A 115,343-nucleotide genomic window follows, 5' to 3' on the forward strand; every position below is an offset into this window, starting at 1 on the left:
ATCACGTTATGATTCCCCAGAAATTCATAACTTCCTAGCAGGTCTTGGTGAGAATGCGCATTTAGCAGAACCTAGCCAAAAGTTCATCTCTGTCCTCGACCGGCTCCTCAGGCAACAGGATGCTCAAGTTCAAATAGCCAATAGCTTTGATCATCTATTTTCAAAATGTGATGAAAATTCTGCACTACCCTATGCTTCACTCTATTTTGATAAATCTAAGCTTGTTGATATATCCCCAGCACAAGCGATTGCGGATCTGATGGAACAAAATGGCGTTCATGTACAGAAACAGGCAGATGAGTCTTATGATCATCTTTCTATCGAGTTGGATTTTCTTGGCCACCTAATTATCCGTTCGAATGAACTGGAAAAAGAGCCGCATATGGAGAAAGCACTTCAGTTTCAAGCAGACTATATCCGTAATCATTTACTGAGCTGGGTGCCAGAATTTTCTCTTCATTGCTCAAGTGTGGACAAATTAGGGTTTTATTCTTCAATCTCCGTATTATTAGTTGCTTTTCTACAACTTGATTTACATTACCTTACTGGCGACTGATTCTCGCCGACAGCTCATTTTAGGCAATGAATTGTGACTACCGTTGAGTTTGCGCTTATGATTTGTCGTTGCGAGCTAACCGTTTGCGGTTTAAACTCAACAACAAAAATATGATTAATCATTATTTAAAACGCAAACCGCTGTTTCAAAGCGGTTTTTGTGTTTTAGTGACTTTAGGCTAGAAGCTTTTCAACTTCGCCGCTGCTGAATCCGGCCAGTAAACGGGTTTGTTTGACCTAATAAAATTTAGCTAAAATCAGCAGTCAAAACAGGACAAATCTATGGCTACGATTAAAGACGTTGCTCGCTTAGCAGGCGTATCAACCACAACCGTATCACACGTTATTAATAAAACTCGCTTTGTAGCAGAAGCAACTCAAGAGAAAGTTCTTGAAGCAGTAAAAGAGCTAAACTACGCACCAAGTGCGGTAGCACGTAGCTTGAAATGCAATACAACACGTACTATCGGTATGTTGGTTACTCAATCCACCAACCTATTCTTCTCTGAAGTTATCGACGGCGTAGAAAGCTACTGTTACCGACAAGGTTATACGCTAATTCTGTGTAACACGGGTGGTATTTACGAGAAGCAAAGAGACTACATTCGAATGCTGGCTGAAAAACGTGTCGATGGTATTCTGGTGATGTGTTCTGACTTCACTCCTGAACTATCAGAAATGCTTAATGCGCATGCTGACATTCCAAAAGTTATTATGGACTGGGGTCCAGAAGCGTCTAAAGCCGACAAGATTATCGACAACTCTGAACTAGGTGGCTACTTAGCAACTAAGTACCTTATCGACAGAGGACACAAAGACATCGCTTGCCTCAGCGGCCATTTAAACAAACTGGCTTGCCAGGAACGAATAGCTGGTTTCCGTCGCGCGATGGGCGAAGCCAATCTAGAAGTAAATGATAACTGGATTCTAGAAGGCAACTTTGAGTGCGACACTGCCGTTCTAGCAGCCGATAAGATCATCGCAATGGATAAAATGCCAACCGCAGTGTTCTGTTTTAACGACACCATGGCGCTGGGTCTAATGTCTCGTCTTCAACAGAAAGGGGTTCGTGTACCTGACGATATTTCCGTGATTGGTTACGACAACATTGAATTGGCTGAGTATTTCTCACCACCACTGACAACTATCCACCAACCGAAACGTCGTGTGGGTAAAAACGCTTTCGAAATCCTGCTAGAACGCATTAAAGACAAAGAACACGAACGCCGTATCTTTGAAATGCATCCAGAAATCGTTGAACGCGATACAGTAAAAGATCTCACAAAAGAATAAGTTACACTTAATAGAGCCCTAGAACTTCCTAGGGCTCGCGAGAAGTCTCTCGCAAAATTTTTCGATTGTAATAAAAACAGTAAACATAAAGTTCATTTTCTGAACTAAAATCACATTTAGTGCACATAAATGTGATGCTAATTCAAGTTTTTGATTATTATTTTCAGTCTAGTGTCACGCACAGGGCAAACCATTTGAAAGGATGGGACGCAAAGCCTCCGGCCTAAACCAAACGATGTTCATTCATCACTGGTAGGTAGCGGGGTTGCCGATGGCAAAAATCTATACATGAGTTGACTATTGATTGACATACTTCATGTATTTTTTTGCTATTCTCTCGGACCTGAATTTGGTGGCGTATTAGTTAATACACCGAGACTAACAGCATGGATAAACCAGTACTAAAAGACTCAATGCGGCTTTTTGAGCAGCTAGGATGTGTAAAATCACGTTCTATGTTCGGAGGGTTCGGCATTTTCATCGACGACGCGATGTTCGCTCTAGTGGTTAACGACCGACTGCACATTCGCGCAGATGATCACTCCTCAAAAAATTTCCAACAACAAGGGTATGAACCTTACGTTTATAAGAAACGTGGTTTCCCTGTTGTTACAAAATATTTCGCTTTACCTGAAAATGCTTGGGAAACCCCAGAGCAGATTATTGAAGAGGCGAAACAGGCTTTAGAAGCAGCAAAGCAAGAACGTGAAACTCAAGCGAAAGCGAAACCCGATCGCCTTAAAGATCTGCCTAACATGCGTCTGGCTACAGAGCGTATGCTGAAAAAAGCAGGCATCGATTCTGTTGATATGCTTCAACAAAAAGGTGCACTCGCCGCGTTCAGAGCGGTACAAGAGACTCACAACACAACTGTTGGTTTAGAGTTACTTTGGGCATTAGAAGGTGCAATTGAAGGTAAACACTGGTCGGTGATTCCTCAATCTCGTCGTGACGAGTTAATGCAGAAGCTTTGAGTAAAAACTCACCTTACTTATAAAAGCACTCTCTACGAGTGCTTTTTGTTTTTCAGAAGCTTTCTGTATTTAAGAAAAGTGAACCCAGATTGAAATTAAAAATCGACTTTCCCTTTCTTATTAACCATAGATGAAGGACATTTAATAATAATGAGCCGACTATTTTGGAGTAATTAATGAGTCGTAAACTGATACTGGGTTTAGTTTTAGTCGCTGTGGTTGTTTTTCTCGGTATTGAATTTAGCCAATATCTAACTCTTGAGAATGCAAAAGCTCAACAAGCAAACCTTTCTCACTACATTGAGCAAAACCTTCTCTACTCAGCGCTGATATATTTTGTTGCTTATGTGGTTATTACCGCCTTTTCCATTCCCGGCGCAGCGGTTGTCACTCTACTCGGAGCCGCTTTGTTTGGCTTTTGGTTTAGCCTTGCCTTAGTCTCTTTTGCAAGCACCATAGGGGCAACGCTCGCTTTTCTCAGCAGTCGTTACTTACTTAGAAATTGGGTTCAACAACGCTTCAGTGACAAGCTCAACGCGATCAACACAGGTGTGAAAAAAGACGGCTCTTTCTATCTCTTTACACTAAGACTAATTCCCGTGTTCCCGTTCTTCCTTATCAATCTACTGATGGGGCTAACACCTATTTCAACCGCTCGCTATTATTTAGTGAGTCAACTGGGCATGCTTCCGGGTACGGCTGTTTACCTTAACGCAGGCACACAGTTAGCCGAGATAAAGACACTTGCAGGCATTGTTTCGCCAACGGTGTTGCTCTCTTTCGCCTTATTGGGAGTATTCCCTTTCATAGCTAAATGGTTACTGTCTAAACTTCAAAAGAGAGCGGTCACCAACGAGTAGTATGAAAATATTCATAGCTCAGCACCCAGCTGAAGCACATATCGTGTGCGGATTATTACGTCAGCAAAGCATTCCCTGCGAAGTAAGAGGGGAAACCCTTTTTAGCGTTCGTGGGGAAATTCCTTTTGACGAGTCTTCATCACCTTATGTCTGGCTGCTGAACCTCAGCTTCATAAAACAATCAGAAGCCATTGTCCGTGACTACTTGCACCCTATAAACGGAAATGAGCCTGAATGGCGTTGTGAGCATTGTGGGGAACAAAACGAACCACAGTTCGGATTATGTTGGAACTGCGGCTCAGAGAACAATTAGAGAACGGCTACGCTTTCAGCGTTAACTGTTTGTTGATGAAGTCGATAGAAACGCGGTTAAAGACTTCCGGCTGCTCGATATTACATACGTGGCCGCAATTGGGAATTTCCCAAAGCTCACTTTTCTCATGCATAGCAACCATATCTTTAACTGGCTGAATAAACATATAGTCACGCTCCCCCATCAAATATAGGGTTGGAATCGGTAACTCTTTGTCACGAAAGCAACGCATCATTGGATTGATTTCTGCGGCAAGCGTAAACCAGCGCTTAAACTCCTTCTGGCAGAGTTTCTTTGCTTCTCTAACAAATAAATTGCGAGATTGCTTTTGGCTACGCTGAGGCATCACGATGTAAGCAAATAGACGATAGAGCCACATGTACGGCACGAAATTCTTACTTATATGTCCGAGCTTCACCAGTATTTGCGAACGCACATTTAGACGGGTAACTGCACCACCCAACACCATAGAACTGACTCGCTCAGTGGCAAGCTCTGCAAGGTTGCGAACAATAATGGTACCCAATGACATTCCAACAAAATGCGCAGATTGAATCTTTAGGTGGTCGAGCACGCGTAACACATCTAATGTCACTGACTTAAACGTGTACTTGTTGCGGATTAAGTCTTTGATAAGCTGGGGTGATTTACCGTGACCACGCAAATCGACGAATAGCAAATTGAAGTGCTGTTTATACGCTTTAATTTGCTTAAACCAAATGGCCGAACTGCCTCCAGCACCATGAACAAATACCACCCACTCTTTACTCGTAGGATGATGGTAAGTTTTATGAAAAAGCATGCTTTGAAGCATTGATACCACTTAATTTAAACCAAAGAAGATGGCACGAGGTTACCACAGACTGACCTTTCAAGGTGATTGGAGTTGTTAAAAAATGTCTTCCAAAGTCGACCAGATCAAAAACAGAGCGCTAAGGCTCTGTTTTTATTCAAGTGAACTTTTAGTCAAAAATTGCGTAGTGATACATTTTCACATATTCCAACGCGGATTCTCGCCAACTAAAGTCACATCTCATCGCTCGTTGCTGAACTTCTAACAGTAAATCTGGATGTTGCAGATAGAACAGCAGAGCTCGTTGCATGGTGATAAGCAGAGCCTCTGGTGACGGTTCTTGGAAACCAAACCCCGTCGCTTCGCTAGGGTATTTGTCATAGTCTAATACCGTGTCTTTGAGACCGCCGACTTCACGTACGATTGGCAGCGTGCCATACGCCATGCTGTAGATTTGGTTTAGACCACACGCTTCAAATTCAGAAGGCATTAAGAAGAAATCCGAACCTGCTTCAACAAGGTGTGCATATCGGTTGCTGTACGCCTCAACAAACGCAAATTGCGTAGGGTGAGCGCTCGCTATTTTGTGCAGCTGAGCAGCCACTTCTGGCTCCCCTGTACCCACAATGACCAACTGAACATCGTTGTGCAGAAACTTCTCCAAAATAGGAAGAATGTAGTGAAAACCTTTCTGGTGAGTAAGCCGACATACCATGCCAAACATTGGGACATCACGTTGCGGTAGCTGTAGCTCTTCTTGCAATACTTTTTTGCTGGCAAACTTACCCTTCTTCAATGATTTCTCGTCATCGGAGTAGACTTCAGGCAAGTAGGTATCCGTTCTTGGGTTCCACTCGCTATAATCACAGCCGTTAACGATGCCATGTAAATCACGGGCACGGCGCACAAAGTCATCAACTAAACCATGAGAGCCAAGAGGAGTTAGAAGCTCTGACGCGTAATTCGGACTTACCGCGTTTACTTTGTCTGCAAATGCAATACCGGCTTTGAGCATACTGATATGATCGTGACCATATTCAAGAAATTCCATACCAGTGAGGTTGAGTTCTGGAATCACTTCCAGTTGATGATGAGAGAATACACCTTTAAACATCGCATTGTGGATGGTAATGACGCTTTTCACACCAGCGAAATACGGGTCATCTTTGAAGCGAGTCTTCAATAGAAAAGGCACTAGACCAGTATGCCAGTCATTGGCATGAATGATGTCTGGCTTGATTCCTAACTTAGGTAACACATCCAAACAAGCAGAAGAGAAAAAGCCAAAGCGCTCCCCGTTGTCGTGATAGGCTTGATTACGCTCTGCATACAGCTCAGGGCGGTCAAAGTAGGCATCGCAATCAATAAGATAAATTGGTACGCCTTCCAGTTCTGTTTGGCGAACCTGATAACGAATATGAGGCCAATGTGTGAGTTCTGTTTCGAGAATCACTGGCGATGAGTTTTTGTCTGGTACCGTGCGGTAGCCAGGTAAAACAATGGCGACTTCATGACCGAGTTCCAGCAAGGCTTTTGGCAGAGCCTTGGCTACATCAGCCAAGCCTCCACTTTTTACTAGTCCTTGAACTTCTGAAACGGTAAACCACACATTGAGTTGTTCCTTTCTAGAATCCAACTTTCGTTCCTTTTGCTATGACGACGATTCCGTCATCAGATACATGGAATCGTTGTCGGTCCAATTCTAAATTTTCACCAATGACAGTACCGGGGGCGATTTCAACATGCTTGTCGATGATGGCACGCTTAATTGAGCAACCCGCCCCTACTTTCACATCACCCAAGATAACAGATTCACTAATCAAAGAGCCAGCCGCAATATTGCTTCTAAATCCCAAAACTGATTTGTAAATGGTTGATCCTTGGATATAACTACCACCAGAAATTAAACTGTCTGTGATTTTAACCTTACGCTCACCAGAATCAACAAAAGTTGCAGGTGGTAACGGTGGATAGTAGGTGTGTAAAGGCCAACTACGGTTGTACAAAGAGAATGGCGGGTTCTTAGACAGAAGATCCATATGTGCCGACCAATACGATTCTATCGTACCTACATCACGCCAGTAGGTTGTTTCAATCTCTCCTTTGATTTTATTTTGAGAAAAGTCATACACATAGACACCACCATGGGGAAACATCTTCGGAATAATGTCTTTACCAAAGTCATGGCTTGACTCTGTATTCACGGCATCTTCTCTCAACTCATCACACAGTACCGTCGATTTAAAAATGTAGTTACCCATGGAGACCAAACACCAGTCTGGGTCTCCCGGAATTGGCTTAGGATTCTCAGGCTTCTCTTCGAAGCCAATCATCTGGCCTTCACTATCCACTTCTATTACGCCAAATTTCGAAGCTTCTGTTCTTGGCATTCGCAATGCTGCTACCGTCAGCTTTGCTTGTTTTTTAAGATGAAACTCCAACATTTGACGAATATCCATTTTGTAGACGTGGTCAGAGCCAAAAATACAAACATCTGCAGCGCCTGATTGTTCAACAAAGACAATATTCTGATAAATAGCATCGGCCGTACCTTCGTACCAACGTTTACCATCACGCATTTGTGCAGGAATAATGTCGATAAAACGATTAGTAATGCCAGAAACGTTCCAGCCTTTTTTCATGTGAATATAAAGGGATTGTGATTTGAATTGAGTTAGAACATAGATCCTCATTAAGTCTGCGTTAACAAAGTTATTTAGGGCAAAATCAATCAACCGGTAGCTGCCACCGAAAGGCACCGCGGGTTTTGAACGCGTTTCGGTTAATGGCATTAGACGAGATCCTTCGCCGCCAGCCAATATCATTCCTAGTACACCAAACATATATAACTCTCCATTTATTATATTGACGTCTACCTTGCGTTTTTAGTTGGGGGGGGGGACAAGGTAGCGTTGCAGACTGTGCCATGCTTTTTCAAAGAACTGACAGGAAAAGCAACAAGTTACATATCTGCTCTTAAGTTTATAGCAGTAGAAAGTATGTAGAAGATGACATTCCCGTTCATTAGTTATGGGTAATATTCTAAAGTATGAGTTTCAGCACAAGTTCGATGATTCTAATTACACTAACCAGACAATAACCCGTTAGCGAAACGTGCAATTTCAAAAAAGAAAAAAGGGTAGCTATTCGCTACCCTTTTCTATTTAAATCCGAAGATTCATTTAGGATTTTTTACGCTTATCCGTAATGTCCCATTTGCCATCAATGTAAAGCGCGGTCCAGCCTGATGGCTTACCATCGTTCTCTGTACGCACATAGTGTTCTTTAGTCTTACGGCTAAAACGAACAACAGCAGGACGACCATCAGGATCTTTCTCTGGTGCAGTCGCCAAATAATGGAATTTCTCTGGAAGGCGTTCCTTATATTTAGCCAGTTCTTCAACTAAAGGCGCGCGAGTTTCGCGAGATTTAGGGAAGTTACTTGCTGCAAAGAACAAACCAGCTGCGCCATCACGAAGCACAAAGTAGGCGTCAGAGTTTTCACATGGTAGTTCTGGGAAATGTACTGGTTCTTCTTTTGGTGGAGCAACTTCACCATTACGAAGAATCTTACGAGTGTTTTTACACTCCTCGTTAGTACATCCCATGTACTTACCAAAACGACCATTTTTAAGCACCATGTCTGAGCCACATTTATCACACTCAACAACAGGGCCATCGTAACCTTTAACCTTGAACTCACCTTGTTCGACAATGTAACCGTCACAGTTCGGGTTATTACCACAAACATGCAGCTTACGCTTATCATCAATCAGGTACGCATCCATTGCCGTTTCACAAATTGGGCAACGTTTCTTCGCACGAAGAGCCGCCGTTTCAACATCTTCTTCTAGGACGTTGATAATGCCTTCTTCGTCACCAAGGTTGATCGTTGTCTTACAACGCTCCTTCGGCGGCAATGCATAGCCAGAACAACCTAGGAACACACCTGTTGAAGCTGTGCGGATTCCCATCGGGCGTGAACAGGTAGGGCAAAGAATACTGGTTTCAACGATATGATTTGGTTTCATACCGCCATGATCTTCATCTTGCTCTGCTTTTTCCAAATCCGTGCTGAAATCGTTAAAGAAGCTATCTAGAACCTCTTTCCAGCTGGTTTCACCGACTGCGATTTGGTCCAGCTTCTCTTCCATGCGCGCAGTGAAATCGTAGTTCATCAGGTCATCGAAACTTTCGTCTAGACGGTCAGTAACGATTTCGCCCATTTTCTCGGCATAGAAACGACGCTGGTCAACTTTTACATAACCACGGTCTTGAATGGTTGAGATAATTGAAGCGTAAGTCGACGGACGACCAATACCACGTTTCTCAAGTTCTTTAACCAAAGCCGCTTCCGTATAACGAGCTGGCGGTTTAGTAAATTGCTGTCTTGGATCCAGCTTCTCAAGTGAAAGCTTATCGCCTACTTTCACTGCTGGAAGAATTTGGTCTTCATTCTTACCTAGTGGGCGTTGAACACGAGTCCAACCATCGAACTTCAGAATGCGGCCTTTCGCTTTCAACGTGTATTCAGCAGCTTTAACACTGACTGTTGTTGAATCGTATTTGGCGTCAGTCATCTGACAAGCCACAAACTGGTTCCAAATCAGCGCGTACAGTTTGTGAGCGTCCGCTTCCATACCTTCAAGGTCGTCAGCTTTTACTTCTACACTGGAAGGGCGAATCGCTTCGTGCGCCTCTTGCGCGCCCTCTTTGCTGCCGTAAACTTTCGCTTTGGCAGGTAAGTAATCCGCACCAAACTCAGAACTGATGTATTCGCGAACCGCATCCACAGCCTCTGAACTCAAGTTGGTTGAGTCAGTACGCATATAAGTGATGTAACCTGCTTCATAAAGACGCTGAGCTAACATCATGGTCTTCTTAACACCGTAGCCTAAGCGCGTACTTGCCGCTTGTTGCAGTGTTGATGTTATGAACGGAGCGCTTGCTTTACTGCTGGTTGGGCGGTCTTCACGTTTGCACACTTCATAAACGGCTTTTTGCAACGCAGCCACAGATGCCATGGCATCCGTTTCATTGGTAGGTCTGAAAGCTTCGCCATCTTTCTGCGCAACTTGAAGACGAAACGCTTCTTTGGCCGGTGTCGTTGTATCTGCGTGAATATCCCAAAACTCTTCAGGAACAAATGCTTTAATCGCACGTTCGCGCTCTACAAGCAGTTTTACAGCGACAGACTGCACACGGCCCGCAGATAGGCCACGAGCGACTTTTTTCCACAACAGTGGAGAAACCATAAAGCCTACAACACGGTCCATAAAACGGCGTGCTTGCTGCGCATTAACGCCATCCATGTTCAAGTCTCCAGGTTTTTGGAAGGCTTGTTGGATAGCATTCTTAGTAATTTCGTTAAACACTACACGTTTGTATCGCTCTTCATCGCCACCGATGATCTCACGAAGGTGCCAAGCGATAGCCTCTCCCTCGCGGTCCAAATCGGTTGCGAGATAGACGTGGTCAGCATCTTTCGCAAGTTTCTGTAGCTCTGCTACAACTTTTTCTTTACCTGGCAGAATTTGGTAATTCGCTTCCCAACCATGATAAGGGTCAATACCCATTTTTTTGATTAGGGCGCTGCGCTCTTTCTCTTTTTTAAGGCGAGCTTTTTCTTCTACGCTTAAATTTTTTGATACCGCAGCAGCTTTTTTGGCAGCTGTTGTTGCAGTGCTTTGACCTGCGGTTGGTAGATCGCGGACATGACCGACACTAGACTTAACAATGAAGTCTTTACCAAGGTATTTATTAATTGTTTTCGCCTTGGCTGGTGATTCCACTATAACGAGTGATTTACCCATAATTTGACTCAAATGCCCTTAATCACTATGAAAACGCTCAATCAAACGGCGCTCTACAAGGTTGCTTCTTTTTTTTACTATCGAGCCGAACAACAAGAAGATCAACTTGTTTTTTTAAAATCCTTTTTATTTGCTCGACAAATCGACGAATTGTGCTTCTACGTTCAAAAACCCGCACATACTAGAATGACTGATTCCCAGACGCGACTATAAACGAATTAAACATGGAGCAAATCACAAAAGTGGCATTTGCACAAATCCTACCATTTCTGTTTTCGATCATGGAATTGACCACAAGTAGCATTACACTGCCAGAGAAATACTCAAACAGTGTGCTGAGTTGACAACCGCCTACCAAGGCAATTTAATTGCCAGTGTTAATTCAGTTTCAGATTTCGTTTTATGAGGTAACACATTAATGAATGATAAAAAAACCGTCAGTGAGTTTGAACTGCTACTAATTGCGAACCAATTAATTCAAGACCACGAGCAGTACTTCGAAGGTTTAAGAGCAGACAGTGTTGAAGAAAAAGACGACGTTCTGGTATTTAAAGGCAACTATTTTCTAAACGAAAATGGCTTACCAACCGAGAAGACTACAGTGGTATTTAACATGTTTAAATACCTAGCTCATCAGCTGTCGAAAGAGTTCAGTGTCGAAAAATAATAAAAGCCTCATTTGAGGCTTTTATTTCAACAGGTTAATGACTCAGATTCGCAAATTTCTCAAAATAATCTGGGAAAGTTTTTGATGTACATTTCGGGTCATTAATCGTCACTGGTGTATCACTTAGCGCTACCAGCGAGAAACACATAGCCATACGGTGGTCGTCATAAGTGTCAATCACAGCGTGAGTTAGCTTAGCTGGAGGCGTGATAATGATGTAGTCCTCACCCTCTTCCACTTCTGCGCCCACTTTTCGCAATTCTGTCGCCATAGCGGAAAGACGGTCAGTCTCTTTCACGCGCCAGTTATACACGTTACGGATCGTCGTTGTACCTTTGGCAAAAAGAGCGGTTGTAGCAATGGTCATCGCCGCATCAGGAATATGGTTGAAATCAAGGTCAACTGCGTTTAACTCACCGCGACGAGCAATCACATAATCATCGCCCCATTCAATTTCTGCGCCCATTTTCTCAAGCGCATCAGCAAATTGAATATCCCCTTGAATACTGTTTTTCCCAATACCTGTCACTTTAATCTCACCACCTTTGATTGCTGCAGCAGCAAGGAAGTAAGACGCAGAAGAGGCATCGCCCTCCACTAAAAAGTTACCCGGTGATACATAGTTTTGACCAGCACGAACAACAAACTCTTGGTAATCATGGTTTTCAACCTGAACACCAAACTGTTCCATGATATGCAGGGTGATGTCGATGTAGGGTTTAGAAACCAATTCACCAATAATTTTGATCGTGATATCGCCTTTAGCAAGCGGAGCTGACATCAAGAATGCGGTTAAAAACTGGCTTGAAATTGAACCATCAATTTCTACCGTTCCTGACGCTAAACCAGTGCCTTTAATGCGTAGTGGCGGAAAGTTCTCATTTTCTAGATATTCAATATCCGCACCTGCTTGACGCAGGGCATCCACTAAGTGACCAATTGGGCGTTCCTTCATACGAGGTTCGCCAGTCAGTACATAGTCACCCGAGCCTAAACACAATGCTGCGGCAAGTGGGCGCATTGCTGTACCCGCATTACCCAAAAACAGTTCTTGAGCCTGATCTGCGGTAAACGGCTTACCTAGACCTTCAACTTCACACACTGTTTTATCGTCAGATAATTGATACTGAACACCGAGTTTGGTAAGTGCGTTCAACATATGGCGAATATCGTCACTGTCGAGCAAATTAGTAAGTCGCGTTGTCCCTTTGGCTAAAGCAGCCAACAACAAGGCGCGGTTTGATACACTTTTCGAACCTGGGAGATTCACTTCTCCACTGATTTTTTGAATGGGTTGTAACGTAAGGCTTTCCATTAATGCTGTGTTTCCTTGCACCGCTCTCATATCTCTTTTTATCTGGAGCGATGTAAAATTCTTCGTACTGGCAGACTAACTAAATTCAACCGTGAAAACTAGCCTAAATCTCTAGTCGTCGTGAATTTTTAGTCATCACATTTCTTTGTCCACACGAACGCCATCGTCAAAGTATAAAATTCGCACTTTATCTTTTTTGCTGAACAGCATTTGAGGGTCGACATCTTGGATAACATCAATCCATTTTCCGTCTTTCGTTTCTATCAAAAGTTCCACTAAGCGATACTCAATACTGTAAGTTCGATTCGCATTCTTATGCGCGATACTTCCTCCAGCAATAGCACCTACTGCCGTGGCGACTTCGCGCCCATGACCATCACCAAATTGATTGCCGATCAAACCGCCAACCACAGCGCCCAACAAGGTTTCCCAGCCGTTTGCTTTCGACTGAACAATATCTTGTTGGGAAATGTAGCGAACGCTTTCTATCGTTCCAAATACGACTTCGTTTACGGGTTTTGCTTGGTTACGTTGATAACTGGCATTGGCAAACAACGGAAAAATCAATATGATCCATATCCACTTTTTCATTTTCTCTCCTAATCAAAGCTGGGGTTTCGATGACGATTTATCTTCCAGAGCTGGCTGCTAATGATTACGGCTTCCCTTCACCTTATGAAGCATTAGAAGATCCAAACGGTCTGCTGGCTTTTGGGGGAGATCTCAACCCAAATCGAATTTATAACGCCTATAAAAATGGTATTTTCCCTTGGTATGGTCCCGGTGAACCCATTTTATGGTGGAGCCCATCTCCGCGAGCAGTGTTTGATCCTAAGACATTCAAACCTGCCAAAAGTGTGAAAAAATATCAGCGTAAACAACAATATTTGGTCAGCATCAACCATGCGACTAAACATGTCATTGAAATGTGCGCTGCGACTCGTTCGCCAGAACAGACTTGGATTCATGCAGAAATGCGCGAAGCCTATGGTGAGCTGGCGGAACTTGGCAAATGCCACTCCGTTGAAGTATGGCAGAAGGAACAGCTTGTCGGTGGTTTATACGGCATTCAGATGGGGCAGATTTTTTGCGGTGAATCCATGTTCAGCACGCAAACCAATGCTTCCAAAGTTGCGTTATGGTATTTCTGTCATCATTTTGCAAAGCATGGTGGACAGCTCATTGACTGCCAAGTAATGAACCCACATCTCGCATCATTAGGTGCATTTGAATTACCACGTGACGAATTTATAAATTCGTTGCTATCTTTTAGAGATAAAGCAATAAAAGAAGCGTGTTTCAAACGCCAGTGGCTCAGTATTAGCATTACAGATGAATCTGAGTCTGTTTAGGAGTAAAGCGTGAGTTCTGATATACACCAAATTAGAATTGGCCTGACAAACAATCACCCTTGCAGTTATCTCAAAGACCGCATGGAGCGTGTTGCTGTCGCACTTGATAGCAGTATGCAGTCTGACGAAAATTATGAAATTCTTCTCGCGAATGGTTTTCGCCGAAGTGGCGATACGATTTACAAACCCCACTGCGATACATGTAGCGCCTGCCATGCTTTGCGTGTTTCTGTTCCTAGTTTCACCCCTTCAAAAAGTCAGAAGCGTTTAATCAACAAAATGAAGCCGCATCTGACTTGGGAACTTAAACCCAAGTTAGATGAGAACTGGTTCTCTCTCTACTCTAAATACATTAAGGCTCGTCATCGCGATGGCACCATGTATCCACCGCAGAAAGATGAATTTGATAAATTTGCTAATTCCCAGTGGCTGAACACCCAGTTTCTTCATATTTATGAAGATAATCAGCTCATCGCGGTTGCAGTAACCGATATTCTGCCTAATAGTGCGAGCGCGTTTTATACCTTTTTTGACCCAGAATCCTCACTATCTATTGGAACTCTGGCTATTTTGATTCAGTTGGAATATTGCAAGAACAGCCGTAAACAGTGGCTTTATTTAGGTTATCAAATCGACGATTGCCCTGCTATGAACTATAAAGTGCGCTTCCAACGCCATCAAAGGCTAGTAAATCAGCGTTGGCAAGGGTAGAATACGCCCCAACTTAACTTGTTTAACAATCATCGGCACGATAGGTCGTTGATTTGCGCCACATTTCTAAAGAGGATTAAATGGCTAAAGAAGACGTAATTGAGATGCAAGGTACTGTCCTTGATACTCTTCCAAACACAATGTTCCGTGTTGAGCTTGAAAACGGTCACGTAGTAACGGCTCACATCTCTGGTAAAATGCGTAAAAACTACATTCGTATTCTAACGGGTGACAAAGTTACTGTTGAGATGACTCCATACGACCTATCAAAAGGCCGCATCGTCTTCCGTGCTCGTTAATCTCTGATTTTCGAATACAACAAAAAGCGGAGCTTAAGGCTCCGTTTTTTGTTACGGTTCTAATGAATACAACGCATCTAGAAATGTAAGGGACAATTTAGCTTTCTTTTGGGGATCACCCTCTACCAATAGAAAACACAGAGGAAGCTATTTAATTGTTGCAATGCTTGATGTGTTAAAAGCTAGAATGGGAAGCACAAGCTCCCCGTCATTTCACTACCGAACCTTTAGACTGAAACTTCCGTTTTTATCTTCGTGACACAATACTTCCCATCTAAGAAGTTGATAAGCTGCAGTATACCTACCCTAGTTTCAACAAATTGGTTTATCGTATAAAGCATATTCGTTTCATAGAAGTCACAAGCTACATCGAACAGTTCAAGATATTCGCACGCCATTACTTTCGCTCGCGATACCTCATCCATTCTGTCACTCATCGCAACATAGCTGGGTTCTACTATCGAATCTAAATATCTTGTGAAGCCATCGTAATCCATCATCTCTGATACATGTACAACTTGAGCTAATGCGTTGTTTTCCTCTTGGCTCAGCAGCAGCCAGTTAGAACCTTCCCCAACTATCACGTCATCATTGAGATCTAAGTAGCGATGAGGAGAACTGGTCTCGCTCGGCAGCTCATCGATTCCACCAAGCAAGATCTGGGATTCTCGGTTCAGACGTAATTTAGCGTCTGAAAGTCGCAATGCGTTTTCAACCACAAAACCTTGGTGTGATAAATTCAAATTCGAGCTGTCTAAACCCAGATATTTGCTTATGTAAAAACCAGCAGTGTTGCTTAATGAGTTAATAAAATCCACTGGCTTAGGGGGTGTTTTTTCAATATATCGCTGCTCGCATGAACGGCAAAATACAGATAAATCACCCTGACCAGAAACCAGATAAAGAGCGGTGTTCGTGGATACACCTTTCATACCCGATACGCCCAATATTCCTAGTTGAATAAAGCGGTCCGTTCTACGGATATAACTCGGAGCAACTTGTTTGCATTCCTGCTTAATATCAACCGAAAGATCTCGGTGAACATAAAATGAAGAGACTTGCTGGATATACATCATGCTTCCTGCTTTTCAATCAAAAAAACATTGTTATTGCCGCCAAAACCAAAGCAATTGATCAAAAAGACACCTTGTTTACATGAAATAGGCTCTTGAGTAGGAGACCAGTTCATTTCAGGGTCCACCGTTGAAAAATTAGGCGTTTGTGGAATGAAACCATGGTCAATGGCATTCATCATCAACACTAATTCGCTCGTTCCACAACTCCCTAACGTATGGCCTATATAAGGCTTCAGAGAGAAAAACGGAGGGGCTACCTTAAACACTGACCTCATACCATTAATTTCGGCTAAATCGCTCAAATAACTCGCTGTGCCGTGCGCCTTAATGGCACGAATATCCTGACATGACACACCCGCATTATCCAAAGCTTGTTGAATCACTTTCGCCACACCAGATCCATCAGGATTAACGCCTGTAACACTGTGAGTTTCACAACGGGCATCTCCGCCAAGAAAGTGCCAAGGAGATGCCTTGATATCGCTACGGCTCATGAGAATCACACTTAATGATTCTCCTAGTATCAAACCATCTCTGATCATATCAAACGGCTTACAACTTTCAGTCGCCAAAAGTTGCATAGAGACAAACCCCTCGACAGAGTGGTCAGCAAAAGTTTCAATCCCGACCACTAATGCGTAATCGAGTATCTGACTTTCAAGCATAGTGGCGGCGTCTAAAATTGCATTTGAACTTGAAGTACAGGCTGTATTGTATGTGAGGCTAAAATCATTTAATCCAAAATGCGCACTTAGTCGTTCAGCATATCTCCCGTTCCCAACTCTCTGCTTTGCAATGGATAGTGTTTCTTGTTGCTTGATGCTTTCACCAAGGGGAACAGACAAAGATAGATCATTAGAAGCACAGCCGACGAACAAACCACATCGCGAGCGCTGACTAGGCTCAATTGCGCACTGCTCGAAAATCGAATCGATTAATGCTGTTAAATATGGAACAGGGTCGAACAATGCATCGAACTTTCCTTCATTCCGTATCGCATAGTAAGGAATCGTTCGTTTTTGGTCGAATACCTGAATGGCTTTACTCTGAACGAAAAACTCACCATTCTGTAACGCTTCTACTTGCTGCTGTTTGTCGCCCAAAGCACTAAGAACTTCTCCCGCTAAAATAGTGATCATGAAACTATTCCGGTTGCAGATGATCGGCAAGATGATTCACCGTGGTGACCACACGGCGGAACTCTTTCGGGTCCACTAAACGCAAGTTAAAGTGTCGTTGAAGCAGCATAGAGATCTGTAATCCGTCAACGGAGTCAAACTCAAGTTCACTCTCTGGAGAAAATAGCATCACGTCATCAGACAGTTCATTCGCGTCAATGTCATCACGATCGCACTCTTCAAGAATCATTGTCTTTAGTTTTAATTTGAATTCATTATCCAAAGAGCCTCTCATGCTTCTTTCCTTTTTTTAAATGTAAATATAACAGCCGCAAGGCTAAGAGATATCAAGCCAAACAGACTCAAAGCGATAGCTTCTGGAATGATGTCTCGCACTCCACCACTACGCAAAAAAATATCTAAGAAGCCTTCAAGCCCCCATGACATCGGAGAGATGTTGCTCAACGTTTGCATCGATTCTGGCATCACAACCTTTGGCACCATAACACCGCCGATAGCACCTAGGAGAATGTTAATTATTCCGCCTATGGTTGTTGCTTGCTCCACACTGTCTACCGAAGTCGCAATTAAAATAGACAGACCAATAGCAGAGATACTTAACGCTATAGAGACCAATATCAATCCAAAAACAGAACCGGAAATCGTCAAAGGTGCCGCTCCGAAATAAGGAACGACGAACATACCGACCCCAATCATTAGCCATACCTGAACTTGGTTTATCAACATATAGGGAATGATTTTCCCGGCAAACAAATTAAGAATGCTGACATTCATCGTAAAAAGCCGTCTTAATGTGTTCTGCTTTTTCTCATTGATAAAGATGGTGGACATCGGAATGATGACAAAAAATAAACCGAAGACTATCCAAGAGGGCACACTTTGCTGCGTTGACGTTGGTTTTTCATTTTGTGCAAACTTGGCATAATTCACTTCAATAAATTCTTCGTCGAAAGACTTAACGTCTCGCCCGCCACGCGAACCAAACTGCTTTTGAATAGCTGAACTCATAGTGTCTAACTGATGTTTCATCACAATCAGTGACATCTGACTTTTAAAAATGCTTAACAGTGATGGAGAAGTATCAGCGGCAACCGTCAACTTAATATCGGATAAATCGCTTTCAAAGCCTTCAGGTATATCAACTATAAACTGAACCCCTTCATCTTCAGGGGAACGGTACGTCTCTTCACTGTAATCCCGTTGTGAGAAAGATGGAGTCTCTGCCAATTCCTCCACTAATGTTTGACTGGCATGAGTCTGGTCTCTATCTATCACGATATAACTCATCAGAGATTTATCGTCATTCATGACATCTTTTAAGGCGATAGACATAATCAGGATAAACACTGCCGGCATAATAAACAGTGCCGCTAACGCATGTTTATCGCGACCTATTAGTAAAAACTCTTTCGTAAGCATCGCCTTAAACATCGTTGCGATCCTTAGACGTTAGCTGAATAAACATCGATTCTAAGGTTGTTGTTCCATAGCGGATATTTTTGACTTTACGTTGATTTGCTTCCAGTGAGTTAAGGACCTGAGTAACCACTGAAGCCTCTGTGGTATTGAGCAACAGGGTTTCGTTATTGATCACTTGCACCATCTGTTGCGCCTCAAAAAGACCATTGATAGATTGAGTCTGAGGATAGAGTTCAACAACTACCTGTTGCGCCTCATGATTGTTAACCATCTCATCAATGGTTCCCTGCTTGATTATTTTCCCTGCGTTAATAATCGCAACTTCATCGCAGATCTTCTCAATTTCAGGCATGTAATGAGAGGTATAGACAATCGTTTTATTGTCATTGGCGTAGGCTTTAATACTGTCCAAAATCTCATTACGTGACTCAGGGTCGATACCAACCGTCGGTTCGTCAAAAAACAGAATGTCAGGATTATTCAACAGGCCAATTGCAATATTCAGTCGACGCTTTTGTCCGCCGGACAAAGTTGATGCCTTTCGTGCCAGCATTGAAGACAAGCGGTTTGTTTCGATGGCATATTCAAAGTTTTGATGAAAACGTTCACCTTTAATCCCCTGAATACCAGCGAAAAATTTCAAATTCTCTTTCACAGACAAGTGTTCATAAAACGCGAGACTTTGAGGTATCAACGAACAACGTTCACGGATTTCCTTAAGGTTTTTCGCCAAAGGCATCCCGAAGAAACTCACGCTACCCGCGTCATAAGTTAATAAGCCATTCAATATAGACATGAGTGTGGTTTTCCCTGCCCCATTCGGCCCAAGTAAACCAAAGATAGAGTTGGAAGGAATAACTAATGATAAATTGTCTAACGCTTTAACTTCATTGTATGACTTGGTTAGTGCCTCGATTTGGATCATTAAAAGGCTCTCAGAAGTGATTGATAAAGCTTTTGTTCTTGACCTGCAATGGATTCTAGTTTGGATGCAATCAAAGAATAATCAATTGCTTGCTTATTTCTCGGACGAATCGCTTTAGCAATCATTAACGCAAACTCTCGCCATTCATCACCTATTGCCGTCATATCTTTTGATGCCTTTTCCAAAGCTTGATTATGAATAAGTGCGGCAGATTCTTGCAGAAATGACGCGTATATATATCGGAACCCTGCTCCTCCCGTACCAATTTCTTCCTGCATACGAATGATATGACCTAAAAACAATTTGGCGTAATGCTCGTCTTTGTTCTCTAGCGCTCGGATATGTTTCGCCAGAAAATACATGCCCTTAAGTCCCGCAATAGGTACTGGTGCTTTCAACATGGATTTGGCGGTTTTCTTGATACTTTTTCTGATGATCTCAGGGTAATCAACCGATGAAGGTACATAAGTTGGATAATAGAGTGCACCTTTAGGTGCCATGACACCCTTAACAAAGCGGGCTTTTTGCAATGCCGTTTCATCAGAGGAAACCAGATGTTCGAACACCGGATCGCTAATGGTATAGGTATTGTCTTCTTTACCAACAACAACAAGGTTATGAGCATTAAAATGAAACCGCATTTCCTCAGGAAAATATGGAAGCCAAAACACAGAGGTTTGCGCACCTACAATTTTTCCGTCAGCCAATAACGAGTCTAGCCTTTTCGTACCTTGTTCTGGTTTGGAAAATGTCTCCACTTTCATTTTCACCCCTAATGCCCTTTGCACACCTTTTATGATTGATTTAGGCATAGAGCGATAGGCTATCAAAGGCATTCCGCTTAGCTTAACAAACGGAAGATAAGCAAAAGTAAGTGCACTGGATAGACCAAACACCATTGGCTCAGATAAAGGCAGACCATGATGGGTCAGTATCGATGACATAACTCCACTTTCGCAGTGCGCATAGTGTTTGTGAGAAAACTCATTACGACTCATGATCGTTTCCCTCAACATTGAGCTCTGGCAAGGTGGACAATTGTTCAACGCTGATCCCCAACGCCTCACTGTATGCATTCAACTTTTTAATTGGAAGCTTAGCAAAAACTGTAGGTTTCATATGACGTTTAACCCGCCATTGGAACCACCCTACTGACTGAGCCAAAACCATAAGATCCATACGTCGAGCGTACATATGGTAATACAAGGGAGACTTCTCTCCGCTTTCAACCAGTTTATAAGCAGCAATCGCCTGACGCTCAAATTCATTGAGTGCTTGCTTAGTCACCAACTCTTCAGCTTCCCAACCCGACGATGCCACGACACCATATTCACCAGACTCACTGGTGGCATACAAAGCTTTAGCGTTATTAGCGTAAGTAGAAGACTGATCTTGAGGTACCTTATTCGCTTCCATTACACCACCTTAAGCTGCATAAAGGCGGTAGAAAAACGCCCGCTTTCTGGTACGTAACACAACAATGTGTCACCTACTTTTAACTGTTTTGAATGGAAGAGCTCTTCCAAAATGATATAGATAGACGCAGATCCCGTATTCCCTTTGGTCGATAAGTTAGTAAACCATCGCTCTTGTGGGATATCGCAATTAGCCTCTAACATGCCTTGATACAATCGATCGCGGAAATATCCAGAAGAGTAATGAGGTAGGAAGTAAGTGATCTCATCAGGATTCACTTTACCACTGGTAACAAGATCTCTTAGCGGACGTGTCACTGTATATTCCACTATATTTTCGTTTAATTGTTTTACGTCTTGTTTTACGGAAAAGATCGATTTGTCTAGCCACGACTGAGTAGAGTATTCTCTCCACCCTTTTAAACATCCATTTTCTAGTTTTTCAGCCCCCGCATACATACAAGCATCCAGCTCGTTTGCATAGGACTTCTGCTCAATCCATTCTATTTCGAGCGAAATACCATGGTCATTTTTTTTGTTGCTAAGAAGCGCAGCACCGGCGCCATCGCTTAGCATCCAACGTAAAAAGTCTTTTTCAAATGCAATTTCAGGCTGACGTTCGAGTTCTTCTACCTTACTTGATACTTCTGCTTCAAATTGACCCGCTCTCATCATAGCGGAAGCATTTTCGGAACCAGTAACAACTGCATTGCTGCTTTGACCACTTAATATGGACATATAGCCATACTTAAGAGACATGGTTCCTGCTAAGCAGATGCCCGCCAACGCGACCACTTCACAGCTAGGGATTTTAAGTTCACCATGCACCATTAACGCATGGTTGGGCAGCAACTGGTCTGCGATAGTTGTACCACAAGCAAGAAGCTCTATTTCTTTGATATCAAAAAAGTCTGAGTTAAGCCGTTTAATTGCTTCAGCAGTGAGTTGTGCATTCGTATGTGTTGTACTGCCTGTCTCTGGATCAATCGCATAATATCGCTGCTTAATTTGATTGGAGCGTAGTATAAGATTTTTAGCTCTTGATGGACGATCGCCAACTTGTCCTAAAACACTTTCTATCTGCTTGTTGCTTACCGCCTCATTCGGCAAAAAAGCTTGGACATCGTTTAAATATACTTTTTTATTCATTTTATCGTCCGGAAGGTTTTTCATAGTATTTAATGCTTTTTTCAATCGAGTCTTTCATCAATGGTGAAATAAGCTTCTTAGCAAGTAAATTAATTGGAACCAGAGTGAGAATCATTGCAACTAAAAACAACACATAGACAGTAATGATCACTTTACGAGATAAAGCGCCCGGTTTTCCCGATAATTGAATTAGCTTTCCCCAAATCATAAACGAGCGAGTCGCTATTTTTTCGGAACTAATTAACTTCCCGTTAACTTTAACGGCATCCAAATTAGTCAAGAGGGGTTTCTTCTCTTTTTCCAAATCCTGCTCTAATGCCATAGCTAAGCGTTCACCAAATCGAGCACTTTCTTTAATATCTTGTTCGCTCACTCCAGCCGCAGGAAATATCCAAAAAGGATCTTTTTTACCTGTTAACAACCAACGAGGCGTAGTGATAAATGAGTAAATAGTGCCACTTTGATCGGTTAAAACCGCATTATCAATCAAATGTCCACCACACTCAGTTATTAGAGCTTTCATTTTCTCTTGAGCCATAACCCACATATCACGACAAGCAATAAGAGTAACAACTGGTTTATCTTTTAATAGCTGTTTAGCTTGCTCTGTTTTTAAAAAACCCGTAATTGGAATAGCAGGAGCCAAAAACCAAACTGTATACGCGATAATAACTAAATCATACTCATCAGCTAAATTTGAAGCGGATTTTAACTCACAACCATTCATATAAATTGCTTCTGGAAATGCGTCAAAAAAAGGGTAAAAAGACCATGGATATGGATAAGGTTTAACTGGCTCCAAAATGTGATAGTCAACATGTATATCATCACTTTGGCAAAGAGATTTCGTCGATGATTCAACAAACTTAGAAAGCTGGCCACTTTGAGAGTAAGAAACAACTAGAACTTTTTTCATATAAAGGCTTAGATTGATAACTAGCAGTAGAATTAAATAGATAATCTATATGTGTATATTGATGCAAGATTACCATTAATTCATGAAATGTGAATATTTTATCCAAAACTAAAGTTTTAGATACGGTATTCACAAACATAAAACCAAAGCTCTCTTTTTAGATTTACTTCACAAAATTCAGCTTATTTTTTAATACTCGAAAACTTATAAGTTGTTATTCGGGAATCGCTTGCGATGAAGAATATACATATGAATCTCTTAAGCAAGGGCTTAATATTCTCATAAAACAGAAATAGCGTATTCGTTGCAAGATCAAAAATACCCGTCAGATTTCTCAATCTGACGGGTATTATATCTTAAAGATTCGCCTTTTTGGCTGCTAGCTACACGCAGTTAAGGTCTCAATGCAGCACTTCTTCTTTAGCACCTAAGTATTCAAAGACAAGATGATCATCTTTCAGAGCCACCTTCACAGTTCCGCCATCAACCAATGCGCCAAATAGCAACTCATTAGCCAGTGGTTTCTTCAACTGATCTTGAATGACACGTCCCATTGGGCGTGCACCCATTTCACGGTCATAACCTTTCACAGCTAACCAATGACGAGCATCTTCTGAAACTTCAAGAGATACACCACGAGCATCCAATTGTACTTGTAGCTCGACGATGAACTTATCAACCACTTGGTGAATTACACTTTCATCCAAACTGTTAAACCAAATAGTATGGTCTAAACGGTTACGGAATTCTGGTGTGAACACTTTCTTGATTTCTGACATCGCATCATGGCTATGATCTTGCTGAATCAAACCAATGGATTTCTTCACTGTTTCAGCCACGCCAGCGTTGGTTGTCATCACTAAGATGATGTTACGAAAATCCGCTTTGCGACCGTTGTTGTCTGTTAGCGTGCCGTTATCCATCACTTGCAATAGCAAGTTAAAGATATCAGGGTGCGCTTTTTCAATTTCGTCTAGAAGCACAACCGCATGTGGGTTCTTAATCACGGCATCCGTTAACAAACCACCTTGGTCATAACCAACATAACCTGGAGGAGCACCGATCAAACGGCTCACAGAGTGGCGCTCACCGTATTCAGACATGTCAAATCGGAGTAGTTCAATACCCAACAGTTTAGACAGTTGAACGGTGACTTCTGTTTTACCTACGCCCGTTGGACCAGCAAACAAGAATGAACCGACAGGACGATTATCCGCGCCTAAACCAGCACGAGTGAGCTTGATGGATTCGGTTAACACATCAATCGCGTTATCTTGACCGAACACAAGCATCTTCATTTTCTTATCCAGATTTTTCAGGATATCTTTGTCCGACGAAGAGACGGATTTCTCTGGGATACGAGCCATTTTTGCAACCATGGACTCAATCTCAGCCACACCGACTGTTTTCTTACGGCGACTCGCTGGCATTAGGCGAACACGCGCACCAGCTTCATCTATAACATCGATAGCTTTGTCCGGTAAGTGACGCTCATTGATGTACTTCGCAGACAATTCAACCGCAGCACGAAGAGCCTTGTTGGTATAACGCACGTCGTGGTGAGCTTCGTATTTTGGCTTCAAACCCATCAAAATTTTGGTTGTGTCATCCAACGAAGGTTCTACAACGTCAATTTTTTGGAATCGGCGTGAAAGCGCGCGCTCTTTCTCAAAAATGTTGCTGTACTCTTGATAGGTGGTTGAACCAATACAACGCAACTTACCGCTACTTAGTAGAGGTTTAATTAAGTTCGCTGCATCAACCTGACCACCAGACGCAGCACCGGCACCGATGATGGTATGAATTTCATCGATGAAAAGAATCGCGTCTTTCTCTTTCTCAAGTTGTTTAAGAATGGTTTTAAAACGTTTCTCAAAGTCACCACGGTATTTTGTACCCGCAAGTAGTGAACCGATATCCAGAGAGTAAATAACGCTGTCTTGGATCACTTCCGGTACTTGTCCTTCAACGATTCTCCAAGCCAAACCTTCCGCTATAGCGGTTTTACCTACGCCTGCTTCACCCACCAATAATGGGTTGTTTTTACGTCGACGACATAGCACTTGAATCGTACGTTCAAGTTCTTTATCACGACCAATCAGAGGATCTATCTGACCTTGACCAGCTAACTGGTTTAAGTTCGTTGCAAAGCTTTCTAGTCTTTCATCGGCTGAAGAATCGTCTGAACTCTCCGTACCAAACGAATCGGAAGATGGGTCTTCACTTGAACTCGATGCTTTAGTAATTCCGTGGGAAATATAGTTAACGATATCCAAACGACTAATATCGTTCTTCTTCAATAGATAGGCTGCGTGAGATTCCTGCTCACTAAAAATAGCAACCAGCACGTTAGCACCCGTGACTTCACTGCGACCAGATGATTGAACATGGAACACAGCACGTTGTAATACACGTTGAAAGCTGAGCGTTGGCTGAGTCTCACGTGTTTCGTCGTTATCTGGGATGAGAGGGGTTGTCTGGTCAATAAATACGTCAAGCTCTCGACGTAAAACGTCAACATCTGCCTGACAGGCCAATAATGCTTCCTTCGCTGCATCGTTTTCTAACAATGCAAGTAGGAGGTGCTCGACGGTCATGAATTCATGTCTTTTGTCTCGCGCTCGAGCGAACGCGCCGTTTAGACTAGACTCTAGTTCTTTGTTAAGCATAAGGCCTCCTTAAAGAACAACCACATCTGCAAATGTTACGCTTTTTCCATCGTACAAAGCAGTGGATGCTCGTTTTCCCGTGCGTACATTGTCACCTGAGCGACTTTCGTTTCTGCAACTTCAGCAGTAAACGTGCCACAAATTGCTTTCCCTTCATAATGAACTCTGAGCATCACTTGTGTCGCTTTTTCTATGTCCATAGAGAAGAAGCGTTCAAGGATTTCTATTACAAAATCCATCGGTGTGTAGTCGTCATTATTCAGTATAACGTTATACATCGACGGCGGTTTTGTTGCTGTTTTTTCTCGCTCCAGTAGATCTGAGTCTGGAGTAACCCATTCGAAGTTTTTACTCATGATGGCCGTATTTAGGAGTGTTTCTCTTAAAAATGTCTCTTCTCTTACTATGTCATCACTTTTGATAACTAAGGCGCTGTCAGTGAAGGTGAAAAACAATCCTTACTTAGAGACTAATGCAGCAATTGTATCGCTGCAAATAAAACATTGCTATTAACAAACGAGTTTATTCTAAACGTTCAAAAACTCGTCACCTTTATGTAACACTATTTGGTTTAAAGTCCCAAGCTGAGTCAGTCATAACCAGCATGAATGCTTGTTTCACGATTGACATCAAATGAATTGGGGATATCTCAAAAGTGATTTGCTTATAAAAGTATGCATTTTTATACCATTCTCCTATTGACTGTGCTCAATCATTGACTACATTGGTCAAATAGTGACTAAAAATTTGGCAGCGGCTGAATCTATATTCACTAATTGGAGTAATCAACATCAAGTCATTTGATCAAACTATCTACGTAGTAAATCAATAAGAGTAATTTCTCCGCAACAACATCAGTAACAAAATGCATGAGGGACGTATAGCATGGCTACAGGTACAGTAAAATGGTTCAATAACGCCAAAGGATTTGGTTTTATCTGTCCAGAAGGCGAAGATGGAGACATTTTTGCTCATTATTCTACTATCCAAATGGATGGCTACCGCACACTGAAAGCGGGACAGCAAGTAGCATATGAAGTTGAACAGGGACCTAAAGGCTACCACGCTAGTAGTGTCGTACCTATTGAAGGGCAACAATCTAAATAGTTCGCTGCCGAGTAAATCCTTACCATTTACTGACCCATTGGTTATTTAAATGCTAACGATTTATAAATTGATAGATATGAAAAACCCGCCTCTTGGCGGGTTTTGTGTTTTATCGTCAAGCGTCGTTTGAGCTTATGCGCGATCTACGATGCTGTTCAGTGTTGAACTTGGACGCATTAGATTAGAAACCATCGCATCGTTTAATGCATAGTAACCACCTAAATCACCCGCAACGCCTTGAGCACCATTTAGCTCAGCAACAATTTTCTCTTCGCTAGCCAATAGCTGCTCAGCCACTGGTGCAAACTCAGCCGCAAGGTCGGCATCTTGAGTCTGTTCTGCCAACGCTTCTGCCCAATATGTCGCTAAGTAGTAATGACTACCACGGTTATCTAGCTCACCTACTTTACGTGATGGCGACTTGTTAAGGTCTAGGAATTTACCTGTCGCTTTATCTAACGCGTCAGCCAATACTTGCGCTTTCGCATTGCCAGTCACCACACTTAGATGCTCTAGAGAAGCAGCAAGCGCTAGGAATTCACCCAAAGAATCCCAACGTAGGTGGTTCTCTTTTTGGACTTGCTGTACATGCTTAGGAGCAGAACCACCAGCACCTGTTTCAAACAGACCGCCGCCATTCATCAGTGGAACGATTGAAAGCATCTTCGCAGAAGTGCCCAGCTCTAGAATTGGGAACAAGTCTGTTAGGTAGTCACGTAGTACGTTACCTGTTACAGAAATGGTGTCTTTACCTTCTTTGATACGCGCTAGCGAGTATAGCGTTGCATCTACAGGTGAAAGGATCTTGATCTCCAGACCAGAAGTATCGTGCTCAGGCAGATACTGCTTCACTTTCTTAATCAGCTCAGCATCGTGTGCACGTGCTTCGTCTAACCAGAATACTGCTGGTGTATTGGTTGCACGAGCGCGGTTTACTGCAAGCTTAACCCAGTCTTGAATCGGCGCATCTTTAACTTGGCACATACGGAAGATATCGCCAGCTTCAACTTGTTGCTCAAGCAGCACATTACCTGCCGCATCAACAACACGTACTGCACCATCTCCATCTAGAATGAAAGTTTTATCGTGAGAACCGTATTCTTCCGCTTTTTGAGCCATCAGACCCACGTTTGGCACGCTACCCATAGTGGTTGGGTCAAATGCACCGTGCTCTTTACAGAATTCAATTACAGCTTGGTAAACGCCAGCGTAACAACGATCTGGGATCACTGCTTTAGTATCTTTCTGCTTACCGTCTGGACCCCACATTTGACCGGATGAGCGGATCATCGCTGGCATAGACGCGTCAACGATAATGTCGCTAGGTACGTGTAGGTTGGTAATACCGCGGTCAGAGTCAACCATCGCCAGTGGCGGTTGAGTTGCATAAACCGCTTGAAGTGCAGCTTCAATCTCTTCACGTTGTGCCTGAGGTAATGCTTGGATTTTCGCATACACATCACCTAGACCGTTGTTTACATCAACACCAAGTTGCTCGAATACGTCACCGTACTTGTCGAACACTTCTTTGTAGTAAACCTTAACAGCATGACCAAAGATGACTGGGTCAGACACTTTCATCATGGTTGCTTTCATGTGTAGAGAAAGCAGGACGTCTTGTTGTTTTGCGTCAGCAATCTCTTTTTCGAAGAACTCTACAAGCGCTTTCTTGTTCAAAACGCTTGCATCAATAATTTCTTTGTCTTTCAGTGCAAAAGGCTTTTTCAGTTCTTTCGTTGAACCATCTTTGCCGACAAACTGAATAGAGACTTGTGTTGCACCGTCTACAGTGACCGATTTTTCAGTACCGAAGAAGTCCTTATCACTCATGCTAGAAACGTGAGATTTAGAATCCGCAGACCAAGCACCCATTGAGTGTGGGTTCTTCTTCGCATAGTTTTTCACTGATGCAGGAGCACGACGGTCAGAGTTACCTTCACGCAGTACAGGGTTTACCGCACTACCTTTGATTTTGTCGTACGTTGCTTTAATCGCTTCTTCTTCGTAAGTTGCAGGCTCTTCTGGGTAATTTGGAAGTGAAAAACCTTTGTCTTGAAGTTCTTTGATCGCCGCTTTTAACTGAGGAACCGATGCTGAGATGTTTGGCAATTTGATGATGTTCGCTTCGGGAGTTTGTGCAAGTTCACCGAGTTCCGTCAGAGCGTCACCAACGCGCTGGTCTTCTTTCAAATGCTCTGGGAAGTTAGCAAGAATACGTCCTGCTAAAGAAATATCACGAGTTTCAATTTCAATACCCGACGATGCCGTAAATGACTGGATAATAGGCAGCAATGAATAAGTAGCTAGAGCTGGGGCTTCGTCTGTAATTGTATAAATAATTGTAGGTTTATCTGTTGGCATGAACTTTCCCTATTTGTTCTAACAACACACGGGCATGTGTTGTGTGAATGTACGGCTCAAGCGGGAAACATCCCAAACTTGTGCACGATAGTCTCACTCTTTCTTTTTTGTATTCGAATAACGTCTATGTGTTTTAGACCACAACGAGTCTTAAATACAGTCCTTGAGTGAAGATAGTTATAATTAAACAAAATTAGGATAATAGTCTATCATCTTGTCGTTTATCCTATTTCTGGGCGCGAAAATTGTAGCGCAAAAGCGAGTTTCAGAAAACTTTCAAACACACTTCATTTACATTTTTGCAAGGTAGTTAACATGTCATCCAGCTCGCGTAGAAGCACGGCTAAGGCTCCTCAGTCGACTCATAAACCGCGTTTCAAACAAGGGAATCGTTCTTCTGGGCGCACTTCAACAAGTCAAAGAGCACGTAAACCTGCGGTTCAGAAACCAAAAGTGAACATTGAAGATCGTAAAGTCATTGTTTTTAATAAACCTTATGACACGTTAAGCCAGTTTACTGATGGTGAAGGCAGAAAAACGCTCGCCGATTTCATAACAGTAAAAGATGTATATGCAGCAGGCCGCCTCGATCGCGATAGTGAAGGTCTGATGGTGTTAACCAACGATGGAATTTTACAAGCCAAACTGACTCAGCCTGAATCAAAATCGCCTAAAACCTACTGGGTTCAAGTTGAAGGTGCACCGACAGAGTCAGATTTAGAACCACTTAGAAACGGAGTGACACTAAAGGACGGGCCAACGCTTCCAGCGCAAGTCGTGGTGATTGAAGAGCCCCAGTTATGGCCTCGGAATCCACCAGTGCGCTTTCGCGCAGCCATTCCAACCACATGGCTTGCAATTACCATCATTGAAGGTCGTAACCGACAAGTAAGGCGCATGACAGCGCACATCGGCTTCCCTACTCTGCGTCTGATTCGCTACTCAATGGGGAATATTGAGTTGGGCGACCTTCAGCCTGGAGAGTGGAAAGAAATTTCTATTGATGCAGCATAAAGAAATGATCGACGGGGCCTCTGCCCTGTCCAACATCAAGTAAATCAGCATGTCCTATCGCTTGGGTAATGTATTCCTTCGCATGACTGACCGCTGAAAGCATATCTTCTCCCTGAGCCAAAAACGAAGCAATGGCCGAAGACAAGGTACAACCCGTCCCATGAGTATTGGGAGTGTGAATTCTCTCAGCACTTAATCTGTGAGTTTCATTTTGGGTAATCAACAGGTCATCACTCTCATCAGACGCCTCTAAATGCCCGCCTTTGAGCAATACCGCAGAAGTACTTAACTGACGCATTGCAGTAACCATCTGCTCAATTTGCTCAGCGTCTCTTGGCATATCGAGTCCTGTCAGTGCTGCGGCTTCTGGTAGATTTGGCGTAATAATGCTTGCGAGAGGCAACAAGCGTTCTTTCAAGCTGTCTATCGCGGTTTCTTTTAGCAGTAAATCGCCACTGGTTGCCACCATAACTGTATCCAACACAATGTGTTTTGGTCGATATTGTTCCAGCTTATCCGCTACCAAATTGATGATATCGGCATCCGCCAACATGCCAATTTTTACCGCGACAATATTGAGATCTTGGAATACTGCATCTAACTGACTTTCAATATGAGCTAAAGGAATGGGCAAGATATCAAACACACCCAATGTATTTTGAGAGGTAATCGCGGTGATAACCGAAGCCGCGTAACCGCCAGTCGCGGATATCGCTTTGATATCGGCTTGAATACCCGCACCACCACCACTGTCCGATCCGGCAATAGTCAGTACAACAGGAATTGTATTGGATTTAGGCATAACTGTTCCTTTGAGGTAAGACGTACAGGAACAGTCTCTCGAAAGCGCATCTGAGCTAGATACCAGAACGAGATATACAATCGCAAAGATTGGATTAGTTCCCTACGTCAGTATTAGCTGAATCAGGTTCAACGGGTCTCGCAATGCGATCTCAGCCCAAAGGCTCCCCGACTAATGGCGGACAGAATAACAATTAAATTGTCCGTTTTGCAATTTATAACTTTCACAACGATAAGTGGTCGAATCGATACTATAATTCGTTATATCAAAGTGTATTTTTCAATACGTAGGCCGTTAACTCAGTTGGTAGAGTAGTTGACTCTTAATCAATCGGTCGCGGGTTCGAGCCCCGCACGGCCTACCAACAGCTGATTAATCGCAAATGGGAATCGAACGCAAACTCGCATAAATTCATCCATGAAGCTCTGCCGAACCATCCATGGTTCGGAAGGTTTGCTTATCGAAACCCATTAACCAATTCAGTTAACTTTACTTATGACGCTCTTTGAGCTTATTAATCACATCATTCATTGACAAACCTTGGTCTTGAAGCAAGACAAGTAAGTGATAAATCAAGTCCGCAGACTCGCACACTAACTCCGCCTTATCGCCCGACGTCGCCGCAAGCGCGACTTCAACACCTTCTTCGCCCACTTTCTGCGAAATGCGTTTGGTGCCACGTGCATAAAGACTAGCTGTGTAAGAGGAGTCTGGGTCGGCACTCTTGCGGGCAGCCAATAGCTGCTCAAGTTGATGAAGCCACACCATTTGTGATTCCTCTTGCGCATCGCCGTCCCAACACGTTGTTGTCCCTGTGTGGCACGTTGGGCCAATCGGATTTACTTTCACTAGCAAGGTGTCTTGGTCGCAGTCCAAAGCAATATTTTTCAATTGCAACACGTTGCCAGAGGTTTCACCTTTGGTCCACAGGCGCTGCTTGGTGCGCGAATAGAAAGTGACTTGTTCTGTTTCCAATGTTTTCGCTAGTGCTTCTTGGTTCATGTAGCCCATCATGAGCACTTGGCTTGAACCAAAGTCCTGCACAATCGCAGGAACAAGACCATCAACCTTTTCCCAATTAATTCGTTCCGCTAGGCTCATAGTCTCACCTCAACCGCTTGTTGTTTTAAATATTGCTTGAGTTCACCAATATTGATGATTTGTTTGTGGAATACAGACGCTGCTAACGCACCATCCACATTCGCCAACTTGAATGCATCGGCGAAATGCTCCATTGCGCCGGCACCGCCAGAAGCAATTAATGGAACACGGCACACGGAGCGAACCATATTCAGCTGCTCAAGGTCGTAACCGTTACGCACGCCGTCTTGGTTCATCATGTTCAATACGATTTCGCCCGCGCCACGTTTTTGCACTTCCTGAACCCAATCTTTGGTTTCCCACTTGGTTGCTTTGGTGCGCGCTTCATCGCCTGTGAACTGGTAAACCTGATATTTGCCAGTTTCTTTGTCGAAGTATGAATCGATACCGACAACGATACATTGCACACCAAACTTATCTGCAAGGTCAGTGATTAGCTGAGGATTGGCTAATGCTGGTGAGTTAATCGAAACTTTATCTGCTCCAAACTCCAGAATACGCGCAGCATCTTCGGCTGATTTAATACCACCAGCCACACAGAAAGGAATATCAATGACTTCTGCAACGCGAGCTACCCAACTTTTATCAACCACACGGCCATCGCTTGAGGCGGTGATATCGTAAAACACTAACTCATCTGCGCCCTCTTCCGCATAACGTTTGGCTAGCGGAACGATGTCACCAATGATTTCGTGATTACGGAACTGAACACCTTTCACAACCTGACCGTCACGAACATCCAAACAAGGGATTATACGTTTTGCCAACATGCGAACGCCTCCTCTGTGGTGAATTTGCCATCAAGCAGAGCACGACCAACAATCACACCTGCAACACCACTACCTTTCAGTGCTTCAATATCCGCTAAACTGCCGATACCACCTGAAGATTGGAACTGAACTTGTGGGTATTGTTTGCAAAGGTCAACATACAGTTCAACGTTAGAGCCGGCTAGCGTTCCGTCACGTGAAATGTCGGTGCAGAGTACGTGTTTCAAACCGACGGTTAGGTAATCTTCAATCAGTGCTTCGATGGTGACACCTGAATCTTCCTGCCAGCCAGAAATCGCCACTTTGCGAGTACCGTCAGCATCGATATTAATATCCAAAGCCAACACGATTTTTTCTGCGCCGTATTTGGTCATCCAACCCTTAACAAGCTCAGGTTGCTTAACAGCGGTTGAGCCAACCACAACGCGTTGCGCTCCAGCTTCCAGTAAATCAATCACGTCTTGTTCGGTGCGAACACCACCACCAATTTGAATATTAGCGGGGGTACCTGCGAGTAACTTAGCAATAAGGTCTAACTGACGTGCACTGGTGTCTTTTGCGCCGGTTAAATCCACTAGATGAAGCCAGTCAGCGCCAGCTTTGTTGTATAAATTAAATTGTTCTACTGGGTCGACTTTATATTCTGTCACTTGGCCGTAATCGCCCTGATAGAGGCGTACAACCTGACCTTCAATTAAATCTAATGCGGGAATAATCATTTCTGTTCCTTATTCGACTTGCCGCTTTATCGCTTACAGCTTCCGTTTATTATTTAGAGCTCTAGAAAGTTCTGAATTAATTTAGAACCGGCTTTTGATGAACGCTCTGGGTGGAATTGAACGCCGTAATAGTTGCCATTTTGAATCGCTGCGCTAAATGGATTTCCGTAGTCACATTGTGCGATGGTGTAATCACCTACTGGCATTGCAAAGCTGTGTACAAAATAGAAGTACTCACCCTCTTCAATATCTTTGAAAAGCAGGTTGCCAGCTTTAGCCGAAACGGTATTCCAGCCCATGTGAGGCAATGGCAAATCACCGGTTTGCATTAAGCGAACTTCACCTTCAACTAAGCCTAGACATTCAACGATATCATCCGCTTTCTGTCCTTTCTCTTCAGAAAGTTTGCCTAGTAGCTGCATACCTAAACAGATGCCAAGTAGCGGTTTATCTACCTTAGCCACAAGCTCGATTAAGTTACGTTCTTCAAGGTTCTTCATCGCTTCGCTCGCTGTTCCTACACCAGGTAAGAACAGCTTATCCGCAGCAAGAACCACTGCAGGGTCTTTCGAAATCGTCACTGGGTAGCCCAAACGTTCAATGGCGAATTTCACGGAAGAAACGTTGGCACAACCTGTATCGATAATGACAACTTTTTGTTCATTCGCCATTAGAGAACCCCTTTGCTGCTTGGCAACTCATTTCCTTGTACTTGAATAGCTTGACGCAGTGTACGACCAAACGCCTTAAATAAGCTTTCAATGATGTGGTGGTCATTCTCACCAGTAGAAGACAAGTGCAGAGTGCACGCGAGCGTGTCAGTTAGTGAGCGGAAGAAGTGATATACCATCTCAGTGGATAAATCGCCTACTTCTGGGCGGCTGAACTCAGCGTCAAATTTCAAATACGGGCGACCTGATAGATCGAGCGCACATTGCGCCAAACATTCGTCCATCGGCAGCGTGAAACCAAAACGACCGATACCACGCTTATCACCTAAGGCTTCTTTAATCGCTTGGCCTAATGCTAATGCGGTATCTTCAACCGTGTGGTGATCGTCGATGTGCAGGTCACCATCCACTTTAAGCTTTAATTGGAAACCACCGTGAGTGGCTATTTGATCAAGCATGTGGTCAAAGAAACCTAAACCGGTTTCGATTTCGTTACCGCCAGTCTCATCCAAATTCACCGCGACCTTGATATCGGTTTCTTTTGTCTTACGAACCACACTTGCTGTACGAGCTTTAACAGTGAGATCTTTAACAATTTGAGGCCAGTTCATGATTTCAGGATTGTACTGAATACCGCGAATAGCCATGTTCTCTGCCAGTTGCAGATCCGTTAATCGGTCGCCAATTACAACCGATGATTTAAAGTCAACTTTGCCGCCTTGAAGGTACTCTTTCACCATGCCTAACTTAGGCTTACGGCAAGAACAATTGTCTTTTTCGAAGTGAGGACAAATCAACACATCATCAAACTTCACACCTTGAGAAGAGAAGATATCCATCATCATGTTGTGTGGAGCATCGAAGTCTTCTTGCGGATAGCTGCTTGTGCCTAAACCATCTTGGTTGGTCACCATAACTAAGCGATAGCCAGCTTCTTGTAGAGTCAGCAAGCTTGGGATAACAAAAGGTTCCAGTTTCAGTTTGTCTAAACGGTCAACCTGAAAATCCACCGGAGGCTCAACAATTAAGGTGCCGTCACGGTCGATAAAGAGAATTTTCTGTTGGGTGCTCATTGTAGAATCCTTTCTATTGGTAGTAGTTACGAATAAACGCGACCGTCTTTTCGCACTCTTCTCTATTGCCTACGCTAATGCGCACGCAGTCTTCAATTGGTGAATTACGTAAAATAATACCTGCGTCCCAAGCGGCTTTGAACAATGCATCGCCATCAGGGAATTTAACCAGCAAATAGTTGCCCCAACCTTCAAACACTTGAACGCCACTCACCATAGACAGACCTACTTGCATGTAAGCTCGGTTAGCATTCAGATCCAGCACTTGGTATTTAGCACGTGCAAGGCCCGCTTCAGACAGCGCTTGTGTCGCAATTTCAGCCACAGGTACTGGCACTGGATAAGGTGCGATGACCTTTAACAGTACATTGATTAGTTCTTCATTGGCCAAGGTAAAACCACAACGTAACCCTGCAAGAGCAAACGCTTTAGATAGCGTGCGTAGGATCGCCAAGTTTGGATACTGTGCCAGCAAATCGACTGTAGATGCTTCTGGGCAGAAATCGATGTAGGCTTCGTCCATCACGACAATCGCGCGGTCTTTGGTCATTTCTAGCAGAGTGACAATGTCCTCACGCTTAACCAAGTTCCCCGTTGGGTTATTTGGGCTACAAACAAATACCAGCTTTACGTTTTCCAGATTGGCTTCGATGTTGGCTAAATCTAACTGCCATTCTGCGGTTAGCGGTACTTTCTTGCGTTCAACGCCAATGGTTTCTGCACTGATTGCGTACATGCCGTAAGTCGGTGGGCAGAACAAAATCGCATCTTGGTTTGGCTCACAAAAAGCACGCACCAATAATTCAATGCCTTCATCAGCGCCACGAGAAGTTAGTACTTGCTCTGGCTTCACCCCTGCATATGCTGCATAAGCGTTGATTAACTCTGGTGGCTGGCATTCGCTATAACGGTTTAAGCGAGCAAAATTGGTCTTGTATTCGTTGTTGAATGGCGATTCGTTAGCGTTTAGCCACACATCACCACTTCCGCCAATACGGCGAGCAGAAAGATAAGGCGTTAATTCTTGAACTTGTTTACGAGCGAGTTTTTCCATGATGATTACGCCTTCTGTCCTTTTTCAATAGCAAGCTTTTCAATACGAATCGTAACGGCACGTTTGTGTGCGTCTAAGCCTTCTGCTTCAGCCATTTTTACGACTGTTGGTGCTAGTGCTTTTAGACCATCAGCACTTAGCTCTTGTACTGTCATACGCTTGCTAAAATCTGCTAAACCTAAACTTGAATAAGTGCGAGTATAACCGTAGGTTGGCAGTACGTGGTTAGTGCCTGAAGCATAATCACCCACTGATTCTGGCGACCAATCACCCAAGAAAATTGAGCCTGCATTGTCTAACAGCGGCACTAATTCACGAGGATTCTTAGTCTGAACAATCAGGTGCTCTGGTCCATAGTAGTTAGAAATTGAAACAGCCTGAGTTAACGACTCTGCAATTATGATTAAGCTTGAAGCGAGAGCTTTTTCAGCAGTTGCTGCGCGAGATAGCGACTTAAGCTGTTTTTGAACCGCATCAGCCACTTGATCCGCAACGACTGGTGAAGGTGTGACCAAAACAACTTGTGAATCAGGGCCGTGCTCAGCTTGGCTTAGTAAGTCTGCTGCAATGAAATCTGCGTCCGCAGTTTCATCCGCAATCACTAACACTTCTGATGGACCTGCTGGCATATCAATCGCTGCACCACGAAAATCATTACTCACTTGGCGTTTTGCTTCTGTTACATACGCATTGCCTGGGCCAAAAATCTTATCCACTTTCGCTACGCTTTCCGTACCGTAAGCCATTGCTGCAATTGCTTGGCCGCCACCAACGTTATAAACCTCATCGATCTTACAAAGCTTAGCGACATAAAGAATTTCATCAGCAATCGGCGGAGGAGAACACAACACCACTTTACGACAACCTGCAATTTGTGCTGGAACACCAAGCATCAATACGGTTGAAGGTAATGGCGCGCTGCCACCTGGAATGTACAAACCTACTTTGTTGATTGCGCGAGTTACCTGTTCACACACAACACCTGGCATAGTTTCAACTTTAATCGGTGCTGCTTTTTGTGCTTTGTGAAATTTAGAGATGTTGTTGTAAGCCAATTCCAACGCTTGCTTCATTTCGTCATCAAGACGCTCACATGCCGCGTCAATTTCTTCTGCCGAAACACGAATTGAATCCGGTTTACACTTATCGAATTTCTCAGTCAGTTCTAACAGAGCAGAGTCACCTTCCGCCCGAACTTTGGCAATAACTTCCGCAACCGCAGCAGTGATATTCGCACCTTCAGCGATAGCAGGACGTTCCAATACTGAGTCTTGCTGAGTTTCACTCAGCGATTGCCAAACAATCGTTCTCATCGGGATTACTCCATCATCTTCTCAATTGGTAATACAAGAATAGAACTTGCACCAAGTGCTTTTAACTTTTCCATTGTTTCCCAGAACAAATTCTCAGCACTGACGAGGTGTACAGCTACGCGAGTTTTATCAGCAGAAAGAGGTAACACAGTTGGGTCTTCTGCGCCTGGAAGTAGCGCCGTGATTTGAGGTAGTTTTTCGACTGGTGCGTGCAGCATGATGTATTTCGATTCTTTCGCTTGTTGCACGCCGTTCATACGAGTAAGAAGACGGTCAATCAACGCAGCTTTATCTGGAGCAAATTCACCAGTACGTTGGATCAGCTTCGCTTTTGATTGGAAAATCACTTCAACTTCTTTTAAACCGTTCGCTTCAAGTGTCGCGCCTGTTGATACCAAGTCAGCAATTGCATCAGCAAGGCCTGCACGTGGAGCTACTTCAACTGAGCCAGTTAACATACAGGTACTAAAATCGATACCTTGTTCTGCCATGTACGCTTTTAGAAGTTGAGGATAGGTCGTTGCAATACGTTTGCCTTTAAGATCTTGTGGGCCGTTGTATTCCACATCTTTGTCGATTGCGATTGAAAGACGGCAACCGCCAAAGTCCATACGACGTAGGTCAACGAATTCGCTTGGCTGGTTTAGAGCAATACGGTCATAACGGGTTTCTTCTAACACGTTTTCACCAACAAAACCCAAGTCAACCACGCCATCCATAATCAAACCTGGGATATCGTCATCACGAACAAGAAGCAGGTCAATTGGCATATTTAACGAGTGAACCACTAAACGTTCGCCCATAACATTAAATTTAACCCCACATTTCTTTAGTAGGCTCTGGCATTCGTTGCTTAAACGACCTTTCTTTTGGACTGCTATTCTTAGGCGTTGTGTTTGCATTACATTCTTCCTTCGTAAAATATTGAAATCTTTAAGTTTTAATTAATCTAGATAGTAAAAAACCCTTGAGAGATTGGTCTCCCAAGGGTCTAAAATCTTAAAATTACTTTGATTTAACCACCGGGAGAATCCTGTCTCCCGGGTATGCGTACATCTCCCGAAAGACTCTTAGGGATGATGGTGACGATGAATATTCATGACAAAATTACGCATACTTAATTACACCGAATGTGTTCACTGGATTGCCTTCAACACTATCTAAGCTCGTCTCATTTTTCAACAAAAAATTTCACTTTTTTCCATCTTTTTCTGGTAGCAACTTTTCGAGCATAAAAAAGGAGGCCGAAGCCTCCTTTAATTTCCTGAAATAAAAAGCATTAAGCTTCGTTACAGGTCACCAACTTAGATTTTGCCAATGCGTTAAATACAAAGCACACTGCGATAAATGCCACTGTGGATGCAGCCAACGAAGCCAGCACTGATAGCGTCATACCAAGAACAATGAAACCAACGCATGATACACCTGCGACCGCTAGAGCATATGGAAGCTGAGTTGCTACGTGGTCAATATGATTACAACGAGCACCAGTTGAAGACAGAATAGTAGTATCTGAAATTGGTGAACAGTGGTCACCAAATACAGAACCCGCTAGTACCGCGCTCAGCATAGGTAGCATCAGAGCAATTTCAGTTGCACCTGCCATATCACCTGCGATTGGCAGCATGATACCGAACGTACCCCAAGATGTACCGGTAGAGAACGCCATAATACCGGACAATAGGAACAAAATAACTGGCAACCAATGCGGGTCGATGTTGCCTTGAGCTAACGAAGAGAGGTACGCGCCCGTTTTCATGTCACCGATTACTGAACCAATTGTCCAAGCAAAGACAAGGATTAGAATCGCACCAAACATCGATTTAGCACCAATCCACAGCGTACGTGCAATTTCAGTGATCGCGATACCTTGTTTAACTACGGTGAACAGAGCAACCGCTAAACCGACTAAACCACCGTAAATAAGTGATGTACCAACATCGGTATTTTCAAAAGCACCTAGCACGTTGAACGCTTTCCCATCAGCGGCTAGTTCTTGACCACCGGTATACAGCATTGAACCAACGGTCGCGATAATCAGCAGTACGATTGGGAAAATAAGGTCTGAAACTTTGCCCTTTTCACTTTCACGGATATCAAGCTCATCATTTAAATCTCGAGCTTGTTCGTCATTCTCAGACATATCATCATCGAAACCTTGGCCTTGAGAAGCATTGATTTCGTGTTGGCGCATCTGACCGATATCCATTTGGAACCATACAACTGCAAACACCATTAATAGTGCAAATACCGCATAGAAGTTCATCGGAACCAAACGCAGATAAGCACCAAGCGCAGAATACTCAGTAATACCGTGTGATACCAAAATGCCGCCGATGATAGTCATGATGTATGCGCCCCAGCTTGAAGCAGGCATAACAACACACATTGGTGCAGCAGTAGAGTCTAGGATGTAAGCCAGTTTAGCGCGTGAAACATAAAAGCGGTCAGTAACAGGACGAGAAATTGAGCCAACCGCTAAGCTGTTGAAATAGTCATCAACAAAAATGAAAACCCCTAAAAACGCAGCAAGTAGCTTTGAACCACGTTTGCTTTTCACGCGAACTTGGGCCCACTCGGCGAATGCACGAGTACCGCCAGAAAGCGTTAATAGTGCAGTCATCATTCCCAGCAGCAGCAAGAAGCCAACAATACTCATATTCCAAGTATTCAGGCCACCGTCTTCAACAAATACGTTTGTTACTTTGGTGCCGACATAACTAATTGCATCACCAATGGAGTAATCAGCAAGTAATAACGCGCCAAGGGCGATACCCATTCCAAGAGAAACAAGTACACGACGAGTAATAATAGCGAGACTCAACGCCACTAACGCAGGGACTAGTGACAAAGGAGACGAAGCAAAATCTAATAAATTCATGATCTTCAAAAACCAATAATATTTCGGTTAGAGATCTACTGCAGATAAACCACATCGAATATGTTCAATGCGATTAATGTTGAACTAAGCGAAAGGGAAGTGAACACTCCACCCAACCCTACAGTAGCGCTCCATAGTTTAACAACAATATAGACTATGGCAGTGTTGCCCCTATTCGATGACAACCCCAGCTAGCAGATTGATGGCCTGACTAACTTCGGCGATATGGCCTTTCTCCGGTATTCATTGGCATCACCCCAATACTGGATACTGATCAACATCGCTCCTCTACGTCGAAGATAGAACAATTACCTACGCAAACTTATTATTGCGTGATTATTGAGCTTACTCCGCTTTAGGTGTGACGTATTGTACTTAACAAAACTGTCAATGCAACATACAATTTCATTTTTCATTACCTCTATTTATTCACAGCGTGAATGAATTATATTTCATAACCTAACTCATAGAGTTTTAGACCTAATTACATTAATTGCATAAAAATAGTCCGTACCTGACGCTCTGAAGTCCTAATATTACCTTTCTTTTTTTAAGGCTAAGTTTTAAAAGGCTAACTTTAATTACTACCTATGGTGGAAATTTCAGAATATTTACATTAATGTTGAATTAATTATATTGTAAGAACTAATAAGTCGGTTTATTATTACCCCGTTAATTATTTAATTAAACAGGATTAAGAAATGTCGGAAATCACTAAAACTCTATTAAATATTCGTAGTCTTCGTGCATTTTCACGCGATCTAACTTTAGAGCAACTTGAAGAAGCGCTTGATAAATTAACGATCGTAGTTGAAGAGCGTAGAGAGTCTGAAGAAAAAGAACAAGCTGCTCTAGCTGAACAAGAAGCAAAATTAGCAGCAATTGCTGAGCAAATTGCTAATGACGGTATTGATGTTGAAGCATTAATTTCTGCTCTTGCTGGCGAAACAAAATCTAAATCAAAAGCAAAAGGCAAACGCGCACCTCGTCCAGCGAAATATAAATACATGGACAATGGCGTAGAGAAAACTTGGACAGGCCAAGGCCGTACACCTTCAGCAATTCAAAAAGCTTTAGATGAAGGCAAATCTCTAGAACAATTCGAAATTTAATTTTCTAGTTATCAAAAAAGGCTCCGAATTCGGAGCCTTTTTTATACCTATTATTAAATCATATTGATAGATGTAACTTTATTCAGGCTAGCGTTATCTTTCCCAATACGCTTCTTCTAAGCTATCTTCACGCTCAGGAAGACCTCGAGATAAACGAGGAGAATGCTGAGCTAGCACTTCATAACTTACACGGTTTGCATATTTACAAACTTGTGAGAAAGAAGAATAGGTTAAGAAATTATGTTGGTGCTTACTTGAATTAGGCACATTACCTTTATGATATTTATTGGCTGCCATGTCATGAAGCAATGCAGACAAAGCTGCATCACCTGCCCCATTCGTGTTCTTAATTTTCTCTGGACCACCCATATAAGGTGAAATATGAGAATAAACTCGAGTTGGATTTTCGCAGCTCAGTCTTGTTGCTGGGCGACTAAATTCGAAGCGATTGAACTCTGGAATAGCACCCGGCAATAATGGTAAAGAAGTCTCTCTTTTACTTTCTTCTTCGGTATAACCCGCCATATATAAACCAACAGGCCCTGCGGTACATAAAACTAAATCAACCCAATCTAATGCTTTATCCGATGCCATTAATGGATCACTTTCACCCGTTAATGCTTCTGCTTCATCTTCATTCATTGCAACAACAGAAACGTAATCACGCAAAAATTCTTGCCAATATTTAGGATCATCCTGAATAACGAATTTTGTTCCTAATGTTAATACAACTGGCACGTCATATTTCTTTGCATATTCAATTGCGCGCATTGTAGCTTGTGGCATTGGGTCGCCTTCTTTACAACGAACCAAATATGCGGTGATCACTAACGCAGATGCATTTTTAAATATTTTTTCAGGAATGCTGTCTGGGTGAAGCTTATTCATTTGGCCTTCGCTAATTGCAAAAGTACGCTCACCGTCTTCTGTAATTAAAGCGAAACAACGCCCGATTGCTCCGTCAACACCTTGCAGATAATTTAGATCCATCCGGCTAGAGGTATTACATAAATAACGATAACCGTAGCTGCCAATTTTAATATCTTGGCTCATCACACCCAATAGCGTTGAACGGTCATCGGCTAGCACAGAATAATTGTGCAAGGTATTGCCGATAGTTCCACCCGCAAATTCATTTTTGATTAAACCATTTTGCTTTAACTCAGTGTATAAAGCTTCAGCGGTCTCATCATCAATCACTAAAGAGTGACCTTTGCTCAGGCCATAACGCTCAATGAGTTCGGAATCCACTTTCGCTTCAATATCAACCAAGGTCTGATCAATACCGATAATATGTGTGCGAGATAATCTCTTATTATCTTGCGCTTGGATAACTAATGGATCACGTGCATCGACTGGAAAGTAATGCTTTGACTTACGTTGGCCAGGAAATTTCATAACGATAATTTAGGTGCGTGAGAAGAAAAGAGCCGGAATTTTACCCTGCGTCCAGTAAGGCGGCAACTCAACAAAGGATAGCAAACGTTTACGTGGACAAAGTTTTTTACACAAGAAATTTAGATAACGATTACATTTCTATTTATGGCATCAATAAAGCTTAAATACACCAAATCAGAAGTGTGAACTCAGTCTCTGATCTGTCCTCAAAAAAGTCTTTCTGTTAGAATCTGCGTCCAAGTCAATCAAGTGGTATTAAGTCATGTCAGATAACCGCAACGCAAACAGCCAAAAGAAAGTCATTGTAGGCATGTCAGGTGGCGTTGATTCTTCCGTTTCAGCATATCTTCTTCAACAACAAGGCTATCAAGTAGAAGGCTTGTTTATGAAGAACTGGGAAGAAGACGATAACGAAGAATATTGTACGGCAGCAGAAGATCTTGCCGATGCACAGGCTGTCTGCGACAAACTTGGTATCTATTTACACACGATTAATTTCGCAGCGGAATACTGGGACAATGTGTTCGAATATTTCTTAGCGGAATACAAAGCGGGTCGCACACCAAACCCAGACATTCTTTGTAACAAAGAAATCAAGTTCAAAGCATTTTTAGAGTTTGCAGATGAAGTGTTAGATGCAGACTATATAGCTATGGGTCACTATGTTCGTCGCACCTTCGTAGAAGAAGGTGAAAAGCCACAAATGCTACGTGGTAAAGACAACAATAAAGACCAAAGCTACTTCTTATATACACTGAGCCACGAACAGGTTGCACGCAGTTTGTTCCCGGTCGGTGAATTAGAAAAACCAGAGGTTCGCCGTATTGCTGAAGAGCAAGGTTTAATCACAGCGAAGAAAAAAGATTCAACTGGTATCTGTTTTATCGGTGAGCGCAAATTTACAGACTTCTTGTCTCGCTATTTGCCTGCTCAACCGGGTAAAATTGAGACTCCTGAAGGTAAAGTTATTGGCGAACATCAAGGCCTTATGTACCACACATTAGGGCAACGCAAAGGCTTGCACATTGGTGGTCAAAAAGGTGGCGGCGGTAACGAAGACCCATGGTACGTAGCAGAGAAAGATCTTAAACGTAACGTGCTTATCGCTGTACAAGGCGCAGACCATCCGTTATTGAAATCATACGGATTAATGGCTTCGCAGCTACATTGGGTTGATCGTACGCCAGTGAAGGAAGCGTTCCGTTGCTCAGTGAAGACACGTTACCGTCAAACTGACATTCCTTGTACCGTTATCCCTGTGGATGACAACAACATAAAGGTGATGTTTGATGACCCACAAGTCGCAGTTACCCCAGGACAGTCTGCTGTTTTCTACCAAGGCGATGTATGTCTAGGTGGCGGCATTATTGAACAACGTATTTAAGGAGTATTTACGTGGCTAACACAATTTATGACCGAACTATCGCATTTGCTGGAATTTGCCAAGCTGTCGCTTTAGTGCAAAAAGTAGCGAAAGACGGTTACTGTGATTCAGACGCGTTTGAAACTTCACTGCGTGCAATTTTAGCAACGAATCCAAGTAACACTATTGGTGTTTTCGGTAGCGAAGCTGATTTGAAGGTCGGTCTTGAGTGTCTAGTTAATGGCATAGACAGCACCCCTTCAGGCAGTGCTATCACTCGCTACATAATTAGCTTACTGGCTTTAGAACGTAAGTTATCCAGTCGTCGAGATGCGATGTCTCAACTGGGTGATCGCATTCAAATGATCGAACGCCAAGTAGAACATTTTGATTTACTTGATGAACAAATGATCAGCAACTTAGCGAGTGTTTATCTTGATGTAATCAGTCCTATCGGCCCTCGCATTCAAGTTGCAGGAACTCCAGCGGTATTGCAGCAAACTGCTAACCAACAAAAAGTACGTGCACTACTATTATCCGGTATTCGTTGTGCAGTACTTTGGCGTCAAGTCGGCGGCCGACGTCTTCATCTGGTCTTCGGACGCAAGAAGATGGTTGACCAAGCCAAGATATTACTGGCCAGAATGTAATCGTTAGCTCGCACAATGCGAGCTAATTTTTTTGCTCATCGTTTTGAGTAGTAGAAATCTCGCGCAATCGTTTGCGCAATATTCGTGACAATTGCCATTGATACTGGTATAAAGCACACGAAATTTAGAAACCAATTCAGGAGAAGATCATGGAACTGTCAGCATTGACTGCTGTTTCACCAGTAGACGGCCGTTACGGCAGTAAAACTATTGCACTACGCAGTATTTTTAGTGAATTTGGCTTACTTAAATACCGTACTATCGTTGAAATTCGCTGGTTACAGAAGCTTGCAGCAACAGCTGAGATTGCAGAAGTTCCTGCATTCAGTGAAGAAGCAAACAAATTCCTTGATAGCGTTGCAGCAAACTTCAGCGAAGCTGATGCACAACGTATCAAAGATATCGAACGCACAACTAACCACGACGTAAAAGCTGTGGAATATTTCTTAAAAGAAAAAGTTGCTGGCGTTCCTGAGCTTCACGCAGTTAATGAATTCATTCACTTTGCATGTACTTCTGAAGACATCAACAACACTTCTCACGCTCTGATGCTTAAAGAAGCTCGTGATACGGTTATTCTTCCTGAAATCCGTAACATTATTGATGCTATCCGTAGCCTAGCGGTTGAATATCGTGATATCCCACTTCTATCTCGTACTCACGGCCAGCCTGCTTCTCCATCGACTATGGGTAAAGAGATGGCGAACGTTGCGTACCGTATGGAACGTCAATACAAGCAAATCGCGAACGTTGAAATCCTAGCGAAAATCAACGGTGCTGTAGGTAACTACAACGCACACCTTTCTGCTTACCCAACGGTTGATTGGCACAAATTCAGCGAAGAGTTCGTTACAGAATCTCTTGGCGTAACTTGGAACCCGTACACAACTCAAATCGAACCTCACGATTACATCGCAGAGCTATTTGATGCAGTGGCACGTTTCAACACGATTCTTATCGATTTTGACCGTGACGTTTGGGGCTACATCGCTCTGGGTCACTTCAAACAAAGAACAATTGCTGGCGAAATAGGTTCTTCAACCATGCCGCACAAAGTTAACCCAATCGACTTCGAAAACTCTGAGGGCAACTTGGGTCTAGCTAACGCTGTATTTACTCACCTTGCACAAAAACTGCCTATCTCTCGCTGGCAACGTGACCTTACAGACTCAACGGTACTACGCAACCTAGGCGTGGGCGTGGGTTATGCAATCATTGCCTACACGTCGACTCTGAAAGGTATCAGCAAGCTAGAAGTGAACCGCGAAGCTCTACTGGCTGAATTGGATAAGAACTGGGAAGTTCTAGCAGAACCAGTACAAACAGTGATGCGTCGTTACGGCATTGAAAAGCCATACGAGAAGCTAAAAGAGCTTACTCGTGGTAAGCGTGTTGACGGTGAAGCAATGCGTAACTTCATTGATGGCCTAGAACTGCCAGAAGAAGAAAAAGCGCGTTTGAAAGAAATGACACCTGCAAGCTATATCGGTCAAGCGATTGAGCTAACTGACAAGCTATAAGCTGTAATTCGATTAAGAAAGGGAGGCACTGCCTCCCTTTTTATTTGCCATAAGTTTATTTATTGACTCTTTTCGAAGAACAGCGTTACCCGCCCCACTTCAATGCCAAATTTTTTAATCTTGGTGATGTTAAATACCCGAGTCTCATCTTGACGGTAAAGCCAATCATCAAAAGTCACCTCAATTTCACCATCGTCCATTTTTAACAAGAAATCATACTTCCATTGAAGTGCATTGCCGACTTCCTGCCCGATAGCGTCACCAATAACATCATCAGCTCGCCCAAGATAGAAACCATTCGACGAACGCTGAATAGCCCAAACCCGTTGACTCTTCTCGCCATCATCAAAAACAAAATCTTCGGTCAGTGTCAGAGTGTTGCCGATAATATGCCCTTCAATATCCACTTCAAAGCGTCGAGTCTGCTTGTCGGTATAATCTTGCACCATTCCCCAAGCTTTCGTCTTGCCCTCGAAATACCCGAACAGGTCGAATTTCGGTTCGCTTTGATGATAATCCGATAACTCGGCGCTGCATGCTGTCAATAACAGCAATACTGACGCCACAAAACTCTTTTTAACCCAACTCATCATCGATTCATCCCTAATAGTTGTTGGCGCAAGGTTTGATATTCCGTTTTAGGTGATAACCAAATGGCTAAAAACGCATCATTCAGTGACTCATCGTCTATCGTTCCCACCACTTTCTGTTCACCAGAGTCGGAGATATAGACAAACTCTCCCGAAGTGCCATCCGTAACATAAATCAGCTTTTCACCAGTTTTCACACTGGGGAAAATAGCGGTTAACGTTGGCATCCAAGAGGCGATCTTCTCATCGCTGAAACCTTGTTTTTGCCACTGCTCCTCTGTTGCTTCGAGCAACTGAGTGCTGCTGATATCCCTGAGATAGCGAATTTCCAACGCTACAGGATGCGGTGAAATATCACCCTCTAGTTTGTATTTGCCATCTGGCGAACGTAACTGGGAGGAGTAAATATCCAGCCACAGCCAAGAAAGGGTCGCCTGACCGACAATCGGCCACTGTTGCCATTGGCGAACAACATCATTTGCATTTCCCGTTGCACTGACGTTAGCGCTGACGAGAGCTAGCAGTGTCAGGATTCTTGTTCGAAACTGAGTAATCATTTACAAACACCCTCATGATTAACCACGCTACACCAGCCCATTGCACAGTTAACACAACCAGTGAACCTACAACGGGCAAAGAAAATTCAACCGCTGAGAACTTATATCCAGCCCAGTAACTCAAAGCACCACAGACGCCGACAAACAGCATTACCAAGCCTTTGGGATATTTACTTAAATGCGGTACCCATTGCCTTGCGTACCAGACAAATACCAGCCAGAGAGCGGCTAGCCACACAGGTACGTGAGCGCTTTTAAATACCAATAGGCCAAATGCGCTATTAAAGGAATCTAAAGCAATTCCTCCCACACCCAGCGCTAATATCCTGCCAATGTCATCACGGCTTGAATAGGCAGCGTAACCTAACGTCACTAGCCCCAAAGCCAAAGTCAGCCACTGACAGCGCTCCTGTCCCAGAACAGCGAGAAACCAGATTATCTGGAACCAGAGTGATACGACAAATAGGCGCCCCACAGTTAGCCTCGTTGCAGCGTCATATGTATGGTGCTTATGGTTCGCGCGTTAAAGCCACCTTCGCAATAGCAGAAGTAGTAACGCCACATACGAATAAAGCGTTCGTCATAGCCGAGCAGTGACACTTGCTCAAGTGACTGTTCAAAACGCAGCCTCCAGTCTTTCAGGGTTTGAGCATAATCGAGCCCTAAATCAAAAATATCTCTGGTAATCAAATCACTATGCTGAGTAGCCGTTTGAGTCAGCACCGTAACCGACGGTAAAAATCCGCCTGGGAAAATATATTTCTGAATAAAATCAACATTATTGCTGTAATAGTCGTAACGCTGATCGGCGATGGTAATCGCTTGTATTGCCATTAAACCTTTTGGTTTTAGTAACGACTGACACTTCTTGATGTAAGACTTAAGATACTGCTTACCCACTGCTTCAATCATTTCGATAGAAACCAGCTTATCGTACTGACCTTCCAACATTCGGTAGTCTTGCTTAAGTAAAGTGACGCGGTCACCTAAACCTGCGCGCTCAATTTGCTCTTTCGCATAACTGTATTGTTCTTCCGAGATGGTGGTGGTAGTGACATGGCATCCGTATGTTTGAGCCATGTAAATCGCCATAGCGCCCCAACCTGTACCGATTTCAATTACATGGTCACTCGGTTTCAGTTCTAACTGCTGGCAGAGGCGTTCCATCTTGTTAATCTGCGCTTGCTCTAATGTGTCATTTGGCGATGAGTACAACGCACTTGAGTAGAGCATTCGTTTGTCTAGGAAGGTCTTGTAAAGTTCATTTCCCAGATCATAATGCGCTTCGATGTTTTCTTTGGCCTGATCAACGGAATTTCGTTTGAACCAATGGCCAACCTTATACGCCCACTGCGTCAACCAACTGCTGCGTTGCTCGATTCTGTCTAACGCACTCATGTTTTTCGCCATAAGTTCCATTAGAGCCGTTAGATTTGGGCTATCCCACCAGTCATCCATATACGCTTCTGCGGCTGCAATGCTGCCACCTTTCAATAGTCGCGAATAAAAATCAGGATGTTTAACCCAGATCACTGCATGAGGTTCATCTTGATTTTTATGACCAAACTGCTGCTGATTAGACGCCTGATCAGAAAAAGACTCCACAATCGTTAAGCTGCCGACATCCAAGTACTGCAAACATTTAAATGCAACGTTGCGAGCGCTTTTCTGCCACGCAGATAAGCTGGTTGGCATATCCATAGAAGTCACATTTATCATTGCGTATTCTCCTTACTACGATTGTTTTCTTTTTTTTGTGTGTTCGGATGATCATGAATCGGCACACCTTTCATCCATAGTTTCAGCGCATGCCAGTAAATTCCTAATGTCACTTTTATCGCCATAACCGGCGTTTTTACTAACAAAGCAAGCAAACCTTTGGTGGTAAATTCTTGGCCTTTCATAGCCAGAGTTGCGTCGAATGCTTTACCTTCGCGATGACATTCCAAATGCACCATTAACGACTCAGTCAACGGCTTTAACTTCCACTGGTACTGCTGATCTATCGGATTAAACGGAGAAACATGAAACGCTTTGTCATGTTGCCAGTTCTCTCCGTCAGCGCCCATGTCAGCCGGTATTGCGTAGTAGTGGCGTTCATTCCAAGGAGTGTTGCTGACTTCTGCCAGCAAATAACGCCACTCACCATTTTCGTCATAGAGGTAATAAAAATTCACAGGGCTGAAATAGATACCTAAGTAGCGCAAGTGAATCACGGCAAGCACCTTGCCTTCTATTCGGTTGCCCGTGAGTTCAAACACTTTATCTTGTACCGCCTGTTTGAGTTCACCGTCTCCAAGGTAATCTTCACGGCGCAATCTTGCCCAGTGCCACCATTTCTCGCCTAGTCCCCATACTTTTTGCGATAACGAAGTCCATTCATCCAAGTCAATGCAGGGCATAAACAAGGAATAGGTCAACGCATGGTTCTTAGGAGTGAAGCGTCTGTGCCTCACACTGCCAACGAGCAGTTGGCTGTTGAGGGCTGACATTACGCAGCCCCTTTCATCTTGGCTTCATTAACGCGCGCAATATTGGTCACCACATCTAACGCACTTCGCACGCCATCTTCATGGAAACCGTTGTGCCAGTATGCTCCACAGAACCAAGTATGATTTTCTCCGCTGATTTCTGCTTTACGTTGCTGCGCTTTAATCGACTGTTCGGTAAATACTGGATGGTGATAAACAAAGCTGCGAAGAATCTTGCTCGGATCGATATGCTCACTGCTATTTAGCGACACACAGAAAGTCTCTGGTGCATCAATATGCTGCAAAATATTCATGTTATAGGTGAGTGAAGGTAAGCGAGAATCCTGCCCTTCATCCCCTCTCAACCAATAGTTCCATGACGCCCAAGCCGCTTTACGCTTAGGCAGTAAACTGGTGTCGGTATGCAGAATCACTTCGTTTGCCTGATAACCGAGCTGAGACAGGATTTGCTGCTCGCTTTCTGTCGCATCTTCCAGCATCGAAAGCGCCTGATCGCTGTGACAAGCAAATATCACTTCATCGAACCACTCGGTTTTGCCAAGACTTGTTACTTCAACACCACCAGCAACACGTTTTACTTTGTCGACAGGTGAGCTGGTTCGAATGTTGTGCATAAACCCTTGAGTAAGTGGTTCAATATAGGAGCGAGAGCCGCCATGAATAACGTTCCATTTAGGACGATTGCTGATATCAAGCAGCCCGTGATTTAAGAAAAAGCGCAGGAAAAACGTTAATGGAAACGCACGCATATCAGCCAGAGACGATGACCAAATAGCAGCGCCCATTGGAAGAATGTAGTTTTCACAGAAATAATGCGAAAAGCCATGATGGTTGAGAAACTGCCCAAGAGTTTGCAGATTGACTTCAGACTCCTTGGCTTCTTGTTTGGCTAACTTATTAAAACGCAGAATTTCGGAAATAAACTGATAGAAACGAGGGTTCAGCCAATTACGTTTCTGAGCAAACAGAGTCATGATCGTATGCCCATTGTATTCAAGACCATTCGCATCATTACGAACACTGAAACTCATTTCGGTCGGCGTCGTTGTCACACCTAACTCGGCCATTAAACTAATAAAGTTAGGATATGTACGATCGTTGTAAACAATAAAACCGGTATCTACCGCGTAAGTTTTTCCGCCGAGTTCAACGTCAACCGTCGCTGTATGCCCACCAATATAATCATTGGCTTCAAATACCGTAATGTCATGCTGTTCATGCAGATAGTAACCGCAAGACAAACCAGAAATACCTGTACCAATAATTGCAATCTTCATCTTGTTTTCCTTTTAAGACCGAAACAGCAGACCAGTCACTGCGTGCTGCCATGAGTAAGGTAATGACCCCAGTATTCTTAAAATCCAGGTAAATCGTTTGGGGAAATAAATGTTGGATAATCCCTTATCTAAACCTTTCTGAATCGCTTCTGATGCTTGTTCAACGCTGATGAGCATGGGCATCGAAAAGGTATTTTTCGCGGTTAGCGGCGTATCAACGAAACCAGGGAAAATTGTAGATACTTCGACGCCTCGGTCGCGCCAATCCAAGCGTAATGAGCGAGTTATGTATCCGACTGCAGCTTTGGATGCACCATAGGCTTCCGCTCGCGGTAGCGCCAGCTCACTGGCGATTGAACTCACCACCGCCACTCTGTGCCCTGAAACTAAATGAGGCTCTATCGCTTCAATAATATTAGTCAAACCGAACACATTGGTTTGAAACACTCGCTCAACCAGTTTCGAATCCATTTCTCCATTATCGATATACTCACAATTGCCGGCATTAAGAAGCCAAAGGTCTGGAGTCAACGATAAACTGCGCAGCGCATTGAAGGTCTGCACTCGATCCGTAATATCAAACTCGCAAGTCTCAATATTTGAATACGCTTCATCTAGCTTAGCCAAAGATTCTTTATTTCTCCCACAAGCGATAACTTGCCAGCCTCGTTTGGCATAATCCAAGGCCAATTGCTGCCCAATGCCAGATGTTGCTCCGGTAATCAGTACTGCACTCATTGGCCCAGCCTCCGCTTAATACTTCTAATAATTCCACCAAGTAAAGGGATGTGCTCGTAAAGCATTTCGCCCAGATCAAAGTAATCTCGGTGGGATATAACCTTGCCGTCGGCAAACTTAAGGTGGCTCATACCATTAACATCAATTGGATTGCCACCGGATAACTTGGGGTGCTGTAAATGCATGGTCCAAGTAATAAATCCGTCATCATTGGACTGATGTTGTTCCGCAATTGAAAACTCACATCGCTCTACATTCTCATAAAGGTTAGCAAAGTAGCTTTGCAATGCTTCCAACCCTTCTATCCGATGCGCCGCGTCTTCAAATACCACGTGTTTGTGATACACCTCTGGCAGCAGATGCAAATTGTCTTTGTTGAGCTGCTGATAAAACTGGGCGATAACTTGGATATCCATATTTGCTAAACCTGTACAAATTTATTTTCCGTATAAGTTAAGTGTTAGGATAGCGCACAAAGAAAAGTTGTACAAAAAAATATTTGTACAACTTTTTGTAAGAATTCTTTAGCAAGGATTTTGGTGAAGAGTAGAGTGCCAAATTGAAGGCACAAAAAAGCCAGCTCGGAAGCTGGCTTTTAAAGTTTAAGAGTTGCGTAATGCAGCAATACGTTTATCAAGCGGTGGATGGCTCATCAATAGCTCAGTCATCGTACGCTTGCCGTTGATACCGAATGCCATCATAGAACCTTCCAATTGAGGTTCGTAGCTCATCTTCAAGCGCTCTAGTGCCGCAATCATCTTGTGCTTACCCACTAATTGAGCAGCGCCCGCATCAGCATGGAACTCACGATGGCGGCTATACCACATGGTAATGAAGCTTGCTAGGAAGCCTAACACCAATTCAAGCACCATAGAGACACCGAAGTACACCATCATGTTGCTGCCCTGACCTTCTTCATCACTGTTACGAGAAGCAACAATGTTAGCAATGAAGCGCGACAAGAAGATCACGAATGTGTTCACAACACCTTGCATCAAGGTCATGGTAACCATATCGCCGTTTGCAATGTGGCTAACTTCATGAGCAAGCACAGCTTCAGCTTCATCACGCGTCATGTTATGTAGTAGACCTGTAGAAACCGCTACTAATGAATCATCACGTTTTGCACCAGTTGCGAATGCATTCATGTCTGGAGAATCGTAAATAGCAACAGTAGGCATACCAATACCTGCTTGCTGCGACTGACGCTTCACAGTTTCCAGCAGCCAGTGCTCCATTTCGTTACGTGGGTTTTCAATTACAACACCACCCACTGAACTCAGAGCCATCCTCTTTGACATTAAGAGTGAAATAAATGAACCGCCGAAACCAAACACGGCTGCCATTACGAGCAATCCAGATAAACTACCCGGTTGCATCCCTGTAGTGGCATAAACAATATTCAAAACAACACTTAGCACCATTACGACGGCTAGGTTGGTTGCCAAGAATAACAATACTCGCTTCATTAATTATCTCCGTTGAGGAAAGCTGACTATTAACCCAAAGCCGGTGAAGTATTCCACACAAAGGCTTCAGGACTTTTCTAATACATAGTGTCTGCGATTTAAAAAACAAGGTTAAGTGTTAAATTGAAACATTTAATGTCAATTATGTGGCTATAATGTAAACAGATCCGATCTCTGTAGAGTTAGACTTTTGTCGTATTGAGGCACAGGTCGAAAGAGATTAAATTCCGAGCAGTGAGAGAGACATCATAACGAAGGATATCATCATGGCTGAAGCTCAAAGTTACAAAATGGCAATCGACCTACTCCGCTGCCATTTAGGCTTAACTGAAGAAGAAGCGAAGTTGCAACTGGGTATTGGTCAAGAACAATCTGTGCAACAACATATCGCTGAAACTCAACAAGCATTCGCTATGCTTGGTTTGAACAAAGAAGTGTAATCAAACAGATTTTAAAAAGGGCTGCATAATCTGCAGCCCTTTTGTTTTGTCTGTCCCCAAGCTATCTCAGGATACTTGGTTTAGAACCCGACTACGCGAGCTCCTTTTCCATCAAAGGTTCAAGATTGATGTACTTTCCAAGTTCAGTGCGTTTAGCGCTTGGAATATATGGGATTTCGCCAAGTTTCGGCGCACGGATACGAGATTCCAACACCTCAATAATTTCAGCGTAGTGCTCGGTGCCCGGGTTAATACGGTTTGCTACCCACCCAACAATCGTCAAACCATCTGCTTCAATACTTTCCGCTGTAAGCAGAGCGTGACTTAAACAGCCAAGTTTCACACCCACCACTAATACAACGGGTAGTTTCTCTTGTTTGACCCAAGACGATAAACAATCTGTGTCAGAGACTGGCACTCGCCAGCCACCTGCACCTTCAATCAATACGGTATCCGCTTTTGTTTTCAGGTAAGCCAGTTTGTCACTCAATACCTTGTAATCAATTGTTAGATTCTCGTGTTTAGCTGCAATGTGTGGCGATGCAGGCAATTCTAGCGCATATGGATTGACGTCGTCATACGGCATTTCTTGTGTCGCTACTTTCATGAGATGAAGAGCGTCAGAGTTTCGTAAACCTTGCTCCGTTCTCTCACAACCCGCCGCTACTGGTTTATAGCCAATTGTTGTAAATCCCTTATTGGCAATCGCTTGCAGTATCGCTTTTGAAGCCACTGTTTTACCAACATCGGTGTCCGTACCCGCAATAAATAATGCATTTATCATCGATAAATTACCCCTAAACAAACCTGATATGTTGCAGGTAAAGAACCTTGCTGACTTCGAAATCGTTCATAGGCCCGCTCTACTTGAATCAGTGCCCGTCTTCCCGTCAACCCCTGAGATCTTGAATGGATATGGTTCGCCCCGATGCCCTTTAGATCGCGCATAAGCTCGAAAGCGGTGTCATACCAAACAATCATCTCGGCCAAGTTTAAGTGATGCTTAGGAATCTCGGCTTGCGCTAACGCAACTTTTACCTGATTGAAAGTGATGAACTCATTAACATGTTGATGAGAATCAATTTTCCGCCATGACTGCTTAAGCTCAGCCAAAGAGCCATCAAGCAACGTAGAAAAGTAACCTCGACCTAATGGTTTGAGTACACGTCGTATTTCCGCCAGAGGCGTAGATAAATCGTCACACCACTGAAGAGCCAGACTTGAAAAAACAATATCAAACTCGCCAGAAGAAAAAGGCAACTCTTCCGCATCGGCATGAACATACGTGACCGAATTCTCACCACAACGCTCTCTCGCCTGCTCAAGCATAGCCGGAGAGAGATCGGCGCACACCACATTCGCCCCTAGCTGCTTAAGTTGTTGTGAAAAGTAGCCCGTCCCACAGCCCAAATCGAGAACACGGAGCCCAGATAAATCTGCGGGTAGCTGATTCAATAGACGATGACCAACATCGCGCTGAAATGCCGCGTGTTTATCATAGGTCGAGGCGGCTTTACTAAAGGCGCTTGAAATAGCAGATTTATCTTTGCTTTCAATCTCTGAGTGTAAGGCAAGTTCACTCATTTGTTTGACTCCATACACTGAGATAAAGCGTTGGCTAACGCCGTGATATCTTCGATACTGTGATTGGCCGTCAGCGTGATACGTAATCGAGCTGAGCCTTCAGGAACCGTTGGCGGGCGAATAGCTGTCATCCAAAAGCCCTTATCTTTAAGTTGTCGCGCAACGTTAAGTGCCTGTTGAGATTTACCCAAAATAAAAGGTTTGATCGGTGTAGATGTCGCGACATAGCCGTCAGCTGACTGCAATAGTTCATCATAAACCTGAGACAGCTCATGAAGCTTTTCGCGTCGCCAATGCTGAGTCTGAATCATGCCAACGGCGTGAGTAATGGCATAAGCCTGCGCTGGAGGGATAGCTGTCGAATAAACATGATGTCGTGCGAACTGAGTCAGATAGTTCCCCATTTCTTCACTGCACAGAATAGCCGCGCCCGAGAGTCCAAATGCTTTGCCGAACGTCACTACCAGTATCTCGGGATGAATACCCGCTGCATTGCAACTGCCGGCTCCATCTTCGCCTAAAACGCCCACACCATGAGCATCATCGACCATCAACCAAGCATTGTTTCGTGTTAGCTGATGAATTTCTTTCAATGGAGAGCTGTCGCCATCCATACTAAAGACGCCTTCCGTCACCACCAACGCATTTTGGTCACCAGAGAGCAGTTGAGATAGGTGTTGGAGATCGTTGTGCTTAAAGCGCTTCATTGCTGCTTGGCAAAGCATCCCAGCTTCCATTAATGAAGCATGATTTAGCTTATCTTGTAGTAGCAGATCTTCTTTGTGCATCAGAGTAAAAAGCAACGCCTGATTAGCACTGAAGCCAGAACCAAACAATACTGCCCTTTCGTAGCCCAGCCACTCACATAGCGAGCTCTCCAAACTGGCATGCGCCGCTGAGAAACCTGTCACCAAAGGAGAAGCACCACTTCCTGCGCCATAAATATCCAGTCCGGCTTGCCACGCACGCGTCAGCGCTTTATCACTGGCAAGCCCCAGATAGTCATTGCTGGAGAAGTTGATAAACTCAGTGTCACCACACTGAGTTGAGACCTGATTTCCACCTTTTAGCACCTGAAGCGAGCGAGTTAAACCGAGAGTTTCCCGTTCGAGTAATGCCCCCTGAACGCGAGCTCTAAACTGTTGCGTCATAGAATAAATCGTCGGCAGTTGGACGAGAGGCAACGCGTTCTACTACGCGACCAAGAAGCTCATTCTCAGCGATTTCATCCGGTTTCTGCGCTACTTGCTGGCTGTTAATTCCAAGCTTTTTAAACAACAACATATCGCTGTCTTCTGCTGGGTTTGGTGTGGTTAATAACTTGCAACCGTAGAAGATTGAGTTTGCGCCCGCCATAAAACACAGCGCCTGCATCTGCTCGTTCATTTTTTCGCGCCCTGCCGATAAACGCACCGCCGACTTAGGCATCATGATGCGAGCGACCGCGATCAAACGAATAAAGTCAAACGGTTCAACATCTTCAACCTCTTCCAGCGGCGTACCTTTTACTTTCACCAGCATGTTAATTGGCACACTTTCAGGGTGAACCGATAAGTTAGCCAGTTCAACAAGCAAACCCGCGCGGTCGTTTGTGCTTTCGCCCATACCAATAATGCCACCGGAGCAGATTTTCATCCCTGCTTCGCGCACGTGAGAGAGCGTATCTAATCGATCCTGATAAGTACGGGTTGTGATGATGTTTCCGTAATACTCAGGAGAGGTATCAAGGTTGTGGTTGTAATAATCCAAGCCAGCTTCAGCCAGTTCACTCGCTTGTTCTGCATTCAACATTCCCAGCGTCATACAGGTCTCCAGACCCATATTTTTCACACCTGAAATCATCTCTTTAAGGTATGGCATATCTCTACTTTTCGGGTTTTTCCACGCGGCACCCATACAGAAACGTGTTGAACCTGAATTTTTCGCTTTCTGCGCGGCATCAAGTACTCGCTCAACTTCCATTAAGCGTTCTTTCTCCACATCGGTACGATAATGCGCGCTTTGAGGACAATATTTGCAGTCTTCAGGGCAAGCGCCGGTTTTAATCGACAACAAGGTACTCACTTGAACATGGTTGTGAGGCTGGTACTGACGATGAACCAACTGAGCTTCGAAAAGCAGATCCATAAAAGGTTTTTCAAGCAGTGTTTTTACTTCAGACACTGACCAGTTGTGACGAATTTCCACGTGTAATCCTTATTGATAATTATTGTTCTGTGCCTTTCTCACTGAGGGCTCTTATCTCGCTTAACTCGCCGATCAAAAACCGAACGCTTCTAGGCATTTATGCTTGGTTAGTCTAACGACACGCGATAAACTGTCAACACAATAGATCTAACAAAGTTTACGTTAGGTTATTTTTTAATCATTTTAATTGTGAGTTTAGAATGGACTTAACCTTTGATCGTCAGCATATATGGCATCCTTACACTTCAACCCTGGCACCTCTGACCTGCTACCCCGTGACACATGCAGAAGGTGTTCATCTCTATTTAGAGCAAGGAGATCAGCTGGTTGATGGCATGTCTTCTTGGTGGTCCGCGATACACGGTTACAACCACCCTTTGCTTAATCAGGCGGCGCATCAGCAGATTGATAAGATGTCTCATGTGATGTTTGGCGGGATAACCCACCAGCCAGCAATTGATGTGTGCAAAAAACTCCTTTCACTTGCTCCAAGTAATATGCAGCAAGTATTTCTGGCAGATTCAGGATCTGTTGCTGTGGAAGTCAGCCTGAAAATGGCGTTGCAGTATTGGCACGCCAAAGGGGAAAGCCGCTCAAAATTCCTGACACTACGCCACGGATATCATGGTGATACCTTCGCTGCGATGTCGGTGACTGACCCTGACAACTCTATGCACAGCCTTTATAAAGGCTTTCTTCCTGAGCACATCTTCGCAAATTCACCACAAGGTAACTTTTGGCAAGAATGGAATGAGTCCGATATCGAAGATTTTCGTCATAAGCTGACCCAACATCACCAGCAGATAGCCGCTGTGATATTGGAGCCGATAGTGCAAGGCGCAGGCGGGATGCGTATCTATCACCCTGAATTTTTACGCCAAGTTCGACTGCTCTGTGATGAATTCAACCTGCTGTTGATATTGGATGAAATCGCGACCGGATTTGGCAGAACGGGCAAATTGTTTGCGTGTGAACACGCCGATGTACAGCCAGACATTCTCTGTGTAGGCAAAGCATTGACTGGTGGCTATATGACTCTTTCTGCCACTCTGACCACGCAAAAAGTTGCCGATACGGTTTGTGGCGGTGAAGCAGGTTGCTTTATGCATGGCCCAACGTTTATGGGTAACCCGCTCGCTTGCGCTGTAGCTTCAGCCAGCTTAGACATCATTGCCACGGAACAATGGCAAAAGCAGGTTAAACAGATTGAGGCTTTCTTTGCCGAGGAACTGGTGCAGTTTGAGTCGTACTCTGAAGTGAAACAGGTTCGTTATTTAGGCGCTATAGGAGTTATTGAAACCCATCATCCTGTCCACATGGAGAATATTCAGGCTCTGTTTGTTGAGATGGGTGTATGGATTCGTCCATTTGGCCGATTGATTTACATTATGCCACCATACATAAGCCAGCCTGAACACCTGCACAAACTGCTTAATGCCATTAGAGCAGCATTGCTGGACCCAGCCTGTTTTACCCGAAATGAGAGTTAAACTTTCCAAATTGGCAAGTACGGTTTTCCTGACGAAATTGCAAAACTGAACATTATCGGACATTTCTAACCCCTCCTTTTCTTTAATATTGCCCCCAAAGCGAATTGTAACTTTCTATTACAAACTCGATTCGCGAAAACAATAAAAAGCAAAAGCTTCTGACTTAGCGTTGAACGACTCATCGCTAAGACGGAAGTTAACCCCGTTGTCTATTCAAAACAGGCTCATCCAATGACAGCAAAAAGCTGCGTTAAGAGAATAACCATCAAACCTACAGGTCCTAATAATGAGATTCGACAACAAGTATGTCCTAACTTCTACAGCTATTGTTTCCCTACTTCTATTGGGCTGTAAGGACGTCACACAAAAACAGCAAGTTGCCGCGCCTATCGTCGAAACGGTGACAATGCAGGCTTCGGAAATTACGCCTTACCATTCTTTTATTGGCAGAACGGTCGCAGAAAATGACATCGATATTATGCCAAGAGTGAATGGTGAGCTGACTGAAGTTCACTTTAAGGATGGCGATATGGTGGAGAAAGATCAGGTATTGTTCCAAATCGATCCTCGTCCATATAAAGCTGCACTCGCATACGCGAAAGCTTCATTACAAAAAGCGCAGGCAGAACTCTCTCTTGCTAACCGCGAAGCAGACAGAGCGAAGAAGCTGATTAAAGACAAGAGCATCAGTGAACAACAGTACGATGATGCCATCGCTAAACTGGCGACAGCAACAGCCTCTGTGAAAGGTGCGGAAGCCTCGTTACTTTCATCGCAGCTAGACCTTGAATTTTCAACCATCCGCGCTCCTTTTTCAGGTCGTGTCGGATTTAGCAACTATCGTGTGGGTGACCGCATCACAACATTGCAGTTAAAACCTTTAGTCTCCCTAACACAAATCGATCCCATCCACTTTCGATTCAATATTGATGAAAAACTTTATCGACGCATACGCAATGTTGTCGATGCAGTAAGAGCTGAAGACGGCAAACTCGATGTGGACTTAGACCTAAATTTATCTGACGGCAGTGAATACCCCGCAGACGGTAAAATTTACGCAGTAGGCAACAAAATCGACCTTGATACAGGTTCAATTCAAGCCGAAGCTACCTTTGCCAATACCAAATACTCACTGATGCCGGGTGAGTACGGCAACTTAACCATTAGCCTGAAAGGCAAAACCATCGAAGGGTTACTCGTCCCTGCAGCATCAGTGCAGCAAGACCAATCTGGTGACTACGTCATGGTGGTAAACAGCGACAATGTCGTGGCGCGTCGTGAAATCGACTTAGGGCAAACATACGGAACCAATAAAGCGGTAACCGCCGGACTAGCTGAAAACGAAAAAGTGATTGTGAAAGGATTACAGAAAGTTCGTGTCGGTATGAAAGTACAAGCCAACGATGTCACCGTTCCAGCGAATAAAGCGAGTTAGGCATAATTATGTTAAGTAAATTTTTTATCTATCGACCTAAGTTTGCACTGGTTATTTCGCTGGCGATGACACTAATGGGGCTTATTGCTCTGAAAGTATTGCCAGTTTCTGAATATCCACAAATTTCGCCTACCGTGATTACCGTCAGTACTATGTATCCCGGTGCAAGTGCTGATGTGGTGAAAAAAACCGTTGCTCAGCCAGTTGAGGCGAAGGTGAACGGGGTTGAAGACATGATCTACATGTCTTCCGTTATCGGTAATGACGGTTCATATACCTTGCGCGTCTACTTTCGAGTTGGCGCAGATGGCGATATGGCGCAAGTTCGAGTCAACAACCTTGTCTCTCAAGCGTCTTCCTCTCTGCCGCAAGAAGTTAACCAAATCGGTGTTACTGTTCGTAAGAAATCTTCCGATATGCTTGGCGTTATCACTTTGCGTTCACCGAAGCAGACACACGACAGTATCTACCTTTCCAACTACGCTGACCTGAATATCGTTGAACGCTTAAAACGTATTGAAGGGATGAGTGATATTACCCTGTTGGGTAAAAAAGACTACTCGATGCGTGTTTGGCTACAACCCAACAAACTGGCGTCGCTAAAGCTGTCGGCATCGGATGTGATTGGAGCAATCAAAACGCAAAACGTACAGGTCGCAGCCGGTAAAATTGGTGGTATGCCTGCTCCAGACGAACAACAACATCAGTATGTTTTACAGGTGAAAGGGCGATTACAAACCGCAGAAGAATTTGAAAACATCGTCGTTAAAGCCAATGCGAATGGTTCATTAATCCGTCTAAAAGACGTGGCGCGCATTGAAGTCGGCGCTCAGGGTTATGAGGCCGATGGTCGAATGAATAACGAGCCAGCTGCTGTTCTTGCACTCTATCAGTTACCGACTGCCAATGCGTTGGAGGTAATGGAACGCATTAAAGAAGCGATGAAACAGTACGAACGTTCATTCCCTGATGACCTCGTGTATGACATTGCCTATGACTCAACCGAGTACGTAGAAACATCGATCGATGAAGTATATGAGACGCTGATTATTGCGGTGTTGCTGGTGACATTGGTGGTCTACGTATTCCTGCAAAACTGGCGTGCAACCATTATCCCAACGCTGGCGATTCCGGTCTCAATCATTGCGACCTTTGCCGTAATGGGCGTTATGGGTATGACCATCAATACCATTTCGTTATTTGGTCTAATTCTCGCCATCGGTATCGTGGTGGATGACGCCATCATCGTGGTCGAAAACGTGGAAAGGGTCATACATGAAGAACACCTAGACCCTATTCCCGCCACTATTCAAGCGATGAAAGAAGTTACGGGGCCTGTACTGGCGACGACTCTGATCCTTCTTGCTGTATTTGTTCCGGTTGCCTTGCTACCGGGGATTTCGGGAAAAATGTTTAACCAGTTCGCCGTAACCATTTGTGTGTCGGTACTGATTTCGGCCGTGAACGCGCTAACTCTGACACCAGCCCTATGTGCTTTGATGCTGAAGTCAGAACATTCTACACCTATCGCTCCGCTGCGTGCATTTAACCGTGGATTTGAAGCGATTACGTCGAAGTACCGAGGACTTGTGGGCTTTCTTGGTCAACGTATGTTGCTGAGCATAGCAATTTACGGCGCTTTAATTGCCACGCTGGCCTTTAGCTTTATGCAGATCCCTTCTGCTTTCGTTCCTAACGAAGACAAAGGCGTATTTATGGTGGAAATGCGCTTGCCTGATGCAGCCGCTTTGCAACGTACAGCGCCATTGATGGAGAAATACGTGAATGAGCTGCGCCAGCTCGACGGCGTAGAAAACGTGGTTTCTGTGGCGGGCTTCTCGGTAATTAACATGGCTGCGATTCCCAACTCAGGTATGTTAATCATCAAGCTGGATAACTGGAGCAAACGTAAAGATCCGGCTTTACATCAACGTGTTCTGATGCAAAAAGTGGGACAGATGCTCAATGCTAACCCAGACGCAGCGTCATTTGTGTTTGCGACTCCTGCGATTAAAGGCATGGGCGCGGTGGATGGCTTCAACTTGATATTGCAGGACAATTTAGGTCGTTCTCCTCAAGAACTGGCAAGCACTACCGCGGATTTCGTAGCAAAAATAAACCAACTGCCAGAAGTGGCAAAAGCATTCTCAATATTCCGCGCCAATATTCCGCAGCGTTTTATTGATGTCGACCGTGATAAAGCCATCTCATTGGGCGTGCCATTGAACGAAATATTCTCCACCTTACAGTCACAACTGGGTGGTGCCTATATTTCTGATTTCAATAAATTTGGTCGTTCATATCAGGTAAAAGTTCAAGCAGAACAACAATATCGCGACAATATTGATGATATCGGTCGTCTCTATGTTCGCAGTGCGACCGGAAATATGGTGCCATTAGGTACGCTGATCAAAATCAAACCGATTTTTGGCCCGGATACGCTTTCAAACTACAACATGTTCAGCGCAGCGACTGTCAATGGTGCACCTGCCGCAGGCTTTAGCTCCGGCGATGTGGTGAAAGCGATTGAAAAGTTGGCTACTGAAGAACTGCCAAGCGGCTATTCGTACGAATGGTCAGGTATGACCTATCAAGAACTGAAAGCAGGCAACATGGCACCGATTGCGTTTGCGCTCTCTTTGATCTTCACCTACCTATTCTTGGTTGCTCAGTATGAGAGTTGGACCATTCCAGCAGCGGTAATGATGGCGGTACCGATTGCGGTATTGGGCGCGGTTGCGGCATTGATCATGGCAGGCCAAGCGTTCGACCTTTATGTACAGATAGGTGTGGTGATACTGATAGGTATGTCCGCCAAGGTAGCGATTTTGATTGTTGAGTTCGCTAAAGTTCTACGCGAAAACAGAGGGCTATCAATCCTTGAGGCGGCGATGGAAGCGGCTCGAATCCGTTTCCGAGCGGTGCAGATGACCGCGTTTGCATTCATTTGGGGGGTATTCCCACTGGTAATCGCTTCCGGTGCTGGTGCGGCATCACGTCACTCACTCGGCTTCGCTGTGTTTGGTGGTATGATCTTATCCACCTTTGTTGGCACGCTACTCACCCCTGTGTTCTTCGTGATGATGCAGACGCTGCGTGAGAAGTTTAAGAAAAAACCTGCCGTTATTGTTGACGACAAACATTAAATAATAAGGGCGTCTTACCTAAGTAAGACGCCCTTATCTTTGCTATATGCCACCTAAATTCGCGATTAAACGCTCTTAATTCAAGACTTTTAACCGTTCGCTAGTCACTGGTATTTAGGCCGCAGCAACGTTCGAATTTGCTAGATACACTTCCCCATCCTCTATGTAAACAGACCATGTTTTTAGCTGGAATTCTGGCTTCTCAACACATTCGCCCGTTTCGAGTTTAAAGTGTTGTTTATACAGCGGTGAGGCAACACAAATCTCTCCTTTCACATCACCGACGATACCGCGACTGATCACATTCGCCTGACCAATCGGATCCCAGTTTTGAACTGCAAACACTTTCTGTTCGGCATGAGGAATCAAGAACAAAGCGACTTGCTCACTCCCAATTAACGCTCCGCAACCTTGCAAAGGCATCAGTTCATCCAGTCTACAAATACGTTCCATCATAATTAAAGCTCCTGAACTACTGGGATACGCTGTTCGCGTATACGTTGATAAGGCAGCGCCATGCTTCCCTCTTGATGGTTAATAAACGGGCGGAATTTACGCAGTTTCTCTTCCGATTCAACCGTACTCTTCCATTCACACTGATAGGAATTAATGACATGTAACATTTGCTGCTCTAACTGTTCACACAACTCTAGGGAGTCTTCAATCACGACTTGTTTCAGATAGTCTAATCCACCTTCTAAACTCTCCAGCCATACTGACGTACGTTGCAGTTTATCTGCGGTGCGCACATAGAACATGAGTACACGATCAATCAGTGCAATCAGCTGCTCTTTTGAAAGGTCAGAAGCCAGTAAATCGGCGTGACGAGGGCGCATACCACCATTACCACAAACGTAAAGGTTCCAGCCGTTTTCAGTGGCAATCACACCAATGTCTTTGCTCTGTGCTTCAGCACATTCACGAGTACAACCCGATACGGCAAATTTGAGTTTGTGTGGAGAACGCAAGCCTTTGTAGCGATTTTCCAGCTCAATCGCCAAGCCCACGGAGTCATCCACACCATAGCGACACCAAGTAGAACCGACGCAAGATTTCACCGTACGCAGAGACTTACCATAAGCATGCCCTGTTTCAAAACCAGCGTTGATCAGTTCACGCCAGATTTCAGGTAACTGCTCCATTTGCGCTCCAAACAGATCAACCCGTTGACCACCAGTTATCTTGGTATAAAGGTCGTATTTCTTAGCGACTTCACCCAGTACAATCAGTTTATCCGGTGTAATTTCTCCGCCCGGAACACGCGGCACAATGGAGTAAGAACCGTCTTTCTGCATGTTTGCCATGAAAGCGTCATTGGTATCCTGCAAACGACTGAGTTGCGGCTCCATAATATGTTCGTTCCACAGGGAAGCGAAAATTGACGCCGCAGTTGGCTTACATAAATCACAACCTAAACCGTGCCCGTGTTTTTCCAGTAGGGTATCGAAATCTTTAATCTCTTCAACCTGACAGATATGGAACAGCTCTTGGCGCGAATATTCAAAGTGTTCACAAACGTGGTTGTTCACTTCCATACCCATCGCCACCAGCTCTGCATCGAGAACCGATTTCACCATGCTTGAACAACCACCACAGCCAGTACCCGCTTTGGTTGCTGCTTTGAGATCATTCAACTCTACCGCACCTGCATGAATGGCTTTAACCAGCGCACCTTTCGTCACGTTATGGCAAGAACAGATCATGGTGTCATCAGAGACTTCACCACTGAGCGAAGAGGTATCAAACAGCAGATAAGCAGGATGTTCCGGCAATACCGTTTTGTTTAAATAAGCTTGCAGCAACGCATCGTAGTCAGAGTTATCACCAACAAGAATGGCACCTAAAAGCTGAGTACCACTTTGATCAACCACCAGCTTTTTATAACTGCCAGTGCAGGTGTCTTGCAAAACAAGCTCTTGAGCGCCTTCCGTTTGCATTTGCGCGTCACCGATAGATGCCACATCCACGCCTAACAGCTTCAACTTGGTACTCATATCTGCGCCGGTGAAATCGCCGCCCTGCCCCATAATTTGACCAGCAACCGCACGAGCCATTGCATACCCCGGAGCAACCAAGCCAAAGATGCGTTGTTGCCATAATGCACACTCACCGATGGCGTAGATGTTTGCATCGCTGGTTTGGCAACTATCATTAATCACAATACCGCCACGTTCACCGATTTCTAATCCACATTGGCGAGCCAGTGCATCTTGCGGGCGAATACCTGCCGAAAAGACAATCACGTCCACTTCCAAAGGTTCTGCATCTTTAAACACCATACGGTGTTTTGCTGTTTCACCATCAATAATTTTTTCTGTCGCAGTGGATGTATGAACGGTTAAGCCGAGCTTTTCGATTTTCTCTTTAAGAATCGTACCCGCACCATCATCCAACTGCACTGGCATTAAGCGAGGCGCGAATTCGATGACATGCGTTTCCACACCCAAAAGACGCAACGCGTTTGCGGCTTCTAAACCCAGCAAACCACCGCCAATCACCGCGCCCGTTTTTGCTTTATCACAAGCGTTGCGAATCGAAGACAGATCATCCAAAGTTCGATAGACAAAAATACCGTCACGCTCATGGCCCGGCACTGGCGGAACAAACGGGTACGAACCTGTTGCTAGCACAAGCGAGTCGTAACCCAGAACATCATCACCATCTAAAATAATGCTCTTTTGAACGCGGTTAATCGCCGTCACTTCACTGCCTAAAATCAGATTGATGCCGTGTTTTTGATACCACTCTTCACTGCTTAGCATTAAGTCTTCATGGGACTTACCTGAAAACAGAGAAGAGAGTTGTACACGGTCATAGGCGATAAACCGCTCTTCACCAATCACTGTAATACGTTTTTCTAAATGAGCTTGCTGCTCAACCAATTTCGCAACAAGGTGATGCCCAACCATTCCGTTGCCGACAATAACGATATGTTCCATCATGAGACTCTTCCTTAAGCCGTTTTTGCCATAGGAGCAGCGACTTTTTGAGCTGCTTCTGTTTTGGTTTGCTTTTCATACAAAAAGCGCAATACCGATTGACGATATTTTTGATACGTCGGGTTGTCTGCCAACGCGACTCGGTCACGTGGTCTTGGTAGATCAATCTCAAGAACTTCGCCCACCGTGGCCGCGGGGCCATTGGTCATCATGACGATTTTGTCTGACAGCAATACGGCTTCATCCACATCGTGAGTAATCATGATGACGGTGTTATTCAGCTCTGCCTGAATCTTCATTGTTGCGTCTTGTAAACGTGCACGAGTCAATGCATCCAGTGCACCAAACGGCTCATCCATCAACAACACTTTCGGTTGCAACGCCAGTGCACGAGCAATACCAACGCGCTGCTTCATACCACCTGAAATTTCATCCGGCTTTTTATCTGCCGCATGATCCATTTGAATCAAATTCAGGTAGTGTTCCACCTGCTCTTTAATCCAACTTTTCGATTTACCTTTGGCGATTTGTTTCACCGCTAGCTCAACGTTTTGATACACGGTCAACCAAGGCAATAAAGAATGGTTCTGGAATACAACGGCACGCTCAGGTCCCGGCCCATCAACCTCACGACCGTCCAGAATTACACCTCCATCGGTTGGGTTATGCAGCCCAGCGACAAGGTTTAACACGGTTGACTTACCACAGCCTGAGTGACCGATAAGTGAAATAAACTCGCCTTTTTGGATTTGCAGATTGACGTTTTTCAGTGCCACAAATTCACCTTGTGGCGTCGGGAAACGCATGCCGAGTTGTGTTAGATCTAAAAATGCTTTTGACATGAAATTTCTCCTTTAGCGAAGTTCTTGTTGTTTGTTCCAAGACAGGCGTTTTTGCAGTTTGAGCATGCCTCGATCCAATAACAGACCGATAAAGCCGATAACAAACACCGCGACCATAATTCTGCCCAGTGATGCTGAGCTACCGTTTTGGAATTCGTCCCAAACGAATTTCCCTAAGCCTGGGTTTTGCGCCAGCATTTCAGCCGCAATCAGAACCATCCACGCAATACCCAGTGATAAACGTAATCCGGTAAAAATCATTGGAATCGCAGAAGGCAAAACAATGGTTCGAATGTGTGCCCACCAAGAGAGGCGCAATACTTTGCTCACGTTGAGCAGGTCTTTGTCCACACTGGTCACACCCACCGCAGTATTGATAAGCGTTGGCCACAAGCTACAAAGTGCAACGGTAAAGAGTGAGTTGACGAACGATTTAGCAAACATTGGGTCATCACTGACATAAGTCGCACTCACCACCATGGTGACAATAGGTAACCATGCAAGCGGTGATACGGGTTTGAGCAACTGAATAATCGGGTTAAACGCCTGATACATGCCTTGATTTAGCCCCAACACAATGCCAAGCGGAATGGCGATAACAGAAGCCAGCAAAAAGCCTGCGGAAACCGTGACTAAACTGGTACCAATTTGGTCAAAAAAGGTCGGTTTGCCTGTGTATGGACGAATCTTCACTTCTGCGTCTGGATTCTTAGCCAGTTTGGTTTGATTGCGTTTTTCTTGCCTCTCAATAAATGCCACTTCTTTCTCTCGTTCCTTAAAGTGCTCATCAACCAAATTGCTGAACTGTGTAAAGGTTTGAACTGGGCCCGGCAAGGTGCCTAATGAGGTCTCTACCTGTTTGGCAGCCAAATGCCAGAACATAAGAAAAAAGCAGATTCCGAGCATTGGCCACAAGATCATCTTGCTTTGGCTCACGACTTGAGTGCGACTTGGAATCAGTGAAATAACATTGCTCGACATAGCAAACTCCTTGGCTATCTGTCTTTTAGGGTCTGTAGCCCTAGAACTTCCGTGTACATCTGTTTGCTTGGAGACTCTCAGAGCCTCCAAGCGTTAGGCTTAAACTTTGTCTTTGCCTTTTAAACCAATAGAGAACTTCTCCAGATAAGCATTCGGCTGACGGCCGTCATATACGATGTCGTCAATGAAGTGTTTCTGCGGAGCGCGGAATCCATCCATCTGTTTGAAATCTGGGAAATCCTTCGCGGATAACGTGCCATCTTCAATCAAAGACTGCGCCGCTTGTTGATAGATGTCTGGGCGATACACTTCTTTGGCGATGCTCATGTACCAATCATCAGACTGCTGCTCTGGAATTTGCCCCCAGCGGCGCATCTGAGTGAGATACCAAATCGCATCGCTGTAGTACGGATAAGTGGCGTTATGACGGAAGAAAACGTTGAAATCAGGTACATCGCGCTTGTCTCCTTTTTCGTACTCAAATGTACCTGTCATAGAGTTGGCAATGACTTCTGCATCAGCACCCACGTACTGACTTTTCGCCAAAAGTTTTACCGCTTCTTGTCGGTTAGCATTGTTGCCTTCATCTAACCAATACGCTGCACGAATCAAAGCTCGCACCACTCGCAGATGGGTGTTTGGGTATTTATCTGCCCATGCTTTAGACACACCGAAAACTTTCTCTGGGTTGTTTTTCCAAATCTCGTAGTCCGTCACCACAGGAACGCCGATACCTTTGAACACCGCCTGCTGGTTCCATGGTTCGCCAACGCAATAGCCCTGAATTGTGCCCGCTTCCATAGTGGATGGCATTTGTGGAGGAGGAGTGACACTTAACAGCACATCGGCTTTTAGCTGACCGCTGTTATCACCTGTCGTTGGAGCGTAATAACCCGGATTGATACCACCCGCAGCTAACCAATAACGCAGTTCGTAGTTATGAGTGGAGACAGGAAATACCATCCCCATGTTGAACGACTTACCTTCGTCACGATACTTAGAGATAACAGGCTTCAAAGCGTCTGCTTTAATCGGGTGAGCAATTTTCCCGTCACTTTCTTTGGCAAGGAATGGCTTCATTTGCTCCCAAGTGTTATTGGAGACAGTAATCGCATTACCGTTCAAATCCATGCTAAATGCCGTCACCACTTCTGCTTTGGTGCCAATGCCAATGGTTGCGCCGAGAGGCTGGCCAGCCAGCATATGTGCACCATCCAGTTCACCGTCTATCACGCGGTCTAACAGAACTTTCCAGTTCGCTTGCGCTTCTAACGTGACGTATAAACCTTCGTCTTCAAAATAACCTTGCTCGTAGGCAACCGCGAGGGGTGCCATATCAGTCAGCTTAATAAACCCAAATTTAAGATCTTCAATTTCCGGCTCACCAATCTCTGCAGAAGCAGTGGCACTGAGCAGTGAAGCTGAAGTTGCAAGTGAAGCGCCGAGCACTAAAGTGCGCATCCATGGCTTGATATATTGCATCGCAATACTCCCTTTCCTTATAACGAATCCCAAAACACAAAAAGGCGCTACTGCCCGATTGAGCAGTAGCGCCTTTGCTATTTCTTTCATCACCGCCGTTGATGATGTCCGAAGTTATACTTTAAATTTATTTACAAATAGTAATCCAATTTGTATGCCATCTTTTATATTTATTATTTTTCAATCACTTAAATTAAAACATTTCAATTTATAGTGATTACACTGCATTTCTAAGTGCAACCTGCACCAAATCAACAATTTCTCCCTACCCCCAAAGTATTATTTACCATTGATACTATCGAAGGTATGAATCACGTTCTTCGCAACTTGCGCCATAGATAAACTAGATTGCATCGCAGAACTTCTTAATACGCGATAAGCATTCTCTTCATCGATAGTATGCATCCTCATCAGCAATCCTTTGGCTTTTTCAATCCACTTTCTCTCTTCCAGTTTTGCCGTCAACTGCTGTATTTCTTGTTGCAACGCAACGCTTTGATCACGAACCTGAATTGAATAATCAACCCAAGGTTTGAGATCAAATGAAGAATCAAAAGGAAGAATAACGAAATCATTAGACTGAGGTAGTCTATTGATATCATTCGAATTTAGCTGTTTAAGAATAACAAGAAGCGGGATTTTTTTGCTCTTGCAAAACTCAACTATCAGGCGTAACTCCGCCGTTGGCTGACGCCAGGAGACCACCACAATTGAGCTGCTTTCACGCCCAACCATCTTCTCTAACTGTACAAGCTGACAAGCTAATATATGGTCGTAATGCAGCGCCAATTTGGCGCTGATATCTGCTTGGTCACTAATACTGTCACTACATACAATGACTGGCTGAGATGCTGTTGAAGGTGACATAACCATTCCCTGTTTAATCGAACCCTACAATCAATTAAGCAAGGAATGCACCAATCTAATAAATTTAAATTTAATTAAATAAAAAACAAATAGTTATAATTGATTGCTTTAAATTATTACTACTTTATAGGTATATTTAAACAAGCAAAACACAGATTAATGATTAAGCACGTGCGCTTTCCAGAACATATAAGCGGTTTCATACGCCTTTTCTCTGTCATGGCACTGCGCAAACAGTACGGCTGCCATGGTCGACACCACGGTATTTGCCATCATCTGCAGGTCTTCTTGTGGCGTATTCATAGGGCAGTTCGCCACCGTTTCAATTTCTGAAACGTACTGTTCTGGCCAATAGAAGGACTCTACGCCTGAAGGCTGGCTCAGCCAAACTGTCTGACTCACTTTAGGGTTGTATTCAGATTCCCCAGAAACCCCTTTAAACGAGATAACCGCGTGTGACGTTTTACCAATGACATGTTCGACTTCTGCATGCAACTGTTGGAAACCGGGATGAAAACTACCGCGAATCCCGATTTTGCCTCCACCGGGATTGAGTGCTCGAACCACGGTATTAATGGGGGTTCTTAACCCATATCGGTTTTTCCAACTGATCATTAACTCTGCTTGTGGCGCGAAAGCATTCAGAGGCAAATAAGCAATGCTCCCTGTCTGCAATAGCAGTTGTGCGTGTTCCGTGTTTGACGCCATAGGAATGCCGAGTGCAGGCAGATAGTCTTCAGCATGTTCACGTGAAGCGGGCTTATCGTTATAACCATGAAGCAGCACTTTAAAACCGTTATCGGCGAGGATTTTTGCCGCCAGCAGATGCCAGGGTTTACCAGCGGTTGCACGTTTTCCCGCATAGCATGGCCAGTCGATATCAGCGCCAAGATTAGGAACACGCGATTGGAATGCTTTTACAAAACCAGCGATTTCGTCATTGGTTTCATTTTGGACTCGAATCAGCATTAAAAGCATCGCCATTTGATCATCATCGCACTCGCCATTGAGGTACTCATCCATCACCTGAAATGCTTGATCAAATGTGAGCGGTTTTCGTCCTCGCTCCCCTCGTCCTACTGTTCGAATACACTCTTTTATTATGCTCATGACAACCTCATCGCTTACAAATAAAGCTTATAGATGCGCAGACTCCGCTTCAAAACGTGTCGCTTGTGCGGTTTGAATTAACTGTTCTCTAAGCTTGACCACATCGCCCATAATAATCAATGCTGGACTTAGTCCTTTTAGATCATTTGCTGTTTGTGTGAGCTGATGAAGCTCAAGGGTAACAACCGTTTGATTGACTGAGCAGCCTTGTCCAACCACAGCAACAGGAGTGTCCACCGATAGACCATGCTGAATTAATCCTTCTTGTATCGAACTCGCATTCTCCAGTCCCATATAAAAAACCAGCGTTTGACCGCTAGCCACCAGACCCGCCCATGCAGGAAGAGCTCCGGTGACCACTTGACCTGTAATCAGTGTAACACTGCGAGAGACTTGTCTATGAGTCAAAGGGATCAGAGCGCTTGAAGAGCAACCGATAGCAGCAGTAATCCCCGGAATCACTTGATAAGCGATATTGTGCTTAACCAATTCCAGTGCTTCTTCCCCCCCACGGCCGAAAATGAACGGATCACCGCCCTTTAAACGCACAACTTGCAGTCCTTTCTGTGCAAATTCCACCAGCAAGTGGTTGGTTTCCTCCTGTTTAAGGCTTGGCAATCCACACCGTTTACCCACGTAGACCATTTCTGCATCGGGATTAACAAGGTCGAGTATCTCGCGTCCAACTAAGCGGTCATACACCACAACATCAGCGGTTTGAATGACTTTTAATGCTTTCACCGTTAATAAATCAGGGTCGTTTGGTCCTGCACCAACCAGATAGACAAAACCTTGTTTTCCATTCGAAGGACTGCGGCGCGACAAATTAGGTGTATCACAATAATGGCGCTCATGAACAGTAAAGCTTTCTCGTGCTTGAGCAGTCGTATTTGATCTCATTTTCATAGCAAATTCCTTATGCCTTGCTTACAGCAATCGTCTGATAGCTTTTAAGAATTTTGTTGACTTCCGGCAGGCATGAACCGCAATTCGAGCCACATTTCAGTTTGGATTGGAGTTGATTTAACGATACACACTCGTCCTCTTCTATGGCGGTTTGAATCTGCTTATCGGTCACTCTAAAACAGCTGCATACCAGCTGACTTTGCGCCTTTTCTCCCGCAATCGAGATAATAGAGCTCAAGCTTAATGGCTTGCCGATTAAGGCTGTGATTGCCGTGTAATCTTGCTCCAGTGGTTGTGGAGAGATGAGCAATACACCCGTAACTGTCATCTGCTGTTGATTACCAGTTTGACGGCCTATCACCATCATCCAGCCTTGTGGCAGATCCCAACGGAAAACCTTTTCTCCTTGGCCAACAGAAAACATCGATTTATCCAATTTAGTGAGGTTGGCAAAACGTGTTACAGCAGCATTGTCATCCAGTTGATAGCTACTGTGATCGCAGCTAGGTAAATCTCTCTCCTGCCCAACATAGATGCCATAGCTTTGCATTTGCACAGCAGCAATATGCACGTTTGAAGATTTGAAAGCAGGCTGACCCGAAATAGGATCGACCACGCTTGAAACCGTTCGGTTAACTTGAGACTGTCCACCATAACGCCCCGCCCAATGCATCGACATAAATAGCTGTTTACCGCTAAGCCCGTCATCAAATCTCACCTTGGCAAAAATACACGAATCGGATTCATCCGAGATACCCCGTATCGCAGCGCAATAACCTTCTTGCAGTCCTATCGTTTCTGCACTGAGTTTGTTGACGTAAATCGTTGGCTCAACTTCTCCCGCAGCGAGTTTTGCTATATGACCTGTTCGCGTCATGGTATGCCACTGATCACGCAATCTACCGGTGTTGAGCCACCAGCCATTCATCACCGTCGAAGGTGCGGTTACCGCAACAAATTGAGCTTTACCCGAAGGGGTAGAAAACACGCCATCACGGTAAGGCGATTCTTTTTCTAACGGCCACTGCGTCGGTTGCCAGTTCGCATATTCTTCATCGCTTATAGAAGCGAATTTAGAGAGATCGAACAGATAATTTGAATTAGTGTTGATGGCGCTGAGACCCGCGAACTCACGAAAAACAGCCGTTTCACTGTCGAACTCAAATCCAGATTCACAGTTCAACTTTGAGCACAGTTTTTTCCCTACTTGAGTCACCGCCCACCAATCAGGTTTTGCTTCTCCCGGTGCGGGTAGAAACGCGCGCTGACGAGACATACGACGCTCAGAGTTCGTCACCATCCCCTGTTTTTCTCCCCAACCTGCGGCTGGTAATACGAGGTCAGCGTACTCTGCCACGTCACTGTGTTCAGTAATGTCAGACACCACCACAAAGTCACAACCTTTCAATGCTCGGCGAACTTGGTCGCTATTCGGTAACGAAACAACGGGGTTGGTTGCCATAATCCACAGCACCTTGATTTTCCCCGCTTCGACAGCTTCAAACAGATCAACAGCCTTGAGGCCGGGTTTGGCGGCAATCGATGGTGATTGCCAATATTCTTTGACTAAACGTACCGATTCAGTGTCAAAACCACGATGCACCGCGAGCTGGTTTGCTAGCCCACCGACTTCTCTACCGCCCATCGCATTAGGTTGTCCGGTAAGGGAGAATGGCCCACATCCTTGTTTGCCGATTTTTCCGCTGGCAAGGTGTGCATTGATAATCGCGTTACCTTTATCGACACCAGATTCAGACTGATTGATACCCTGACAAAACAGAGTCAGTACTTTTGATTTATGGCTAAACCAGCGATAGAAAGTCGTCACTTCATTAAGAGTTAAGTTTAAAGCGCGAGCCACATTTTCTAACCGGTATTGCTCCGACTTCACTTCTTCTACCTGCTCAGAAAAGCCTTCTGTTGAAGCATCAATGAAACCTTCATCCAACGCATTCTGGTCTATCAGAAAACGGAGCAAACCGTTGTACAGCAAGACATCACCATCATTTTCGATTGCAAGGTGCAAGTCTGCCTGTTCAGCGGTAACCGTATTTCTTGGGTCAATGACCACCAGTTTCAAATCAGGATTGTTTTCACGAGCTTGTTGAATTCGCCTAAACAGTACTGGGTGAGTCCATGCGGTATTGGCACCAATCAAAACAAGTAAATCAGCATGGGCAATGTCGTCGTAATTTACCGGGACGACGTCTTCTCCAAAAGCGCGCACATGTGCCGCCACAGCAGAGGACATGCAAAGACGAGAGTTTGTATCTATGTTTGCGCTACCGACATAGCCCTTTATTAACTTGTTCGCCACGTAGTAATCTTCAGTCAGTATTTGCCCTGAAACATACATAGCCACAGAGTCTGGACCGTGCATCTCTATTGCTTGATGGATTCTTTGCGCTATCTCATCACTCGCCTGATCCCAAGAAATCTCTTTTCCTTGCATCTTGGGATAAAGGAGACGGGATGGCATTGCTAAGCTCTCTTTTAATGCTGAGCCTTTGACACATAGAGCGCCCTGATTGGCAGGATGTTGCTTGTCACCCTCAATTGAATCTTTATTCGCCACCACACCACAGCCGACACCGCAGTATGGGCATGTCGTTTGAATTTTGTTTACTGCCATCATCACTTCCTTATGACAAATAAAAAGACGCCTTACTTCTCAGGGAAGTAAGGCGTCTTTGCCTATAACGGTTAACTTGGGCAAGTTAACTTTAATCAGATTTGCTTAGACTTGTTATAGCAATACGAATGCCAACACAAATATCGCTATAAATCATAATGTTAACTAATTGAAGTTCGCTGATTACGCACTAACAGTGTGCAAGCCTGCGCCAAACAGTAACGAACACACTACCCCCAAAGAAGTATCCACCTTGTTGTTGCTTACGACTTATTCCAAAATTAACTGCGGGCCTTTATAGCCAAATTCTTTAGTCGCAAAACTGACATAGTCATCAAAGTAATCTTGCGTTAAGTCAATGAGCTCAAACACTAGGTTATCATTCTGATCTGGTTGAATGGCACGAATCAAATCTGTCACATCGATATCAATCCATTGCCCTTGTGCCTCTTTACCTAAATAAGTCGGGGGAGACTCTTTGATCATCGTCACTTGAGGGAATGTACTATAGGTTGTGTTGTGCTCATTCCAATCGGCTGTGTTGACTAATCTTGCGACGATTGAGCGCTTGAGTGCTCCATCACTTCTGATGCCCCGAACAAACAATCTTAGGGTTGCTTTACTTACTAGTTGGTTGTTAACTCTTGATAAATCATACCGAATTAGACTTTGGCGCTTATGATCCGCTGTACCATTTTTCAGTTGCATGTAACCAAGTAAGCCGTATTGGGTTGTTGCGTTAGCACCACCTTGAACAAACACGTCCTCAACTGGTAAGTAAGTCGTATACGCCTTAGACGCTTTAGGATCATCTATTGCGTAGTAATCCTGAATTGATTCAAACTCAAATGAAACACTACTGCCCGCTTGTTCACCACCCGGTGTTACAATCCGTTGAGTTTTCGCCACACCGTTGGCCGTAATTGTAATGTTGATACCTCTATAGGCTATAGCCGGAGTGGACACTGTTACCTTCGTATTAATACCACTTCTATCCAGCATCACAATACATGGAGAATCGACCTTCAGTTTAAATTCTGGAGATACTTCTAACTCACTAGCAACGAAGAATACTGCACTAATAATGTTTTTTCCCGTATCTTCAACAGCATGAATTCCCCTTGTGTTGGACAGTACTTTGACCGGTATATTCTGTTGGTACTCAGACGTTTTCTGGACATCTATGTTCGGCAAAATAATATATTGATACGACTTGTCCTTAGGTTCAGAACCATGCGGGATAGTTAAAGTAAAGACATCTTTGCTTATTGAAGTACCATCAACATTAGTAGCGTTCCGTTTTTTAATCACCGCATATCGATCTAAGTTATCCCAGAAAACATAACCTACGCCGTCATGGTGTATCCAAGGATAAGCAGAGACATTGTGATTATCCATGACTAAGTTGTCTCTGTTGCTTAACGTTACTGGTCCTTTCAATGCTGTTTGGTTGATGGTTGTAAATACAGGTTCTAAATGTGTTGAACTAATGCCAGACCCAAGTACAACAATCTGTTCACCAAAACTGAACCAAGACTTATTGGCGTATAAATAATCCCGAACAGTCGTTGATGGAGTCCAAACATACTGCTGAGTTGGACCGCTACCCACGACACGGTATGCACTCATATTTATAGATGCGGTTGTAACACCTACTTTGCCGTTTGTAGCTCCTCCATAAAATTCCATATTACGCAAAGTATCTGAATCATATGTTGGTGCCTGAGGATATTCCGGTGTAGTAACACCAGGGATTTTAGTAAAATCGAGAACAGAATTAAGACTCTCATATTCCTTACCCGTTTGAATTAACGACGTACCGCCAAGTCCTAACCAAAATTTCAAATACGCTTCGTTATTGGTGTCAGCTTCTGGTAAGGCACGCATTGAGTCCATTTTAATGCCAAACATGAAATTATCTGTCGCAGTCACCGTTGAATCAGCAAGCAAGAACTGTTTAAAGCCATTCAATCCGGTATTTTGGTTGTTATATACTTGGCCCTTGTAGGCTATCGCCTCGTCGTAACGAGTGGGGAAAAGTGCTGCGACCATATCCATACTAGTAGGTAAGTTGCTGATACTTGCTCCAGACTGAGTCGTTTCAATTTGCTGACTAATTTCGCCACTGAGTACATCTGAGCCGAACTGTTCAAAGCTCTGCATCCAACGTATACCGTCAAGCAGAATGCTCGCTAAAATTTGAGCACTGTACTCACTGAACTTCCAAGGAAGGTCTTTTACGTTGTACGCCCAACGCAAGATGGAATAAAAAGTCTCTTCACCAGTTTTTCCACTATGCAATTGTTGACTCAAAAATGCCGACCAATCAGGTGATTCACTATCCATCGCCGTATCTAGTATTATCTGAGCTAACTCTTCAAAACCAGTACTCAAGAGAGATTCTTGCTGACTCAACAGACCGTAATATATGCTAGTAACCGCTTCATCAACTCGATTTAAGCCCTGTTGGTGCTTGCTACGTGCATTAGCGAGGAGACTGATAACTTGTTGCTTTAAGTCTACCTGTAAACCATCACTCAATAAGAAGGCAACCTTTGCCAGTGAGTGGAACTCTCCGTAATCACTCCACCATCCTGTCATAACCGGTTTGGTGATTAACCATAAGTTTAAAGCCTTGTTTGCAACCAGCTTATATTGTTGATTGTTAGTTTTACGAAACGCAGCGGCGATTGTTTCCAACCTTTTTAAATGCTGCTCTGCTGGCCATCGATAGTTATTTGTTCGCTCATAATCTATATCCAACCAACGACCATCCGCTTGTAAGCCGAAAATAAGCTCCGATGCCAAAGCGTCTAAACTCTTAGATTGAGCTTGCGCACTTCCTTCTTCTGCTGAAACAAGATCCTTCGAGATTCTAGTAAGCAGTGTGCCTAAATCTGTAACGGCCTGAGTTTCAAGAGTCTGCACATCAGCGTTATTGGGAGGAGAATTTTGTGTTGTCGCTTCTGCACCCGTTCCTGTTGTTACTGGTTCTACTGTTGGTGGAGTTTCATTTGGGAGGCTGTTTCCCGTTGTTTCTGTTTCAGTCACAACACCAGATGAAGTACCGTCCTGAGATCCTTGTGCGGTACTTAAAGGTTGGTCTAGCGCAGAGAGATTACTCTCTGGAAGCGGTGTCGTGACTTGAGTATCTATTCCCGATGTCACGACCTCTGAGGTCTGCAGAGCTTCATTTGGGAGGCTGTTTCCCGTTGTTTCTGTCTCAGTCACAACACCAGATGAAGTGCTGTCCTGAGGTCCTTGTTCGGTACTTAAAGGTTGGTCTAGCGCAGGGGGATTACTCACTGGAAGCTGCATCGTACCTGGAGTATCTGTTCCCGTTATCACGACCTCTGAGGTCTGCAGAGTCTCGTTTGGAAGGCTATTTCCCGTTGTTTCTGTCTCAGTCACAACACCAGATGAAGTGCTGTCCTGAGGTCCTTGTTCGGTACTTAAAGGTTGGTCTAGCGCAGGGGGATTACTCACTGGAAGCTGCATCGTACCTTGAGTATCTGTTCCCGTTGTCACGACCTCTGAGATCTGCAGAGTCTCATTTGGGAGCTGATTTTCCGCTATTGGCGTCTCACTTGCCACTTCTAAAGTTGGCATTATCGCGTTTACGGGTGCTGATTCTTGAGGCTGATTCGAATTGCTAATATCAATTTCGGTGATTGACGGCGAACCTAGAATGCTAGGCACCTGTAATCCTACTTCGGGAGTCTGTTTGTTGTTACTTGGTTCACTTGCATTAGGATCTACCGTTTCATCTGACACTGCAGATATAGGATTTTCTCCACTAACAAGTCCGAGATCTGCTTCTAGCGTTTTAACAGCGCTCTGGTTAAAAGCATCAACCGCCCTTTCCAAAACCGGATGAGATTGAACAAGTTGCTGATGTGTAAATGGGGTTTCAGCTTCGGGCATGACGCTAGCTAAGCTATGAGACAGAGCTTGAAGCTTTTTATTTTCTTGCTTGTTGAGGAAATTTAACAGCTCCTGCTCGCTAACCTCACCAATGATTGCCGCAATCGTCGCAGTCGCTTGTTCAAAAGCTAAACCTTCCGCTTCTTGCTTGGAGTAGAGTAGATGTGAAACTGGTGAGATCCTTTGAATCCCTGCAGGCGCTACCATCAAATAAGATTTGCTGACTTTCTCACCTGTTGTTTTGTTTATTGTGCGATTTTTTATTGCTGATGCAATTAGTGAATACGCTTGAGGTACATTATCGAGCGCAGCTACATCTAATAATGCGTTACCAGTAGAATCTGTGTATGAGTTAGGTTCTCCAACATCTAATTGATAGTTGTTATTCAAATCCAACCAAACAAGTGCATCTTGAAGATGTTCATCGGCCACTTCAGCCTGATAAACAGTGGCTTCGGTTTTGTTATCCGTTCCAGAAGAATCTTCACCACCGCAGCCAACAATGGCTCCAATAGACATGGCGAGAATAGATAGTCTAAGTGATTTCACAATAGCTCCTTATCAAAACACAATCAGTGCAACTTTTTGCACTAAGATCACATTCCGAAGAGGGTATTGAGTCGCCTAGCATGCGTAAACTTATGAACTAATTTGCATCGGCGCAGTTCTAGTTATTTAAGTTTAATTGTTTAAAAACAGGAACCTATTCGCAAATACTTTAAAATCAGTCTCGATGAAAAGTCATAAAAAAACACCGAACTCTTTCGAATTCGATGTTTAGTGGTAATTGCCTGATCAGCGAATCAGTATTAACCGATATGAGTCGCGCCACCCATGTACTTCTGAAGTACTGTAGGAATTTCGATGCGACCATCTGCAAGTTGGTTATTCTCAAGAATTGCAACCATTGTACGACCAACCGCTAGACCAGAACCGTTTAGTGTGTGTACAAGCTCAGGTTTCTTCTCGCCCTTACGACGGAAACGCGCTTGCATACGACGAGCTTGGAAATCCCACATGTTTGAACATGAAGAGATCTCACGGTAAGTCTGTTGTGCTGGAACCCAAACTTCCAAATCGTAAGTTTTACGAGAACCGAAGCCCATGTCACCTGTACATAGCACGACTTTACGATATGGAAGCTCAAGAAGCTGTAATACTTTCTCAGCGTGACCCGTTAATTCTTCTAGCGCTGCCATAGAATCTTCAGGCTTAGTAATTTGTACTAGCTCAACTTTGTCGAACTGGTGCATACGAATCAAACCACGAGTATCACGACCATATGAACCAGCTTCAGAACGGAAACATGGTGTGTGAGCTGTCATCTTCAACGGAAGATCAGCTTCATCAGTGATGGTGTCACGCACTAGGTTTGTTACAGGCACTTCCGCAGTTGGAATCAATGAAAGCTTACGAGGCTCTTCATCGTTCACTTTTTCAGTTAGCGGCTCAGTGTGGAACAAGTCTTGACCGAACTTAGGAAGCTGACCAGTACCAAATAGGCTGTCCGCATTCACTAGGTAAGGAACGTACATTTCAGTGTAACCGTGCTGTTCTGTATGCAGATCTAGCATGAACTGCGCAATTGCGCGATGTAGGCGCGCAAACTGGCCTTTCATTACGATGAAACGTGCGCCAGTGATTTTAGTTGCGCTCGCAAAATCTAAACCATCACCCATTTCGCCAAGGTCTACGTGATCTTTTAATTCAAAGTCGTAAGTCTTTGGCTCGCCCCAACGTGCAACTTCTACGTTGTCGTTTTCATCTTTACCGTCTGGCACAGAATCATCTGGGATATTTGGTAGCGTTTGTGTAATCGCATCTAGCTGAGCTTGGACTTGGTCCAATTCAACTTTTTTAGCATCAAGGTCGTCACCCAATGTACCGATCTGCTTTTTGATCTCTTCAGCGCCTTCTTTGTCGCCTTTAGACATCAATTGACCGATTTGCTTAGAGATCGAGTTACGCGAGGATTGTAAATTTTCAACTTCTACTTGAATGGACTTACGTTGTTCTTCAAGTGTACGAATTGTATCGACGTCGAGTTTAAAACCGCGACGTGCCAGTTTTGCAGCTGTTTCATCCAGCTCTGTACGAAGTAATTTAGAATCCAGCATTGTTAATCCTATGCTTTTGAGTATCGAAAAGACGTAAGTGCTTGCTTTTTAAGCAAGCCATACGTATTGAATTTTTAACTTGTCAAAGATAACGAAAAGACACTATTTTTCATAGCGCTTTTGTGGGCTTTTTGCGTCTAAATCCGCCAGATAATCTAACTTTTCACCAATCTTAGTCTCTAAGCCTCGATTTGTTGGCTGATAATAGCGGGTTCCTGTCATTTCAGGTGGCAAATATTGTTCTCCGGCAGCGTACGCACCGGGTTCATCGTGAGCATAGCGATATTCAGCACCATAGCCTAAATCTTTCATCAAACTGGTTGGCGCATTTCGCAAATGATGAGGCACTTCATATTCAGGCAAGTTATGTACATCAGACAATGCTTGTTTCCATGCTGAATACACCGCATTGCTTTTTGGCGCGCAGGCTAAATAGACAATCGCTTGCGCTATGGCTCGCTCGCCCTCGGCTGGCCCGACGCGGGTGAAACAATCCCAAGCAGACAAAGCCACTTGCATTGCTCGCGGGTCAGCATTACCGATATCTTCAGACGCAATCGCTAATAAACGTCGAGCAATATATAACGGGTCACAACCTGCAGATATCATACGTGCAGCCCAATACAAGGCTCCATCGGGGTTTGAACCTCGAATGGACTTGTGAACCGCCGAGATTAAGTCGTACCAAATATCACCTTTGTTATCAAAGCGGGAAACTTTCTCTCCTGCGACTTCAGCCAGAAGACTTAAAGTAATGAGCTTATTCCCATCACCATCTTCTTCCGCCATATCATAAAGTAGCTCAAGGTAGTTGAGCGACATTCGCGCATCACCATTCACCAACTCTGATAATCGCTCTAAAACGTTATCTTTAAATACGGCTTTGGTTTTGCCTAAGCCTCGCTCTGAATCATTAACCGCTTGTTCCAGAGCCTGAAGAATCTCCTCTTTACTTAAAGACGTCAGTTTATAAACGCGTGCTCGCGATAACAGAGCGTTGTTAAGTTCAAACGAAGGGTTTTCAGTAGTCGCGCCGATAAAGGTCACTGTGCCGTCTTCAATATGTGGCAGAAAAGCATCCTGCTGCGATTTATTAAATCGGTGCACCTCGTCGACAAACAAGATGGTGCGGCGGCCAGTCAGCTTATTCTCTCGAGCTTTTTCAATCGCAAGACGTATCTCTTTAACACCAGAGGTTACCGCCGAAACACGCTCCACTTCTGCATTGGCATAATTTGCCGCCACTTCAGCCAGCGTTGTTTTACCGGTACCCGGAGGCCCCCACAAAATCATTGAGTGGATTTGTCCTGCTTCCAGAACCTTACGCAAAGGCTTACCGACACTCAATATATGTTGTTGACCAATATATTGTTCTACGGTTTGCGGACGCATACGTGCAGCAAGGGGACGAAAATCTTCGTCCCCAGAAAAATCTAAAGAGTAGTTACTCACTGTGCCAATTACCTAGATCCATCGTTAGTTACGTTGGTCATCAACTTCCACGCCTTCAGGAACATCAAATGTGAATCGATTCATTGCGGGCTTCTGCTGTTTTACATCATTAAAACTAAACAGGCTTTTCTGACCATCTTGTTCTAATACATTAAAACCTTTTACCACACCTTTTTCATCAATCGTAATTTGAAATTGCCCCTGATTTGATTCAACAGCCGTTGGCGTCAAGGTAAACACATCATTATCTTGTTCAACTTTGTAGGCATCCCAATCACTGGTGCGGTTGCGAGTAAGCAATACAAATGGTGTCTGCTCCATCGCTTGTTCTTGGTTATAGATGGTAACTTGTTCGATAAATGGGCTGTAATACCAGAGAGATTCGCCATCAGAAACCAGTAAGTTTTCGTCAGGATCAAGTGTTTCCCAACGGAAAAGACTTGGACGTGCGATATCCACTAAACCACTACCATCCATTACTATTTCGCCATCTGGGCTGATAACTTGTTGTTCAAACTTGGCGCTAAACCCATCCGTCAGTGCAAGACGCTCACTTAAATTCTCTTTAGGTGTCGCCAATACAGAGAAACTACAGAATAAAAGAGCTAACCATTTTTTCATTGCTATTCGGCTCCTAGCCAATTCATGTAAGGAAGTTATATCTAAGATTCTTCCTTGTTATGTCAACCTTGTGTGGAAAAAGTTCGAATCTCGCCACTTTTAACGAAAGTTAGCGCTGCTGTAAAACCTGAAAAAGAGGCTTAGTTTCCGCAACAGTGCTTAAACTTCTTTCCACTTCCGCATGGGCAAATTTCATTGCGACCGATGTCTTTATATGGGTTTACGTTCTGCGCTTTTGCACCAATCATGGCTTCATCAGCGGCCAAAGCAACTTCGTGAATCATCAGATCCAATTGCTTCACCATATTTTCGATTTTTGGCAGGTCAGTGAAACCCGCTTGTTTCATTTGCTCGTGAGTCTGTTCTTCGTCAATAGCAAGCATTAGCGTTGTCAGCAGAGCTTGTAGCATTCGAATCGAGCCATCTGATGTTGCCACTTCTTGCCACGAAGGCTCAATGGTTGGCCACAATGTCATAAAGCCTTCAGAAAAGTCCGCTAACGCTTCGTCAAAACCAGAGTCTTGTTGATCGAGCATAGAGAGCAAACCATATTCGTTGAGCTTAAGCTCGTGATATTGAGCATTGATTTGATCGGTAATCAGAGTCTTTAAAGTTTCAGCTTGGTCGCCAAATACTGAACTTAACCATGTTTCAGGATCTAAAGGCTTTGTTGCTAAGTTTGCAGCCAGAACAACACCTTCGATAAAAGCAGGCGATTCGCTGCGCTCTACTGAACTTAAATTCACAAATTGATAACTCATTTAAACTCTTCTAGCTTTTGATAATTTTGATTGTTGCAGCATTATAACCTGAACTTTCCAATAAGTTCTCGTACGTATCACCCGAACTTTCTACGGATTATCTTCATCAACTCACATTTAGTTGCCTTACGCGTATCTCGCAGACTTATCTAACAACGGTCTTAAGCGGATTTCGTGACTTTTCACCGCCATACCTCTACAATCTCGCCTCCATTTTAGACGGTAGTAATAAGATCTTAGTATGCGAGTTGTTTTAGGCCCGATGGAGGGCGTATTAGATAGCCTGATGCGTGAAATGCTGACAGAAATCAATGACTATGATTTCTGCGTCACTGAGTTTGTACGTGTCATCGATCAAACGCTTCCAGATCATATGTTCTATCGTCTCTGTCCGGAGCTAAAGCAAGGTTCTACGACTAAATCTGGTGTACCTGTCAAAGTTCAGTTGCTTGGACAAGAGCCTGTTTGGATGGCAGAAAATGCCGTGCGCGCCGCAAGCCTAGGTGCATGCGGTATCGACCTTAACTTTGGATGCCCAGCGAAAACCGTCAATAAAAGCAAAGGCGGGGCTGCTCTATTGCAACAGCCAGAACTTATCTATCAAGTTGTCAAAGCATGTAGAGAGGCTGTTCCAGCACACATCCCAGTTTCAGCTAAAATCCGTCTTGGCTGGGAAAACCCTGATGACTGCTACGAGATCGTTGATGCAGTGTCCCAAGCCAAAGCCGATGAACTAACCATTCATGCTCGAACCAAAATGGGCGGCTATAAAGCAAGTGAAATCAAGTGGGAATACATTGATAAAATCCGTCAGAAAACCTCTGTACCGCTTATAGCGAATGGCGAAGTATGGAGCTATCAAGACGGTCAGGATTGTATCAAAACAACAGGTGTGGACTCCCTGATGGTATGCCGTGGTGCGCTGAACATTCCAAACTTAGGGAATATGGTGAAACATAATCACGAGCCGATGTCTTGGAATGACGTCGTGGAACTGCTGATTAAATACTCTGAATACGAAGTGAAGGGTGATAAAGCCAAATACTATCCAAACCGAGTGAAACAGTGGTTTTCCTATCTGCGTCAGGCTTATCCTGACGCAGCAGATCTGTTCAGAGAAATTCGTGTCAAAAATGACGTTGATGCGATGGTTGATCACTTAAAGCGCTACAGAGACGCGCTTTACGCCTAACCCCGCCAATTAAAATACCAGTTTGTCTTTGCCCGTTGTTTTGGCTTGATATAGCTTCTCGTCTGCGATTTTGAACAGCTTATCGAAATCGCAGCCTTTGTCACTTTGTATAATCTCTACACCACCCGAAACAGTAAACCCATTCTCGACCACTTTAGAAGACTGACTAGTAATTGCATCTTTCACACGCAGCATAATCTTTTTCAGAACGTCGCTATCATCACCCGTTAAATAAACCACGAATTCTTCTCCACCGAAACGCGCTACCGCATCAGTATTACGGATACTTTTTTCTATTTGCTCACCAAGATAGCAAATAACATCATCCCCGACGTCATGACCATAGGTGTCATTGATCGATTTAAAATTATCGATATCCAGTATAGCTATGGACAAATACTGCTGGTGATATTTCCCGCGCAGGAACTCTTCCATTCCCCTTCTGTTGAGAACACCTGTCATAGGGTCATGCGATGCTAAATCAGCGTAATAGCTCTTTTCAACTCGAGTACCAAGATGTAAGACGCCAATAACAGTCACTAAGTAGGAAAGCAAAACTACCGCCAAACTCATACTCATATCATCCACAAACTGCGTGATTTCGGCACGCCAATCCCAGTGGTAGTAGAGATAATGATCCATGTTGGTGTAGCTGACTTCCAACTTGTGTGGCAAATACGCTGAACCATCGGTCGGCAGCGATTCTGTGCGTACTAACCTGATCTTCCCTGCCACGGGAGATAAATCTCCGATAAGCTTATCGACGCTGACATCGAGTACAACCACACCTTTAAAGACCGCGTTCTCAAAAACGGGCATTGCTAATGTCATGTTATTTCTTTGCATCAGCACTTCACTAAACGCACTCGGTCCTATTACAGAAATAACGTCCGGATTTTGTGATGCTTCTTGCCAGAAATTGCGTAGCCTGACGGTTTTTAGTTGCTCTTGGGTGATACCTTGAATGGCTTCTTTAGGTGAAGAGATGATAAAGCCATGTTCATCAAGATAATGAACGCCGATAACATAATCATCGAGGTCATGAAGGAATGAAATGATGGGTGCCAGAGTGACTTTCCTTAAGGCTAATTCAGTCACATCACTAGAAGCGTTACAGTACTTTTCATCGCCTATCATCATGTAACTGATGTTAATCGGCGGAGAGGAATGGGCAAGATTCTTAGTAATCATCAGCGACTCTTTAGGGGAGAGTTGGCAAACGCCATTGACCACTTCAATATTAAAATCTGTTGCCTCTGTTAATGTGGACTCATAGTAACTACTAAAACCGTAATCCAGTGCGACTAGTATTTTCCCCGCTCGTTGCAGCATGGCATTCACATTTCTATATTCACTGGTGATCTGCTGGTTCAACACCATTAAATACGAGTAAACCATCATCGACAAAATAGCGAAAACCAAAATCAGTGGTCCAAAAATAACGATTTTTTTGTAGTTTTTCTTCGGCTGCATATATTTTCTTCACACCAATACCAAGTAGGGAAATCTTTTCAATCAACAGATTAGTACACTTAACACTTTTTTTATATGCATATTGTATCGTTATTCCAAGCCGCTACGCCTCTTTTAGATGTATCTCAATATTGCAGCAGCGGCTTAGTGTCGGGAAAAGCCGAAATTAAGTAACTGATTCATTTTTATAAGCAAACAATCAAGGCTTCGAGCTCATTCCCATAAGATAAGCCTTACTGCCAACTTCCACCGACAGGTTACCCGAAACGACTTCCATTTCATTGCCGGATTTAGAACAAATGACCTTGCCGCTCTCAATCCCCAACTTCCAGATTGGAACAGACATAGACTGAGGAACATCAGAGGCGTTTATTACAATCAAGATAGCCTCTTCGCCATAGACTCGGGCATAAGCAATACAGCTATCTTGAGCATACAAAATCTGCAAAGCACCTTGTTGTAATGCCAAGTGATTTCTTCTCATTGCTACTAGCTTTTTGAATCGCTCTATTTGTTGAGAGTTCTCAATCTCTTCCCAAGGGAAACAACGACGATTATCAGGGTCTAATCCACCTTGCAGATTCACCTCAGTACCATAGTAAACACATGGTGTACCAACCATGGTCATCAACAACACTAAACCTATTTCAATCAATGCTTCCTCACGATTGACCAAGGTTGCCCAACGCATCGTGTCGTGGCTATCCAGTTGATTAAGCTGTGCCAATTGATTCAGCCAAGGCACTTTCGCCTGAGCTTCAACAATCCACTCAACAAATTCCTGTGCGCTAATGGAAATAGGGTCATAAGCAATATCTTGCCCCGTGAGCCAAGCTCTAACCGGATGCGCAAAACCATAGTAGTTCATCGCTCCGTCTTCTTGGTCTCCCTGTAGCCATTGTGTCGCTTCAAAGAAGTGTTCGCCTAAAACATAAGCTTGCTGATTCTCTTGTTTCACCGAATCGCGGAACTGTTTTACATAGTAGGCATTGTTGATGGCTCCTGAACCCTCACCTAGCATATGAATCACATCAAAACGCCATCCGTCAATCGAGTAAGGTGGGCGCAGCCAGTGTTTGATCACTGAATCCTTGCCCTGATAAATATAATCACGCACTTCTTCGTTTAAGAAGTTCAACACGGGTAAGTTTTCAACACCTTTCCAACAGGCGTAGTGATTATCTTGATCGAACAGGTAATAGTTACGATAAGGCGATTTTTCGGAACAATACGCGCCATTTCCATAATGGTTGAAACGGTCAAACCAAGGATGTTCAGCAGAGGTATGATTGAACACGGCATCAAGCACAACCTTCATTCCACGCTGGTTAATCTCAGCGCATAGCTGAGCAAACTCTTCGTTGGTTCCCAGGTGAGGGTCAACATTGAAGTAATCCGTCGTGTCATATTTATGATTACTCAATGAGGTAAAAATAGGATTCAGATAGACAGTAGTGATACCAAGTTGCTCTAGGTAGTCTAACTTGCTTCTGACACCTGCTAAATCGCCACCATAGAATTCCAAAGAACCATGTGAGTCGTGAGAACTGACGGGCTCGCCCCACTGTTTAGCAATCACATTACGTTTCCCGCCGCGAACAGAATATTCATTTGTCTTAACGCTGATGTCAGGATTACCGTTGCAGAAACGGTCAGGAAATATCTGATAGAAAATTTGCTCATTCACCCACTTTGGAGGCTGATACAAAGCGTCATACTTAAAATGATACTCTCGTGGTGGGATACGGTTATGCACGCCTCTAGCATCAAGCCAATGTTGCGCACTGCCACTCAACATCTTAAACACATAGTGAGTCAGTGATTTATCCGGATTAACAGGGATGGTTGCGCTCCATTGGTTTAAGCGCCCTAACTTTCCACAAGGCTTCATTTCCACCAATGATTCTTCGTTGTCCGGCTCATGTCTGACATACACCTTCTGATACAACTCAGACTCTGTGTTTAGAATAAGTGTCAGTTGACCATCTTGATAAGATAAACCGTCGGATGTTTGGGCATGAAAAGCGAAAGGTAAGGACATGCTGCTCCCCTAATATATGATTCCTGTTGCTTGTTAACTTACCTCTTTGTTTAAAAAGAAAAATCCTCCTTACACAGTTAGCGATTTGCGCATAGTGTAAGGAGGATCACGTTTAGTAGGATGAACTTGAGGGATTAGTTCAGCAGTAAGCTATCGTCAGACAGTTCTTCACCACGAACTTTAGAGAACATCTCAAGCAGATCAGGTACTTGCATATTGGCTCGTTGATCACCGGATACATCCAGAACAATTTCACCTTGGTGCAACATTACCGTTCTGTCACCACACGCTAGTGCGTCTTTCATTGAGTGAGTCACCATCATTACGGTCAAGTTAAACTCTTTAACGATTTTCTTGGTTAAATCGATAATGAAAGCTGCCATGCGAGGATCTAGAGCTGCGGTATGTTCATCAAGTAACAATAACTTACTGTCTGAAAGTGTTGCCATCACAAGACTCACTGCCTGACGCTGACCGCCAGAAAGCAAACCGATGTTATCTCCAAGACGGTCTTCTAAGCCTAAACCAAGAATACTGATTCGCTCTTGAAACAGTTTGCGACGATTGGTTGAAAGAGAATGCTTCCAGCCACGACGTTTACCGCGCATATATGCAAGCGCCATGTTTTCTTCAATAGTTAACGCTCCGCAAGTACCTGCTAGCGGATCTTGGAATACACGAGCACAAAGGCTGGCACGTTGGTCAACACTGCGGCGAGTCACGTCAATATCATCGATATTAACTTTACCACCGACCATAGGTGTTTCACCTGTTACCGCACCAAGCAGTGTTGATTTACCCGCACCATTTGAGCCAATAACGGTAAGAAATTGGTGTTCTGGCACTTTCAGATCCACACCTCTTAACGCTCGGTTCTCAAGGATAGTGCCAGGATTAAATGTAACTTGAATATCTTCTAAATGGATCATAATGCTTCTCCTGACGCCTTAACCTGCTTAGATACTTCTGATTTCTTAGCAGGCCCACTACCCTTTTTTGGCTTTCGATTCCTTTTCATTCTCGGCATGATTAACGCCAGAGCAACTAGCACTGCAGTAACCAAGTTCAAGTCCGATGCTTGTAAACCAAACATTCCCGAACTTAATGCAAATGCCACAGCTAAACGATAGAGAACCGATCCCACGATAACCGCGACGACGGCTACCCAAATTTTACGGCCTGGAATGAGTGTTTGACCCAAAATAACAGCAGCCAAACCAACTACGATGGTACCTACACCAGAAGTCACGTCCGCAAAGCTGTTGGTTTGTGCAAATAAAGCACCAGCAAAGCCCACAAAGCCGTTTGACAGTGCTAAACAAAAATAGGTGTAAAACGCCGTACTCGCACCTTGCGCAGCAACCATACGAGCATTCACGCCTGTGGCACGAAGCCCCAAGCCAAAATCACTGTTCAGTAGACGAACAACAAACAGAGCAGATATAAGTACCAGTACCGCTACAACCAAAGGACGAATGAGCATAGGGTCGCCCATCGTTTCAAATGGTGTCAGGATCGTATCTTCACCGAGCAGAGCTAAGTTAGGACGTCCCATAATGCGGATATTAATTGAGAACGCAGCAATCATAGTTAGGATTGATGCTAATAGATGAAGAATTCCACAACGAACCGTCAAAAACGCCGTTACCCATCCGGTTGCCGCACCAGCAATAATAGCTAAACCGGTAGCGATCCATGGGTCAATGCCAGAAACAATTGCGGTTGCAGCTACAGCAGCACCCATAGGGAAACTACCATCAACGCTCAAATCTGGGAAATCAAGAACTCGGAAAGTCAGGTAAACACCAAGTGCCACCAGACCGTAGATAAGGCCAACCTCTAAGGCGCCAAAAAAGGCAAAAGCAGACATACAAACTCCCTTCTCTGCTTAATCAAGTTGGCGCACTACTACGCCAACTCTTTTAACAATGGTTCTATTTAACGCTTGTTGCGCGATCCATAACGGACTTAGGAATTTCCAGACCTAGCTTTTCAGCCACAGTCTTGTTAATCACTAAATCAGAACCTTTCGCAACTTTAACATCCAAAGAACCAGGAGCAGCACCTTCTAGAATAGCAGCTACATAATCCGCAGTTTGAACGCCAATTTGGTAGTAGTCGAAACCAAGACTAGCAACTGCACCACGCTCTACATATGATGTAGCAGCGCCAAACACAGGTGTCTTAGCTTGGTTTGCAGCGACAATCATACCTTCAATTGCGCTGGCAACAGTATTGTCAATCAGAGCATAAATAACATCTGATTTTGCAGAGATTGCTTGTGTCGCTGACTGTACATCTGCACTTTTCAGAGCAGTTGCTTCAACCAGAGTAATTCCGTGCTTTTTAGTGGATGCTTTTAGTAGCTCCATCAAGCTTACAGCGTTTGCTTCACCTGGGTTGTAAACCACACCAATTGATTTCACGTTTGGCATGATTTCTTTAATCAACTCTACGTGTTGTTCAACCGGAGAAAGGTCTGAAAGACCCGTTACGTTTTTACCAGGTTGCTCCATTGTCGCAACCAATTTTGCGCCTACTGGGTCTGTCACCGCTGTAAATACAACTGGAATGTTTTTAGTCGCTGACACTAGAGCTTGTGCGGTAGGTGTTGCAATACCGACTAACACATCTGGATTTTCACCCACAAATTGACGCGCAATTTGTACAGCAATAGCAGGGTTACCTTGTGCTGTTTTGAAATCAAACTCTAGGTTTTTGCCTTCTTCATAGCCTTTTGCTTTCAGACCATCAAGAAGACCTTGACGTGTTGCATCGAGTGCAGGGTGTTCTACGATCTGTGAAACCGCAACTTTAGCGGTTTTAGCCATAATGCTGTGGGAAGAAAGTAATGCAGCTCCGGCTAGAACGGCGGTAGCAATGACCTTGCTTGCTTTCATCTTAACTCCTTGATTTAAAGCATATAGTAATGTGATGTTGTGTAATGTTTTTTAGTTATTGTGCAATTAGCATGCACTTACGGACATTATTACCAGTAACTATGCGGAAAGGGAAGAAACATTTAACAGCGAAATAACAAAAAGAGAGGAAGAAACAATATCTTGAATTTGGTGACTAAAAGAAGGCAAATAACGACTATTTTTTGCTCAGAAAAAAGCCTCTACAACAGCAATGAGCTTGGCTTCATATCGGAAAACAAAAAAAGGCTCTAATGGATAGATTAGAGCCTTAACAATTCGTTTAATTAAAACCAGCGTTCTAAAGCGGTTTTATCAAGCTGACGGAATGCACGATTAAGTACCATTGCCAGCTCTTTGTATCGAGGCTTTGATTTTATCGGTTCAAGAGCAGAACCTGTTTCAACAATTTTTGCATGAATTTCGCGATACCAACCTGCAAGTGCAGGCGGTAACTGAGTATTCGCTCTGTTACCTAACCACCACATACCTTGCAGAGGTAAGCTGATGGCAAACAAAGCAACAACAACCGCTTGTGGCATAGCTTGAACATTTTGAAAACTCATTTGAGTTAACACGCTAATAGCGGCGACCGCTGGCATAACTTTGATACCAAAACGCGTCGCTTTAATAATTCGCGATTCAGGAAAAAGCAGATTCAACTCTTTCCGCATAGGCCAAACTTGCATGTATTTCTGGCCGTCTTTCAAGCTGTGGATGATTCCGACACGATTACTCATACCACTTCCTCACTCTCAGTTATCGCCTCTTGCGGGCGAATTCGCTAAAAAATAGTTGAATAGTTCAACGAATAACGTAAAAATTTGATAAAAGCTAATATTGTTTCAAATTTTTTTTGTTATATTACCCCATTATCGCTATCCTTTGCGGACTCTCAATCTCATTGTTGCCCTTATTTACAATTTAGGCAACTTTAAGACTAATCTGCAAGGAAAGCAGCAGACGATTTCAATGACGAAGTCACGTCTCTAGATAAGGAAGTTAAAGCTTTATTGATTAAGATTAGTACCAATTGCTTATGCATCTACTATTCTTGTCATTGATTTTGTCCTAACCGATTATTACAGGTAGTCACACATGTCTAAGCTAGTTTTAGTTTTAAACTGCGGTAGTTCTTCACTTAAATTCGCTGTTGTCGATGCACAAAACGGCGACGAACATCTTTCTGGTCTTGCAGAATGTTTACACCTTCCAGAAGCACGTATCAAGTGGAAACTTGATGGTAAGCACGAAGCACAACTAGGTGAAGGCGCTGCTCACGATGAAGCTCTATCTTTCATCGTAGAAACTATTCTTGCTTCTAAGCCAGAACTTGCGGCACAAATTAAAGCTATCGGTCACCGTGTTGTACACGGCGGCGAGAAGTTCACTAAATCTGCTCTAATCGACGATGCTGTTCTTCAAGGTATTCAAGACTGTGCAACTCTAGCACCGTTACACAACCCAGCACACATCATCGGTATTAAAGCAGCTCAGAAAGCTTTCCCAGCACTGAAAAACGTTGCTGTATTCGATACTGCTTTCCACCAAACTATGCCTGAAGAAGCGTTCCTATACGCACTTCCATACAAACTATACAAAGAACACGGTGTACGTCGTTACGGCATGCACGGTACTTCTCACCTATTCATCGCTCGTGAAGCAGCTGAACGTCTAGGTAAACCAGCAAACGAACTTAACATCATCAACTGTCACCTAGGTAACGGTGCATCAGTTTGTGCAATTAAGAACGGTGAATCAGTTGATACTTCAATGGGTATGACTCCTCTTGAAGGTCTAGTAATGGGTACTCGTTGTGGTGATATCGATCCTGCGATCATTTTCCACCTACACGACGCTCTAGGTTACTCAGTTGAGCAAATCAACAACATGCTGACTAAAGAGTCTGGCCTTCTAGGTCTAACTGAAGTGACTTCTGACTGTCGTTTCGTTGAAGACAACTACGGCGCTAAAGAAGAAGCAACTCGTGCGATGGACGTATTCTGTCACCGCCTAGCTAAATACGTAGCTGGTTACACTGCAAGCCTAGATGGTCGTCTAGACGCTATCGTGTTCACTGGTGGTATCGGTGAAAACTCTGCTCCAATCCGTGAAATGGTTCTTAACCGTCTAGCAATCTTCGGTATCGAAGTAGACAGCGATGCAAACCTAAAAGCACGTTTCGGCGGCGAAGGTGTTATCACTACAGCAGACAGCCGCGTGCCAGCGATGGTTATTTCAACCAACGAAGAGTTGGTGATTGCTGAAGACACCGCAACTCTAGCAGGTCTTTAAGTTTCTAACTGGCTAACCTAACGGTTAGCCAGATTTCTATAGGGGCTTAGCTTTTATTCTCACTTGAATCATTAACTAGGCTTTATTTCAATCCAATCTATCTCTTAGATTGCATCCAATAGTTTGAGGTACCTTACAGATGTCCCGTACTATTATGCTTATCCCTATCAGTGCTGGCGTGGGTCTAACCAGCGTGAGCATGGGTATTTTACGCGCTATGGAGCGTAAAGGCGTAAACGTTTCTTTCTACAAGCCTATTGCTCAGCCACGTAGTGGTGAAGATCAACCAGATCTGACTTCAACGATTATCGGCCGTAACAGCGATATCAACATTGCTGAACCTTTGCCTATGTCTACGGCTGAAACGCTAATCGGCTCAGAGAAAATGGATGAGCTGCTAGAAACTATCGTTGAACGTTACAACCAGATCAATAAAGACTCAGAAGTGACGTTGATTGAAGGTTTGGTTCCAACTCGTAAACATCCATTCGCTAACCAAGTGAACGCTGAAATTGCAGCAACACTTGGCGCTGAAATCGTGTTCGTTGCAACTCCTGGTACTAACAACCCAACACAGCTGAAAGAGCGTATTGAAATCGCCTGTTCAAACTTTGGCGGTACTAAGAATAAGAACATTAAAGGTGTCATCATCAACAAGCTTAACGCTCCTGTTGATGAAGCTGGCCGTACTCGTCCAGACCTATCTGAAATGTTCGATGACGCAGACAGTGCGATTCAAACAAATCTTGAAGTGATGCAGATCTTCAATACTAGCCCTATCCGTGTTCTAGGTTGCGTGCCATGGAACATCGAATTGATCGCGACTCGCGCAGTAGATATGGCTAAGCACCTAAACGCTGAAATCATTAGCGCTGGTGAAATCAATACTCGCCGTATTAAGAGCATCACGTTCTGTGCACGTTCAATCCCTCACATGATTGAACACTTCAAACCAGGTTCTTTACTTGTGACTTCTGCAGACCGTCCAGACGTTATCGTTGCAGCGTCTCTAGCAGCAATGAACGGCGTTGAAATTGGTGCTGTACTGCTTACTGGTGGTTACGATATTCCAACGGAAATCGTTGACCTATGTAAACCTGCATTTGACTCTGGCTTGCCAATTTTCAAAGCGCAAGGTAACACTTGGCAGACTTCTTTGAACCTACAAAGCTTCAGCTTAGAAGTACCTGCAGACGATAAAGAGCGTATCGAGTTCATCAGCGAACACGTTGCGAGCCACATTGATGGCCCTTGGATTGATTCTCTATCTGAAGGCACTCAAGGTATCCGTCGTCTGAGCCCACCAGCATTCCGTTACCAGCTAACAGAATTTGCTCGTCGCGCGGGTAAACGCATCGTTCTTCCTGAAGGTGACGAACCACGTACAGTGAAAGCTGCGGCTATTTGTGCTGAACGCGGTATCGCAACATGTGTGCTTTTAGGTAACCCAGACGAAATCCGTCGAGTTGCAGCACAACAAGGTGTTGAGCTAGGCGCTGGCGTTGAAATCATTGATGCGGACTCCGTTCGTGAAAACTACGTAGCTCGTTTAGTTGAACTACGTGGCGCGAAAGGTATGACTGAAGTTGTTGCTCGTGAGAAATTGGAAGATTCTGTTTTCCTAGGCACAATGATGCTTGAAGCAAACGAAGTTGACGGCCTAGTGTCTGGTGCTGTTCACACAACTGCGAACACTATCGTTCCTCCGTTCCAAATCATCAAGACAGCACCAAATGCGTCAATCGTATCTTCAATCTTCTTCATGCTTCTGCCTGATCAAGTATTGGTATACGGTGACTGTGCAATCAACCCAGATCCAACGGCTGAACAGCTAGCAGAAATCGCTATCCAATCGGCTGATTCTGCAGCTGCATTTGGTATCGACCCACGTGTTGCAATGATCTCGTACTCTACTGGTGAATCTGGTAAAGGTGCAGACGTTGATAAAGTACGTGAAGCAACTCGTATTGCTCAAGAGAAACGTCCAGATCTTATTATTGACGGCCCTCTACAATACGATGCAGCAATCATGGAAAACGTGGCAGCGTCTAAAGCTCCTAATTCTCCAGTTGCAGGTAAAGCGACAGTATTCGTATTCCCAGACCTAAACACAGGTAATACGACGTACAAAGCAGTACAACGTTCAGCAGACCTAGTATCAATCGGTCCGATGCTACAAGGTATGCGTAAGCCAGTTAACGACCTTTCTCGTGGTGCGTTGGTTGACGATATCGTGTACACAATTGCTCTTACCGCTATCCAAGCAGACCAGGAAGCAAAATAGTCTTCACTTAGATCTCCAGATATTATTAGCAAAAGCCGCAACCTAGTTGCGGCTTTTTTATTCTGAATAAAGTTTAATCCCTTCCAACAAGCGTTTGTCGAAAATTCCTACATATCTACCAAACCCCACTCAATAGAATACTACAGCTACTAACTTTCAATTTTATAAGTCTAATAACATGAATCTACTAAAAAAATCCCTCGTCGCTAGCGCAGTTCTAGCGAGTACTTCTGCATACTCTGCAGGTGTATATTTGCACGAAATCGGCAACAATGACCTCGGTTTAGCCGCTGCGGGCAAGGCTGCACGCGCTCAAGACGCCTCAGTTCTGGCTGCAAACCCTGCGGGCTTATCTAATGTCGAAGAGCAATCGTTTACTGGCGGTATGATGACGCTTTATGGCGATACCGAATACCAAATGCAAAGTTCTAGTGCAGGAAACATTGTTGGTTTTGTTCCCCTCGGTTCTGCATTCTACAGCCAGAAAATGAATGACAAGTTAACACTTGGCATCGGTGTTTACGGTAATTATGGAATGGGTCTAGAGTACGAAAACTTCCCTATCAAAACTGCAGTAACACAAGCTCTCACCATTCAGCCAACCGCTTCTTACCAGATCAACGATCAATGGTCAGTTGGGGCTGGTTTAGGTATCCAATATGGTATGTTTGATGTAGAAGCTGGCGGCGCTCAGATTGACGATACTGACATTACCTATAACGCCAAACTTGGTGTCCTTTTCTCACCAAATGAAAACACCCGATTCGGTATCGGTTACTCTTCTGAAACAGAACTCAAATTTGATGTCAATGTATTAGGTCAAACCGTTGATCCAGCTGTAATGCCACAAACACTGACTTTCAGTGCATTCCATCAGTTAAACGATAAGCTCGCTGTAATGGGTAACTTAGGTTGGGAAGACTGGAGTGAATACGAAACTTTCACTAAAACTCCAACTCAGGATACCTACCATATTGCTGTAGGTTCACGCTACCAATTAAACAAGAAACTAATATGGAATGCAGGTTTGGCGTTTGATAGCAGCCTATACGAAAATCAATCTTCGGGTGACTTTACTATCCCAACAGGTGATGCATGGCGTATTGGTACGGGTATGGAATACGATCTAGGTGAAGGCCGTACAATGGGCCTAGCCTTTGAAGTCGTATTACTTGAAGACTCCAAGACACAGGCAGGCCAGTTAAGTGGTGGTTTTGAAGATCCTACCTTATATTTCCTAACCGCTACCTACAGCTGGTCAGGTCAATAACACTTAGATAATAAAACTTAGCTAATAAAAAACGCATCGTAAAAGATGCGTTTTTTATTTATACCAAATCTCTGTTATGTGGAGATTCTAGATCCAACTCAGGCCCAACAGGCACTACTTGCGTTGGATTGATGCTGGTATGACTGAAGTAGTAGTGTCGTTTGATATGGTAAAAGTCCGTGGTCTCTTTTACTCCCGGAACTTGGTATAGCTCTTTCAAATAACCATTCAAATTTGGATAATCTGCAATTCTTTTTTTGTTGCACTTAAAATGGCCAACATATACCGAATCGAACCGAATAAGCGTAGTAAATAGACGCCAGTCTGCCTCTGTGATACTAGAACCGGCCAGATATCGATTATGAGCCAGATGTGCATCCACTTTGTCTAATGCTTCAAATAAAGACTCATACGCTTCTTCATAGGCTTCCTGCGTCGTTGCAAAGCCACAACGATAAACACCATTGTTGATGTTTGGATAGATATAATCATTCCACTCGTCGATAACATTGCGCAGTGCATCAGGATAGTAATCGACGTGATTATCAGTTAACTCATTAAACGCACGGTTAAACATACGAATTATTTCAGACGATTCGTTACTTACGATGGTTTGAAGTTTCTTATCCCACAACACAGGTACAGTAACGCGGCCAGAATAATCAGGTTTCGCTTGAGTATAGATTTGGTGAAGCTTGGTGTGTCCGAACAGAGGTTCTGGAATGCCGAATTTCCAACCATCGTGGAGCATATCCGGACAGACAATCGTGACATCGATAATGTCTTGTAATTGCTTAAGTTCACGGAAAATTAATGTACGGTGCGCCCATGGACAAGCCAAAGAGACATATAAATGATAGCGACCAGCTTCAGGAGAAAATTTGGCGTCAGAACGGCTGTCTATCCAATCGCGAAATCCTGCATCTTCTCGAATGAACTTTCCGTCACTGCTCTTTGTGTCATACCAAACATCATGCCAGACACCTTCAACTAATTTTCCCATTACTCACCCCATTACTAATGCTTAATTCTGGAGTTATTATAGTTGAACGAGATGAATACTCACCCGAAGGGTTTTGGCTTAGTCATTCGAATTTTTTGAAGGTTTTCTTGGGCACAAAAAAAGCGCGACTCAAAAAGAAGCCGCGCTTATGCCCGTCACAGGCTGAATTTACATCTCAACATGTAAGCACGAAACTGCATGGGTATCAGACCCTTGAATTTGTGGCTTAGTTTGAGCACAGATCTCTGTCGCTTGAGGACAACGAGTTCTGAAAACACATCCCGATGGCGGGTTAATTGGTGAAGGCAGGTCGCCTTCAAGCATTTGAATCGTTTTTGCACGTTCCAGCTTTGGATCTGGAATCGGCACAGCAGACATCAATGCTTTGGTGTATGGGTGTTTAGGATTAGCAAACAGCGCTTCAGATTCACCGAGTTCTACTGCATTACCTAAATACATTACCAATACACGGTCAGAAATATGTTTCACTACTGACAAGTCGTGCGCGATGAACACTAGGCTTAACCCTAGCTCACGTTGCAGTTCTTGCAGCAGGTTTACCACCTGAGCCTGAATTGAAACGTCGAGCGCTGATACTGGTTCATCACAGATAATCATCTTTGGATTAAGAATCAAAGCACGAGCAATACCAATACGTTGACACTGTCCACCAGAGAACTCGTGTGGATAGCGGTTGATCACGTTTGGTAACAGACCCACTTTTGCCATCATCTCTTTAACACGGTCTTTCACTTCTTGCTTAGAAAGCTCTGGATAGAAAGTCTGTAGCGGCTCAGCGATGATGTCCCCTACTGTCATACGCGGGTTCAAAGACGCCAGAGGATCTTGGAAAATCATCTGAATATCTTTACGAGTTTCGCGACGTTTCACTTCCTGCATACGAGTCAAATCTTGACCTAACCAGACCACTTCACCGTCAGTTGCCTGTACAAGGCCGATAATTGCGCGAGCAAAAGTAGACTTGCCACAACCAGATTCACCCACAACGCCTAGAGTTTCACCTTCGTAAAGGCGAACGTTCACACCATCTACAGCTTTAAGCTTCGCTGGTTTTGACCAAGGCCATGCTGATTTAGAAGCGATGTCAAAGTGTACTTTTAGCTCTTTAACATCTAACAGTAATTTCTTATCTACACTCATTTCGTCCAAGTCTCCCAGTCAGAAAAACATGCGCGTTGACGATCATTGCCAAATGGAGTCAGGATCGGCGCTTCACGTTTACAACGGTCCATTACACGATGACAGCGGTCTTGATATGGACAACCCGGTGGCAGACGAAGTAAGTTTGGCGGATTACCCGGAATGGTTGGTAATACATCACCTTCAGTATCCAAACGAGGGATTGCTTTCAACAAGCCTTCCGCATATGGATGGCTCGGTTGATAGAAGATCTCGTCAACCGTGCCGTATTCCATTGTGCGACCTGCGTACATTACAAGCACTTTGTCGCAAGAACCCGCAACCACACCCAAATCGTGAGTGATCATGATGATTGCTGTGTTGAATTCAGATTTCAGTTCGTTAAGCAGATCCATGATTTGAGCCTGAACCGTTACGTCTAATGCGGTTGTCGGTTCATCAGCGATCAACAGTTTCGGACGACATAGCAGAGCCATTGCAATCATTACACGCTGACGCATACCGCCAGAGAACTCATGCGGATACATAGTAATACGTTTGCGAGCTTCCGGAATTTTTACCGCTTCCAGCATGCGCACAGACTCTTCAAACGCTTCTGCTTTGCTCATGCCTTTGTGCAGCATTAACACTTCCATCAACTGGTCGCTAACCTTCATATAAGGGTTAAGCGACGTCATTGGGTCTTGGAAGATCATTGCAATTTGTTCTGCGCGAACTTTATTTAACTCTTTTTCAGGCAGGTTTAGAATTTCCTTACCTTCAAATTTTGCGCTACCAGAAATGATACCGTTCTTAGCCAACAGGCCCATGATAGAGAATACAGTTTGAGATTTACCCGAACCAGATTCACCAACGATACCTAGTGTCTCACCTTGATTTAGTGAGAAGTTCAAATCGTTTACTGCGGTAACAATACCATCTTGGGTAGTGAACTCTACACGCAGGTCTTTGACATCTAATAAAGCCATTACTACTTCCTCTATTCTTATCTGTCTTTTGGATCCAGCGCGTCACGGAGACCGTCACCCACATAGTTAAAGCAGAACAGTGTGACCACCATGAATGCCGCAGGGAAGCCAAGCTGCCAAATTGCGATTTCCATTGTGTTTGCACCTTCTTGCAATAGTGCTCCCCAGCTTGTCATAGGCTCTTGAACACCTAAACCAAGGAAAGATAAGAATGACTCAGTCAGAATCATGCTAGGAATAAGCAGCGTCGAATAAACAGCGACGATACCTAATACGTTTGGAACGATATGACGAGTAATGATCTTCCAGTTACTCACACCACATACGTGTGCCGCTTCAATAAACTCTTTGCTGCGTAGGCTCAGCGTTTGACCACGAACAATACGAGCCATATCAAGCCATGCAATAGCACCGATAGCCACGAAGATCAGAACGATATTACGTCCAAAGAAGGTCACCAATACGATAACCAAGAACATGAATGGCACTGCGTACAGAATTTCGAGGATACGCATCATGATACGGTCAACACGGCCACCGATGAAGCCAGATGCCGCACCGTAAAGTGTACCGATGAGTACTGCAACCAGTGCGCCCATCACACCGACCATCAGAGAGATACGTCCACCAACTAAAGTACGAACGTAAATATCACGGCCTAAACTGTCTGTACCGAACCAATGCTCTGCATTTGGAGCAACGTGCATTGCGTACCAGTCCGTATCGTCATAAGTAAAGGGCGCAATCATTGGTAAAAAAACAACCGCCAACGTCATAAGCGTGAGAATAAATAGACTCACCATCGCGGCTTTATTGCGCATAAAGCGAATACGAGCGTCCTGCCACAGGCTGCGACCCTCGATTTCAAGATTTTCGGAAAACTTTTCAATCGCTTCCAGATTTTCTTTTTTCGTCAACATAGTAATACTTCCTTAGTAACGAATTTTCGGGTCAATCGCTGCCAACAAGATATCTACAATTGCGTTGAACAGGATAAATAAGAAACCAATAAGAATGGTTACACCCATTACCAGAGAGTAGTCACGGTTAAATGCCGCGTTTACGAACAACTTACCAATACCCGGAAGGCCAAAGATGGTTTCGATAACAACCGAACCAGTAATGATACCTACGAATGCAGGCCCCATATAAGAAACTACTGGTAATAACGCAGGTTTCAACGCGTGCTTAACGACGATGTATGGATAGCTCAACCCTTTTGCTCGCGCAGTTCGAATGAAGTTACTGTTTAGAGTTTCAATCATTGAACCACGAGTAATACGTGCAAATGTTGCTACGTATAACAGAGACATACCAAGAACTGGCAGAGCCATATATTTGAACGACCCGTCTAACCAGCCCCCAGCAGGGAACCAACCTAGGTTAATAGAGAAAATGTAAATCAATACCGGCGCGAGAACGAATGAAGGCATTACGACACCAATCATAGCAGTAGCCATAATTGAATAGTCCAACCAAGTATTTTGCCTCAAAGCGGCAAGTGTCCCGACAGTTACACCCATAATTACTGTGAAGATAAAAGCGGCAAAACCGACTTTCGCTGACACAGGAAGGGCTGCAAAAATCAGCTCATTTACCGAGTAATCAAGGTACTTGAATGAAGGACCGAAATCGCCTTGTAAAACGTTGGTCAGATAGGTGGTGTACTGCTCTAATACAGGCTTATCAAGTCCATATTTCGCTTCGATATTTGCCATTACTTCTGGCGGTAGAGCACGCTCGCTTGAGAAAGGGTTTCCTGGTGCGAAACGCATGAGAAAAAACGAAACTGTAATCAAAACCAACATGGTTGGAATTGCTTCCAGAACTCGTCTAATAATGAATTTAAACATAAACTCACTCTTCCAGTCTGTGACTATTTAAAACAAAAAATACTGCATGTACCATCCGCGAACCTCAAGCACATGCAGAATATTACTTAATTATAGTTTTATAGCTTTGCTAATTTATTCAGCTTTGATGTACAGATCTTTTGAGTAGATCTTTTCTTCTGCGTTGTTCGCAGGGAAACCACCTACTTTTGGAGAAAGCAGACGAGTCTTAACATACTGATAAATTGGAGCGATAGGCATATCTTTCGCCATTAGAGCTTCCGCATCTGCGTAAAGTTTTTGACGTTCTTCTTCGGAAGTAGAAGTCAGTGCTTTATCGATGATTGCATCGTACTCTTTGTTGCCCCAGTGTTGACCACCAGTGGTGTTATTACTTGTCATCAAAGTTAGGAATGAAGACGCTTCGTTGTAGTCACCACACCAACCGGCACGAGCAACTTCGAAGTCACCTTGGTCTTTAGAAGATAGGTAAGTTTTCCACTCTTGGTTTTCTAGAGTGACATCTAGACCCAAAGTTTTCTTCCACATAGAACCAATCGCTACTGCAACCTTCTTGTGGTTTTCTGAAGTGTTGTACAGAAGAGTAAACTTAAGTGGGTTGTCTTTACCGTAACCAGCTTCAGCAAGTAGACGAGCGGCTTCTTCGTTACGCTGTTTCTGAGTCATTTTGCCGTAAGCAGGCATTACTGGGTTGAAACCAGAAGTGATCTCAGGCGTTAAGAAGTATGCAGGTTTCTGACCTTGACCCATGATTGCATCGCTCACGATGTTACGGTCAATCGCGTAAGAAATTGCTTTACGTACACGTACGTCATCAAATGGTTTTTTCTTGGTGTTGAAAGAGTAGTAGTAAGAACATAGGTTACCCACTACAGAAACCAATTCTGGATGATCTTTCTTCAGACGACGGAAATGCTCTACTGGAACTTCATAGCTGATATCGATTTCGCCCGCTAGGAAGCGGTTCATTTCAGCAACTTGGTTTTCAATCGGAAGGAAAGTTACTTTGTTGATAACTGTGTGCTCGTTATCCCAGTACTGTTCATTGCGCTTAAGTACTAAACGCTCATTCACAACCCAGTTTTCAACTACATAAGCACCGTTACCAACGAAGTTTTCAGGTTTGGTCCATTGATCACCAAACTTTTCTACTGTCGCTTTATTAACTGGCTTCATTGTTGTGTGACCAGTCATCATAACGAAATATGGAACTGCTGAGTCTAACTCAACAACAAGAGTGTTCGCGTCTTTAGCGTATACGCCTAACTCACTCTTGTCTTTCTTCCCTGCGATAATGTCAGCTGCATTCTTCAGCTGGGTCATTTCCATGTACCAAGAGTATGGAGAAGCAGTCGCTGGATCAACGGCGCGTTGCCAGCTGTATACGAAATCTTGTGCAGTTACAGGTTCGCCGTTAGACCACTTAGCGCCTTCACGAATATGGAAAGTGAACGTTGTATTGTCTGATGTTTCCCAGCGGTCTGCGACACCAGGAATAACCTTACCGTCAGCGTCTTGGTTTACCAAGCCTTCTAGCAGGTCACGAATAACGTGTGATTCTGGAACACCTTGAGATTTATGCGGGTCGATAGTAGCGACTTCAGTACCATTACCACGAACGATCTCTTGCACTGGAGCTAGCTTAGTGCCTGCTGGCACGTTTGCAGCAAAAGCTGTAAGAGAAGTTGTAGCCACCGCAAGGCCAGCACCTAGTAAAAGTGCTTGTGTGATTTTGTTCTTATACATCTGTATAAACTCCAAGTTTTATTTTTGCATCCATGACTTCTTTGCATGTCGGCTAGAACGGCTAACCTAAAAGATGTGGGAAGTGACAAAAGCATGTCAATTCCTTACAAAGAATGCGGCAAACATTATCAAGCATTGAAGCAATTTGCCATAAAATTAGAATAAAAAGAGATTATATTCTTATCCATAATGAATAATTAGATGCAACCACTAACCAAAGACTAGCTTGCAGCACAACAAAGGAAAGTAATCCTTTACATCAGATTTAAATCTCGATTTATCTAACTAACGCCGTATTCTCAGCATCTTGCACTAGAAAATAACAATACATTTAACATTTTGTGCACAAATTTAGGGAGATTGTGTGATTTTTATCTCATCAGACAAGAGGGAAATGTGAGCGTTATCACTCAGCTGCACTATGATAGATCTCTATGCCCAATAAAAGAGCATTAGAGACCATAGACTAAGTAATTAAATAGTTATGCAGTTTGGAGACTGCAACTACTTGCGCTCTTTTGCTGAGTATTTAGGAACTTCGGATAAGCTCGGCCAAACTGGTTAAGCGGCGTTTCGAGTCCTTCACATAAGGATTATTGGTATCCCATGCGTAACCAGCCAATATTGAGCAAATCATCTGTTTGATTCTTGAGTTTGGATTTTCATAGTAGATAACATCTTGAAGTGTACCGTCATACCACCCTTCAACATAGGTTCTAAAGGCATTCACACCAATCATCAGCGGTATTTCGTAGTCGTTTTGCCAATCAACACTTTCGCCTTTTATTTGGCGAACAACACACTCAACAGCCAATTGTGCTGATTTCATCGCTATCGTGACACCCGAAGAAAACACAGGGTCAAGAAACTCACCAGCATTTCCCAACAGAGCGTAATGTTGAGTCGCCAAATGTTTAACGTTGGCGGAATAGCCTTTCAGCTCACCTGCTGCATTCGGAAACTCTGCATTCTCAAGTAGCAGTGCCAGATGTGGCTCTTCGCCAGCTAGTTGCTTTATCGCTTCGATTTTGTCTTCAGGATAACCTTCAAAAAACTCGGGTGTTGCAACCACACCAATGGAACAAACACCATTTGAGAATGGAATGAGCCAATACCAAACATCAGCATGTTTAGGATGAACCGAAATAAGAATTTTATTTCTGTCATAGAGATGTTTATCTGCATCTATATGATCAATGGTGTGGGTAAAAATGGCTTTGCGTGCGGGTAGACAAGAAGGTTCTTCAAGATTTAAAAGTCTCGGCAACACTCGGCCGAATCCGCTGGCGTCTAACACGTAAGAGGTTTGAAGTTGATAACTATTTCCTAGCTCATCCTCTACCGTAAGCAGAGAATTCGACCCATAAAACTCTATGCTTTTCACTTCATGCTGGTAGCGAATTTCAACACCTTGGCTTTGAGCACTATCAGCAAGAACTTTATCGAAGCTTGCTCTTTGGACCTGAAAGGTAGTACCTGGCCCCGGCGTAAACTTATTGCAAAAGTCAAACTCGGTATAGACACCATTTTTCCTAAAAGCCGCACCGTTTTTAAACTGAAACCCGGCTTCTTCCACAGCCTGCAGCATACCAGCGGCCTGAACGGTCTCCATGCACGCTGGCAGTAGGCTCTCTCCTATGGAGAAACGAGGAAACTGCATTTTCTCTAGCACTAAAACATCGATACCTTGCTTGTTAAGCAAAGCTGCGGCCGTCGAACCTGACGGCCCCGCGCCAATAATAACGACTTGACGTTGCTGTATATCCATTACAATTATTCTCTGAATATTATTTTTACTTGGCTTTTAGTTCTAATAGCGTATGCCCCAGACCAATGTGGTCTGTACGCTCCACTACTTCTAAACCAGCCGCGTCAATGATCTCTAGGAAATCATCACTGCGATAAAAACGGCTGTTACCATTTGCCAGACAGGTAAAATAAAGCGAGGTGGCGTTCAAGCTATAAGAAGCCGCATCATATTTCTGGGCGTCCCAGAATAGCTCCAAAATATACACTTTTGAATCTGGTTTTAGCTGCTGTTTGACTCTTTGCAGAATACTTAGAATTTCCATTGGTGAGAAACAGTCTAAAAACTGGCTCATCCACCATACATCAGCCTGCTCTGGCAAAGCTTGGCTCTTATCCAACATGTTGGCGGGATAACCCTTTATACGCTTCGAAAAACCATTTTCTTCGGCATTTTTCAGTGCCATTTCGAGCTGCTGAGGAAGGTCAACGATCGTTACTTCAACATCTTTGTCATAGTGACAGCATTGCATTGCCCATTTACCCGTGTTGCCACCAATATCAACCAGAGTTTTAGGCTTCGAAGCAAATACATGTTCAAGAAGAATAGGAAATGAGCGATCTGAGTAAAAATGGTCGAACTGGAACCAGCTCTGTTTTGCTTTTTCTGGCAAACGAGAAAGCCCTTGGTAAATGGTTTCCCATTCGCCCAGCTCTTTAAGACCAGCGGGTTTACCTTCAGTAATCGACTCGGTTAAATGCATCATAGCGGCGTAACAAACATCCGCAGTGAAATCCATATTTGCTTGAGTCATTCCGTCATGAAGGATGAAATGCCCAAGATTCGCCAATATGTAATTTGGCTTTTCCCACAACACAATGTGGGCGCTAATTGCCATATCAAGAAGGACTTTGACACCGTACTCAGATACACCCGTCGCTTTGGAAAGAGATTCAGCGCTCGCGCCTTGCGAACCCGCTTTATCCAATTCCGTCAAAATACCTAAATCACGTAATGTACGTGCGGTTTGAAAAATAATCGGCGCAAAAGATAACTTTTGCGCCTCAGTTTTCGCTTCTAGAGCGTTATAAGGGTCTTGTTTTTGTACAAACACGAAAAAGCCTAATTATATTATTTTGAAACTATTTTACTGACGCTCTAGCCAATTGTTTCTGAATATCAACGTTCAGATTATTAACCCAGCGATTGTAATTACGGTGAATATTACCGCCACCCGCTTTCAAATTCACAGAACCGACATAGATGATGGAATAATATTTTTCACTATAAGGAATACGAACTTCCGCGCTATGATCTCGAGACATAAGTTTGGCAGTTAATTCAGTTGGAGTGCTGTTTGAAATTATCCAACCTCTATTGGTTGCAGCAACAACAATGGCAGCTTTCACTTCGTCACTTTGAAGATTATAAGCAACAGGAGTATTCTCTACGTTCATGATTGGTTGAACTCGCCCGCAGCCTGCTAAAAGAACAACTAATAGAATCGAAATCGTGTATTTTATTGCTTTCATTGCATTTCCTTGCTTTGATTGGGGAATATTAATAAACGAGCATAGTATTTAATGTGCTCAACAACAAATCAATACGTTATGTCAAATCAGTTGCATTTAATCTCATTTAATATCGATACTTGGTCAGCAAACAGTCTGGGTATCAATGGCCTGCCAGATTGGCAGCAGTGGTCCCAAACTCATCAATGGCCAGAAGATGAAACCATCGAATCTGGTCTAATCCCCCCAATGATGCGACGCCGCATGAGCCCGTTAAGTAAACTAGCGGTGCAAACGGCTATCCATCTTCTGCAAGAAGAATCTATCGATTACTTGGTATTTTCAAGTCGTCATGGTGAACTACGTCGCAGTGCTGAAATAATTAAGAATATTCTTGCTGGTGAAGAAGCTTCTCCCATGAATTTTTCTCAGTCGGTACACAACACAGCGGCAGGTTTATCAACCATTGCAACAAAACAAGCTATTCCAGTGACTTCTATAGCTGCTGGTGACAACACTTTTCACAGTGCATTAATCGAAGCTTGGATCTATCTCAAGCAATATCCCAACGCCAAGGTATTGCTGGTCGATTTTGATGAACCCCTACCTGACGATTATTCTGAATACGAAGATAAGCAGTTCAAAGGATATGCATTGGGCTTGATTTTGTCCGCTGGTAATACGTGGCAAGTTGCACAATGTGAAAAAATGGATACTATCAGCACCCTACCTCAAGCGCTTAGCTTTTTGACACACTATTTATGCAAACAACCTCACTGGATAATTGAAGGTGAAAGAACTTCATGGGAATGGCAGCAAGCATGAATGCTGTAAATAAATATTGGCGAATTTTTGCTACTGGACTCTGTTTCGCAATTTTTGGTTTAGGCGGTTTAACACTCAGTTTTATCATTATTCCTTTAATTCGACTGACAACACCAAATACGATTCAGCGTGAATATCGAGTACAAAACGTCATTCGCATTACGTTTAATTTTTTCTGTCGCTTAATGAAGTTCACTGGAGCCATTGATTACCGAATCGATGGGGCCGAGATCTTAGCCAACGATAAGAACTGTCTTGTTGTCGCTAACCATCCAAGCCTGATTGATTATGTATTAGTCGCTTCACAACTCAAGCAGTGTGACTGCTTAGTAAAAGCGGCCATTTGGTCAAATCCATTTATGAAGCATATTGTCAAAGCGGCGGGTTATATTCCAAACCAAACGCCGGATGATCTACTCGATCTGTGTGAAGAGCGATTTGAACGTGAGAACGTTCTACTCGTTTTCCCAGAAGGAACCCGTACTACACCGGGGGTCGCGTCAAAACTTCAGCGTGGAGCGGCTCAAATAGCCATTCGCACACAAAGAGACTTGCGCATAATACATATTTCCGTTTCTCCTAGCTTTCTCACAAAAGAAAAAAAATGGTATCAAGTTCCGGATACCAAGCCTTTTTTCCATGTAGAAGTTAAGGATAAAGTTGAGGTAATGCCCTTTATAGAGCAAACTAACAACCCAACTTCAGCAGCAAGAAGGCTGAACAGCTATCTTGCTGAAGCTATTTTTCCATCTATCAATAATAAATAAGTAGGTTCCCGTGGAAGTACTACACAAAGAAATTAAGCAGTTGATTATCGACGCATTAAACCTTGAAGACATCTCAATTGATGAAATTGAAACAGAGGCGCCATTATTCGGGGATGGGCTAGGACTAGACTCTATTGATGCTCTTGAGCTTGGCTTGGCAATTAAAAAGAAATATAACATCGTAATCGATGCTGATGATTCAAATACGCGCCAACATTTCGCATCTGTGGCTAACCTAGCAGCGTATATTTCATCTCAAACTAGCAACTAATTTGTAGAAAACGATTATGACAGATTTAAACAAGCAACAGGTTTTTGACCAAGTAAAAGATGCTCTGGTTGAACTTTTCGAAATCGATGAAGCCGACATTCAACCTGAAGCTCATCTATATCAAGATCTTGATTTAGATAGTATTGACGCTGTTGACCTCGTGGTTCACCTGCAAAACGTGACTGGCAAAAAAATCAAGCCAGAAGAGTTTAAAATGGTACGTACTGTCGATGACGTGGTTGAATCAGTAGTAGAACTGCTTAAGGAAGCCTGATGCGTCACTTGCTGACAGGTTTGTCTGCAATTGTTCTGCTCGCGTATCCATTTGCAATTTACTACGGCATAGATAAGTTCGGTCTGAGTATTTTAGGGGCAACGCTCGCTGTATTCTTTGTATTACGCATTTTCACAGCAAGTCGAACCAAACTTAAAGAATTCAAACAGTTAGCAATTATAAGTGGTCTTATCGGGATCACTTTAATTGTTTTGGGTATTCTATTCCGTAGTAAAGGCTGGCTGCTGTTTTATCCCGTCGCTGTAAATGCTTGCATGTTGATGGTTTTCGCAAGCAGTTTAAAGCAACCACAAACCATTATAGAAAGACTTGCCAGATTACAGGAGCCTGAACTCCCGCAAAGTGGTGTTAATTACACGCGGAAGGTCACTCAAGTTTGGTGTCTGTTTTTCTTGTTCAACGGAATTACAGCGTTATACACCTGTTTCTTACCGATTGAAGTTTGGACCTTATATAACGGTCTGATTAGCTACCTCCTGATTGGTCTATTGTTTGCCATCGAGTGGGTGGTACGCCAATTTCTTCGCAAGGATTAGCATTTAATGACATATCGCGGTACTGCATTTAGTTCTCTCTCCCATCTGTTACTAGAAAAACGTGAAAATACCGTCGTAGCGTTTGGTTCTGAGGGTGATATTACATGGGCACAATTTGTCGCCGATGTGAGTCATTACACTCAATTGCTTCATCAAACACCACAACAAAACGTCGCACTTTGTGCTCGCGATAGTTATTTGTTTACGGTCGGGTTGCTTGCACTATTCCATGCTGGGAAAACCATCATTTTGCCGGGTAATTATCAACCGGGAGCTCTGGAAGAGCTGAGTTCACAGTTTGATCTATTATTGTGCGATGACGCTATAACACCATTACGCAATACCGTGACACAGCTTATAACTACAGGCCACAATAGTAGCCCGTTCGTTTTTGCTGCTCTTTCTCCAGAAAGCATTCGACTCATTTTGTTTACTTCTGGTTCAAGCGGCACACCTAAAGCCATTCATAAGACCCTAGATCAGCTTAGTGTTGAAGTTGAAATCCTACAATCACTGTGGGGAGAGCAGATCCCTCACAGCCGAATCGAAAGTACGGTTTCTCATCAACATATCTATGGTTTGTTATTCCGAGTTCTGTGGCCATTGTGCGCAGGTAATCCATTCGCCCGACACAGTTTAGAGTTTCCCGAACAAATCACTCATCATGCGAATCAGGATACCGTTTTAGTCAGCAGCCCCGCACTGCTAAAACGCCTGACCGAAGAACACAAACCGACAAAGCTGAGATGCATTTTTTCATCGGGTGGGCCGCTGCCTTTTGCCGCAGCAAACCATGCAGAGGAATTGTTTAGCTATAGGCCAATAGAAGTATTCGGCAGTACAGAAACTGGTGGTATTGCTTATCGCCAGCAAATGACAGAACAAACCCCTTGGTCACTGTTTCCCAAAGTGGAAGTAGAGTTAAATCATGAGAATTGCTTACGCTTACGTTCTGCACATATTGATCCAACTGGCTGGTACCAAACTGCTGATGAATGTGAGTTCGTATCTGAAAACCAGTTTGTTTTGAAAGGTCGCACGGATCGGATAATCAAAGTTGAAGAGAAGCGAGTGTCACTGGTAGAAGTAGAAAAACGCGTTGACCAGTTAGACTACGTTCAAGAGTGTGCTGTTATTCCGATGCAGCAGGCTGAGCGATTGATTTTAGCCACAGCAATAGTGCTGACTGAGAGTGGTAAAACAAAGCTTGCTGAACTTGGAAAGGGCAAGTTTTGGTTGCTGCTACGCAATGAACTGAGACGTTGGCTTGAACCAATTGCTGTACCACGCAGTTTTAGAGTGGTAAAAGAGATCCCATTAAACAGTCAAGGTAAGCGCCAAGTCGCCGAGCTTGAAAAATTATTCCAATAAAAACGAAGAAAACGCCGATTATATGATGGCTAAAAGAAAACCAACGTTACTGGCTTACGAGCAAACAGAACACCATGTGCTGCTGACTATTAAAGTAGACCAAGATATCGAAGATTTTAAGGGGCATTTCAATCACTTTCCCCTACTGCCCGGTGTCACCCAAATTGATTGGGCGATCTTTTACGCGCGTCAATATTTAAACACGCCTATGCATTTTAAAGGCATGGAAGTGATTAAGTTCCAAGAACCCATCTTGCCCAATGCAGAAGTATCCCTGAGCTTAACTTGGGATGAGAGCAAACAAAAACTGGCGTTCAGTTACCAATCTCATAGAGATGGTGACGTGGTGACACATTCATCAGGCAAAATGAAACTGGGAGATGCCAGTGAGTAAGCTTGATTACCGCCCGTGCTTTTTGATTCCCTGTTACAACCACGGTGGAACCGTAGCTGGTGTTCTAGACTCAATAGCTGGTTTCGATCTTCCCGTATTCCTGGTGGACGATGGCAGCAATAAAGAGACCAAATTTGCTCTCTCCGAAGCCGCCAAACGAGCTAATGTTTCGTTAATTACCTTACCTAAAAACCAAGGTAAAGGTGGTGCTGTCGTGGCGGGTATACGCCATGCACATTGGCTCGGCTACAGTCATGTAATTCAGATTGACGCTGACGGTCAGCATGATATCAGTGCATTGCCGAATCTTATCGAAACCTCGAAGAATAACCCTCATCACTTGATTTCGGGACAACCTGTTTACGATAAAAGTGTACCTAAAGCTCGACTATACGGCCGATATGTCACACACATCTGGGTTTGGATTGAAACACTCTCGCTGGAAATTAAAGACAGCATGTGTGGTTTTCGGGCGTATCCAGTCAAAGAAAGTATTGACGTCATTAATCATCACGACATCGGCAGTCGCATGGATTTCGATACAGAAATCTTTGTCCGTATGTTCTGGAATGGCGTGCAGTTCAAATTCGTCAACACCCGTGTAATTTATCCAGAAGATGGTATTTCCCACTTCGATTCACTTTGGGATAACGTCAAAATCAGTTGGATGCATACACGACTGTTTTTCGGTATGTTGCCGCGCATTCCTAAGTTACTGATGCGCAGAAAAACGCAAGGAACTGAAACACACTGGTCAAAACGCCAAGAGCGCGGAACCGTACTGGGTATTAAAGTGCTGATGGCGATCTACAAGCTATTGGGTAGAAAGGTTTTTCGCGCCATTTTAAAGTTGGTGATGGGCTATTACCACCTCACCGGTAAACAGGCGAAGACATCATCAGAGCAGTTTATTACTCAGGTAAAAAACTTTGCCGAACAACAACAGTTGCCTGTAGCCAAAAACCTAACCAGCTATAACCATTTGTTGTCGTTCGGTGAAACTATGCTCGACAAACTGGCGGCATGGCGAGGCGATTTCAATGTCAACAATCTAACCATCCATGGTCAAGAGCAACTCACATCACTGGTTGAGCGAAAACACGGCCTGCTACTGTTAGGCTCTCATTTAGGCAATATCGAACTGTGTCGCGCGCTAAGCCGACGTCACACTCATCTTAAGATCAATGCTTTGGTGTTCACAGAGCATGCCGAACGTTTTAACACCGTTATGAAAACGGTCAACCCGAATTCAGAACTCAACCTGATACAAGTCAGCAAAATTGGGCCTGATACTGCGATTATGCTTCAGCAAATGATAGAGCGTGGCGAGTGGGTGGTAATCGTGGGAGACCGAACTTCCACCAGCGTAGAAAGCCGAGTTGTTTGGGCGGATTTTCTTGGCAAGCCTGCACCGTTTCCTCAAGGGCCATTTATGCTGGCCTCTGTCTTAGAGGCTCCTGTATACCTTATTTTTGGACTGCGCGACGACCAAAGTAAACATCCACATTTTGACGTCTACTTCGAGCATTTTAGTGACGGTATCAAACTGCCTCGCGCAACAAGGCAGGAATCTTTGCGCCAAGTGGTTCAACAATACGCAGATCGCTTGCAACACTACACAATGAAAGCACCATTACAGTGGTACAACTTCTTCAACTTCTGGGAATTAAGTAAAAACAATGACGAAGACAAACGACAATAATATTTTATTCGGCGCTGAGCGTCTGACCATTGAGGACGTTGTTTCAATCGCACAAGGCGCTTCAGCCTCTATTAACTCTTCAGCTGAATTTACCGCGAAGATTGACCGAGGCGTAGCCTTTTTAGAACGCCTACTTAAAGAAGAAGGTGTCATTTACGGCGTAACCACTGGTTATGGTGATTCTTGTACTGTCGCCATTCCACCTAATTTGGTTGAGGAACTGCCTCTGCACCTGACCCGTTTTCATGGCTGCGGTTTGGGCGAAGTACTTACTCACCAACAATCACGCGCTGTATTAGCAACTCGCTTATGCTCACTCTCACAGGGTGTATCAGGCGTGTCTCACGATGTGCTCAATCAAATTATCAACCTGATTAATCACGATATTGCCCCACGTATTCCGCAAGAAGGTTCTGTGGGCGCAAGTGGTGACTTAACCCCTCTTTCATACGTAGCCGCGACCTTGATTGGCGAACGCGAAGTGCTCTACAAAGGTGAAATTCGTTCCACTCAAGAGGTGTTCGCAGAACTTGGCTTGACGCCAATTAAACTAAAGCCAAAAGAAGGCTTAGCTTTAATGAATGGCACTTCAGTGATGACTGCCCTAGCCTGTTTGGCTTATCAGCGTGCTGAGTATCTGGCTCAGTTATGCACTAAAATTACGGCTCTTGTTTCAATTGGTATGCAAGGAAACGACTTCCATTTTGATGAAGCGCTATTTGCGGTGAAGCCTCACCCAGGTCAGCAACAAATTGCGGCTTGGTTAAGAGCCGATCTACAAGCAGAGCGTCCACCTCGTAATAGTGACCGCTTACAAGATCGCTACTCACTGCGCTGTGCTCCGCATGTCATTGGTACAGTACAAGACGCCTTACCTTGGTTGCGCCAGCTTATCGAAAATGAACTAAACAGCGCGAATGACAACCCGATCATTGATGGTGACAACGAGCGCGTACTGCACGGTGGCCACTTCTATGGCGGTCACATTGCAATGGCGATGGACACACTCAAAACCTGTGTTGCAAACCTAGCTGACTTGCTGGATCGTCAAATGGCACAGTTGATGGATTACAAGTTCAACAACGGTCTGCCGTTTAACTTAACTGGCGCAGAAGGCGA

At 44.0% G+C, this 115,343-nt stretch carries 103 protein-coding genes, 1 tRNA gene, 3 riboswitches and 1 other annotated feature (2 of these 108 cut by a window edge); of the genes, 33 read left to right on the forward strand and 71 right to left on the reverse strand.

The annotated features are described in order from the left end of the window. From torD to L3V23_RS01040, 5 genes are all read left to right on the forward strand, one after another. Positions 1-556: the 3' portion of a molecular chaperone TorD gene (torD, locus tag L3V23_RS01020; RefSeq protein ID WP_102963518.1), read on the forward strand. Its footprint begins 92 nt before the window's first position; only the last 556 of its 648 coding nucleotides appear in the window; its start codon lies off the left edge, out of view; it ends in the stop codon at positions 554-556. Between the two features lie 281 nt (positions 557-837). Continuing rightward, complete coding sequence (gene purR / locus L3V23_RS01025) at positions 838-1,848, forward strand: HTH-type transcriptional repressor PurR (protein WP_042481999.1); 1,011 nt, start codon at positions 838-840, stop codon at positions 1,846-1,848. A gap of 174 nt (positions 1,849-2,022) precedes the next feature. Next, positions 2,023-2,121: riboswitch (cyclic di-GMP riboswitch) on the forward strand. Positions 2,122-2,234: 113 nt separating this feature from the next. Then, a complete protein-coding gene (locus L3V23_RS01030; protein ID WP_042481998.1) occupies positions 2,235-2,822 on the forward strand; it encodes a TfoX/Sxy family DNA transformation protein in 588 nt (195 codons plus the stop codon). A gap of 176 nt (positions 2,823-2,998) precedes the next feature. Further along, entirely contained in the window at positions 2,999-3,682 is a 684-nt protein-coding gene (locus L3V23_RS01035) for a TVP38/TMEM64 family protein (RefSeq protein WP_102965979.1), read from the forward strand. 1 nt (position 3,683) lies between these two features. Continuing rightward, the gene (locus L3V23_RS01040) at positions 3,684-3,995 is read left to right on the forward strand and encodes a hypothetical protein (protein ID WP_102965980.1); all 312 of its coding nucleotides are present in this window, start codon (positions 3,684-3,686) and stop codon (positions 3,993-3,995) included. A gap of 7 nt (positions 3,996-4,002) precedes the next feature. On the opposite strand, the gene L3V23_RS01045 is transcribed toward L3V23_RS01040, so the two are convergent. The 4 genes from L3V23_RS01045 to topA all read right to left on the reverse strand — a co-directional run bounded on the left by L3V23_RS01045 (position 4,003) and on the right by topA (position 10,601). Next, positions 4,003-4,809 carry an alpha/beta hydrolase gene (locus L3V23_RS01045; RefSeq protein ID WP_102952989.1) on the reverse strand — a complete coding sequence of 269 codons (807 nt, stop codon included), beginning with the start codon at positions 4,807-4,809 and terminating at the stop codon, positions 4,003-4,005. A gap of 148 nt (positions 4,810-4,957) precedes the next feature. After that, a complete protein-coding gene (gene glgA, locus L3V23_RS01050; RefSeq protein WP_237291801.1) occupies positions 4,958-6,424 on the reverse strand; it encodes a glycogen synthase GlgA in 1,467 nt (488 codons plus the stop codon). Then, positions 6,414-7,631, reverse strand: a complete 1,218-nt coding sequence (gene glgC / locus L3V23_RS01055) for a glucose-1-phosphate adenylyltransferase (RefSeq protein WP_042481987.1) — start codon at positions 7,629-7,631, stop codon at positions 6,414-6,416. The genes glgA and glgC overlap by 11 nt, the downstream gene beginning before the upstream one ends. Before the next feature lie 339 nt (positions 7,632-7,970). After that, complete coding sequence (topA, locus tag L3V23_RS01060; protein WP_237291802.1) at positions 7,971-10,601, reverse strand: type I DNA topoisomerase; 2,631 nt, start codon at positions 10,599-10,601, stop codon at positions 7,971-7,973. Positions 10,602-11,019: 418 nt separating this feature from the next. Here topA and L3V23_RS01065 point away from each other — a divergent pair, with 418 nt between their 5' ends. Next, positions 11,020-11,268, forward strand: a complete 249-nt coding sequence (locus tag L3V23_RS01065) for a DUF2498 family protein (RefSeq protein WP_102952986.1) — start codon at positions 11,020-11,022, stop codon at positions 11,266-11,268. 34 nt (positions 11,269-11,302) lie between these two features. On the opposite strand, the gene aroA is transcribed toward L3V23_RS01065, so the two are convergent. Next, on the reverse strand, positions 11,303-12,583 hold the full coding sequence (aroA, locus tag L3V23_RS01070) for a 3-phosphoshikimate 1-carboxyvinyltransferase (protein WP_237291803.1): 1,281 nt from the start codon (positions 12,581-12,583) through the stop codon (positions 11,303-11,305). Between the two features lie 135 nt (positions 12,584-12,718). Next, positions 12,719-13,174: a glycine zipper 2TM domain-containing protein gene (locus L3V23_RS01075; RefSeq protein WP_237291804.1), complete on the reverse strand. Its 456-nt coding sequence runs from the start codon at positions 13,172-13,174 to the stop codon at positions 12,719-12,721. Positions 13,175-13,203: 29 nt separating this feature from the next. On the opposite strand from L3V23_RS01075, the gene aat reads away from it, so the two are divergent. The 3 genes from aat to infA all read left to right on the forward strand — a co-directional run bounded on the left by aat (position 13,204) and on the right by infA (position 14,945). Further along, positions 13,204-13,935: a leucyl/phenylalanyl-tRNA--protein transferase gene (gene aat, locus L3V23_RS01080; protein ID WP_237291805.1), complete on the forward strand. Its 732-nt coding sequence runs from the start codon at positions 13,204-13,206 to the stop codon at positions 13,933-13,935. A gap of 9 nt (positions 13,936-13,944) precedes the next feature. Next, positions 13,945-14,646 carry an arginyltransferase gene (locus L3V23_RS01085; protein ID WP_042481976.1) on the forward strand — a complete coding sequence of 234 codons (702 nt, stop codon included), beginning with the start codon at positions 13,945-13,947 and terminating at the stop codon, positions 14,644-14,646. 80 nt (positions 14,647-14,726) lie between these two features. After that, on the forward strand, positions 14,727-14,945 hold the full coding sequence (gene infA, locus L3V23_RS01090; protein ID WP_001040192.1) for a translation initiation factor IF-1: 219 nt from the start codon (positions 14,727-14,729) through the stop codon (positions 14,943-14,945). A 227-nt stretch (positions 14,946-15,172) separates the two neighbouring features. Here the strand turns inward: infA and L3V23_RS01095 are convergent, their stop codons facing one another. The 11 genes from L3V23_RS01095 to clpS form a co-directional block, all read right to left on the reverse strand. Beyond that, complete coding sequence (locus tag L3V23_RS01095; RefSeq protein ID WP_237291806.1) at positions 15,173-16,021, reverse strand: hypothetical protein; 849 nt, start codon at positions 16,019-16,021, stop codon at positions 15,173-15,175. Continuing rightward, positions 16,018-17,160: a beta-ketoacyl synthase N-terminal-like domain-containing protein gene (locus L3V23_RS01100; protein WP_237291807.1), complete on the reverse strand. Its 1,143-nt coding sequence runs from the start codon at positions 17,158-17,160 to the stop codon at positions 16,018-16,020. The genes L3V23_RS01095 and L3V23_RS01100 overlap by 4 nt, the downstream gene beginning before the upstream one ends. A gap of 4 nt (positions 17,161-17,164) precedes the next feature. Beyond that, a complete protein-coding gene (locus tag L3V23_RS01105) occupies positions 17,165-17,434 on the reverse strand; it encodes an acyl carrier protein (RefSeq protein ID WP_102952980.1) in 270 nt (89 codons plus the stop codon). Beyond that, entirely contained in the window at positions 17,431-18,591 is a 1,161-nt protein-coding gene (locus tag L3V23_RS01110) for an ABC transporter permease (RefSeq protein ID WP_237291808.1), read from the reverse strand. Before L3V23_RS01110 ends, L3V23_RS01105 begins: the two co-directional genes overlap by 4 nt. Further along, positions 18,584-19,504 (reverse strand): ABC transporter ATP-binding protein, encoded by a 921-nt coding sequence (locus L3V23_RS01115; protein ID WP_237291809.1) that lies wholly within the window; start codon positions 19,502-19,504, stop codon positions 18,584-18,586. Before L3V23_RS01115 ends, L3V23_RS01110 begins: the two co-directional genes overlap by 8 nt. Further along, on the reverse strand, positions 19,504-20,502 hold the full coding sequence (locus L3V23_RS01120) for a BtrH N-terminal domain-containing protein (RefSeq protein ID WP_237291810.1): 999 nt from the start codon (positions 20,500-20,502) through the stop codon (positions 19,504-19,506). The genes L3V23_RS01115 and L3V23_RS01120 overlap by 1 nt, the downstream gene beginning before the upstream one ends. Then, positions 20,492-20,920, reverse strand: coding sequence for a hypothetical protein (locus L3V23_RS01125; protein WP_042481966.1), 429 nt, complete (start codon positions 20,918-20,920; stop codon positions 20,492-20,494). The genes L3V23_RS01120 and L3V23_RS01125 overlap by 11 nt, the downstream gene beginning before the upstream one ends. Further along, positions 20,920-22,113, reverse strand: a complete 1,194-nt coding sequence (locus L3V23_RS01130) for a beta-ketoacyl-ACP synthase III (protein ID WP_276573983.1) — start codon at positions 22,111-22,113, stop codon at positions 20,920-20,922. The genes L3V23_RS01125 and L3V23_RS01130 overlap by 1 nt, the downstream gene beginning before the upstream one ends. Continuing rightward, on the reverse strand, positions 22,070-22,984 hold the full coding sequence (locus L3V23_RS01135) for a hypothetical protein (RefSeq protein WP_102963505.1): 915 nt from the start codon (positions 22,982-22,984) through the stop codon (positions 22,070-22,072). The genes L3V23_RS01130 and L3V23_RS01135 overlap by 44 nt, the downstream gene beginning before the upstream one ends. Positions 22,985-23,385: 401 nt before the next feature. Continuing rightward, positions 23,386-25,653, reverse strand: a complete 2,268-nt coding sequence (gene clpA, locus L3V23_RS01140) for an ATP-dependent Clp protease ATP-binding subunit ClpA (RefSeq protein WP_042481962.1) — start codon at positions 25,651-25,653, stop codon at positions 23,386-23,388. Positions 25,654-25,688: 35 nt separating this feature from the next. Next, positions 25,689-26,009, reverse strand: a complete 321-nt coding sequence (clpS, locus tag L3V23_RS01145; protein WP_042482186.1) for an ATP-dependent Clp protease adapter ClpS — start codon at positions 26,007-26,009, stop codon at positions 25,689-25,691. Between the two features lie 529 nt (positions 26,010-26,538). On the opposite strand from clpS, the gene cspD reads away from it, so the two are divergent. Further along, positions 26,539-26,760, forward strand: coding sequence for a cold shock domain-containing protein CspD (gene cspD, locus L3V23_RS01150; protein ID WP_042481960.1), 222 nt, complete (start codon positions 26,539-26,541; stop codon positions 26,758-26,760). A 132-nt stretch (positions 26,761-26,892) separates the two neighbouring features. On the opposite strand, the gene L3V23_RS01155 is transcribed toward cspD, so the two are convergent. After that, complete coding sequence (locus tag L3V23_RS01155) at positions 26,893-29,121, reverse strand: NADP-dependent isocitrate dehydrogenase (protein ID WP_237291811.1); 2,229 nt, start codon at positions 29,119-29,121, stop codon at positions 26,893-26,895. Positions 29,122-29,436: 315 nt separating this feature from the next. Between L3V23_RS01155 and L3V23_RS01160 the strand changes: the two genes are divergently transcribed. Further along, positions 29,437-30,135: an rRNA large subunit pseudouridine synthase E gene (locus L3V23_RS01160; RefSeq protein WP_237291812.1), complete on the forward strand. Its 699-nt coding sequence runs from the start codon at positions 29,437-29,439 to the stop codon at positions 30,133-30,135. Here the strand turns inward: L3V23_RS01160 and thiD are convergent. Next, positions 30,119-30,937 carry a bifunctional hydroxymethylpyrimidine kinase/phosphomethylpyrimidine kinase gene (gene thiD / locus L3V23_RS01165; protein WP_102987619.1) on the reverse strand — a complete coding sequence of 273 codons (819 nt, stop codon included), beginning with the start codon at positions 30,935-30,937 and terminating at the stop codon, positions 30,119-30,121. The two genes, L3V23_RS01160 and thiD, sit on opposite strands and share 17 nt — an antisense overlap. An 82-nt stretch (positions 30,938-31,019) precedes the next feature. Then, a riboswitch (TPP riboswitch) is annotated at positions 31,020-31,117 on the reverse strand. A 108-nt stretch (positions 31,118-31,225) separates the two neighbouring features. Here thiD and L3V23_RS01170 point away from each other — a divergent pair. After that, positions 31,226-31,301 (forward strand) — tRNA-Lys (locus L3V23_RS01170). A 125-nt stretch (positions 31,302-31,426) separates the two neighbouring features. On the opposite strand, the gene hisIE is transcribed toward L3V23_RS01170, so the two are convergent. The 9 genes from hisIE to L3V23_RS01215 form a co-directional block, all read right to left on the reverse strand. Beyond that, positions 31,427-32,038, reverse strand: a complete 612-nt coding sequence (gene hisIE / locus L3V23_RS01175; protein WP_102952972.1) for a bifunctional phosphoribosyl-AMP cyclohydrolase/phosphoribosyl-ATP diphosphatase HisIE — start codon at positions 32,036-32,038, stop codon at positions 31,427-31,429. Beyond that, entirely contained in the window at positions 32,035-32,808 is a 774-nt protein-coding gene (hisF, locus tag L3V23_RS01180) for an imidazole glycerol phosphate synthase subunit HisF (RefSeq protein WP_237291813.1), read from the reverse strand. The genes hisIE and hisF overlap by 4 nt, the downstream gene beginning before the upstream one ends. Then, complete coding sequence (hisA, locus tag L3V23_RS01185) at positions 32,790-33,527, reverse strand: 1-(5-phosphoribosyl)-5-[(5-phosphoribosylamino)methylideneamino]imidazole-4-carboxamide isomerase (protein ID WP_102952971.1); 738 nt, start codon at positions 33,525-33,527, stop codon at positions 32,790-32,792. The genes hisF and hisA overlap by 19 nt, the downstream gene beginning before the upstream one ends. 53 nt (positions 33,528-33,580) lie before the next feature. Continuing rightward, on the reverse strand, positions 33,581-34,198 hold the full coding sequence (gene hisH / locus L3V23_RS01190; protein WP_237291814.1) for an imidazole glycerol phosphate synthase subunit HisH: 618 nt from the start codon (positions 34,196-34,198) through the stop codon (positions 33,581-33,583). Further along, positions 34,198-35,271, reverse strand: coding sequence for a bifunctional histidinol-phosphatase/imidazoleglycerol-phosphate dehydratase HisB (hisB, locus tag L3V23_RS01195; RefSeq protein WP_237291815.1), 1,074 nt, complete (start codon positions 35,269-35,271; stop codon positions 34,198-34,200). The genes hisH and hisB overlap by 1 nt, the downstream gene beginning before the upstream one ends. Before the next feature lie 13 nt (positions 35,272-35,284). After that, on the reverse strand, positions 35,285-36,325 hold the full coding sequence (hisC, locus tag L3V23_RS01200) for a histidinol-phosphate transaminase (RefSeq protein WP_042481943.1): 1,041 nt from the start codon (positions 36,323-36,325) through the stop codon (positions 35,285-35,287). A gap of 5 nt (positions 36,326-36,330) precedes the next feature. Beyond that, positions 36,331-37,638 (reverse strand): histidinol dehydrogenase, encoded by a 1,308-nt coding sequence (hisD, locus tag L3V23_RS01205; protein ID WP_102952967.1) that lies wholly within the window; start codon positions 37,636-37,638, stop codon positions 36,331-36,333. 5 nt (positions 37,639-37,643) lie between these two features. Further along, positions 37,644-38,540: an ATP phosphoribosyltransferase gene (gene hisG / locus L3V23_RS01210; RefSeq protein ID WP_042481938.1), complete on the reverse strand. Its 897-nt coding sequence runs from the start codon at positions 38,538-38,540 to the stop codon at positions 37,644-37,646. 53 nt (positions 38,541-38,593) lie between these two features. Continuing rightward, positions 38,594-38,730 (reverse strand) — a sequence feature (His leader region). Between the two features lie 187 nt (positions 38,731-38,917). After that, entirely contained in the window at positions 38,918-40,519 is a 1,602-nt protein-coding gene (locus tag L3V23_RS01215; protein ID WP_042481936.1) for a Na+/H+ antiporter NhaC family protein, read from the reverse strand. 116 nt (positions 40,520-40,635) lie between these two features. After that, positions 40,636-40,818, reverse strand: a riboswitch (Lysine riboswitch). Between the two features lie 402 nt (positions 40,819-41,220). On the opposite strand from L3V23_RS01215, the gene L3V23_RS01220 reads away from it, so the two are divergent. Next, positions 41,221-41,631, forward strand: a complete 411-nt coding sequence (locus L3V23_RS01220) for an H-NS family nucleoid-associated regulatory protein (protein WP_042481934.1) — start codon at positions 41,221-41,223, stop codon at positions 41,629-41,631. A gap of 93 nt (positions 41,632-41,724) precedes the next feature. Here the strand turns inward: L3V23_RS01220 and L3V23_RS01225 are convergent, their stop codons facing one another. Next, entirely contained in the window at positions 41,725-43,029 is a 1,305-nt protein-coding gene (locus L3V23_RS01225) for an inosine/guanosine kinase (protein ID WP_042481932.1), read from the reverse strand. A 262-nt stretch (positions 43,030-43,291) separates the two neighbouring features. Between L3V23_RS01225 and mnmA the strand changes: the two genes are divergently transcribed. From mnmA to purB, 3 genes are all read left to right on the forward strand, one after another. Further along, complete coding sequence (mnmA, locus tag L3V23_RS01230; protein WP_102963494.1) at positions 43,292-44,413, forward strand: tRNA 2-thiouridine(34) synthase MnmA; 1,122 nt, start codon at positions 43,292-43,294, stop codon at positions 44,411-44,413. An 11-nt stretch (positions 44,414-44,424) separates the two neighbouring features. Beyond that, on the forward strand, positions 44,425-45,042 hold the full coding sequence (gene hflD, locus L3V23_RS01235) for a high frequency lysogenization protein HflD (protein ID WP_102965997.1): 618 nt from the start codon (positions 44,425-44,427) through the stop codon (positions 45,040-45,042). A 149-nt stretch (positions 45,043-45,191) separates the two neighbouring features. Further along, positions 45,192-46,562, forward strand: coding sequence for an adenylosuccinate lyase (gene purB / locus L3V23_RS01240; protein WP_237291816.1), 1,371 nt, complete (start codon positions 45,192-45,194; stop codon positions 46,560-46,562). Positions 46,563-46,621: 59 nt separating this feature from the next. On the opposite strand, the gene L3V23_RS01245 is transcribed toward purB, so the two are convergent. The 9 genes from L3V23_RS01245 to htpX form a co-directional block, all read right to left on the reverse strand. Further along, on the reverse strand, positions 46,622-47,152 hold the full coding sequence (locus L3V23_RS01245; protein ID WP_237291950.1) for a DUF3833 domain-containing protein: 531 nt from the start codon (positions 47,150-47,152) through the stop codon (positions 46,622-46,624). Then, on the reverse strand, positions 47,152-47,709 hold the full coding sequence (locus L3V23_RS01250) for a chalcone isomerase family protein (RefSeq protein ID WP_237291817.1): 558 nt from the start codon (positions 47,707-47,709) through the stop codon (positions 47,152-47,154). Before L3V23_RS01250 ends, L3V23_RS01245 begins: the two co-directional genes overlap by 1 nt. Further along, positions 47,654-48,184 carry a DUF2878 domain-containing protein gene (locus L3V23_RS01255; protein WP_102952963.1) on the reverse strand — a complete coding sequence of 177 codons (531 nt, stop codon included), beginning with the start codon at positions 48,182-48,184 and terminating at the stop codon, positions 47,654-47,656. The genes L3V23_RS01250 and L3V23_RS01255 overlap by 56 nt, the downstream gene beginning before the upstream one ends. A 2-nt stretch (positions 48,185-48,186) precedes the next feature. Next, on the reverse strand, positions 48,187-49,428 hold the full coding sequence (locus tag L3V23_RS01260; protein WP_102952962.1) for a cyclopropane-fatty-acyl-phospholipid synthase family protein: 1,242 nt from the start codon (positions 49,426-49,428) through the stop codon (positions 48,187-48,189). Beyond that, positions 49,425-50,201 carry a DUF1365 family protein gene (locus L3V23_RS01265; RefSeq protein ID WP_237291818.1) on the reverse strand — a complete coding sequence of 259 codons (777 nt, stop codon included), beginning with the start codon at positions 50,199-50,201 and terminating at the stop codon, positions 49,425-49,427. Before L3V23_RS01265 ends, L3V23_RS01260 begins: the two co-directional genes overlap by 4 nt. Beyond that, entirely contained in the window at positions 50,201-51,478 is a 1,278-nt protein-coding gene (locus L3V23_RS01270; protein WP_237291819.1) for an NAD(P)/FAD-dependent oxidoreductase, read from the reverse strand. Before L3V23_RS01270 ends, L3V23_RS01265 begins: the two co-directional genes overlap by 1 nt. 12 nt (positions 51,479-51,490) lie before the next feature. Beyond that, positions 51,491-52,216, reverse strand: coding sequence for an SDR family NAD(P)-dependent oxidoreductase (locus L3V23_RS01275; protein ID WP_102966004.1), 726 nt, complete (start codon positions 52,214-52,216; stop codon positions 51,491-51,493). Then, the gene (locus L3V23_RS01280; protein WP_102966005.1) at positions 52,213-52,632 is read right to left on the reverse strand and encodes a nuclear transport factor 2 family protein; all 420 of its coding nucleotides are present in this window, start codon (positions 52,630-52,632) and stop codon (positions 52,213-52,215) included. Before L3V23_RS01280 ends, L3V23_RS01275 begins: the two co-directional genes overlap by 4 nt. A 186-nt stretch (positions 52,633-52,818) precedes the next feature. Continuing rightward, a complete protein-coding gene (gene htpX / locus L3V23_RS01285; protein WP_042481914.1) occupies positions 52,819-53,685 on the reverse strand; it encodes a protease HtpX in 867 nt (288 codons plus the stop codon). Between the two features lie 266 nt (positions 53,686-53,951). Here htpX and L3V23_RS01290 point away from each other — a divergent pair, with 266 nt between their 5' ends. Continuing rightward, positions 53,952-54,125, forward strand: a complete 174-nt coding sequence (locus L3V23_RS01290; RefSeq protein WP_167828591.1) for a hypothetical protein — start codon at positions 53,952-53,954, stop codon at positions 54,123-54,125. Positions 54,126-54,216: 91 nt separating this feature from the next. On the opposite strand, the gene bioD is transcribed toward L3V23_RS01290, so the two are convergent. Genes bioD through bioB form a run of 4 tightly spaced genes read right to left on the reverse strand, consistent with a single transcriptional unit; the run spans position 54,217 to position 57,896 of the window. Further along, the gene (bioD, locus tag L3V23_RS01295; protein WP_042481913.1) at positions 54,217-54,909 is read right to left on the reverse strand and encodes a dethiobiotin synthase; all 693 of its coding nucleotides are present in this window, start codon (positions 54,907-54,909) and stop codon (positions 54,217-54,219) included. Further along, the gene (gene bioC, locus L3V23_RS01300) at positions 54,906-55,709 is read right to left on the reverse strand and encodes a malonyl-ACP O-methyltransferase BioC (RefSeq protein WP_102966006.1); all 804 of its coding nucleotides are present in this window, start codon (positions 55,707-55,709) and stop codon (positions 54,906-54,908) included. Before bioC ends, bioD begins: the two co-directional genes overlap by 4 nt. After that, positions 55,706-56,860 carry an 8-amino-7-oxononanoate synthase gene (gene bioF, locus L3V23_RS01305; RefSeq protein WP_102952956.1) on the reverse strand — a complete coding sequence of 385 codons (1,155 nt, stop codon included), beginning with the start codon at positions 56,858-56,860 and terminating at the stop codon, positions 55,706-55,708. The genes bioC and bioF overlap by 4 nt, the downstream gene beginning before the upstream one ends. Beyond that, on the reverse strand, positions 56,844-57,896 hold the full coding sequence (bioB, locus tag L3V23_RS01310) for a biotin synthase BioB (RefSeq protein ID WP_102966007.1): 1,053 nt from the start codon (positions 57,894-57,896) through the stop codon (positions 56,844-56,846). Before bioB ends, bioF begins: the two co-directional genes overlap by 17 nt. A gap of 200 nt (positions 57,897-58,096) precedes the next feature. On the opposite strand from bioB, the gene bioA reads away from it, so the two are divergent. The 3 genes from bioA (at position 58,097) to L3V23_RS01325 (ending at position 63,967) form a co-directional block, all read left to right on the forward strand. Then, positions 58,097-59,386: an adenosylmethionine--8-amino-7-oxononanoate transaminase gene (gene bioA / locus L3V23_RS01315; protein ID WP_102966008.1), complete on the forward strand. Its 1,290-nt coding sequence runs from the start codon at positions 58,097-58,099 to the stop codon at positions 59,384-59,386. Between the two features lie 286 nt (positions 59,387-59,672). Next, a complete protein-coding gene (locus L3V23_RS01320) occupies positions 59,673-60,821 on the forward strand; it encodes an efflux RND transporter periplasmic adaptor subunit (protein ID WP_102952953.1) in 1,149 nt (382 codons plus the stop codon). An 8-nt stretch (positions 60,822-60,829) separates the two neighbouring features. Further along, on the forward strand, positions 60,830-63,967 hold the full coding sequence (locus L3V23_RS01325) for a multidrug efflux RND transporter permease subunit (RefSeq protein ID WP_237291820.1): 3,138 nt from the start codon (positions 60,830-60,832) through the stop codon (positions 63,965-63,967). A 114-nt stretch (positions 63,968-64,081) separates the two neighbouring features. Here L3V23_RS01325 and nirD read toward each other — a convergent pair whose 3' ends face one another. The 14 genes from nirD to L3V23_RS01395 form a co-directional block, all read right to left on the reverse strand. Beyond that, positions 64,082-64,423: a nitrite reductase small subunit NirD gene (nirD, locus tag L3V23_RS01330; protein WP_237291821.1), complete on the reverse strand. Its 342-nt coding sequence runs from the start codon at positions 64,421-64,423 to the stop codon at positions 64,082-64,084. A 2-nt stretch (positions 64,424-64,425) separates the two neighbouring features. After that, positions 64,426-66,906, reverse strand: a complete 2,481-nt coding sequence (gene nirB, locus L3V23_RS01335) for a nitrite reductase large subunit NirB (RefSeq protein WP_237291951.1) — start codon at positions 66,904-66,906, stop codon at positions 64,426-64,428. Positions 66,907-66,920: 14 nt separating this feature from the next. Further along, positions 66,921-67,748, reverse strand: a complete 828-nt coding sequence (locus L3V23_RS01340) for an ABC transporter ATP-binding protein (protein ID WP_237291822.1) — start codon at positions 67,746-67,748, stop codon at positions 66,921-66,923. Between the two features lie 12 nt (positions 67,749-67,760). Then, positions 67,761-68,729, reverse strand: coding sequence for an ABC transporter permease (locus L3V23_RS01345; RefSeq protein WP_102952948.1), 969 nt, complete (start codon positions 68,727-68,729; stop codon positions 67,761-67,763). 99 nt (positions 68,730-68,828) lie between these two features. After that, entirely contained in the window at positions 68,829-70,211 is a 1,383-nt protein-coding gene (locus tag L3V23_RS01350; protein ID WP_237291823.1) for a CmpA/NrtA family ABC transporter substrate-binding protein, read from the reverse strand. 279 nt (positions 70,212-70,490) lie between these two features. Further along, the gene (locus L3V23_RS01355; RefSeq protein ID WP_237291824.1) at positions 70,491-71,078 is read right to left on the reverse strand and encodes an ANTAR domain-containing protein; all 588 of its coding nucleotides are present in this window, start codon (positions 71,076-71,078) and stop codon (positions 70,491-70,493) included. Between the two features lie 156 nt (positions 71,079-71,234). Further along, positions 71,235-72,188, reverse strand: coding sequence for a glycosyl transferase family protein (locus tag L3V23_RS01360; protein ID WP_237291825.1), 954 nt, complete (start codon positions 72,186-72,188; stop codon positions 71,235-71,237). 27 nt (positions 72,189-72,215) lie between these two features. Then, positions 72,216-73,088, reverse strand: a complete 873-nt coding sequence (gene cobA / locus L3V23_RS01365) for a uroporphyrinogen-III C-methyltransferase (protein WP_237291952.1) — start codon at positions 73,086-73,088, stop codon at positions 72,216-72,218. Between the two features lie 16 nt (positions 73,089-73,104). Further along, a complete protein-coding gene (locus L3V23_RS01370) occupies positions 73,105-75,729 on the reverse strand; it encodes a nitrate reductase (RefSeq protein WP_237291826.1) in 2,625 nt (874 codons plus the stop codon). Positions 75,730-75,996: 267 nt separating this feature from the next. Continuing rightward, complete coding sequence (locus L3V23_RS21395; protein WP_237291827.1) at positions 75,997-80,199, reverse strand: polysaccharide lyase family 8 super-sandwich domain-containing protein; 4,203 nt, start codon at positions 80,197-80,199, stop codon at positions 75,997-75,999. A gap of 260 nt (positions 80,200-80,459) precedes the next feature. Continuing rightward, on the reverse strand, positions 80,460-81,767 hold the full coding sequence (gene serS / locus L3V23_RS01380; protein WP_042481870.1) for a serine--tRNA ligase: 1,308 nt from the start codon (positions 81,765-81,767) through the stop codon (positions 80,460-80,462). A 102-nt stretch (positions 81,768-81,869) separates the two neighbouring features. After that, entirely contained in the window at positions 81,870-83,219 is a 1,350-nt protein-coding gene (locus L3V23_RS01385; protein ID WP_102966018.1) for a replication-associated recombination protein A, read from the reverse strand. A gap of 24 nt (positions 83,220-83,243) precedes the next feature. Then, entirely contained in the window at positions 83,244-83,840 is a 597-nt protein-coding gene (gene lolA / locus L3V23_RS01390; RefSeq protein WP_102952942.1) for an outer membrane lipoprotein chaperone LolA, read from the reverse strand. A 140-nt stretch (positions 83,841-83,980) separates the two neighbouring features. Further along, the gene (locus L3V23_RS01395) at positions 83,981-84,601 is read right to left on the reverse strand and encodes a YecA family protein (RefSeq protein WP_102966019.1); all 621 of its coding nucleotides are present in this window, start codon (positions 84,599-84,601) and stop codon (positions 83,981-83,983) included. Positions 84,602-84,842: 241 nt separating this feature from the next. On the opposite strand from L3V23_RS01395, the gene dusC reads away from it, so the two are divergent. Then, positions 84,843-85,793 (forward strand): tRNA dihydrouridine(16) synthase DusC, encoded by a 951-nt coding sequence (dusC, locus tag L3V23_RS01400; protein ID WP_102966020.1) that lies wholly within the window; start codon positions 84,843-84,845, stop codon positions 85,791-85,793. Positions 85,794-85,802: 9 nt separating this feature from the next. On the opposite strand, the gene L3V23_RS01405 is transcribed toward dusC, so the two are convergent. From L3V23_RS01405 to yfbV, 6 genes are all read right to left on the reverse strand, one after another. Next, positions 85,803-87,266, reverse strand: a complete 1,464-nt coding sequence (locus L3V23_RS01405; RefSeq protein WP_102966021.1) for a GGDEF domain-containing protein — start codon at positions 87,264-87,266, stop codon at positions 85,803-85,805. Positions 87,267-87,465: 199 nt separating this feature from the next. Beyond that, positions 87,466-89,307, reverse strand: a complete 1,842-nt coding sequence (malZ, locus tag L3V23_RS01410; protein ID WP_102966022.1) for a maltodextrin glucosidase — start codon at positions 89,305-89,307, stop codon at positions 87,466-87,468. 134 nt (positions 89,308-89,441) lie between these two features. Then, on the reverse strand, positions 89,442-90,236 hold the full coding sequence (locus L3V23_RS01415; protein WP_042481850.1) for an ABC transporter ATP-binding protein: 795 nt from the start codon (positions 90,234-90,236) through the stop codon (positions 89,442-89,444). Next, complete coding sequence (locus L3V23_RS01420) at positions 90,233-91,177, reverse strand: ABC transporter permease (RefSeq protein WP_102952938.1); 945 nt, start codon at positions 91,175-91,177, stop codon at positions 90,233-90,235. The genes L3V23_RS01415 and L3V23_RS01420 overlap by 4 nt, the downstream gene beginning before the upstream one ends. Before the next feature lie 64 nt (positions 91,178-91,241). Continuing rightward, positions 91,242-92,207, reverse strand: a complete 966-nt coding sequence (locus L3V23_RS01425) for an ABC transporter substrate-binding protein (protein ID WP_042481844.1) — start codon at positions 92,205-92,207, stop codon at positions 91,242-91,244. Between the two features lie 305 nt (positions 92,208-92,512). Then, positions 92,513-92,965 (reverse strand): terminus macrodomain insulation protein YfbV, encoded by a 453-nt coding sequence (yfbV, locus tag L3V23_RS01430; protein WP_102942693.1) that lies wholly within the window; start codon positions 92,963-92,965, stop codon positions 92,513-92,515. A gap of 358 nt (positions 92,966-93,323) precedes the next feature. Between yfbV and L3V23_RS01435 the strand changes: the two genes are divergently transcribed. The 3 genes from L3V23_RS01435 to L3V23_RS01445 all read left to right on the forward strand — a co-directional run bounded on the left by L3V23_RS01435 (position 93,324) and on the right by L3V23_RS01445 (position 98,074). Next, positions 93,324-94,520 carry an acetate kinase gene (locus L3V23_RS01435; RefSeq protein WP_042481839.1) on the forward strand — a complete coding sequence of 399 codons (1,197 nt, stop codon included), beginning with the start codon at positions 93,324-93,326 and terminating at the stop codon, positions 94,518-94,520. A 139-nt stretch (positions 94,521-94,659) separates the two neighbouring features. Continuing rightward, positions 94,660-96,804, forward strand: coding sequence for a phosphate acetyltransferase (gene pta, locus L3V23_RS01440; protein ID WP_102952936.1), 2,145 nt, complete (start codon positions 94,660-94,662; stop codon positions 96,802-96,804). Positions 96,805-96,982: 178 nt separating this feature from the next. Beyond that, positions 96,983-98,074 (forward strand): outer membrane protein transport protein, encoded by a 1,092-nt coding sequence (locus L3V23_RS01445; protein WP_102966024.1) that lies wholly within the window; start codon positions 96,983-96,985, stop codon positions 98,072-98,074. A gap of 58 nt (positions 98,075-98,132) precedes the next feature. On the opposite strand, the gene L3V23_RS01450 is transcribed toward L3V23_RS01445, so the two are convergent. From L3V23_RS01450 to L3V23_RS01490, 9 genes are all read right to left on the reverse strand, one after another. Continuing rightward, entirely contained in the window at positions 98,133-99,077 is a 945-nt protein-coding gene (locus L3V23_RS01450) for a glutathione S-transferase family protein (protein ID WP_042481832.1), read from the reverse strand. Positions 99,078-99,245: 168 nt separating this feature from the next. Further along, positions 99,246-100,238, reverse strand: a complete 993-nt coding sequence (oppF, locus tag L3V23_RS01455; RefSeq protein WP_042481828.1) for a murein tripeptide/oligopeptide ABC transporter ATP binding protein OppF — start codon at positions 100,236-100,238, stop codon at positions 99,246-99,248. Further along, positions 100,235-101,206 carry an ABC transporter ATP-binding protein gene (locus tag L3V23_RS01460; RefSeq protein WP_042481824.1) on the reverse strand — a complete coding sequence of 324 codons (972 nt, stop codon included), beginning with the start codon at positions 101,204-101,206 and terminating at the stop codon, positions 100,235-100,237. The genes oppF and L3V23_RS01460 overlap by 4 nt, the downstream gene beginning before the upstream one ends. A gap of 17 nt (positions 101,207-101,223) precedes the next feature. Then, positions 101,224-102,126 carry an oligopeptide ABC transporter permease OppC gene (oppC, locus tag L3V23_RS01465; RefSeq protein ID WP_042481822.1) on the reverse strand — a complete coding sequence of 301 codons (903 nt, stop codon included), beginning with the start codon at positions 102,124-102,126 and terminating at the stop codon, positions 101,224-101,226. A gap of 12 nt (positions 102,127-102,138) precedes the next feature. Continuing rightward, positions 102,139-103,059: an oligopeptide ABC transporter permease OppB gene (gene oppB / locus L3V23_RS01470; protein ID WP_042481819.1), complete on the reverse strand. Its 921-nt coding sequence runs from the start codon at positions 103,057-103,059 to the stop codon at positions 102,139-102,141. A gap of 114 nt (positions 103,060-103,173) precedes the next feature. Beyond that, entirely contained in the window at positions 103,174-104,805 is a 1,632-nt protein-coding gene (locus L3V23_RS01475) for an ABC transporter substrate-binding protein (RefSeq protein ID WP_102966026.1), read from the reverse strand. A 529-nt stretch (positions 104,806-105,334) separates the two neighbouring features. Then, entirely contained in the window at positions 105,335-106,573 is a 1,239-nt protein-coding gene (locus tag L3V23_RS01480; RefSeq protein WP_102966027.1) for an NAD(P)/FAD-dependent oxidoreductase, read from the reverse strand. Between the two features lie 25 nt (positions 106,574-106,598). After that, positions 106,599-107,666, reverse strand: a complete 1,068-nt coding sequence (locus L3V23_RS01485; protein ID WP_042481812.1) for a methyltransferase — start codon at positions 107,664-107,666, stop codon at positions 106,599-106,601. Positions 107,667-107,694: 28 nt separating this feature from the next. Further along, the gene (locus tag L3V23_RS01490; protein WP_042481810.1) at positions 107,695-108,084 is read right to left on the reverse strand and encodes a hypothetical protein; all 390 of its coding nucleotides are present in this window, start codon (positions 108,082-108,084) and stop codon (positions 107,695-107,697) included. 78 nt (positions 108,085-108,162) lie between these two features. Here L3V23_RS01490 and L3V23_RS01495 point away from each other — a divergent pair, with 78 nt between their 5' ends. The 9 genes in view from L3V23_RS01495 to L3V23_RS01535 are tightly spaced (at most 25 nt apart) and all read left to right on the forward strand, a layout consistent with a single transcriptional unit that may run on beyond the window. Further along, a complete protein-coding gene (locus tag L3V23_RS01495) occupies positions 108,163-108,888 on the forward strand; it encodes a beta-ketoacyl synthase chain length factor (RefSeq protein ID WP_102966075.1) in 726 nt (241 codons plus the stop codon). Continuing rightward, positions 108,885-109,655: a lysophospholipid acyltransferase family protein gene (locus L3V23_RS01500; protein ID WP_042481807.1), complete on the forward strand. Its 771-nt coding sequence runs from the start codon at positions 108,885-108,887 to the stop codon at positions 109,653-109,655. The genes L3V23_RS01495 and L3V23_RS01500 overlap by 4 nt, the downstream gene beginning before the upstream one ends. Before the next feature lie 10 nt (positions 109,656-109,665). Next, the gene (locus L3V23_RS01505; RefSeq protein WP_042481803.1) at positions 109,666-109,926 is read left to right on the forward strand and encodes a phosphopantetheine-binding protein; all 261 of its coding nucleotides are present in this window, start codon (positions 109,666-109,668) and stop codon (positions 109,924-109,926) included. Between the two features lie 16 nt (positions 109,927-109,942). Continuing rightward, on the forward strand, positions 109,943-110,200 hold the full coding sequence (locus L3V23_RS01510) for an acyl carrier protein (RefSeq protein WP_042481800.1): 258 nt from the start codon (positions 109,943-109,945) through the stop codon (positions 110,198-110,200). Beyond that, positions 110,200-110,757, forward strand: coding sequence for a hypothetical protein (locus L3V23_RS01515; protein ID WP_102966028.1), 558 nt, complete (start codon positions 110,200-110,202; stop codon positions 110,755-110,757). The genes L3V23_RS01510 and L3V23_RS01515 overlap by 1 nt, the downstream gene beginning before the upstream one ends. 6 nt (positions 110,758-110,763) lie before the next feature. Then, positions 110,764-112,128, forward strand: a complete 1,365-nt coding sequence (locus tag L3V23_RS01520; RefSeq protein ID WP_102966029.1) for an AMP-binding protein — start codon at positions 110,764-110,766, stop codon at positions 112,126-112,128. Positions 112,129-112,153: 25 nt separating this feature from the next. After that, positions 112,154-112,522 (forward strand): 3-hydroxyacyl-ACP dehydratase, encoded by a 369-nt coding sequence (locus L3V23_RS01525; protein WP_081878667.1) that lies wholly within the window; start codon positions 112,154-112,156, stop codon positions 112,520-112,522. Beyond that, positions 112,509-114,224, forward strand: a complete 1,716-nt coding sequence (locus L3V23_RS01530; RefSeq protein WP_102966030.1) for a glycosyltransferase family 2 protein — start codon at positions 112,509-112,511, stop codon at positions 114,222-114,224. Before L3V23_RS01525 ends, L3V23_RS01530 begins: the two co-directional genes overlap by 14 nt. Then, positions 114,202-115,343, forward strand: partial view of an aromatic amino acid ammonia-lyase gene (locus L3V23_RS01535; RefSeq protein ID WP_237291828.1) — the 5' portion only. The gene runs 403 nt beyond the window's last position; 1,142 of the gene's 1,545 nt are visible here — the first part of the coding sequence; it begins with the start codon at positions 114,202-114,204; its stop codon lies beyond the right edge, outside the window. Before L3V23_RS01530 ends, L3V23_RS01535 begins: the two co-directional genes overlap by 23 nt.

This window comes from Vibrio sp. A1-b2 (assembly GCF_021726015.1).
Taxonomy (GTDB): Bacteria; Pseudomonadota; Gammaproteobacteria; order Enterobacterales; family Vibrionaceae; genus Vibrio; species Vibrio diazotrophicus.

What these genes read in the sequence shown, in the direction of transcription:
- L3V23_RS01320 (WP_102952953.1), top strand. Translation starts at nt 59,673, where the DNA reads ATGAGATTCGACAACAAGTATGTCCTAACTTCTACAGCTATTGTTTCC.
- clpA (WP_042481962.1), bottom strand. Translation starts at nt 25,653, where the DNA reads ATGCTTAACAAAGAACTAGAGTCTAGTCTAAACGGCGCGTTCGCTCGA.
- glgC (WP_042481987.1), bottom strand. Translation starts at nt 7,631, where the DNA reads ATGTTTGGTGTACTAGGAATGATATTGGCTGGCGGCGAAGGATCTCGT.
- nirD (WP_237291821.1), bottom strand. Translation starts at nt 64,423, where the DNA reads ATGATGGAACGTATTTGTAGACTGGATGAACTGATGCCTTTGCAAGGT.
- pta (WP_102952936.1), top strand. Translation starts at nt 94,660, where the DNA reads ATGTCCCGTACTATTATGCTTATCCCTATCAGTGCTGGCGTGGGTCTA.
- L3V23_RS01100 (WP_237291807.1), bottom strand. Translation starts at nt 17,160, where the DNA reads ATGATCACTATTTTAGCGGGAGAAGTTCTTAGTGCTTTGGGCGACAAA.
- L3V23_RS01030 (WP_042481998.1), top strand. Translation starts at nt 2,235, where the DNA reads ATGGATAAACCAGTACTAAAAGACTCAATGCGGCTTTTTGAGCAGCTA.
- topA (WP_237291802.1), bottom strand. Translation starts at nt 10,601, where the DNA reads ATGGGTAAATCACTCGTTATAGTGGAATCACCAGCCAAGGCGAAAACA.
- L3V23_RS01345 (WP_102952948.1), bottom strand. Translation starts at nt 68,729, where the DNA reads ATGTCGAGCAATGTTATTTCACTGATTCCAAGTCGCACTCAAGTCGTG.
- aat (WP_237291805.1), top strand. Translation starts at nt 13,204, where the DNA reads ATGACGATTTATCTTCCAGAGCTGGCTGCTAATGATTACGGCTTCCCT.
- L3V23_RS01115 (WP_237291809.1), bottom strand. Translation starts at nt 19,504, where the DNA reads ATGATCCAAATCGAGGCACTAACCAAGTCATACAATGAAGTTAAAGCG.
- hisD (WP_102952967.1), bottom strand. Translation starts at nt 37,638, where the DNA reads ATGAGAACGATTGTTTGGCAATCGCTGAGTGAAACTCAGCAAGACTCA.
- L3V23_RS01370 (WP_237291826.1), bottom strand. Translation starts at nt 75,729, where the DNA reads ATGATGGCAGTAAACAAAATTCAAACGACATGCCCATACTGCGGTGTC.
- L3V23_RS01340 (WP_237291822.1), bottom strand. Translation starts at nt 67,748, where the DNA reads ATGTCAAAAGCATTTTTAGATCTAACACAACTCGGCATGCGTTTCCCG.
- hisC (WP_042481943.1), bottom strand. Translation starts at nt 36,325, where the DNA reads ATGGAAAAACTCGCTCGTAAACAAGTTCAAGAATTAACGCCTTATCTT.
- L3V23_RS01045 (WP_102952989.1), bottom strand. Translation starts at nt 4,809, where the DNA reads ATGCTTCAAAGCATGCTTTTTCATAAAACTTACCATCATCCTACGAGT.
- L3V23_RS01515 (WP_102966028.1), top strand. Translation starts at nt 110,200, where the DNA reads ATGCGTCACTTGCTGACAGGTTTGTCTGCAATTGTTCTGCTCGCGTAT.
- L3V23_RS01450 (WP_042481832.1), bottom strand. Translation starts at nt 99,077, where the DNA reads ATGGGAAAATTAGTTGAAGGTGTCTGGCATGATGTTTGGTATGACACA.
- L3V23_RS01355 (WP_237291824.1), bottom strand. Translation starts at nt 71,078, where the DNA reads ATGTCACCTTCAACAGCATCTCAGCCAGTCATTGTATGTAGTGACAGT.
- L3V23_RS01065 (WP_102952986.1), top strand. Translation starts at nt 11,020, where the DNA reads ATGAATGATAAAAAAACCGTCAGTGAGTTTGAACTGCTACTAATTGCG.
- L3V23_RS01510 (WP_042481800.1), top strand. Translation starts at nt 109,943, where the DNA reads ATGACAGATTTAAACAAGCAACAGGTTTTTGACCAAGTAAAAGATGCT.
- L3V23_RS01095 (WP_237291806.1), bottom strand. Translation starts at nt 16,021, where the DNA reads ATGATGTATATCCAGCAAGTCTCTTCATTTTATGTTCACCGAGATCTT.
- serS (WP_042481870.1), bottom strand. Translation starts at nt 81,767, where the DNA reads ATGCTGGATTCTAAATTACTTCGTACAGAGCTGGATGAAACAGCTGCA.
- hisF (WP_237291813.1), bottom strand. Translation starts at nt 32,808, where the DNA reads ATGTTGGCAAAACGTATAATCCCTTGTTTGGATGTTCGTGACGGTCAG.
- L3V23_RS01105 (WP_102952980.1), bottom strand. Translation starts at nt 17,434, where the DNA reads ATGAGAGGCTCTTTGGATAATGAATTCAAATTAAAACTAAAGACAATG.
- L3V23_RS01270 (WP_237291819.1), bottom strand. Translation starts at nt 51,478, where the DNA reads ATGAAGATTGCAATTATTGGTACAGGTATTTCTGGTTTGTCTTGCGGT.
- L3V23_RS01420 (WP_102952938.1), bottom strand. Translation starts at nt 91,177, where the DNA reads ATGTCTGCTTTTGCCTTTTTTGGCGCCTTAGAGGTTGGCCTTATCTAC.
- L3V23_RS01405 (WP_102966021.1), bottom strand. Translation starts at nt 87,266, where the DNA reads ATGCAGCCGAAGAAAAACTACAAAAAAATCGTTATTTTTGGACCACTG.
- htpX (WP_042481914.1), bottom strand. Translation starts at nt 53,685, where the DNA reads ATGAAGCGAGTATTGTTATTCTTGGCAACCAACCTAGCCGTCGTAATG.
- bioD (WP_042481913.1), bottom strand. Translation starts at nt 54,909, where the DNA reads ATGATAAATGCATTATTTATTGCGGGTACGGACACCGATGTTGGTAAA.
- L3V23_RS01350 (WP_237291823.1), bottom strand. Translation starts at nt 70,211, where the DNA reads ATGCAATATATCAAGCCATGGATGCGCACTTTAGTGCTCGGCGCTTCA.
- bioF (WP_102952956.1), bottom strand. Translation starts at nt 56,860, where the DNA reads ATGACGCAACAGTTTAGAGCTCGCGTTCAGGGGGCATTACTCGAACGG.
- L3V23_RS01415 (WP_042481850.1), bottom strand. Translation starts at nt 90,236, where the DNA reads ATGATCCATTTAGAAGATATTCAAGTTACATTTAATCCTGGCACTATC.
- L3V23_RS01275 (WP_102966004.1), bottom strand. Translation starts at nt 52,216, where the DNA reads ATGAGTGCAGTACTGATTACCGGAGCAACATCTGGCATTGGGCAGCAA.
- oppB (WP_042481819.1), bottom strand. Translation starts at nt 103,059, where the DNA reads ATGTTTAAATTCATTATTAGACGAGTTCTGGAAGCAATTCCAACCATG.
- L3V23_RS01260 (WP_102952962.1), bottom strand. Translation starts at nt 49,428, where the DNA reads ATGATAAATGTGACTTCTATGGATATGCCAACCAGCTTATCTGCGTGG.
- L3V23_RS01525 (WP_081878667.1), top strand. Translation starts at nt 112,154, where the DNA reads ATGGCTAAAAGAAAACCAACGTTACTGGCTTACGAGCAAACAGAACAC.
- L3V23_RS01290 (WP_167828591.1), top strand. Translation starts at nt 53,952, where the DNA reads ATGGCTGAAGCTCAAAGTTACAAAATGGCAATCGACCTACTCCGCTGC.
- mnmA (WP_102963494.1), top strand. Translation starts at nt 43,292, where the DNA reads ATGTCAGATAACCGCAACGCAAACAGCCAAAAGAAAGTCATTGTAGGC.
- hisA (WP_102952971.1), bottom strand. Translation starts at nt 33,527, where the DNA reads ATGATTATTCCCGCATTAGATTTAATTGAAGGTCAGGTTGTACGCCTC.
- bioC (WP_102966006.1), bottom strand. Translation starts at nt 55,709, where the DNA reads ATGAGTGAACTTGCCTTACACTCAGAGATTGAAAGCAAAGATAAATCT.
- L3V23_RS01530 (WP_102966030.1), top strand. Translation starts at nt 112,509, where the DNA reads ATGCCAGTGAGTAAGCTTGATTACCGCCCGTGCTTTTTGATTCCCTGT.
- L3V23_RS01225 (WP_042481932.1), bottom strand. Translation starts at nt 43,029, where the DNA reads ATGAAATTTCCTGGCCAACGTAAGTCAAAGCATTACTTTCCAGTCGAT.
- L3V23_RS01160 (WP_237291812.1), top strand. Translation starts at nt 29,437, where the DNA reads ATGTCATCCAGCTCGCGTAGAAGCACGGCTAAGGCTCCTCAGTCGACT.
- L3V23_RS01425 (WP_042481844.1), bottom strand. Translation starts at nt 92,207, where the DNA reads ATGAAAGCAAGCAAGGTCATTGCTACCGCCGTTCTAGCCGGAGCTGCA.
- L3V23_RS01490 (WP_042481810.1), bottom strand. Translation starts at nt 108,084, where the DNA reads ATGAAAGCAATAAAATACACGATTTCGATTCTATTAGTTGTTCTTTTA.
- bioA (WP_102966008.1), top strand. Translation starts at nt 58,097, where the DNA reads ATGGACTTAACCTTTGATCGTCAGCATATATGGCATCCTTACACTTCA.
- hisIE (WP_102952972.1), bottom strand. Translation starts at nt 32,038, where the DNA reads ATGAGCCTAGCGGAACGAATTAATTGGGAAAAGGTTGATGGTCTTGTT.
- L3V23_RS01250 (WP_237291817.1), bottom strand. Translation starts at nt 47,709, where the DNA reads ATGATTACTCAGTTTCGAACAAGAATCCTGACACTGCTAGCTCTCGTC.
- L3V23_RS01075 (WP_237291804.1), bottom strand. Translation starts at nt 13,174, where the DNA reads ATGAAAAAGTGGATATGGATCATATTGATTTTTCCGTTGTTTGCCAAT.
- malZ (WP_102966022.1), bottom strand. Translation starts at nt 89,307, where the DNA reads ATGTCCTTACCTTTCGCTTTTCATGCCCAAACATCCGACGGTTTATCT.
- L3V23_RS01435 (WP_042481839.1), top strand. Translation starts at nt 93,324, where the DNA reads ATGTCTAAGCTAGTTTTAGTTTTAAACTGCGGTAGTTCTTCACTTAAA.
- dusC (WP_102966020.1), top strand. Translation starts at nt 84,843, where the DNA reads ATGCGAGTTGTTTTAGGCCCGATGGAGGGCGTATTAGATAGCCTGATG.
- hisH (WP_237291814.1), bottom strand. Translation starts at nt 34,198, where the DNA reads ATGGCGAATGAACAAAAAGTTGTCATTATCGATACAGGTTGTGCCAAC.
- L3V23_RS01475 (WP_102966026.1), bottom strand. Translation starts at nt 104,805, where the DNA reads ATGTATAAGAACAAAATCACACAAGCACTTTTACTAGGTGCTGGCCTT.
- cspD (WP_042481960.1), top strand. Translation starts at nt 26,539, where the DNA reads ATGGCTACAGGTACAGTAAAATGGTTCAATAACGCCAAAGGATTTGGT.
- L3V23_RS01520 (WP_102966029.1), top strand. Translation starts at nt 110,764, where the DNA reads ATGACATATCGCGGTACTGCATTTAGTTCTCTCTCCCATCTGTTACTA.
- L3V23_RS01155 (WP_237291811.1), bottom strand. Translation starts at nt 29,121, where the DNA reads ATGCCAACAGATAAACCTACAATTATTTATACAATTACAGACGAAGCC.
- cobA (WP_237291952.1), bottom strand. Translation starts at nt 73,088, where the DNA reads ATGAGATCAAATACGACTGCTCAAGCACGAGAAAGCTTTACTGTTCAT.
- thiD (WP_102987619.1), bottom strand. Translation starts at nt 30,937, where the DNA reads ATGCCTAAATCCAATACAATTCCTGTTGTACTGACTATTGCCGGATCG.
- L3V23_RS01220 (WP_042481934.1), top strand. Translation starts at nt 41,221, where the DNA reads ATGTCGGAAATCACTAAAACTCTATTAAATATTCGTAGTCTTCGTGCA.
- L3V23_RS01135 (WP_102963505.1), bottom strand. Translation starts at nt 22,984, where the DNA reads ATGAAAAAAGTTCTAGTTGTTTCTTACTCTCAAAGTGGCCAGCTTTCT.
- L3V23_RS01125 (WP_042481966.1), bottom strand. Translation starts at nt 20,920, where the DNA reads ATGGAAGCGAATAAGGTACCTCAAGATCAGTCTTCTACTTACGCTAAT.
- oppF (WP_042481828.1), bottom strand. Translation starts at nt 100,238, where the DNA reads ATGAGTGTAGATAAGAAATTACTGTTAGATGTTAAAGAGCTAAAAGTA.
- L3V23_RS01035 (WP_102965979.1), top strand. Translation starts at nt 2,999, where the DNA reads ATGAGTCGTAAACTGATACTGGGTTTAGTTTTAGTCGCTGTGGTTGTT.
- L3V23_RS01280 (WP_102966005.1), bottom strand. Translation starts at nt 52,632, where the DNA reads ATGGATATCCAAGTTATCGCCCAGTTTTATCAGCAGCTCAACAAAGAC.
- nirB (WP_237291951.1), bottom strand. Translation starts at nt 66,906, where the DNA reads ATGGAACATATCGTTATTGTCGGCAACGGAATGGTTGGGCATCACCTT.
- infA (WP_001040192.1), top strand. Translation starts at nt 14,727, where the DNA reads ATGGCTAAAGAAGACGTAATTGAGATGCAAGGTACTGTCCTTGATACT.
- yfbV (WP_102942693.1), bottom strand. Translation starts at nt 92,965, where the DNA reads ATGAGTAATCGTGTCGGAATCATCCACAGCTTGAAAGACGGCCAGAAA.
- clpS (WP_042482186.1), bottom strand. Translation starts at nt 26,009, where the DNA reads ATGAGTAAAAACTTCGAATGGGTTACTCCAGACTCAGATCTACTGGAG.
- L3V23_RS01325 (WP_237291820.1), top strand. Translation starts at nt 60,830, where the DNA reads ATGTTAAGTAAATTTTTTATCTATCGACCTAAGTTTGCACTGGTTATT.
- L3V23_RS01110 (WP_237291808.1), bottom strand. Translation starts at nt 18,591, where the DNA reads ATGTTTAAGGCGATGCTTACGAAAGAGTTTTTACTAATAGGTCGCGAT.
- L3V23_RS01265 (WP_237291818.1), bottom strand. Translation starts at nt 50,201, where the DNA reads ATGTCAGCCCTCAACAGCCAACTGCTCGTTGGCAGTGTGAGGCACAGA.
- purR (WP_042481999.1), top strand. Translation starts at nt 838, where the DNA reads ATGGCTACGATTAAAGACGTTGCTCGCTTAGCAGGCGTATCAACCACA.
- oppC (WP_042481822.1), bottom strand. Translation starts at nt 102,126, where the DNA reads ATGTTGACGAAAAAAGAAAATCTGGAAGCGATTGAAAAGTTTTCCGAA.
- L3V23_RS01245 (WP_237291950.1), bottom strand. Translation starts at nt 47,152, where the DNA reads ATGAGTTGGGTTAAAAAGAGTTTTGTGGCGTCAGTATTGCTGTTATTG.
- L3V23_RS01395 (WP_102966019.1), bottom strand. Translation starts at nt 84,601, where the DNA reads ATGAGTTATCAATTTGTGAATTTAAGTTCAGTAGAGCGCAGCGAATCG.
- L3V23_RS01360 (WP_237291825.1), bottom strand. Translation starts at nt 72,188, where the DNA reads ATGAGCATAATAAAAGAGTGTATTCGAACAGTAGGACGAGGGGAGCGA.
- L3V23_RS01215 (WP_042481936.1), bottom strand. Translation starts at nt 40,519, where the DNA reads ATGAATTTATTAGATTTTGCTTCGTCTCCTTTGTCACTAGTCCCTGCG.
- hisG (WP_042481938.1), bottom strand. Translation starts at nt 38,540, where the DNA reads ATGCAAACACAACGCCTAAGAATAGCAGTCCAAAAGAAAGGTCGTTTA.
- hisB (WP_237291815.1), bottom strand. Translation starts at nt 35,271, where the DNA reads ATGAGCACCCAACAGAAAATTCTCTTTATCGACCGTGACGGCACCTTA.
- L3V23_RS01445 (WP_102966024.1), top strand. Translation starts at nt 96,983, where the DNA reads ATGAATCTACTAAAAAAATCCCTCGTCGCTAGCGCAGTTCTAGCGAGT.
- L3V23_RS01495 (WP_102966075.1), top strand. Translation starts at nt 108,163, where the DNA reads ATGTCAAATCAGTTGCATTTAATCTCATTTAATATCGATACTTGGTCA.
- aroA (WP_237291803.1), bottom strand. Translation starts at nt 12,583, where the DNA reads ATGGAAAGCCTTACGTTACAACCCATTCAAAAAATCAGTGGAGAAGTG.
- lolA (WP_102952942.1), bottom strand. Translation starts at nt 83,840, where the DNA reads ATGAAAAAATGGTTAGCTCTTTTATTCTGTAGTTTCTCTGTATTGGCG.
- purB (WP_237291816.1), top strand. Translation starts at nt 45,192, where the DNA reads ATGGAACTGTCAGCATTGACTGCTGTTTCACCAGTAGACGGCCGTTAC.
- L3V23_RS01460 (WP_042481824.1), bottom strand. Translation starts at nt 101,206, where the DNA reads ATGGCTTTATTAGATGTCAAAGACCTGCGTGTAGAGTTCACTACCCAA.
- L3V23_RS01500 (WP_042481807.1), top strand. Translation starts at nt 108,885, where the DNA reads ATGAATGCTGTAAATAAATATTGGCGAATTTTTGCTACTGGACTCTGT.
- L3V23_RS01120 (WP_237291810.1), bottom strand. Translation starts at nt 20,502, where the DNA reads ATGAGTCGTAATGAGTTTTCTCACAAACACTATGCGCACTGCGAAAGT.
- L3V23_RS01040 (WP_102965980.1), top strand. Translation starts at nt 3,684, where the DNA reads ATGAAAATATTCATAGCTCAGCACCCAGCTGAAGCACATATCGTGTGC.
- L3V23_RS01480 (WP_102966027.1), bottom strand. Translation starts at nt 106,573, where the DNA reads ATGGATATACAGCAACGTCAAGTCGTTATTATTGGCGCGGGGCCGTCA.